The 114,104-nt window shown below is 72.1% G+C and carries 106 protein-coding genes, 9 tRNA genes and 1 pseudogene (1 of these 116 only partly in view); 87 read left to right on the forward strand and 29 right to left on the reverse strand.

What is annotated here, in order from left to right:
• Positions 1-204: 204 nt before the first annotated feature.
• The 3 genes from ACZ6MA_RS18490 (at position 205) to ACZ6MA_RS18500 (ending at position 3,478) form a co-directional block, all read left to right on the forward strand.
• The gene (locus tag ACZ6MA_RS18490; protein WP_469434899.1) at positions 205-1,404 is read left to right on the forward strand and encodes a PP2C family protein-serine/threonine phosphatase; all 1,200 of its coding nucleotides are present in this window, start codon (positions 205-207) and stop codon (positions 1,402-1,404) included.
• Positions 1,405-1,563: 159 nt separating this feature from the next.
• A complete protein-coding gene (locus ACZ6MA_RS18495; RefSeq protein WP_469434901.1) occupies positions 1,564-2,901 on the forward strand; it encodes a tetratricopeptide repeat protein in 1,338 nt (445 codons plus the stop codon).
• A 46-nt stretch (positions 2,902-2,947) separates the two neighbouring features.
• Complete coding sequence (locus ACZ6MA_RS18500; protein ID WP_130876947.1) at positions 2,948-3,478, forward strand: NUDIX hydrolase; 531 nt, start codon at positions 2,948-2,950, stop codon at positions 3,476-3,478.
• Between the two features lie 38 nt (positions 3,479-3,516).
• Here ACZ6MA_RS18500 and ACZ6MA_RS18505 read toward each other — a convergent pair whose 3' ends face one another.
• On the reverse strand, positions 3,517-3,774 hold the full coding sequence (locus ACZ6MA_RS18505; RefSeq protein ID WP_469434903.1) for a hypothetical protein: 258 nt from the start codon (positions 3,772-3,774) through the stop codon (positions 3,517-3,519).
• 245 nt (positions 3,775-4,019) lie between these two features.
• The gene (locus ACZ6MA_RS18510) at positions 4,020-4,877 is read right to left on the reverse strand and encodes a 3-hydroxybutyryl-CoA dehydrogenase (RefSeq protein WP_469435186.1); all 858 of its coding nucleotides are present in this window, start codon (positions 4,875-4,877) and stop codon (positions 4,020-4,022) included.
• Between the two features lie 199 nt (positions 4,878-5,076).
• On the opposite strand from ACZ6MA_RS18510, the gene ACZ6MA_RS18515 reads away from it, so the two are divergent.
• Complete coding sequence (locus tag ACZ6MA_RS18515) at positions 5,077-6,384, forward strand: glycoside hydrolase family 10-like protein (protein ID WP_469434904.1); 1,308 nt, start codon at positions 5,077-5,079, stop codon at positions 6,382-6,384.
• A gap of 16 nt (positions 6,385-6,400) precedes the next feature.
• Here ACZ6MA_RS18515 and ACZ6MA_RS18520 read toward each other — a convergent pair whose 3' ends face one another.
• Positions 6,401-6,601 (reverse strand): DUF1918 domain-containing protein, encoded by a 201-nt coding sequence (locus ACZ6MA_RS18520; RefSeq protein WP_469434906.1) that lies wholly within the window; start codon positions 6,599-6,601, stop codon positions 6,401-6,403.
• A gap of 147 nt (positions 6,602-6,748) precedes the next feature.
• Positions 6,749-7,714, reverse strand: a complete 966-nt coding sequence (locus tag ACZ6MA_RS18525; RefSeq protein ID WP_469434907.1) for a DMT family transporter — start codon at positions 7,712-7,714, stop codon at positions 6,749-6,751.
• Between ACZ6MA_RS18525 and ACZ6MA_RS18530 the strand changes: the two genes are divergently transcribed.
• Together ACZ6MA_RS18530 and ACZ6MA_RS18535 are read left to right on the forward strand one after the other, a co-directional pair.
• Positions 7,713-9,158 carry an aminotransferase-like domain-containing protein gene (locus ACZ6MA_RS18530; RefSeq protein ID WP_469434909.1) on the forward strand — a complete coding sequence of 482 codons (1,446 nt, stop codon included), beginning with the start codon at positions 7,713-7,715 and terminating at the stop codon, positions 9,156-9,158. The genes ACZ6MA_RS18525 and ACZ6MA_RS18530 overlap by 2 nt on opposite strands.
• A gap of 54 nt (positions 9,159-9,212) precedes the next feature.
• The gene (locus tag ACZ6MA_RS18535) at positions 9,213-10,373 is read left to right on the forward strand and encodes a methyltransferase (protein ID WP_469434910.1); all 1,161 of its coding nucleotides are present in this window, start codon (positions 9,213-9,215) and stop codon (positions 10,371-10,373) included.
• 27 nt (positions 10,374-10,400) lie between these two features.
• Here ACZ6MA_RS18535 and ACZ6MA_RS18540 read toward each other — a convergent pair whose 3' ends face one another.
• On the reverse strand, positions 10,401-12,794 hold the full coding sequence (locus ACZ6MA_RS18540) for an ATP-binding cassette domain-containing protein (RefSeq protein WP_469434911.1): 2,394 nt from the start codon (positions 12,792-12,794) through the stop codon (positions 10,401-10,403).
• 171 nt (positions 12,795-12,965) lie between these two features.
• Here ACZ6MA_RS18540 and ACZ6MA_RS18545 point away from each other — a divergent pair, with 171 nt between their 5' ends.
• Complete coding sequence (locus ACZ6MA_RS18545; protein WP_469434912.1) at positions 12,966-14,060, forward strand: barstar family protein; 1,095 nt, start codon at positions 12,966-12,968, stop codon at positions 14,058-14,060.
• An 82-nt stretch (positions 14,061-14,142) separates the two neighbouring features.
• On the opposite strand, the gene ACZ6MA_RS18550 is transcribed toward ACZ6MA_RS18545, so the two are convergent.
• Positions 14,143-14,442: a putative quinol monooxygenase gene (locus ACZ6MA_RS18550; protein WP_469434914.1), complete on the reverse strand. Its 300-nt coding sequence runs from the start codon at positions 14,440-14,442 to the stop codon at positions 14,143-14,145.
• A 167-nt stretch (positions 14,443-14,609) separates the two neighbouring features.
• Here ACZ6MA_RS18550 and ACZ6MA_RS18555 point away from each other — a divergent pair, with 167 nt between their 5' ends.
• Genes ACZ6MA_RS18555 through ACZ6MA_RS18585 form a run of 7 tightly spaced genes read left to right on the forward strand, consistent with a single transcriptional unit; the run spans position 14,610 to position 20,623 of the window.
• Positions 14,610-15,485 (forward strand): helix-turn-helix domain-containing protein, encoded by an 876-nt coding sequence (locus ACZ6MA_RS18555; RefSeq protein WP_469434915.1) that lies wholly within the window; start codon positions 14,610-14,612, stop codon positions 15,483-15,485.
• A 44-nt stretch (positions 15,486-15,529) separates the two neighbouring features.
• Positions 15,530-16,558 (forward strand): N-acetyl-gamma-glutamyl-phosphate reductase, encoded by a 1,029-nt coding sequence (gene argC, locus ACZ6MA_RS18560; RefSeq protein WP_469434916.1) that lies wholly within the window; start codon positions 15,530-15,532, stop codon positions 16,556-16,558.
• A complete protein-coding gene (locus ACZ6MA_RS18565; RefSeq protein ID WP_469434918.1) occupies positions 16,555-16,707 on the forward strand; it encodes a hypothetical protein in 153 nt (50 codons plus the stop codon). The genes argC and ACZ6MA_RS18565 overlap by 4 nt, the downstream gene beginning before the upstream one ends.
• Positions 16,704-17,855: a bifunctional glutamate N-acetyltransferase/amino-acid acetyltransferase ArgJ gene (gene argJ, locus ACZ6MA_RS18570; RefSeq protein WP_469434919.1), complete on the forward strand. Its 1,152-nt coding sequence runs from the start codon at positions 16,704-16,706 to the stop codon at positions 17,853-17,855. Before ACZ6MA_RS18565 ends, argJ begins: the two co-directional genes overlap by 4 nt.
• Positions 17,852-18,856 carry an acetylglutamate kinase gene (gene argB, locus ACZ6MA_RS18575; RefSeq protein WP_469434921.1) on the forward strand — a complete coding sequence of 335 codons (1,005 nt, stop codon included), beginning with the start codon at positions 17,852-17,854 and terminating at the stop codon, positions 18,854-18,856. Before argJ ends, argB begins: the two co-directional genes overlap by 4 nt.
• The gene (locus ACZ6MA_RS18580; RefSeq protein WP_469434923.1) at positions 18,853-20,058 is read left to right on the forward strand and encodes an acetylornithine transaminase; all 1,206 of its coding nucleotides are present in this window, start codon (positions 18,853-18,855) and stop codon (positions 20,056-20,058) included. Before argB ends, ACZ6MA_RS18580 begins: the two co-directional genes overlap by 4 nt.
• Before the next feature lie 22 nt (positions 20,059-20,080).
• On the forward strand, positions 20,081-20,623 hold the full coding sequence (locus ACZ6MA_RS18585; protein ID WP_469434924.1) for an arginine repressor: 543 nt from the start codon (positions 20,081-20,083) through the stop codon (positions 20,621-20,623).
• Positions 20,624-20,780: 157 nt separating this feature from the next.
• On the opposite strand, the gene ACZ6MA_RS18590 is transcribed toward ACZ6MA_RS18585, so the two are convergent.
• Positions 20,781-21,857 (reverse strand): glutamate--cysteine ligase 2, encoded by a 1,077-nt coding sequence (locus tag ACZ6MA_RS18590; protein ID WP_469434925.1) that lies wholly within the window; start codon positions 21,855-21,857, stop codon positions 20,781-20,783.
• 105 nt (positions 21,858-21,962) lie between these two features.
• On the opposite strand from ACZ6MA_RS18590, the gene ACZ6MA_RS18595 reads away from it, so the two are divergent.
• Positions 21,963-22,862, forward strand: coding sequence for a DUF72 domain-containing protein (locus tag ACZ6MA_RS18595; protein WP_469434927.1), 900 nt, complete (start codon positions 21,963-21,965; stop codon positions 22,860-22,862).
• A 39-nt stretch (positions 22,863-22,901) separates the two neighbouring features.
• On the opposite strand, the gene ACZ6MA_RS18600 is transcribed toward ACZ6MA_RS18595, so the two are convergent.
• Positions 22,902-22,975, reverse strand: a tRNA-Pro gene (locus ACZ6MA_RS18600).
• 328 nt (positions 22,976-23,303) lie between these two features.
• Between ACZ6MA_RS18600 and ACZ6MA_RS18605 the strand changes: the two genes are divergently transcribed.
• From ACZ6MA_RS18605 to ACZ6MA_RS18620, 4 genes are all read left to right on the forward strand, one after another.
• Entirely contained in the window at positions 23,304-24,497 is a 1,194-nt protein-coding gene (locus tag ACZ6MA_RS18605) for an argininosuccinate synthase (protein WP_469434928.1), read from the forward strand.
• A gap of 119 nt (positions 24,498-24,616) precedes the next feature.
• A complete protein-coding gene (argH, locus tag ACZ6MA_RS18610; protein ID WP_469434929.1) occupies positions 24,617-26,050 on the forward strand; it encodes an argininosuccinate lyase in 1,434 nt (477 codons plus the stop codon).
• A 70-nt stretch (positions 26,051-26,120) separates the two neighbouring features.
• Positions 26,121-26,669 carry a TetR/AcrR family transcriptional regulator gene (locus ACZ6MA_RS18615; RefSeq protein ID WP_469434931.1) on the forward strand — a complete coding sequence of 183 codons (549 nt, stop codon included), beginning with the start codon at positions 26,121-26,123 and terminating at the stop codon, positions 26,667-26,669.
• Positions 26,666-28,213 (forward strand): MFS transporter, encoded by a 1,548-nt coding sequence (locus ACZ6MA_RS18620; protein WP_469434932.1) that lies wholly within the window; start codon positions 26,666-26,668, stop codon positions 28,211-28,213. The genes ACZ6MA_RS18615 and ACZ6MA_RS18620 overlap by 4 nt, the downstream gene beginning before the upstream one ends.
• Before the next feature lie 66 nt (positions 28,214-28,279).
• On the opposite strand, the gene ACZ6MA_RS18625 is transcribed toward ACZ6MA_RS18620, so the two are convergent.
• Entirely contained in the window at positions 28,280-28,615 is a 336-nt protein-coding gene (locus ACZ6MA_RS18625; RefSeq protein WP_469434934.1) for a YnfA family protein, read from the reverse strand.
• Between the two features lie 319 nt (positions 28,616-28,934).
• Between ACZ6MA_RS18625 and ACZ6MA_RS18630 the strand changes: the two genes are divergently transcribed.
• Positions 28,935-29,762 (forward strand): alpha/beta fold hydrolase, encoded by an 828-nt coding sequence (locus ACZ6MA_RS18630; protein WP_469434936.1) that lies wholly within the window; start codon positions 28,935-28,937, stop codon positions 29,760-29,762.
• A 119-nt stretch (positions 29,763-29,881) separates the two neighbouring features.
• On the opposite strand, the gene ACZ6MA_RS18635 is transcribed toward ACZ6MA_RS18630, so the two are convergent.
• The gene (locus tag ACZ6MA_RS18635) at positions 29,882-30,559 is read right to left on the reverse strand and encodes a lysophospholipid acyltransferase family protein (protein ID WP_469434937.1); all 678 of its coding nucleotides are present in this window, start codon (positions 30,557-30,559) and stop codon (positions 29,882-29,884) included.
• A 231-nt stretch (positions 30,560-30,790) separates the two neighbouring features.
• Between ACZ6MA_RS18635 and ACZ6MA_RS18640 the strand changes: the two genes are divergently transcribed.
• The 3 genes from ACZ6MA_RS18640 (at position 30,791) to ACZ6MA_RS18650 (ending at position 33,331) form a co-directional block, all read left to right on the forward strand.
• Positions 30,791-31,966 (forward strand): glycerophosphodiester phosphodiesterase, encoded by a 1,176-nt coding sequence (locus ACZ6MA_RS18640; protein ID WP_469434938.1) that lies wholly within the window; start codon positions 30,791-30,793, stop codon positions 31,964-31,966.
• 219 nt (positions 31,967-32,185) lie between these two features.
• A complete protein-coding gene (locus tag ACZ6MA_RS18645; protein WP_469434939.1) occupies positions 32,186-32,737 on the forward strand; it encodes a sigma-70 RNA polymerase sigma factor region 4 domain-containing protein in 552 nt (183 codons plus the stop codon).
• Between the two features lie 81 nt (positions 32,738-32,818).
• On the forward strand, positions 32,819-33,331 hold the full coding sequence (locus tag ACZ6MA_RS18650) for a GNAT family N-acetyltransferase (RefSeq protein WP_469434940.1): 513 nt from the start codon (positions 32,819-32,821) through the stop codon (positions 33,329-33,331).
• Positions 33,332-33,526: 195 nt separating this feature from the next.
• Here the strand turns inward: ACZ6MA_RS18650 and ACZ6MA_RS18655 are convergent, their stop codons facing one another.
• Complete coding sequence (locus tag ACZ6MA_RS18655; RefSeq protein WP_469434942.1) at positions 33,527-33,970, reverse strand: hypothetical protein; 444 nt, start codon at positions 33,968-33,970, stop codon at positions 33,527-33,529.
• Between the two features lie 2 nt (positions 33,971-33,972).
• Positions 33,973-34,332, reverse strand: coding sequence for a hypothetical protein (locus ACZ6MA_RS18660; protein ID WP_469434943.1), 360 nt, complete (start codon positions 34,330-34,332; stop codon positions 33,973-33,975).
• 630 nt (positions 34,333-34,962) lie between these two features.
• On the opposite strand from ACZ6MA_RS18660, the gene ACZ6MA_RS18665 reads away from it, so the two are divergent.
• From ACZ6MA_RS18665 to ACZ6MA_RS18700, 8 genes are all read left to right on the forward strand, one after another.
• On the forward strand, positions 34,963-36,090 hold the full coding sequence (locus ACZ6MA_RS18665; RefSeq protein WP_469434944.1) for a methionine ABC transporter ATP-binding protein: 1,128 nt from the start codon (positions 34,963-34,965) through the stop codon (positions 36,088-36,090).
• Positions 36,087-36,893: a methionine ABC transporter permease gene (locus ACZ6MA_RS18670; RefSeq protein WP_469434946.1), complete on the forward strand. Its 807-nt coding sequence runs from the start codon at positions 36,087-36,089 to the stop codon at positions 36,891-36,893. The genes ACZ6MA_RS18665 and ACZ6MA_RS18670 overlap by 4 nt, the downstream gene beginning before the upstream one ends.
• 111 nt (positions 36,894-37,004) lie before the next feature.
• Positions 37,005-37,877, forward strand: coding sequence for a MetQ/NlpA family ABC transporter substrate-binding protein (locus ACZ6MA_RS18675; protein ID WP_469434947.1), 873 nt, complete (start codon positions 37,005-37,007; stop codon positions 37,875-37,877).
• Between the two features lie 155 nt (positions 37,878-38,032).
• Complete coding sequence (locus tag ACZ6MA_RS18680) at positions 38,033-38,674, forward strand: GNAT family N-acetyltransferase (protein ID WP_469434948.1); 642 nt, start codon at positions 38,033-38,035, stop codon at positions 38,672-38,674.
• A 135-nt stretch (positions 38,675-38,809) separates the two neighbouring features.
• On the forward strand, positions 38,810-40,069 hold the full coding sequence (gene cbiE, locus ACZ6MA_RS18685) for a precorrin-6y C5,15-methyltransferase (decarboxylating) subunit CbiE (protein ID WP_469434949.1): 1,260 nt from the start codon (positions 38,810-38,812) through the stop codon (positions 40,067-40,069).
• A 219-nt stretch (positions 40,070-40,288) separates the two neighbouring features.
• Positions 40,289-44,308: a nicotinate-nucleotide--dimethylbenzimidazole phosphoribosyltransferase gene (cobT, locus tag ACZ6MA_RS18690; RefSeq protein ID WP_469434951.1), complete on the forward strand. Its 4,020-nt coding sequence runs from the start codon at positions 40,289-40,291 to the stop codon at positions 44,306-44,308.
• A 268-nt stretch (positions 44,309-44,576) separates the two neighbouring features.
• The gene (gene cobA, locus ACZ6MA_RS18695) at positions 44,577-45,812 is read left to right on the forward strand and encodes a uroporphyrinogen-III C-methyltransferase (protein WP_469434952.1); all 1,236 of its coding nucleotides are present in this window, start codon (positions 44,577-44,579) and stop codon (positions 45,810-45,812) included.
• Between the two features lie 199 nt (positions 45,813-46,011).
• Entirely contained in the window at positions 46,012-46,830 is an 819-nt protein-coding gene (locus ACZ6MA_RS18700; RefSeq protein ID WP_469434954.1) for a TrmH family RNA methyltransferase, read from the forward strand.
• Between the two features lie 52 nt (positions 46,831-46,882).
• Here ACZ6MA_RS18700 and ACZ6MA_RS18705 read toward each other — a convergent pair whose 3' ends face one another.
• On the reverse strand, positions 46,883-48,172 hold the full coding sequence (locus ACZ6MA_RS18705) for a serine/threonine-protein kinase (RefSeq protein WP_469435187.1): 1,290 nt from the start codon (positions 48,170-48,172) through the stop codon (positions 46,883-46,885).
• A gap of 646 nt (positions 48,173-48,818) precedes the next feature.
• Here ACZ6MA_RS18705 and ACZ6MA_RS18710 point away from each other — a divergent pair.
• Positions 48,819-49,025, forward strand: coding sequence for a hypothetical protein (locus ACZ6MA_RS18710; RefSeq protein ID WP_469434955.1), 207 nt, complete (start codon positions 48,819-48,821; stop codon positions 49,023-49,025).
• 215 nt (positions 49,026-49,240) lie between these two features.
• On the opposite strand, the gene ACZ6MA_RS18715 is transcribed toward ACZ6MA_RS18710, so the two are convergent.
• The 6 genes from ACZ6MA_RS18715 to ACZ6MA_RS18740 all read right to left on the reverse strand — a co-directional run bounded on the left by ACZ6MA_RS18715 (position 49,241) and on the right by ACZ6MA_RS18740 (position 49,800).
• Positions 49,241-49,312: transfer RNA gene (locus tag ACZ6MA_RS18715), tRNA-Val, on the reverse strand.
• 20 nt (positions 49,313-49,332) lie between these two features.
• Positions 49,333-49,407: transfer RNA gene (locus tag ACZ6MA_RS18720), tRNA-Val, on the reverse strand.
• Positions 49,408-49,451: 44 nt separating this feature from the next.
• A tRNA-Val gene (locus ACZ6MA_RS18725) sits at positions 49,452-49,523 on the reverse strand.
• A 20-nt stretch (positions 49,524-49,543) separates the two neighbouring features.
• Positions 49,544-49,618 (reverse strand) — tRNA-Val (locus tag ACZ6MA_RS18730).
• A gap of 1 nt (position 49,619) precedes the next feature.
• Positions 49,620-49,693 (reverse strand) — tRNA-Cys (locus ACZ6MA_RS18735).
• A 34-nt stretch (positions 49,694-49,727) separates the two neighbouring features.
• Positions 49,728-49,800, reverse strand: a tRNA-Gly gene (locus ACZ6MA_RS18740).
• A 178-nt stretch (positions 49,801-49,978) separates the two neighbouring features.
• On the opposite strand from ACZ6MA_RS18740, the gene ACZ6MA_RS18745 reads away from it, so the two are divergent.
• The 3 genes from ACZ6MA_RS18745 to ACZ6MA_RS18755 are packed head-to-tail and all read left to right on the forward strand — an operon-like array spanning position 49,979 to position 52,753.
• Positions 49,979-51,058, forward strand: coding sequence for a chorismate-binding protein (locus ACZ6MA_RS18745; protein WP_469434957.1), 1,080 nt, complete (start codon positions 49,979-49,981; stop codon positions 51,056-51,058).
• A complete protein-coding gene (locus ACZ6MA_RS18750; protein ID WP_469434958.1) occupies positions 51,055-51,876 on the forward strand; it encodes an aminotransferase class IV in 822 nt (273 codons plus the stop codon). The genes ACZ6MA_RS18745 and ACZ6MA_RS18750 overlap by 4 nt, the downstream gene beginning before the upstream one ends.
• A gap of 40 nt (positions 51,877-51,916) precedes the next feature.
• Positions 51,917-52,753: a GNAT family N-acetyltransferase gene (locus ACZ6MA_RS18755; RefSeq protein ID WP_469434959.1), complete on the forward strand. Its 837-nt coding sequence runs from the start codon at positions 51,917-51,919 to the stop codon at positions 52,751-52,753.
• A gap of 317 nt (positions 52,754-53,070) precedes the next feature.
• On the opposite strand, the gene ACZ6MA_RS18760 is transcribed toward ACZ6MA_RS18755, so the two are convergent.
• Positions 53,071-53,583 carry a DsbA family protein gene (locus ACZ6MA_RS18760; RefSeq protein WP_469434961.1) on the reverse strand — a complete coding sequence of 171 codons (513 nt, stop codon included), beginning with the start codon at positions 53,581-53,583 and terminating at the stop codon, positions 53,071-53,073.
• 162 nt (positions 53,584-53,745) lie between these two features.
• Between ACZ6MA_RS18760 and ACZ6MA_RS18765 the strand changes: the two genes are divergently transcribed.
• Together ACZ6MA_RS18765 and ACZ6MA_RS18770 are read left to right on the forward strand one after the other, a co-directional pair.
• Positions 53,746-54,192, forward strand: a complete 447-nt coding sequence (locus ACZ6MA_RS18765) for a hypothetical protein (protein WP_469434962.1) — start codon at positions 53,746-53,748, stop codon at positions 54,190-54,192.
• Positions 54,193-54,260: 68 nt separating this feature from the next.
• Positions 54,261-54,401 carry a hypothetical protein gene (locus tag ACZ6MA_RS18770; RefSeq protein WP_184733594.1) on the forward strand — a complete coding sequence of 47 codons (141 nt, stop codon included), beginning with the start codon at positions 54,261-54,263 and terminating at the stop codon, positions 54,399-54,401.
• A gap of 50 nt (positions 54,402-54,451) precedes the next feature.
• Here ACZ6MA_RS18770 and ACZ6MA_RS18775 read toward each other — a convergent pair whose 3' ends face one another.
• Positions 54,452-55,018, reverse strand: a complete 567-nt coding sequence (locus ACZ6MA_RS18775; protein WP_469434963.1) for a CGNR zinc finger domain-containing protein — start codon at positions 55,016-55,018, stop codon at positions 54,452-54,454.
• A gap of 198 nt (positions 55,019-55,216) precedes the next feature.
• Complete coding sequence (locus tag ACZ6MA_RS18780) at positions 55,217-55,630, reverse strand: SsgA family sporulation/cell division regulator (RefSeq protein WP_003959770.1); 414 nt, start codon at positions 55,628-55,630, stop codon at positions 55,217-55,219.
• Positions 55,631-55,821: 191 nt separating this feature from the next.
• Between ACZ6MA_RS18780 and ACZ6MA_RS18785 the strand changes: the two genes are divergently transcribed.
• The 4 genes from ACZ6MA_RS18785 to ACZ6MA_RS18800 all read left to right on the forward strand — a co-directional run bounded on the left by ACZ6MA_RS18785 (position 55,822) and on the right by ACZ6MA_RS18800 (position 57,101).
• Positions 55,822-56,256, forward strand: a complete 435-nt coding sequence (locus tag ACZ6MA_RS18785) for a TIGR02611 family protein (protein WP_469434965.1) — start codon at positions 55,822-55,824, stop codon at positions 56,254-56,256.
• Positions 56,257-56,355: 99 nt separating this feature from the next.
• A tRNA-Val gene (locus tag ACZ6MA_RS18790) sits at positions 56,356-56,427 on the forward strand.
• 68 nt (positions 56,428-56,495) lie between these two features.
• Positions 56,496-56,966 carry an SRPBCC family protein gene (locus tag ACZ6MA_RS18795; RefSeq protein ID WP_469434966.1) on the forward strand — a complete coding sequence of 157 codons (471 nt, stop codon included), beginning with the start codon at positions 56,496-56,498 and terminating at the stop codon, positions 56,964-56,966.
• A 63-nt stretch (positions 56,967-57,029) separates the two neighbouring features.
• Positions 57,030-57,101: transfer RNA gene (locus tag ACZ6MA_RS18800), tRNA-Val, on the forward strand.
• A gap of 80 nt (positions 57,102-57,181) precedes the next feature.
• Here ACZ6MA_RS18800 and ACZ6MA_RS18805 read toward each other — a convergent pair.
• Positions 57,182-57,907 carry an exonuclease domain-containing protein gene (locus ACZ6MA_RS18805; protein WP_469434968.1) on the reverse strand — a complete coding sequence of 242 codons (726 nt, stop codon included), beginning with the start codon at positions 57,905-57,907 and terminating at the stop codon, positions 57,182-57,184.
• 168 nt (positions 57,908-58,075) lie between these two features.
• Here ACZ6MA_RS18805 and ACZ6MA_RS18810 point away from each other — a divergent pair, with 168 nt between their 5' ends.
• From ACZ6MA_RS18810 to ACZ6MA_RS18835, 6 genes are all read left to right on the forward strand, one after another.
• Positions 58,076-58,654, forward strand: a complete 579-nt coding sequence (locus ACZ6MA_RS18810; protein ID WP_469434970.1) for a DUF4365 domain-containing protein — start codon at positions 58,076-58,078, stop codon at positions 58,652-58,654.
• Positions 58,654-59,835 carry a hypothetical protein gene (locus tag ACZ6MA_RS18815; protein ID WP_469434971.1) on the forward strand — a complete coding sequence of 394 codons (1,182 nt, stop codon included), beginning with the start codon at positions 58,654-58,656 and terminating at the stop codon, positions 59,833-59,835. The genes ACZ6MA_RS18810 and ACZ6MA_RS18815 overlap by 1 nt, the downstream gene beginning before the upstream one ends.
• 263 nt (positions 59,836-60,098) lie before the next feature.
• A complete protein-coding gene (gene thrS, locus ACZ6MA_RS18820) occupies positions 60,099-62,075 on the forward strand; it encodes a threonine--tRNA ligase (protein ID WP_469434972.1) in 1,977 nt (658 codons plus the stop codon).
• 79 nt (positions 62,076-62,154) lie between these two features.
• Positions 62,155-62,715: an HIT family protein gene (locus ACZ6MA_RS18825; protein ID WP_469434974.1), complete on the forward strand. Its 561-nt coding sequence runs from the start codon at positions 62,155-62,157 to the stop codon at positions 62,713-62,715.
• Positions 62,716-62,782: 67 nt separating this feature from the next.
• Complete coding sequence (locus ACZ6MA_RS18830; RefSeq protein ID WP_469434975.1) at positions 62,783-63,559, forward strand: polysaccharide deacetylase family protein; 777 nt, start codon at positions 62,783-62,785, stop codon at positions 63,557-63,559.
• Complete coding sequence (locus ACZ6MA_RS18835) at positions 63,556-64,761, forward strand: YVTN family beta-propeller repeat protein (RefSeq protein WP_469434977.1); 1,206 nt, start codon at positions 63,556-63,558, stop codon at positions 64,759-64,761. Before ACZ6MA_RS18830 ends, ACZ6MA_RS18835 begins: the two co-directional genes overlap by 4 nt.
• Before the next feature lie 93 nt (positions 64,762-64,854).
• Here the strand turns inward: ACZ6MA_RS18835 and ACZ6MA_RS18840 are convergent, their stop codons facing one another.
• Complete coding sequence (locus ACZ6MA_RS18840) at positions 64,855-66,504, reverse strand: hypothetical protein (protein ID WP_469434979.1); 1,650 nt, start codon at positions 66,502-66,504, stop codon at positions 64,855-64,857.
• A 166-nt stretch (positions 66,505-66,670) separates the two neighbouring features.
• A complete protein-coding gene (locus ACZ6MA_RS18845; RefSeq protein WP_469434980.1) occupies positions 66,671-68,878 on the reverse strand; it encodes an elongation factor G-like protein EF-G2 in 2,208 nt (735 codons plus the stop codon).
• 662 nt (positions 68,879-69,540) lie between these two features.
• Here ACZ6MA_RS18845 and pgsA point away from each other — a divergent pair.
• The 15 genes from pgsA (at position 69,541) to ACZ6MA_RS18920 (ending at position 85,115) form a co-directional block, all read left to right on the forward strand.
• Positions 69,541-70,200, forward strand: a complete 660-nt coding sequence (gene pgsA / locus ACZ6MA_RS18850; protein WP_469434982.1) for a phosphatidylinositol phosphate synthase — start codon at positions 69,541-69,543, stop codon at positions 70,198-70,200.
• Positions 70,197-71,126 carry a phosphatidylinositol mannoside acyltransferase gene (locus ACZ6MA_RS18855; RefSeq protein ID WP_469434983.1) on the forward strand — a complete coding sequence of 310 codons (930 nt, stop codon included), beginning with the start codon at positions 70,197-70,199 and terminating at the stop codon, positions 71,124-71,126. Before pgsA ends, ACZ6MA_RS18855 begins: the two co-directional genes overlap by 4 nt.
• Positions 71,123-72,283, forward strand: coding sequence for a glycosyltransferase family 4 protein (locus ACZ6MA_RS18860; protein ID WP_469434984.1), 1,161 nt, complete (start codon positions 71,123-71,125; stop codon positions 72,281-72,283). The genes ACZ6MA_RS18855 and ACZ6MA_RS18860 overlap by 4 nt, the downstream gene beginning before the upstream one ends.
• Positions 72,284-72,462: 179 nt before the next feature.
• Positions 72,463-73,005 (forward strand): LemA family protein, encoded by a 543-nt coding sequence (locus ACZ6MA_RS18865; protein ID WP_469434986.1) that lies wholly within the window; start codon positions 72,463-72,465, stop codon positions 73,003-73,005.
• A 99-nt stretch (positions 73,006-73,104) separates the two neighbouring features.
• Positions 73,105-74,019, forward strand: coding sequence for a pyridoxal 5'-phosphate synthase lyase subunit PdxS (gene pdxS, locus ACZ6MA_RS18870; RefSeq protein WP_365212760.1), 915 nt, complete (start codon positions 73,105-73,107; stop codon positions 74,017-74,019).
• A gap of 80 nt (positions 74,020-74,099) precedes the next feature.
• The gene (gene pdxT / locus ACZ6MA_RS18875) at positions 74,100-74,711 is read left to right on the forward strand and encodes a pyridoxal 5'-phosphate synthase glutaminase subunit PdxT (protein WP_469434987.1); all 612 of its coding nucleotides are present in this window, start codon (positions 74,100-74,102) and stop codon (positions 74,709-74,711) included.
• Between the two features lie 59 nt (positions 74,712-74,770).
• Complete coding sequence (locus ACZ6MA_RS18880; RefSeq protein ID WP_130876889.1) at positions 74,771-75,523, forward strand: YebC/PmpR family DNA-binding transcriptional regulator; 753 nt, start codon at positions 74,771-74,773, stop codon at positions 75,521-75,523.
• A 119-nt stretch (positions 75,524-75,642) separates the two neighbouring features.
• Positions 75,643-76,206 (forward strand): crossover junction endodeoxyribonuclease RuvC, encoded by a 564-nt coding sequence (gene ruvC / locus ACZ6MA_RS18885; protein WP_469434989.1) that lies wholly within the window; start codon positions 75,643-75,645, stop codon positions 76,204-76,206.
• Positions 76,203-76,820: a Holliday junction branch migration protein RuvA gene (gene ruvA, locus ACZ6MA_RS18890; protein WP_469434991.1), complete on the forward strand. Its 618-nt coding sequence runs from the start codon at positions 76,203-76,205 to the stop codon at positions 76,818-76,820. The genes ruvC and ruvA overlap by 4 nt, the downstream gene beginning before the upstream one ends.
• A gap of 95 nt (positions 76,821-76,915) precedes the next feature.
• Positions 76,916-78,007, forward strand: a complete 1,092-nt coding sequence (ruvB, locus tag ACZ6MA_RS18895; protein ID WP_469434993.1) for a Holliday junction branch migration DNA helicase RuvB — start codon at positions 76,916-76,918, stop codon at positions 78,005-78,007.
• A gap of 163 nt (positions 78,008-78,170) precedes the next feature.
• The gene (gene yajC / locus ACZ6MA_RS18900; protein WP_469434994.1) at positions 78,171-78,653 is read left to right on the forward strand and encodes a preprotein translocase subunit YajC; all 483 of its coding nucleotides are present in this window, start codon (positions 78,171-78,173) and stop codon (positions 78,651-78,653) included.
• A gap of 149 nt (positions 78,654-78,802) precedes the next feature.
• A complete protein-coding gene (gene secD, locus ACZ6MA_RS18905; RefSeq protein ID WP_469434996.1) occupies positions 78,803-80,605 on the forward strand; it encodes a protein translocase subunit SecD in 1,803 nt (600 codons plus the stop codon).
• Between the two features lies 1 nt (position 80,606).
• Complete coding sequence (gene secF / locus ACZ6MA_RS18910) at positions 80,607-81,749, forward strand: protein translocase subunit SecF (RefSeq protein WP_469434997.1); 1,143 nt, start codon at positions 80,607-80,609, stop codon at positions 81,747-81,749.
• The gene (locus ACZ6MA_RS18915; RefSeq protein WP_469434999.1) at positions 81,746-82,312 is read left to right on the forward strand and encodes an adenine phosphoribosyltransferase; all 567 of its coding nucleotides are present in this window, start codon (positions 81,746-81,748) and stop codon (positions 82,310-82,312) included. Before secF ends, ACZ6MA_RS18915 begins: the two co-directional genes overlap by 4 nt.
• Before the next feature lie 205 nt (positions 82,313-82,517).
• Positions 82,518-85,115 carry a RelA/SpoT family protein gene (locus ACZ6MA_RS18920; RefSeq protein ID WP_469435000.1) on the forward strand — a complete coding sequence of 866 codons (2,598 nt, stop codon included), beginning with the start codon at positions 82,518-82,520 and terminating at the stop codon, positions 85,113-85,115.
• A 110-nt stretch (positions 85,116-85,225) separates the two neighbouring features.
• On the opposite strand, the gene ACZ6MA_RS18925 is transcribed toward ACZ6MA_RS18920, so the two are convergent.
• Positions 85,226-86,455 carry a DUF349 domain-containing protein gene (locus tag ACZ6MA_RS18925; RefSeq protein ID WP_469435002.1) on the reverse strand — a complete coding sequence of 410 codons (1,230 nt, stop codon included), beginning with the start codon at positions 86,453-86,455 and terminating at the stop codon, positions 85,226-85,228.
• Positions 86,456-86,695: 240 nt separating this feature from the next.
• Positions 86,696-87,511: a peptidylprolyl isomerase gene (locus ACZ6MA_RS18930; protein WP_469435004.1), complete on the reverse strand. Its 816-nt coding sequence runs from the start codon at positions 87,509-87,511 to the stop codon at positions 86,696-86,698.
• 219 nt (positions 87,512-87,730) lie between these two features.
• Between ACZ6MA_RS18930 and ACZ6MA_RS18935 the strand changes: the two genes are divergently transcribed.
• The 4 genes from ACZ6MA_RS18935 (at position 87,731) to ACZ6MA_RS18950 (ending at position 92,021) form a co-directional block, all read left to right on the forward strand.
• Positions 87,731-88,465 (forward strand): MBL fold metallo-hydrolase, encoded by a 735-nt coding sequence (locus tag ACZ6MA_RS18935; protein ID WP_469435006.1) that lies wholly within the window; start codon positions 87,731-87,733, stop codon positions 88,463-88,465.
• A 10-nt stretch (positions 88,466-88,475) separates the two neighbouring features.
• Entirely contained in the window at positions 88,476-89,738 is a 1,263-nt protein-coding gene (hisS, locus tag ACZ6MA_RS18940) for a histidine--tRNA ligase (RefSeq protein ID WP_469435007.1), read from the forward strand.
• A gap of 59 nt (positions 89,739-89,797) precedes the next feature.
• On the forward strand, positions 89,798-90,460 hold the full coding sequence (locus ACZ6MA_RS18945) for a vitamin K epoxide reductase family protein (RefSeq protein WP_469435009.1): 663 nt from the start codon (positions 89,798-89,800) through the stop codon (positions 90,458-90,460).
• Between the two features lie 190 nt (positions 90,461-90,650).
• Entirely contained in the window at positions 90,651-92,021 is a 1,371-nt protein-coding gene (locus tag ACZ6MA_RS18950) for a replication-associated recombination protein A (protein ID WP_469435010.1), read from the forward strand.
• Positions 92,022-92,067: 46 nt separating this feature from the next.
• Here ACZ6MA_RS18950 and ACZ6MA_RS18955 read toward each other — a convergent pair whose 3' ends face one another.
• Complete coding sequence (locus ACZ6MA_RS18955; protein ID WP_469435011.1) at positions 92,068-92,787, reverse strand: DUF2470 domain-containing protein; 720 nt, start codon at positions 92,785-92,787, stop codon at positions 92,068-92,070.
• Between the two features lie 185 nt (positions 92,788-92,972).
• Between ACZ6MA_RS18955 and rpsD the strand changes: the two genes are divergently transcribed.
• From rpsD to nusB, 15 genes and pseudogenes are all read left to right on the forward strand, one after another.
• Complete coding sequence (gene rpsD, locus ACZ6MA_RS18960) at positions 92,973-93,587, forward strand: 30S ribosomal protein S4 (protein WP_469435013.1); 615 nt, start codon at positions 92,973-92,975, stop codon at positions 93,585-93,587.
• 375 nt (positions 93,588-93,962) lie between these two features.
• Positions 93,963-94,403: a DUF948 domain-containing protein gene (locus tag ACZ6MA_RS18965; protein WP_469435015.1), complete on the forward strand. Its 441-nt coding sequence runs from the start codon at positions 93,963-93,965 to the stop codon at positions 94,401-94,403.
• 8 nt (positions 94,404-94,411) lie between these two features.
• Positions 94,412-94,738: a DUF6167 family protein gene (locus ACZ6MA_RS18970; protein WP_469435017.1), complete on the forward strand. Its 327-nt coding sequence runs from the start codon at positions 94,412-94,414 to the stop codon at positions 94,736-94,738.
• Positions 94,738-97,407 carry an alanine--tRNA ligase gene (alaS, locus tag ACZ6MA_RS18975; protein WP_469435018.1) on the forward strand — a complete coding sequence of 890 codons (2,670 nt, stop codon included), beginning with the start codon at positions 94,738-94,740 and terminating at the stop codon, positions 97,405-97,407. Before ACZ6MA_RS18970 ends, alaS begins: the two co-directional genes overlap by 1 nt.
• A gap of 2 nt (positions 97,408-97,409) precedes the next feature.
• Positions 97,410-97,874, forward strand: coding sequence for a Holliday junction resolvase RuvX (gene ruvX / locus ACZ6MA_RS18980; RefSeq protein ID WP_469435019.1), 465 nt, complete (start codon positions 97,410-97,412; stop codon positions 97,872-97,874).
• A 126-nt stretch (positions 97,875-98,000) separates the two neighbouring features.
• A complete protein-coding gene (mltG, locus tag ACZ6MA_RS18985) occupies positions 98,001-99,743 on the forward strand; it encodes an endolytic transglycosylase MltG (RefSeq protein ID WP_469435021.1) in 1,743 nt (580 codons plus the stop codon).
• Entirely contained in the window at positions 99,740-100,585 is an 846-nt protein-coding gene (locus ACZ6MA_RS18990) for a shikimate dehydrogenase (protein ID WP_469435022.1), read from the forward strand. The genes mltG and ACZ6MA_RS18990 overlap by 4 nt, the downstream gene beginning before the upstream one ends.
• 193 nt (positions 100,586-100,778) lie before the next feature.
• Positions 100,779-101,963 carry a chorismate synthase gene (aroC, locus tag ACZ6MA_RS18995; RefSeq protein WP_469435023.1) on the forward strand — a complete coding sequence of 395 codons (1,185 nt, stop codon included), beginning with the start codon at positions 100,779-100,781 and terminating at the stop codon, positions 101,961-101,963.
• Positions 101,960-102,505 carry a shikimate kinase gene (locus ACZ6MA_RS19000; RefSeq protein ID WP_469435025.1) on the forward strand — a complete coding sequence of 182 codons (546 nt, stop codon included), beginning with the start codon at positions 101,960-101,962 and terminating at the stop codon, positions 102,503-102,505. The genes aroC and ACZ6MA_RS19000 overlap by 4 nt, the downstream gene beginning before the upstream one ends.
• A gap of 7 nt (positions 102,506-102,512) precedes the next feature.
• The gene (aroB, locus tag ACZ6MA_RS19005) at positions 102,513-103,604 is read left to right on the forward strand and encodes a 3-dehydroquinate synthase (protein ID WP_469435026.1); all 1,092 of its coding nucleotides are present in this window, start codon (positions 102,513-102,515) and stop codon (positions 103,602-103,604) included.
• Complete coding sequence (aroQ, locus tag ACZ6MA_RS19010; protein WP_469435028.1) at positions 103,601-104,074, forward strand: type II 3-dehydroquinate dehydratase; 474 nt, start codon at positions 103,601-103,603, stop codon at positions 104,072-104,074. Before aroB ends, aroQ begins: the two co-directional genes overlap by 4 nt.
• Before the next feature lie 133 nt (positions 104,075-104,207).
• Positions 104,208-104,897 (forward strand): annotated as a pseudogene (locus ACZ6MA_RS19015) (AAA family ATPase); the annotation flags it as partial.
• A gap of 91 nt (positions 104,898-104,988) precedes the next feature.
• Complete coding sequence (locus tag ACZ6MA_RS19020) at positions 104,989-106,095, forward strand: aminopeptidase P family protein (protein ID WP_469435030.1); 1,107 nt, start codon at positions 104,989-104,991, stop codon at positions 106,093-106,095.
• A gap of 48 nt (positions 106,096-106,143) precedes the next feature.
• Complete coding sequence (efp, locus tag ACZ6MA_RS19025) at positions 106,144-106,710, forward strand: elongation factor P (protein ID WP_130876862.1); 567 nt, start codon at positions 106,144-106,146, stop codon at positions 106,708-106,710.
• A gap of 2 nt (positions 106,711-106,712) precedes the next feature.
• Positions 106,713-107,144, forward strand: a complete 432-nt coding sequence (nusB, locus tag ACZ6MA_RS19030; RefSeq protein ID WP_130876861.1) for a transcription antitermination factor NusB — start codon at positions 106,713-106,715, stop codon at positions 107,142-107,144.
• A gap of 153 nt (positions 107,145-107,297) precedes the next feature.
• Here nusB and bldD read toward each other — a convergent pair whose 3' ends face one another.
• The gene (gene bldD, locus ACZ6MA_RS19035; protein WP_004948690.1) at positions 107,298-107,798 is read right to left on the reverse strand and encodes a transcriptional regulator BldD; all 501 of its coding nucleotides are present in this window, start codon (positions 107,796-107,798) and stop codon (positions 107,298-107,300) included.
• 221 nt (positions 107,799-108,019) lie between these two features.
• Here bldD and pyrR point away from each other — a divergent pair, with 221 nt between their 5' ends.
• The 6 genes from pyrR to carB form a co-directional block, all read left to right on the forward strand.
• Positions 108,020-108,619 carry a bifunctional pyr operon transcriptional regulator/uracil phosphoribosyltransferase PyrR gene (gene pyrR, locus ACZ6MA_RS19040; protein WP_469435031.1) on the forward strand — a complete coding sequence of 200 codons (600 nt, stop codon included), beginning with the start codon at positions 108,020-108,022 and terminating at the stop codon, positions 108,617-108,619.
• A gap of 118 nt (positions 108,620-108,737) precedes the next feature.
• Entirely contained in the window at positions 108,738-109,733 is a 996-nt protein-coding gene (locus ACZ6MA_RS19045; protein WP_469435033.1) for an aspartate carbamoyltransferase catalytic subunit, read from the forward strand.
• Entirely contained in the window at positions 109,730-111,016 is a 1,287-nt protein-coding gene (locus ACZ6MA_RS19050) for a dihydroorotase (protein WP_469435035.1), read from the forward strand. Before ACZ6MA_RS19045 ends, ACZ6MA_RS19050 begins: the two co-directional genes overlap by 4 nt.
• Positions 111,013-111,603 carry a PH-like domain-containing protein gene (locus ACZ6MA_RS19055; protein ID WP_469435036.1) on the forward strand — a complete coding sequence of 197 codons (591 nt, stop codon included), beginning with the start codon at positions 111,013-111,015 and terminating at the stop codon, positions 111,601-111,603. Before ACZ6MA_RS19050 ends, ACZ6MA_RS19055 begins: the two co-directional genes overlap by 4 nt.
• Positions 111,600-112,754 (forward strand): glutamine-hydrolyzing carbamoyl-phosphate synthase small subunit, encoded by a 1,155-nt coding sequence (carA, locus tag ACZ6MA_RS19060; RefSeq protein ID WP_469435038.1) that lies wholly within the window; start codon positions 111,600-111,602, stop codon positions 112,752-112,754. Before ACZ6MA_RS19055 ends, carA begins: the two co-directional genes overlap by 4 nt.
• Positions 112,747-114,104, forward strand: the start of a protein-coding gene (gene carB / locus ACZ6MA_RS19065) for a carbamoyl-phosphate synthase large subunit (protein WP_469435040.1). Its footprint extends 1,951 nt past the window's final position; the window shows 1,358 of its 3,309 coding nt (coding positions 1-1,358); its start codon is at positions 112,747-112,749; its stop codon lies beyond the right edge, outside the window. Before carA ends, carB begins: the two co-directional genes overlap by 8 nt.

The following is a 114,104-nucleotide window of genomic DNA, read 5'->3' on the forward strand; positions in this document are numbered from 1 at the left end:
GACGGCCGCCGACCGACCGGCGGCCGTCCGTACGGCACAGGGGCGCACCCGGATCTCCGGGTGCGCCCCTGGTCTATGCCCCATATGTCTGACCCACGTTCCGAATATCACTCAATAGGGTGGAAATGGGCGTTCTGGTCGTTACTTCGGTCTGAGTGCTCGCGAGAATCGTGCGCGTCACTGCTGCTAGGGGGGCCGCTGGGCATGATCCGTACAGGGGCAGGGCGGTGCCGACGGGGCCTGGTGTTCGCGCTCCCCGGGCTGTGGGTGCTCGGGGTGGTCCTCTGCGAACTCCTGAGCCCGCTGGGGACCCCGTGCGTCCAACTGCTCGCCGCCGCGCCCGCCATCGCCTGCGCCGGCAGCGGCCGCCGCCAGTGCGTCCTGCTCGGCGGTGCCTGCGCGCTCTTCGCGCTCGTCCCCCTCGGGCCGAGCGGCCGCGCGGACCCGGCCGGCCGCGCGGGCACCTGCGGTGCGATCCTCGCCGTCGTCGTGGCGGGCTACCTCACCACGGGCCGACGGCTGCGGCTGGTGCGCGAGCTGGAGCGGCTGCGCGAGATCGCCGCCGCCGCGCAACAGGCCCTGCTGCGCCCCCTGCCGCCCCGGATCGACGGGATCACCGTCGCGGGCGGCCATCTGTCGGCGAGCGAAGGGGCCCTGGTCGGCGGTGATCTGTACGAGGCGCTCGCCACCCCGCACGGTGTGCGCATCGTGATGGGCGACGTCCGCGGTCACGGCCTCGGCGCGATCGGCACCGTCGCCGCCGTGCTCGGCAGCTTCCGCGAGGCCGCCCACGACGAAGCGGAACTGCCGGGCGTGCTGCGGCGGTTGGAGCGCGCCCTCCAGCGCCACCTGGGCCAGCGGGCGGCGGACGGGCCCCCGCCGACGCGGGAGGACGAGCGGGACCGGACCTGCGCCGAGGAGTTCGTGACCGTGCTGCTGCTGGAGCTGCGGGCCGACGGCGAGGTCGTGGTGCTCAACTGCGGGCACCCCTGGCCGTACCGGCTCCGCGGCACGGCCGACGACGGCGCGCGGGCCGTCGCGGTGACGCCCGGCGAGCCGCTGCCACCGCTCGGGGCCTTCCCGCTGCCCGCCGAGGTGCCCGTCCTGCGGCTGCCCCGGCTGCTGCCCGGGGACGCCCTGGTGCTGCACACCGACGGCGCCGCGGACGCGCGGAACGCGGCAGGGGTGTTCTTCCCGCTGGAACGCGCCCTGACCGAGGCGGCGCACGGGGTGCCCATCGTGCCCGCGACGGTCGTCGAGCACGTCCGGTGCGCGCTGCTGCGCCACACCGGGGGCCGGCTGGCCGACGACGTCGCGCTGTTGGCCCTGCGGGACGACCGGCAGCGCCTTCCGGTGCGGACGCCCCACGCGGAACTCGCGCGCGTCTGCCACCCGCGCTCCTGACGACTCCCGGCGGCTCCCGGCAACTCCCGACGACCTTCTGGTGACTCCATGGTGGCCGGAAAGGGCCGCTGTCCGGCCACGCACGGCGGTGGCCCGTTCACACCCCGTGCGAAGGGATCTCCCTTACGCTGATCCCACCGAGCGTTTCCGGAGGGCAGGATGGAGCCCAACACTCTGCTCGACGCCATTCTCGACGAAGCGGGGATCTCCCACGCGGGCCTGGCCGCCCATGTCAACGCGGCCGGCCGCGCCCGTGGACTGGCGTTGCGCTACGAACACACCGCCGTCGCCCGCTGGTTGCGCGGCCAGCGGCCGCGGGGCCAGGTGCCGGACCTGATCTGCGAGGTCCTCGGCGAGCGGCTGCACCGCGCGCTGACCCTCGACGACATCGGCCTCGGCACCCCCGGCAGCCCCCGGGTGCCCGGCACCCCGCTCTCCGGCTTCGTCGAACGCGCCACCGCGCTGTGGCGGTCGGACGAGCAGCAGCGCGAACACGTCGTCAGCGCCCCGGCCGTGACCGGCACCCCCGCGGTGATCCCGGTCTGGGAATGGGAGAACCCGCCCGAGGACGCCGACGTCTCCCGGCGCGGCCTGACCCGGGTGTCCATGGACGACATCGAGATGCTGCGCGCCGCCCGTGCGCACTACGAGCAGATGTACCGCAAGGCGGGCGGCATCGCCACCCGCGCCCGGGTCGTCGGCTTCCTCAACGCCGAGGCCGCGCCCCTGCTGCGCGGCAGCTACCCCGACGAGACGGGCCGTCAGCTGCACCGCGCCACCGGGGGGCTGGTCGCGGTCGCCGGGATCTGCGCGTACGACTCCGACGCGCACGGACTGGCCCAGCGCTACTTCCACCAGGCGCTGCGGCTCGCCAAGGCCAGCGGGGACCGCGGGCTCGGCGCGTACGTCATAGCCCTGCTCGTCAACCAGTCGCTGTTCATGGGGGAGTACCGGCAGGCGGTCGCCTTCGCCGAGTCCGCGTTGCGGGCGGCGGGCTCGAACCTCACCCCGGCACTCGCCGCCGATCTCTACGCCATGCAGGCCAAGGCCTACGCCCGGCTCGGTGACGGCGGCGGGGCGCTCGCCTGCATCCGCCGCGCCGAGACCGCCGCCGACCGCATCCACCGCGGCCAGGAGCCCGCCGAGACCGGCTACGTACAGCCCGGACTGGTGAACGTACAGGTCGCCGAGGCGCTGCTCAGCCTCGGTGACCTCGGACCCGCCCGTGAGCACGCGGACCGGGCGGTCGACACCCCCGCGCACGACCGGGGCCGTGTCCACCGGCTCGCCATGCTCACGCACATCGAGCTGCGTCAAGGAGACGCGGACAAGGCGGTGGCCACCGCGCGGGAGATGACCGAGCAGGCGAGAGGCATGGAATCGCAGCGGTTACGGGACCGGCTCCGAGCGGTGCGCGAGCATCTGATCGAAAGTGGGTGCGCGGCCACGGCCGAGGCCGCCGAGATGATCGACGGGGCGCTGCGCGTGCCCTTGTGAGGACAGCGCCCGGGAGGTGGCCACCTCGGCGGAAGGTGGCATACACGTGCGTTGGAAGAATCTCAGCGAGCGGAGCGTCTACGAGAACCGGTGGTTCCGGGTCAATCTCGCGGACGTCGAACTCCCCGACGGCCGCCACCTCGACCACTTCCTCATCCGGCTGCGGCCCGTCGCCGTGGCCACGGTGGTCAACGAGGCGAACGAGGTTCTGCTCCTGTGGCGGCACCGTTTCATCACCGACAACTGGGGCTGGGAGCTGGCCGCCGGGGTCGTCGAGGACGGCGAGGACATCGCCCGCGCCGCGGCCCGTGAGATGGAGGAGGAGACCGGATGGCGGCCGGGCCCCCTGCGGCACCTGATGACAGTCGAACCGTCCAACGGTCTCACCGACGCCCGCCATCACATCTACTGGACGGACGAGGCCGAGTACCTCGGCGACCCCGAGGACGGCTTCGAGTCGGACCGACGGGAGTGGGTGCCGCTCAAGCTGGTACCCGACATGATCACCCGCGGTGAGGTACCGGCCGCCAACATGGCGGCCGCGCTACTGCTGCTGCACCATCTGCGGCTCGGCTGACCGCCGGGCCCGCGACGTGGGCCGGGAGCGTCCCGCGCTCACCGGCCGGCCGCCTGCCAGACGGTGACCCCCAGGGCGGCGAGGCCGGTGAGCGCGGCGAGCGACGGCAACGGCCACCGGCCGTGCTCCAGGGCCCGCACCCGCCCGCACGTCTGGTCGATCTCGCGCTCCGACTGGTCGCTGCGCTGGGTGAGAAGGGCGAGGTGGCCGTCGATGCGGGCGAACCCGACATCGAGGCTACGACGTAATTCCGCGAGCTCGGCCGACTTGACGGCGTGCTCGGGATGGATGGTCACGGTACGTTCCCCTTCCGGAAGGCTTCCACGTGCTGCTCGACGAGGTGAGTCAACCGCGTGGACAGGCGGGGCGGGAGCGTGTGCGGAGGGTAGGTGCGGGTCACCGTCGCACACCCCGTGTGAAGGCGGGGTGTGCGACGGCCGACGGACGCCGGCCCCACGGCAGCGGCCGGGCGGCGCCACCCTCGACGAGGGTGGCGCCGCCCGGCCGACTCGCGTTGTCGCGGGGGCTTCCCGCCACGGGCTCAGTAGGAGTAGAAGCCCGAGCCCGTCTTGCGGCCCAGCCGGCCCGCGTCGACCATGCGCTGGAGCAGCGGGGGAGCGGCGTACAGCGGCTCCTTGTACTCCTGGTACATGCTGTCGGCGACCGAGGCGACGGTGTCGAGGCCGATCAGGTCGGAGAGCTTGAGCGGGCCCATGGGGTGGGCGCAGCCCAGCTCCATGCCGTTGTCGATGTCCTCGCGGCTGGCGATGCCGGACTCGAACATCCGGATCGCGGAGAGCAGATACGGGATCAGCAGCGCGTTCACGACGAAGCCGGAGCGGTCCTGGGCGCGGATGGCGTGCTTGCCCAGGATCTTGCCGACCAGCGCCTCGGCGCGCTTGATCGTCTCCTCGCCCGTGGTCAGTGCCGGGATCAGCTCGACGAGCTGCTGCACCGGGGCCGGGTTGAAGAAGTGGATGCCGATGACCTGGTCGGGCCGCGAGGTCGCGACGGCCAGCTTCACCAGCGGGATGGAGGAGGTGTTGGAGGCCAGGATCGCGTCCGGGCGGGTGACGACCTGGTCGAGCACCTGGAAGATCTCGGTCTTCACCTGCTCGTTCTCGACGACCGCCTCGATGACCAGGTCGCGGTCGGCGAACTCGCCCAGGTCGGTGGTGAAGCTCAGCCGGGCCAGGGCCGCGTCGCGCTCCTCCTCGGTGATCTTGCCGCGTTCGGCGGCCTTGCCGAGGGAGTTGGTCAGACGGGTGCGGCCGAGCTCCAGGGCCTCACCGGTGGTCTCCGCGACCTTGACGTCGAGACCGGAGCGGGCACACACCTCCGCGATGCCCGCGCCCATCTGACCGCAGCCCACCACTCCGACGCGTGTCACGTCGGCCACTGAGTCCGTCACATCGTGCCTTTCGCTGATCTTGGTCGACCGGCGGGACGCCCGTCCCCCGCACCGATCGTGTCGGTGTGAGGACCCCCGGCGCCCGCCTCGGTCCAGACGTTACTCCGCGACAGGCGGTGCCGATGGGGCCGGGGCGGGCATGCTCTGCGCATACGGTGTGACCGATCCGACAAGGAGTGGCACGCATATGGGACGTATCAGCCGAAGAGGGTTCACCGTGGCGGCCGCGGGTGCGATGTCCGTCATGCTGGCGGCGGGCGAGGCCCGGGCCCGGAATCCTCAGACGGGCAACACGGGCAACACGGGCACCACGGGCGCCACGGATGCCAGGGGAGCCGGGGACGCCACGGACGGGGAAGTCAGGCGACGGCGTGAGTTCCGGGGCATGTGGACCGCGACCGTCGTGAACATCGACTGGCCGTCCAGGCCGGGGCTCGAGCCGGACGCGCAGCGGGCCGAGCTGCTCGGTCTGTTCGACACGGCCGTCGCACGGCGGCTCAACGCCGTGATCCTCCAGATCCGCCCCACCGCCGACGCCTTCTGGCCCTCGCCGTACGAGCCGTGGTCGGAGTATCTGACCGGCACTCAGGGCAAGCACCCGGGCTGGGACCCGCTCGCCTTCGCGGTGCGCGAGGCCCACAAACGCCGTCTGGAACTGCACGGTTGGTTCAACCCCTACCGCGTCGCCAACCACACCGACCCCACCCGGCTGGTCGCGAACCACCCCGCGCGCCGGCACCCCGACTGGGTGCTGCCCTACGGCGGAAAGCTCTACTACAACCCCGGGCTGCCGGAGGTCCGCCGCTTCGTCCAGGACGCGGTCCTCGACGCGGTCACCCGCTACGACCTCGACGGCGTGCACTTCGACGACTACTTCTACCCGTACCCGGTGGCCGGGCAGGACTTCGACGACACCGCCGCGTACGAGCGCTACGGCAGCGGCTTCCCCGACCGGGCGGCCTGGCGGCGGGACAACATCGACCGGCTGGTGCGCGAGACGGGGCTGCGCGTCAAGCAACGCAAGCCGCACGTGCGGTTCGGGATCAGCCCCTTCGCCATCTGGCGCAACCGGACCACCGATCCGCTGGGCTCCGACACCCGCGCCGGGGTGCAGACCTACGACGACCTGTACGCCGACACCCGAAGATGGGTCCGCGAGGAGTGGATCGACTACATCGTCCCGCAGATCTACTGGCACATCGGCTTCGCGGCCGCCGACTACGCCAAGCTCGTCCCCTGGTGGGCGGAGACCGTGCGCGGCACGGACGTCCACCTCTACATCGGGGAGGCCCTGTACAAGGCGGGGGCCGCGGGGCAGCCCGCGCCCTGGCAGGACCCGGCGGAACTCTCCCGCCACCTCGATCTCGACCGGAGCCACCCCGAGGTGCGCGGGAACGTCTACTTCTCCACCAAGCAGGTCGTCACCGATCCCGTAGGGGCGATGGCGCGCGTGGTCGCCGACCACTATCCCGACCGCGCGCGCCCGCCGCGCTGAGTGCTCCGGGCGGTGGTCAGACCGAGTCGCCCGACGTGCGGTGATCCACAGTGCTGTCGGGGCCGGGCGTCATGATCGTCTCGTGTCCGTTCTCCGCCCGGACCCGGAACGGCGGGGTGCCGTCGGGGCCCAGTACCTCCACGATCTCCACGACGCGGTCCTGCTTGCCGACAACCCGGCCGTGCACCACCAAACGGTCGCCCTTGCTCGCATGCATCGACGGTGCCCTTCGTTCGAGGTCCCCGATCCGGGGTCCGAGACGTGCACAGGGATGTGCCGCCGATTCTACGGTGACCGGCGGTGGATGGCTCGTCCTTCGGCCATCCGGGCCGGGGGACGGACGCGGCCGGCGGGCGCATGCCCGTCAGCCGCGGGCACGCTGGGTGACCGCGATGCAGACGAGCACGGCGACGGCGGCGGCCGGCGCGGCGGGCGTCAGCCGCTCGCCCAGCAGCGTCACCGACCACACCAGGGTGAGCAGCGGCTGCGCCAGCTGGAACTGGCTGGCCTTGGCCACCCCGATCACGGCCATGCCGCGGTACCACATCACCATGCCCGCCAGCTGGGAGCCCAGCACGAGCCAGAGCAGCCCGGCGACGGTGTGCCCGGTCAGCCGCACGGGCTCGTGGGACACGGCGACGGCCGCACCCGCCACGGCGACCGGCAGGCACAGCACCAGCGCCCAGCCGACGACCTGCCAGCCGGGCATCTCCCGCGCCAGCCGGCCGCCCTCCGCGTAACCCGCCGCGCACACCAGCAGGGCGACGAACAGGTACAGATCGCCGACGGTCGGCGTGCCTCCGCTCTGCACGAGGGCGAAGGCGATGACCACGGCCGCGCCCACCAGGGCCGCCGCCCAGAACGTGCGCGAGTGCCGGGTACCGGTCCGTACCGCCGAGTACGCGGCCGTGGTGAGCGGCAGCAGCCCCACGACGACGGCGGCGTGCGCGGTGGTCGACGTCCGCAGCGCGAGCGTGGTCAGCAGCGGGAAGCCCACGACGACCCCCGCCGCGACGATGGCCAGCCCGCCCCAGTGGCGGCGGCCGGGCACCGGCACCCGGAGCGCGAGCAGCCCGCCGCACGCGATCAGCGCGGCCAGCGTGGTCCGGCAGGTGGTCACGGACCACGGGCCGAGGCCCTCCAGGGACCAGGCGGTGGCGGGGAAGGTCAGCGAGAAGGCACAGACGCCGAGAACGGCGAGCAGGGTGCCGACGGTCAGGGGGGCGGGGGCGGCGCCGGGACGGTTCGGCGTCCCCACCGTCGCGGCCGGCCGGTCGGGGGCGCTCACTGCTATCGCCGTCGCGCCGATAGCGCTATCTTGTGCTCTCATGCAAGAGCGTAGCAGTGTGGCGGAACTGGCCGATGTCCTCCGGGGAGAGCTGAACCGCTACTCCGAAGGTGAGAAGCTGCCGTCCAGTCGGGCTCTGATCGACCGGTTCCGGGTCAGCCCCGTCACCGTCTCCCGGGCGCTGGCCGCCCTGGCCGCCGAGGGCCTGGTCGTCACCCGACCCGGCGCCGGTGCCTTCCGCGCCGTCCCGCACGCTCCGGCCGTCCGCCTCGGGGACACCTCCTGGCAGCAGGTCGCCCTCAGCGTCGAGACCCCCGGGGAGTCGGTGCCCCGGTCCGTGGACGCCTCGGGGGTGCTCGCCACCCTCTCCGAGCCCCCGCCCGGCGTCATCGAGTTCAACGGCGGCTACCTCCACCCCACGCTCCAGCCCGAACGGGCCCTGGCCGCCGCCCTCGCCCGCGCCGGACGCCGGCCGGGCGCCTGGGGCCGCCCGCCCGTGGAGGGCGTCGGCGAACTGCGGGCCTGGTTCGCCCGCCGGATCAGCGGCCCGGCCGGTACGGTCGCCGCCTCCGACGTACTGATCACCGCCGGCGGCCAGAGCGCCCTCACCGCCGCCCTGCGCGCCCTCGCCCCGCCCGGCGCCCCCGTACTCGTCGAATCCCCCACCTACCCGGGCATGCTCGCCGCCGCCCGCGCCTCCGGACTGCGGCCCGTGCCCGTACCGGCCGACGAGCGGGGGGTGCGCCCCGATCTGCTCGCCGAGGCCTTCCGGGCCGGCGGCGCCCGGGTCTTCGTCTGCCAGCCGCTCTTCCAGAACCCGACGGGCGCGGTCCTCGCCGACGAGCGGCGCCGCGAGGTCCTCCGGGTCGCCCGGGACGCCGGCGCCTTCGTCATCGAGGACGACTTCGCCCGCCTCCTCGCCCACGAGGACGCCCCCGCCCTGCCGCCCACCCTGGCCGCCGACGACCTCGACGGCATCGTCGTCCACGTCTGCTCCCTCACCAAGGCCACCTCGGCCAGCCTGCGGGTGGGCGCCCTCGCCGCCCGGGGGCCGGTCCTCGACCGGCTGCGGGCCATCCAGGTCGTCGACAGCTTCTTCGTGCCCCGGCCCCTGCAGGAGGCGGCGCTCGAATTCGTCGGCTCACCCGCCTGGCCCCGCCATCTGCGCACCATCGCCGCGCAACTGCGCCTGCGGCGCGAGGCGCTGCTCACCGCGCTCGCCCGGGACGTCCCCGCCCTCACCGTGGAGTCCGTGCCGACGGGCGGCTACGTCATGTGGCTGCGGCTCCCGGACGGCACCGACGAGAGCGTCCTCGCCGCCGCCGCCCTCCGGGCCGGTGTCGCCCTCGCCCCCGGCCGCCCGTACTTCTCCGCCGAGCCCCCCGCCCCCTATCTGCGCCTCAGCTTCGCGGCCGTCGCGGGCCCGGCGGAGCTGGCGGAGGGCGTGAGCCGGCTGCGCCGGGCCTGCGAGGAGACGCTGGGGTGAGCCGCCCGGCACGCGGGCCGGACGGCCCCGGGACTCGGCTAGCCTGAACGCACAATGAACTGTTTGACGACGTCATGGGGCGAGTTCGAACTCTCCCGCTTCCCCGAGGACTCCCGCGACAGACTGCGCGCCTGGGACGCCTCCGACGCGTATCTGCTGCGGCACCTCGAAGGAATCGACGGCGAGCCCACGGACCTCTCGGGCACGGTCGTCGTGCTGGGCGACCGGTGGGGCGCCCTCACCACCGCGCTCGCCCGGCACCGGCCCGTGCAGATCACCGACTCCTACCTCGGCCGGCAGGCGAGCGCCGCGAACCTCGCGCGCGCCGGTGCCGACGCCGACGCGGTGCGGCTGCTGTCGACCCGGGACACACCGCCGGAGCGGATCGACGTCCTGCTCGTCCGGGTGCCCAAGAGCCTGGCGCTCCTGGAGGACCAGCTGCGCCGCCTCGCGCCCGCCGTCCACGCCGGAACCGTCGTCGTCGGCACGGGCATGGTCACCGAGATCCACACCTCGACGCTCAAACTGTTCGAGCAGATCCTCGGACCGACCCGCACCTCGCTCGCGGTGAAGAAGGCACGCCTCATCTTCTGCACCCCCGACCCGCGGCTCGCCCGGACCCCCAGCCCCTGGCCGCGCGCCTACACGCTGCCCACCGACGTCGGGGCGGCCTCGGGCCTGACCGTCATCAACCACGCGGGAATCTTCTGCGCCGAACGCCTCGACATCGGCACCCGCTTCTTCCTGCGCAACCTCCCGCGCCGCCGCGGCCCCGAGCGCGTGGTGGACCTCGGCTGCGGCAACGGCGTGGTCGGCACGGCCGCGGCCCTCGCCAACCCCGAGGCCGAGGTGCTCTTCGTCGACGAGTCCTACCAGGCGGTGGCCTCCGCGGAAGCCACGTTCCACGCGAACGCCGGCGCCGCCGCGGCCACCCGGGCGGAATTCCGGGTCGGCGACGGGATGTCGGGCGTCCCGGCCGCGTCGGTGGACCTGGTGCTGAACAACCCGCCGTTCCACACCCACCAGGCGATGACCGACGCGACCGCCTACCGCATGTTCGCCGGGTCCCGCGAGGCGCTGCGCCCCGGCGGCGAGCTGTGGGTCATCGGCAACCGCCACCTCGGCTACCACGTGAAGCTGCGCCGCCTCTTCGGCAACTGCGAGGTCGTCACGAGCGACCCGAAGTTCGTCATCCTGCGCGCGGTCAAACGCTGACGGCACCGGTGCCCACGTTGGCGCCGGTCAGGCGCCGACGTAGGCCGCGAGGTGCTCGCCGGTGAGGGTGGAGCGGGTGGCGACGAGGCCGGCGGGGGTGCCCTCGTAGACGACACGGCCGCCGTCGTGGCCGGCACCGGGACCGAGGTCGATGATCCAGTCGGCGTGCGCCATGACCGCCTGGTGGTGCTCGACGACGATGACCGACTTGCCGGAGTCGACGAGCCGGTCCAGCAGGCCGAGCAACTGCTCCACATCGGCGAGGTGCAGACCGGCGGTCGGCTCGTCGAGGACGTAGACACCGCCCTTCTCCGCCATGTGGGTAGCCAGCTTGAGCCGCTGCCGCTCGCCGCCGGACAGGGTGGTGAGCGGCTGCCCGAGGCGGAGATAGCCGAGCCCGACGTCGGCGAGCCGGCCCAGGACGCGGTGCGCGGCCGGTGTGCGCGCCGGGCCGGCGCCGAAGAACTCCTCGGCCTCGGTGACCGACATCGCGAGCACCTCGCTGATGTCCCGGCCGCCGAGGCGGTGGTCGAGCACCGACGCCTCGAAGCGCTTGCCCTCGCACTCCTCGCAGGTGACGGCGACACCGGCCATCATCGCCAGATCGGTGTAGACGACGCCGGCGCCGTTGCAGTGCGGGCAGGCGCCCTCGGAATTGGCGCTGAACAGCGCCGGCTTCACCCCGTTGGCCTTCGCGAACGCCTTGCGGATCGGGTCGAGCAGCCCGGTGTACGTCGCCGGGTTGCTCCGCCGCGAGCCGCGGATCGGCGCCTGGTCCACCGACACCACGCCCTCGCCGGGGGAGACCGAGCCGTGCACGAGCGAACTCTTGCCGGAGCCCGCCACCCCGGTGATCACGCAGAGCACCCCGAGCGGGATGTCGACGTCGACGTCCCGCAGGTTGTGCTCGCGCGCACCGCGGACGGCGAGCCGGCCGGTCGGCGTCCGCACCGTCTTCTTGAGGGCGGCCCGGTCGTCGAAATGGCGGCCGGTGACGGTGTCACCGGCCCGCAGCCCCGCGACGGTGCCCTCGAAACACACGGCGCCGCCCGCCGCACCGGCGCCGGGACCGAGGTCGACGACGTGGTCGGCGATCGCGATCGTCTCCGGCTTGTGCTCGACGACGAGCACGGTGTTGCCCTTGTCCCGCAACCGCAGCAGCAGCTCGTTCATCCGCTGGACGTCGTGCGGATGCAGGCCGATGGTGGGCTCGTCGAAGACGTAGGTGACATCGGTGAGCGAGGAGCCGAGGTGACGGATCATCTTGACGCGCTGCGCCTCGCCGCCCGACAGCGTGCCCGACGGTCTTTCGAGCGAGAGATAACCGAGCCCGATCCGCACGAACGACTCCAGGGTCTGCCGGAGCGCGTCGAGCAGCGGAGCCACCGACGGCTCGTCGAGGTCACGGACCCATGCGGCCAGGTCGCTGATCTGCATCGCACAGGCGTCGGCGATGTTGATCCCGCCGATCCGCGACGAGCGGGCGGCCTCGCTGAGCCGGGTGCCGTCGCACTCGGGGCACACGGTGAAGGTCGTCGCCCGCTCCACGAACGCGCGGACGTGCGGCTGCAGCGCGTCGATGTCCTTGGACAGCATCGACTTCTGGATCTTGGGGATCAGGCCCTCGTACGTCAGATTGACGCCATCGACCTTGATCTTGGTGGGTTCCCGGTGGAGGAGGTCGTGCAGCTCCTTCTTGGTGTACTCGCGGATCGGCTTGTCCGGGTCGAAGTAGCCGCAGCCGCCGAAGATACGGCCGTACCAGCCGTCCATGCTGTAACCGGGGATCGTGAGAGCGCCCTCGTTGAGCGACTTGCCGTCGTCGTAGAGCTGGGTGAGATCGATGTCGGAGACCGCGCCCCGGCCCTCGCAGCGCGTGCACATGCCGCCGGTGCGGGTGAACGTGACCTTCTTCGTCCGGGTCCTGTCGGCGCCGCGGTCGACGGTGAACCCGCCGCTCGCCCGGACCGAGGCGACGTTGAACGAGAACGCGCCGGGCGGTCCGACGTGGGGCTCGCCGAGCCGGCTGAACAGGACGCGCAGCATCGCGTGCGCGTCGGTGGCCGTGCCGACCGTGGAGCGGGGGTCGGTGCCCAGGCGCTGCTGGTCGACGATGATCGCGGTCGTCAGCCCTTCGAGGACGTCGACCTCGGGCCGCGCGAGCGTCGGCATGAAGCCCTGTACGAAGGCGCTGTAGGTCTCGTTGATCAGCCGCTGCGACTCCGCGGCGATCGTGCCGAACACCAGCGAACTCTTGCCCGAGCCGGAGACGCCGGTGAACACGGTCAGCCGGCGCTTCGGGATCTCGACGCTGACGTCCTTGAGGTTGTTCACGCGGGCGCCGTGCACGCGGATCAGATCGTGACTGTCGGAAACATGCGGTGCGGGTGACTGCGCGTCCGCCCGCGTGGCCTTGCTCATCGTGTCTCCATCCGTTGACCGGCCGCCCGCCCCGGCGGCACCCGTGCCGTCCCGCTCGGGGGAGCCTAGGCCGTGTCCGGCGGATCGTCTCAGGGCTCGCCACGGCACGGGCTCGGGGCCGCCCCGGCCCTGACGGCGGGCCCGGCGGCGGCCCTCGCTCCGGTCCCGGGCATGATTTCCACCGTGCAGGCGGACACGGATCATCGCGGGCGGGGACGGTACACGCTGACGGACACGGCAAGCGGCCATGTCTGGGGCGTCTGCGCCGGGACGGAGGGATGGTTCAGGGAACCCTGGCGCGCAACGTACGAACTGTTCGGATGGGCTTTTGAGGGAGCCGAGCCGCGCGGCTGGGTCGGCAGCCAGGTGTGGCTGGTGCCGGAGGACGAAACGCTCGATGCCTGGCTGCTGGAGGACGCGGAGAGCCTCGGACGGCCGCCGGGAACGGAAGCTCTCGTGCTCACCGGTCTGGACGACTACGAGGGCCCGCCCGAGGGGCACCGGGGCCCTGTCCGGCTGCACGACGGTTACCGGTGGCTGGGCTCCTGCCGCGAGTTCGCCCGCGTCCTGCCGCCCGAGCGAACCGAGCCTCCGCTCGTCCTGCGGGGGCTCGCCCCCAGTGACCGGCTACGGCGGGCGCTGGCGACGGGCACCCGCCGCTCGCTGGACCTGGAGGAGGCCTGCCTGTGGATCCGGGACGACCGGGGCGAGCCGCTCACCGACCGGCTGCTGTGGCCCGAGGTCCGCGCGTGGCGGCCGTCCTCCCTCGGGGCGGACCTGATCGACCTGGAACTCGACGCATACCTCGAACCCGTACCGGCACACGCCCGGCCCGTCTGGGAGCGCTGGCTCGCCGGCCCGCCGGACGCCTCCGGCGCCTGGGCCGGACTCGATACCCGCCGGCGTGGGGCCTGGTTCGATCTCGTCCGGGAGCGGGGCTGCCGGCTCAGGCACGAGGCCCGGCAGGCCGGGCAGACGTACGAACTGGACGGCCGGCACATCACCGACGAACCGGGCCTCTACCTGGCACTCGGCGAGGCGGTCAACGGCCCGGGCGGCTACTTCGGCGGCTGCCTGGACGCCCTGCGGGACTGCCTGCGCGGCAACTTCGGCTACACGGCCCCGGCGACCCTCCTCTGGCGGGACGCCGCGACCGCGCGCGAGCACCTTTCCCGTCTCTTGACGCCGGAGGGCGAGCGGTACGACCTGGTCGCCCTGGTGCTCGAAGTTCTGGCCGAGGGCGGGATGGACGTGACGCTCACGTGAATCGGCGGTCGCCGCCGTGGTGGTGACTCGATGCCGGCGCCCCGACGGAGGGATCAGGCCGCCGCGCAGCGGGACCGGCGGCTCAGCCGGGGATGTCGGTCAGCTTCCGCAGGGTGAAGGGCTCGGCGAGGATCTCGTCCAGGACCTTCGCGACGTGCTTGAAGTGCGGCAGCGTGAAGTGGTGGTCCAGGGCCTCGCCGCCGGCCCACTCCTCCAGGATGATCATCCGCTCCGGGCGCTCGGGGTCGGCGAAGGGCTGGTACCCCAGGCAGCCGTCCTCGGCGAGGGACGGGGCGATCATGGCGTTGAGTTCGTCCCGCAAGCGCTGCTCCTGGCCCGGCTTGGCGACGAAGCCGGCGATGAGAACGAGGGTGTTCGACATGAGAAAACTCCAGATGACGCGGTCGTAGTGGGGTGTCCGCCAGGCGAACGACATCCATTCTGCGAGCCGGTCCCAGGTCCACCCAGGGCTCCGACCAGCCGGGGTCGGGCCTGCCTGGGTCTGCCAGGGCCAGGCAGAACGACCGGGGCACCCGTAACACTGGCCCCATGGATCGCGTACAGCAGCTCAGCGAGTTTCTGCGGGCCCGTCGGGCCCGGCTCAGCCCGGACGACGCCGGCGTCCCCGACTTCGGCGGCCGACGGCGAGTGCCCGGCCTGCGCCGCGAAGAACTCGCCCTGCTGGCCGGGGTCAGCGTCGACTACTACACCCGCCTGGAACAAGGCCGCGCCCGCAACGTCTCTTCCGACGTCCTCGACGCGGTCGCCCGCGCCCTGCGCCTGGACCCGGACGAGCGCGCCCACCTGCACAACCTCGCCCGCCCCGCCCCACGCCGCAAGCGCCCCGGCCGCCCGCAGAAAGTCGGCGCGGAGATGCGCCAGGCCCTCGACGCCCTCACCGGCGTCCCCGCCTACATCGTCGGCCGCCGCCTGGACATCCTGGCCTGGAACGACATGGCTCGCGCCCTGATCGCCGATTTCCCCGCCATGCCCGCCGCCGAGCGGAACATGGCCCGCCTCGTCTTCCTCGACGAGGCGTCGAAAGGCCTCTATCCGGACTGGGAGGACAAGGCCCGCGACACCGTCGCCAACCTCCGCCTCGACGCCGGCCGCCACCCCGACGACCCCCGGCTGGCGGGCCTCATCGGCGAACTCTCCCTGGGCAGCGACGACTTCCGCCGCCTTTGGGCCGCCCACAACGTCCACGGCAAGACACGCGGCGCGAAGCGCTTCGCCCATCCGCGGCTCGGCGACCTCACCCTCGACTACGTCGCCATGCGCGCCCCGGACGATCCCGACATGACCATGATGATCTACAGCACCCCGCCCGGCTCGGACGCCGCCACCACGCTGCGGCTGCTGGCCGGTCTCAGCCAGTCACCGCCCGCCGCCGCCCCGCCCCACTCACCCCTCGTCATTGCATAAAACTGCTTAGCTCCGTATAGTCATGCCATCACCGAGGAGGACCGATGGCAGTACGTGCGGCAGTGGCCGGAGCGAGTGGGTACGCGGGCGGGGAATTGCTGCGTCTGCTGCTCGCCCATCCGGAGGTGCGGATCGGTGCGCTCACCGGGCATGGCAACGCCGGGCAGCCGCTGGGCGCCCTCCAGCCGCATCTGCCGCAGCTTGCCGAGCGGGTGCTCGAGCCGACCACCGCCGAGGTTCTCGCCGGGCACGACGTGGTCTTCCTCGCCCTGCCGCACGGGCAGTCCGCCGCCGTCGCCGAGGAGCTGGGGGACGGTGTGCTGGTCGTCGACTGCGGGGCGGACTTCCGGCTCAAGGACGCGGGGGACTGGGAGCGGTTCTACGGCACGCCGCACGCCGGGACCTGGCCGTACGGGCTGCCCGAGCTGCCCGGCGGGCGGCAGGCGCTGCGCGGCGGGAAGCGGATCGCCGTTCCCGGCTGCTACCCCACCGCCGTGTCGCTCGCGCTCTTCCCCGCCTACGCCGCCGGGCTCGCCGAGCCCGAGGCCGTGATCGTCGCCGCGTCCGGCACGTCCGGCGCGGGCAAGGCGGCCAAGCCGCACCTGCTCGGCAGTGAGGTCATGGGCTCCATGAGCCCGTACGGCGTGGGCGGCGGCCACCGGCACACCCCCGAGATGATCCAGAACCTGTCCGCCGCCGCCGGCGAGCGCGTCACCGTCTCCTTCACCCCGACCCTGGCACCCATGCCGCGCGGCATCCTCGCCACGTGCGGCGCCAAGGCCCGGGCGGGGGTCACGCCGGAGAGCCTGCGGGCCGCGTACGAGAAGGCCTTCCAGGACGAGCCCTTCGTACGGCTGCTGCCCGAGGGACAGTGGCCGTCGACCGCCGCCGTCTACGGGGCGAACACCGCGCTGGTCCAGGTCGCCCTCGACGAGGCGGCCGGCCGGATCGTCGCCATCAGCGCGATCGACAACCTGACCAAGGGCACGGCGGGCGGCGCGGTGCAGAGCATGAACATCGCCCTCGGCCTCCCGGAGACGCTGGGGCTGCCGGCCGCCGGGGTCGCGCCGTGATCATCCGGCGCGTCTTCGCCACCGTCCTCGCCCGGTTCGTACCGTGCGACATCCCCGCCGGCCACGCCTCCGGGGCACGGCGGAAAACCACCCAGCACGCCCGGCCGTTCCGGGTCACCGCAGCGGCGAACAAGGAGATGCAGCAGTGAGCGTCACGGCAGCAAAGGGATTCACGGCGGCGGGCATCGCCGCCGGGATCAAGGAGAGCGGTGGCCCCGACCTCGCGCTCGTGGTCAACGAGGGGCCCCGTCTGGCCGCCGCCGGTGTCTTCACCTCCAACCGCGTCAAGGCCGCCCCGGTCCGCTGGTCCGAGCAGGTACTCAAGGGCGGGCAGGTCTCCGCCGTCGTCCTCAACTCCGGTGGCGCCAACGCCTGCACCGGTCCGCTGGGCTTCCAGGACACCCACGCCACCGCCGAGAAGGCGGCCGAGGTACTGGGAGGCAACGCCGGTGAGATCGCCGTCGCCTCGACCGGTCTCATCGGGGTGCGGCTGCCGATGGACAAGCTGCTGCCGGGCATCGAGAAGGCCGCCGCCGAACTCTCCGCGCACGGCGGCGAGAAGGCCGCCATCGCCATCAAGACCACCGACACCGTCCACAAGACGTCCGTCGCCCAGGGCGACGGCTGGACCGTGGGCGGCATGGCCAAGGGCGCGGGCATGCTCGCACCCGGCCTCGCCACGATGCTCGTCGTCCTCACCACCGACGCCGATGTCGACGTGGCGGGCCTGGACGCGGCCCTGCGCTCCGCGACCCGGCAGACGTTCGACCGGGTCGACTCGGACGGCTGCATGTCCACCAACGACACCGTGCTGCTCCTCGCCTCCGGCGCCTCGGGCGTCACCCCCGCCGCCGAGGCCTTCGCCGAGGCCGTACGGACGGTCTGCGACGACCTCGCCCGGCAGCTCATCGGTGACGCCGAGGGCGCCTCGAAGGACATCCGCATCGAGGTCGTCGGCGCCGCCACCGAGGACGACGCCGTCGAGGTGGGCCGCTCCATCGCCCGGAACAACCTCCTCAAGTGCGCCATCCACGGCGAGGACCCCAACTGGGGCCGTGTGCTCTCCGCCATCGGCACCACCTCCGCCGCCTTCGACCCCGACCGGATCGACGTCGCCATCAACGGCGTCTGGGTCTGCAAGAACGGCTCGGTCGGCGAGGACCGCGATCTCGTCGACATGCGCTACCGGGAGGTGCGGATCACCGCCGACCTGTCGGCCGGCACCGAGTCCGCCGTCATCTGGGCCAACGACCTCACCGCCGACTACGTCCACGAGAACAGCGCGTACTCCTCATGAGCGACATCACCCAGGCCCCGGCCGCCGGGCCCGCCACCGGGCCCGCCTCCACTCAGGCCCCGATTCCGGTCACGACTCCGGCCACCACGAACGGCACCGCCCGCAAGCACACCGCCCTGCCCAAGGCCCGCACCCTCGTCGAGGCGCTGCCCTGGCTGACGCGGCATCACGGCAAGACCGTCGTCATCAAGTTCGGCGGCAACGCCATGGTCGACCAGGAGCTGAAGGCCGCCTTCGCCCAGGACGTCGTCTTCCTGCGCCACGCGGGCCTGCGCCCGGTCGTCGTGCACGGCGGCGGCCCGCAGATCAGCGCGCAGCTGGAGAAGCTGGGGCTGACCTCCGAGTTCAAGGCCGGGCTGCGGGTCACCACGCCCGAGGCGATGGACGTCGTCCGGATGGTGCTCGCCGGGCAGGTGCAGCGCGAGCTGGTCGGGCTGCTCAACGAGCACGGTCCGCTCGCCGTCGGCATGACCGGCGAGGACGCCCACACCATGACCGCCACCAAGCGCTACGCCGAGATCGACGGCGAGCGGGTGGACCTCGGCCGGGTCGGCGAGATCGCCGAGATCGACACCGGCGCCATCCAGGCCCTGCTGGACGACGGCCGGATCCCCGTCGTCTCCTCCATCGCCCGCAGCGCCGACGACGACCACGTGTACAACGTCAACGCCGACACCGCCGCGGCCGCCCTGGCCGCCGCCCTGGGCGCCGAGACGCTGATGGTCCTCACCGACGTGGAGGGCCTCTACGCGGACTGGCCGAACAGCGACGACGTCATCAGCCAGCTCACCGCGAGCGAGCTGGAGACGCTGCTGCCGGAGCTGGCCAGCGGGATGGTCCCCAAGATGGAGGGCTGTCTGCACGCCGTGCGCAACGGCGTCACCACCGCCCGGGTGATCGACGGCCGGGTCCAGCACTCGATCCTGCTGGAGATCTTCACGGACGAAGGCGTCGGCACGATGGTCGTGCCGGACCAGCCGGCCGAGGGGGCCACGCTGTGAGCAACGACGAACTCACCCGGCGCTGGCAGGGCGCCCTGATGGACAACTACGGCACCCCCAGGATCCCCCTGGTGCGCGGCGCGGGCACCAAGGTCTGGGACGCGGACGGCAAGCGCTACCTGGACTTCGTCGGCGGGATCGCCGTCAACGCCCTCGGGCACGCCCACCCCGCCGTCGTCCGGGCGGTCTCGGAGCAGATCGCCACGCTCGGCCACGTCTCCAACCTCTTCACCGCCGAACCCCCGGTCGCGCTCGCGGAGCGGCTCCTGACGCTCGCCGGACGCCCCGGGCGGGTCTACTTCTCCAACTCCGGTGCCGAGGCGGTCGAGGCGGCCTTCAAGATCGGGCGGCGCACGGGGCGCACCCACATGGTCGCCACGCTCGGCGGCTTCCACGGCCGCACCATGGGCGCCCTGGCGCTCACCGGCCAGCCGGCGAAGCAGGACCCGTTCCTGCCGCTGCCCGGCGAGGTCACCCACGTCCCCTACGGGGACACCGAGGCGCTGCGGGCGGCGGTCACCACCGACACCGCGCTGGTGGTGCTGGAGCCGGTGCAGGGCGAGAGCGGCGTGGTCGTGCCGCCCGCGGGCTATCTCGCCGCCGCCCGCGAGATCACCCGGGCCACCGGGACGCTCCTGGTCCTGGACGAGATCCAGACAGGTATCGGCCGCACCGGCCACTGGTTCGAGCACCGGGCACAGGGCGTCGAGCCCGATGTCGTCACCCTCGCCAAGGGCCTCGGCGGCGGGCTGCCGATCGGCGCGACCCTGGCCTTCGGCCCCGCCGCCGGCCTGCTGACGCCCGGTCAGCACGGCTCGACCTTCGGCGGCAACCCGGTCGCCTGCGCGGCCGCCCTCGCGGTCCTGGACACCCTCGCGGACGAGGGGGTACTTGACGGGGTCAAGCGCACGGGGAAGTTGCTGCGTGACGGGATCACCGCCCTCGGGCACCCCCTGGTCGACCACGTCCGTGGTGCGGGCCTTCTGCTGGGTATTGTCCTATCCGAGCCCCTCGCACCGAACGTGCAGCAGGCGGCACAGGACGTCGGCCTCCTGGTGAACGCGGTCGCACCCCACGTGGTGCGGCTGGCCCCTCCGCTGATCATCACCGAAGATGACGTGGAAACGTTCCTCCGGGCACTGCCCGGTGTCCTGGACGCTGCCGCGGGGGCGCACGAGGCCGACGGGGCCCATGGGGAATGACGATCCGGAGACTGACGAGACGATGACCGAGGCGCAGGAGCAGGAACCGTTCCACGGCGGGCAGGCAGTACCGCAGACCCGCACCGCCCGCCACCGCCGGATCGTGGACATCCTCGGCCGGCAACCCGTCCGCTCCCAGAGCCAGCTGGCCAAGCTGCTCGCCGACGACGGCCTGTCCGTCACTCAGGCGACGCTCTCCCGCGACCTCGACGAGCTGGGCGCGGTGAAGATCCGCAACACCGGCGGCGAGCTGATCTACGCCGTGCCCTCCGAGGGCGGTGACCGGACCCCCCGCGCCCCGCTGGGCGAGTCCGCGACCGAGGCCAGGATGGGCCGGCTGGCGGCCGAACTGCTGATCTCGGCGGAGGCGTCCGCCAACCTCGTGGTGCTGCGCACCCCGCCCGGGGCCGCCCAGTTCTTCGCCTCGGCCATCGACCAGGCGGGCGTTCACGAGATCATCGGCACGATCGCCGGCGACGACACCGTCATGCTCATCAGCCGCGATCCCCGGGGCGGGCAGGCGCTGGCGGACCATTTGCTGCGGCTGGCGCAGAAGGAACGCTGAGTTTTTCGCCTGACGGCCGGTTGTGCCGCCTGCGACGGCGGGCGCCCCGCGGGCGCGTCCTCAAGCGCCGGACGGGCTGAATCCAGCCCGTCCGGCGCTTGAGGACAACCGCCGCGCAGCGGTGGTGCGGGCCATGCACACCAGCCGCCCGCAGGGATCACGCGGCGGTGCGGGCGACGGCGTCCGCGACGACGCTCCGCAAATCGCCCGTGCGGTCGAACGTCTCGCGTTGCCTGCCGGCCCCGCCACCCCGCTTCAGCAGCCGGGCCAGCGAATCCCGCACCCACGCCAGGTCCCCCGAGTCCTCAAGGGCCTCACGGACATGGGCCACCAGCGCCCGCAGCACCGTCTCCGCCGGGGCAGGGGCCCACGTCAGTGGGTGGACCAGGCCGTCCGACACCCCGGACTTCGCCGCCCGCCAGCCCGCCAGCCGCAGCAGCCCCACCGTGGCAGGCTCCGGCGGTTCACCCGCACGCCACGCCCGCGCCGCCGTCTCCACCAGCGCCCGGGTGAGCGCCGCGATCAGCACCGTGTCCTCGGCCTCCAGGCACACGTCCGCCACCCGGATCTCCACGGTGGGATAGTGGCGCGACAGCCGCGCGTCGAAATAGATCATGCCCTGGTCGAGAAGCGTCTCCGTCGCCAGAAACGCCCGTACGCGCGCGTGGTACTCCTCGGCCGAGCCGAACAGTTCCACCGGGCCCGCGGACGGCCAGCGGCCCCACACCAGGCTGCGGTAGCTGGCGTAACCGCTGTCCTCGCCCTGCCAGAACGGGGAGTTCACGCTGAGCGCCAGCAAGGGGGCCAGCCACGGCCGGATCCGGTCCAGGACCGCGACGCCCTCCTCGTCCGACTCCACGCCCACATGGACGTGGCAACCGCAGGTGAGCTGCTCCTGGGCGGTCAGCCCGAACTCCGCCGCCAGCTTCCGGTACCGCCGGCCCGTGCTCAACGACGGATCGACCGGCAGCGGTGACGTGGCCAAGGCCGCGATGTCCGCCCCGGCCCGCCGCGCCTGTTCCGCCGCCGTGCGCCTGCGGTCGCGCACCTGCGCCGCCAGTACCGTCATATCGGTCGTCGGCTCCGTGGCGGTCTCCAGTTGTTCCCGCTGCAACTCCTTCTCCAGGCCCGCTTCGTCCTCGGCCCCGTCGAGCACCGTTCCCGCCACCGCGCGGGGACTGCCGGTCTCCGGATCCACGAGGAGCAGCTCCTCTTCCACACCGACGCTGCGCATCGCCGCCGCCCCTTTCTGTCGAATCCACCGGACATGCTGGTGCCCGCAGCCGACCGGAATACTCCGCCCACGATGCGACGGCCGGTACGGGGTAGCCGTCCGTCCATGGCGAAGATTCTCGTGGGCACGTGTTCCTGGACGGATCCCTCTCTGGTCAGCAGCGGCTGGTACCCGCCGGGTGCCCGCGATCCCGAGGGCCGGCTGCGGCACTACGCGGAGCGGTTCCCCGTGGTGGAGGTCGACGCGACCTACTACGGTCTGCCGAGCACGCGCAACAGCCGGCTGTGGGCGGAGCGGACACCACCGGGGTTCGTCTTCGACGTCAAGGCATTCGCACCGCTGACCGGGCATGCCGTCCGGGCCGGGGCCCTGCCCGCCGACCTCCGCCCGCCGGGCCCGCCGCAGCGCCGCGTGGCCTGCGAGGAACTCCCGCCCGGAACGCTGGAGGCGCTGTGGGAACGCTTCACGGGCGCACTGCAGCCCCTGCGGGAGACCGGCCGGCTGGGCAGTGTGCTCCTGCAGTTCCCGCCGTGGCTGCGGCCGGGGCCCCGGGCCCACGCGCGGCTGGCCGCCTGCCGGGAGCACGCGCCGGAGCTGCCGCTCGCGGTGGAGTTCCGCCACCCCGCGTGGCTGGTCCCCGACGAACTCGGCCGCACCCTCGACGTGCTGCGCGCCCATCGCATGGCCCTGGTGTCCGTCGACACCGCGCGCACCGTACCCGGGGCCCTGCCGCCGACCGACGAGGTCACGCACCCGGAGCTGGCGGTCGTCCGCTTCCACGGCCGTTCCGAGGCCTGGGGGACGGGCAGCAAGGAGGACCGCTTCCGTCATCGCTACACGGTCGATGAACTGCGCCCGTGGACGGAACGGATAGACCGGCTCGCCCGACGGGCCGAGCGGGTGCACGTCCTGTTCAACAACTGCTGCGCCGACGCCGCGGTCAGCGCCGCCGCGACCATGCGCGATCTGCTCGCGGCCGGCAGGACATCCGAAAAAAGCCTTTGACGTGCGGTTTCCCGCACGTCAAAGGCTTCTTCAGCACCGTCGGGACGACAGGATTTGAACCTGCGACCCCTTGACCCCCAGTCAAGTGCGCTACCAAGCTGCGCCACGTCCCGGTGCACGCCCCGTCTGCGGGTTTCCCCTGAACGGGCGCGCAGAAGAAAAATACCCTGTTCCGGGGCGAATATCGAACTCGGGTCACCGGCCCCCTCGTGGACGGCTCCCGCGCGGCCCGAACCGCCGCCCCCGGACGCCCGGCCGGCCCGCGATTTCCCGGGCCGCACCCTCCCGAAACCCCTCTGACGTGGGCGTTTAATGCCGATTGCGCACGAAACGGTCGTCGCGTGAGCCACCCTCCGACACCCGGAAACCGGCCGTGTTGACGAAACATACGGTGCAGTGCATAGTTATACCCATCAGCGTTTGCACCGTAAGGAGAAACCCGTGACCGAGCGCGTCGTACTCGCCTACTCCGGCGGCCTGGACACCTCCGTCGCCATCGGCTGGATCGCCGAGGAGACGGGCGCCGAGGTCATCGCCGTCGCCGTCGACGTCGGCCAGGGCGGCGAGGACCTGGACGTCATCCGCAAGCGCGCGCTCGCCTGCGGTGCGGTCGAGGCGGAGGTCGCGGACGCCAAGGACGAGTTCGCCGACGAGTACTGCCTCCCGGCGATCAAGGCCAACGCCCTCTACATGGACCGCTACCCGCTGGTCTCCGCCCTGTCCCGGCCGACGATCGTCAAGCACCTCGTCGCCGCCGCCCAGAAGCACGGCGCGACCACGGTCGCCCACGGCTGCACGGGCAAGGGCAACGACCAGGTGCGGTTCGAGGCCGGTATCTCCTCCCTCGCCCCGCAGCTCAAGTGCATCGCGCCGGTCCGGGACTACGCCATGACCCGGGACAAGGCCATCGCCTTCTGCGAGGCCAAGAACCTCCCGATCGCCACCACCAAGAAGTCCCCGTACTCCATCGACCAGAACGTCTTCGGCCGGGCCGTCGAGACCGGCTTCCTCGAGGACATCTGGAACGCGCCGATCGAGGACGTCTACGACTACACCGCCAACCCGGCCACCCCCCGGGAAGCCGACGAGGTGATCATCACCTTCGAGCAGGGTGTCCCGGTCGCCCTCGACGGCAAGCCCGTCTCGGTCCTCCAGGCCATCCAGCAGCTCAACGAGCGGGCCGGTGCGCAGGGCGTCGGCCGGCTCGACATGGTCGAGGACCGGCTGGTGGGCATCAAGTCCCGGGAGATCTACGAGGCGCCCGGCGCGATCGCGCTGATCACCGCGCACCAGGAGCTGGAGAGCGTCACCGTCGAGCGTGAGCTGGCCCGGTACAAGCGGCAGGTCGAGCAGCGGTGGAGCGAGCTGGTCTACGACGGTCTGTGGTTCTCCCCGCTCAAGCGGGCCCTGGACGGCTTCATCGCCGAGGCCAACGAGCACGTCTCCGGTGACATCCGGATGACGCTGCACGGCGGCCGGGCCGTCGTCACCGGCCGGAGGTCCGAGCAGTCGCTCTACGACTTCAACCTCGCCACCTACGACACGGGCGACACCTTCGACCAGTCGCTGTCCAAGGGCTTCATCGAGATCTTCGGTCTGTCGTCGAAGATCGCCGCCAAGCGTGACCTGGTCTGACCCGTCGCGTTGAGCGCGGCGACGCGCCGTGCGCGCGTCGCCCGCCGTTCTTTCGAGCCGCCTCCCCGCCCCCCGTGGCGGGGAGGCGGCCGCACACCACCAGCCTTGAGGAGCAGCAAGTGAGCAATGCCGGCAGCGGTGACGTACGGCTGTGGGGCGGCCGGTTCGCGGACGGTCCCGCCGAGGCCCTCGCCAAGCTCTCCGCGTCCGTCCACTTCGACTGGCGTCTGGCGCCCTACGACATCGCCGGCTCCCGTGCGCACGCGCGCGTGCTGCACCAGGCCGGTCTGCTGACGGCCGAGGAGCTGCGGCGGATGCTCGAAGGCCTCGGGCTGCTGGAGGCCGACGTCGCGGCCGGCACCTTCGTCGGCACCATCGCCGACGAGGACGTGCACACCGCCCTGGAGCGGGGGCTGCTGGAGCGGCTCGGCCCCGACCTCGGCGGTAAGCTGCGCGCCGGCCGGTCCCGCAACGACCAGGTCGCCACGCTCTTCCGGATGTACCTGCGCGACCACGCCCGGATCATCGGCGGACTGATCACCGACCTCCAGGAGGCCCTGGTCCAGTTGGCGGAGGCGCACGCGGACGTCGCCATGCCCGGCCGCACGCACCTCCAGCACGCCCAGCCGGTGCTCTTCGCCCATCACGTCCTCGCCCATGTCCAGGCGCTGGGCCGGGACGCCGAGCGGCTGCGGCAGTGGGACGAGCGCACCGCCGTCTCCCCGTACGGCTCGGGCGCGCTCGCCGGGTCCTCCCTCGGGCTCGACCCGGAGGCGGTCGCCGCCGACCTCGGCTTCGAGCGCGGTTCGGTCGGCAACAGCATCGACGGGACCGCCTCGCGGGACTTCGTCGCCGAATTCGCCTTCATCACGGCGATGATCGGCATCGATCTCTCCCGGATCGCCGAGGAGATCATCATCTGGAACACGAAGGAGTTCTCCTTCGTGACCCTGCACGACGCCTTCTCCACCGGCTCCTCGATCATGCCGCAGAAGAAGAACCCGGACATCGCGGAGCTGGCCCGGGGCAAATCCGGGCGGCTGATCGGCAATCTGACCGGTCTGCTGGCGACGCTCAAGGCCCTGCCGCTCGCCTACAACCGTGACCTGCAGGAGGACAAGGAGCCGGTCTTCGACTCCTGCGACCAGCTGGAGGTGCTGCTCCCGGCCTTCACCGGGATGATGGCGACCCTCACTGTCAACCGCGCCCGAATGGCGGAACTGGCCCCGGCGGGTTTCTCGCTGGCCACCGACATCGCCGAGTGGCTGGTCAAGCAGGGCGTGCCGTTCCGCGTGGCGCACGAGGTCGCGGGGGAGTGTGTGAAGGAGTGCGAGGCACGGGGCATCGAGCTGGACGAGCTGACGGACGAGCAGTTCGCCGCCATCTCGCCCCATCTGACGCCCGAGGTCCGCACGGTCCTCAACGTGCCCGGCGCACTCGCCTCCCGCTCCGGCCGGGGCGGCACGGCACCCTCGGCGGTCGCGGTCCAGCTGACCGAGGTCAAGGCCGACCTCGCGGTCCAGCGGGAATGGGCGGACGCGAAGCGGGCCTGACACGCCCCACCACTGAGACGGCGGCAACCCGAATGAGACGCCAGCGTCTCATTCGGGTTATCGTCGTCTCATGAGTGTCGACCGTGACCATGTGCTCGCCGAGGCGGCCGCCCTGCTCACCCGCAAGGCGACCGCCTCCATGGACGAGATCGCCCGGGCGGCCGGAATCAGCCGCGCCACCCTCCACCGCCACTTCGCCGGGCGCGACGCGCTGGTGCGGGCCCTGGAGGACCTGGGCATCGAGCAGTTCGAACGGGCCCTGGACGACGCCCGCACCGAGGAGGGCGACGCGGCCGACGCCCTGCGCCGGCTCATCGCGGCCACCGAACCGGTCGCCGGGATCATGGCCTTCCTCTATACCGAGAACCAGCTCTACGAGGCCGGGCTCAACGAGGGCTGGAACCGGCTCGACGCCCGCGTCACCGCGCTCTTCCAGCGGGGCCAGGAGGAGGGCGTCTTCCGGCTGGAGCTGTCACCCGCCTGGCTCACCGAGGCGCTCTACGGGCTGATCGGCGCCGGTGCCTGGGCCGTACAGGACGGCCGGGTGGCCGCCAAGGACCGCACCCGCATGGTCGCCGAGCTGCTGCTCGGGGGCGCGCAGCGGAGGATGAAACCGTGACCGGCCCCACCGCCACCCCGTACTCCGGGACGCCGCAGTCCGAGACGCCGCGTCCCGGCCGCTGGCTCGCCCTCACCGTCCTCGTCCTCGCCGTGCTGCTCGTCGCCGTCGACGCGACCGTCCTCGGGCTGGCGACGCCCTTCCTCAGCGAGGACCTGCGCCCCTCGGGCACCCAGCTGCTGTGGATCGGCGACATCTACTCCTTCGTCATCGCCGGGCTCCTGGTCTCGATGGGCAGCCTCGGCGACCGCATCGGACGCAAGAAGCTGCTGCTGACCGGCGCCGTGGCATTCGGCGCGGTCTCGGTGCTCAACGCCTACGCGACGAGCCCGGAAATGATGATCGTCGCCCGGGCCCTGCTGGGCGTGGCGGGCGCGACGCTGATGCCCTCCACCCTGGCCCTCATCCGCAATCTCTTCCACGACCCCAAGGAGCGCAGCTTCGCCATCGGCATCTGGGGTGCGATGGCCTCCGCGGGGGCGGCCGTCGGCCCGGTCGTGGGCGGCTTCCTGCTGGGCCACTTCTGGTGGGGTTCGGTCTTCCTGATCAACCTGCCGGTCATGGCCGTCCTCGTCCTGGTCGGCATCAAACTGCTGCCCGAGTCGCGCGACCCCGCGCCCGGCCCCTGGGACCTGCCCAGCGTCGCCCTGTCGATGGTCGGCATCGTGGCGCTCGTCTTCGCGATCAAGGAGGGGGCGGCGAACGGCCTCCACTGGTACGTCCTCCTCGCGGCCGCCGCCGGCGCGCTGGCGCTGGTGTGGTTCGTCCGCCGGCAGCTCACCCTGCCCTCGCCCCTGCTGGACATGCGGCTCTTCCACCACCGGGGCTTCTCCGGCGCGGTCCTCGCGGACCTGCTGACGATCCTCGGCCTCTCCGGGCTGGTCTTCTTCCTCTCCCAGTACCTCCAGCTCGTCCAGGACCGCGACCCGCTGGAGGCGGGCCTCGCCGAGCTGCCGGCGGCCGTCGGCGCGGTCACCGCCGGGCTGCTCGCGGGCAAGGTCGCCCGGCGCTACTCCGTGCGGTCGGTGGTGGCCGGCGGGCTCGGCGCCATCGGTGTCGCCCTCGCCGTGCTCGTGTGGCTGCACGCCGACACCTCCTATCCGGTGCTCGGCGCGGTCCTGCTGGTCGTCGGTGTCGGCGCGGGCTTCTCGTTCACTGTCACCGCCGACGTGATCCTCTCCAGCGTGCCCAAGGAACAGGCGGGCGCGGCCTCGGCGGTCTCCGAGACGGCCTACGAGCTGGGCGCCGCCCTCGGCATCGCCCTCCTCGGCTCGATCGTCACCGGCGTCTACTCCGGCTTCGCCACCCCCGGCGGTGTTCCGGCCGCCGCGGCGAAGGAGGCCCACGAGTCCCTGGGCGGCGCGGTCGAGATGGCCGGCGACCTCCCGGCGGACACCGGCGGGGCCCTGCTCGCCTCGGCGCAGGAGGCCTTCGTCGACGGCCTGCGGATCGCCTCGGGCGTCGGTGCGGTGGTCCTGCTCGCGACGGCGGCCGCCGCCTGGTTCCTGCTGCGCGGACAGCGGCTGGAGGACGGCGGGCACTGAGACCCGCCCGGCGGGAATCCCCGCCGGGCGGCACGGGGGCGTCGGTGCCCGGCGCCCGGCCGGGCGTCAGTGGTCGCGAGGCGCGTACATCAGGACGCCCATCCCGGTGAGGCAGATGACGGCGCCGGTGATGTCGTAGCGGTCGGGCCGGTAGCCGTCGGCGACCATGCCCCAGGCGATCGACCCGGCGACGAAGACACCGCCGTACGCGGCGAGGACGCGCCCGAAATCGCCGTCGGACTGGAGGGTCGCCACGAACCCGTAGAGGCCGAGCGCGATGACGCCGGCGCCGGTCCAGAGCCAGCCCTTGTGCTCCCGGGCGCCCTGCCACACCAGCCAGGCCCCTCCGATCTCGAAGAGGGCGGCGACGACGAACAGGGCGAGGGAACGGGCGACGAGCACGGTGGCGGGGTCTTTCTGTCGGTGACGGAAGGCGAAGGGGGGCGCGAGGGCAGACGAAGGGGGCGCGAGGGGCAGGTTAGGCGTTCGGGCCGGATCCGAGGGGGCGGAACAGGCCGTGACACCGTCCCGCCGTGCCACGCGGACCGGAGCATGCTGCTCCGGTCCGCGTGACGTTTTCGTGAACGAAAGTGTCTTGACGGGGTCCTTACACACGGGGAAACATCGTGGTTACCGGTCGGTATTGCCGAACGGTGTTCGGCTGGTGTCCGGACGACGACGACTTTCGGACGAGAGTCCCGTGCCTCGAAGGAATCCCCCCATGCGTCTGCGTAGAACAGTCCGGTTCCTGATCGCCGCCGCGGCCACGGCCGCCCTCGGCCTCACCGGTCTCTCGGCCCCCGCCTCCGCGTCGGTGCTCGACGTCCCGCCCAGCGGCGCCAACGACTGGACCTGCAAGCCCGATGCGGCCCACCCGCAGCCCGTCGTACTGGTCAACGGCACGTTCAAGCTGATGGCGGAGAACTGGTCCAAGCTCTCGCCCAAGCTGAAGGAGGCGGGATACTGCGTCTTCGCCTTCAACTACGGGCACCTGGAGACCGACCCGATCCCGCAGGCGGCCGCCGAACTGCGGGACTTCGTCGAGGCCGTGCGGGGCGCGACCGGAGCCGCGAAGGTCGACATCGTCGGCCACAGCCAGGGCGGCATGATGCCGCGCTACTACGTGAAGTTCCTCGGCGGCGCCGACAAGGTCGACGACCTCGTCGGCATCGTCCCCTCCAACCACGGCACGAAGAACCCGCTGGCCATCGCCGCCGGCTGGACCGTCTGCCCGTCCTGCGTGGACCAGCAGGTCGGCTCGGACCTGCTGACCAAGCTCAACGCGGGCGAGGAGACCCCGGCCGGACCGGACTACACGGTCATCACCACGCGCTACGACGAGGTCGTCATCCCGTATACGAGCGCGCTGCTCACCGGCGACAAGGAACACCTGACCAACGTCGTGCTCCAGGACGCGTGCCCGCTCGACCTCTTCATGCACGACCAGGCCACCAAGGACCCGGTCGTCGCCCAGTGGGTGCTCCAAGCGCTCTCCCGCAAGGGCCCGGCCGACCCGGGCTTCCGCCCGCGCTGCCTCGGCGGGGTGTAGGCGCGCCCCCGCCGCGGCGGCGGTGCCCGCAAGCAAACGCCGGACGGGCTGTCATCGGCTCGGTACAGCCGAATCCAGCCCGTCCGGCGATCGAGGACGAAACGCCTGACGACCCGTCGTCAGGCGGCCTTGGTCTCGCGCGCCTTGGTCGCGTACATATCGACGTACTCCTGCCCGGACAGCCGCATGACGTCGCTCATGACCTCGTCGGTGACCGCCCGCAGGACGTAGCGGTCGCGGTCCATGCCCTCGTAGCGGGAGAAGTCCAGCGGCTCGCCGAAACGCACGGTCACCGGCGCGATGCGGGGGATGCCCTTGCCGTTCGGCTGGACCTTCTCGGTGCCGACCATGGCGAACGGGACCACCGGCGCGCCCGTCATCAGTGCCAGGCGGGCGATGCCGGTGCGACCGCGGTAGAGCCGGCCGTCGGGAGAGCGGGTGCCCTCCGGGTAGATGGCGAAGACCTTGCCCTCCTGCACGATGCGGTTGCCCGTCATCAGCGCGGCGGCGCCACCGCGGCCGCCGTCACGGTCCACCGGGATCATGCCGGACGAGCGGAAGAACCACGCCATCAGCCGTCCCTTGACGCCCTTGCCCGTGACGTACTCGTCCTTGCCGATGAAGAAGACCTGCCGCTTGAGCACCAGCGCGAGGAACAAGGAGTCCACGAAGGTGACGTGGTTGCCGGCCAGGATCACCGGACCGTTCTCTGCGATGTGCTCCACGCCCTCCACCTTCGGGCGGTACAGGACGCGCATGAGCAATCCGAGAAACGCCTTGAGCAAGATGCGGGACAACGGGCCCTCCGGTCGTGATGTTCGGTGTGGCGCATGCCTGCGCAGGTGAGGACGATACTCGCGGGTACCCTCCCCGCGCACACCGGGTTCACGGAGTGGATACACAGCGTTGACGTGAGTTTCCACCAGGTTCTCGCTCCGTCTTCCCCTATGACGGTCGTACATGTCTACGATCGGCGCGTCTGACAGGTGCCGGACAGGTGCCGGACGAAAGCACAACGAGGAGTGTTCATGCAGCAGGAGCAGCGGCCGGGCAGGCGCACGCTGCTGGGGGCCGCCGCGGCCCTCGGCGCGGGAGCGGTCGTCGTGGGCGGCGGTGCGGTCCCGGCGGTGGCGGCGGAGCGCGGCACGGCCCGCGACGCGCAGGCCGGCCACGGCGGCTCGTACAAGGACCTGCCGAAGCCGACCGTCATCGGTCACCGCGGCGGCAGCGGCTACCGGCCCGAGCACACCCTCGGCTCCTACCAGTTCGCCCTCGACAACGGCGCGGACGTCATCGAGCAGGACGTCGTCCCCACCAAGGACGGGCACCTCGTCTGCCGCCACGAGAACGACATCACCGGCACCACCGATGTCGCCTCCCACCCGGAGTTCGCCTCCCGCAAGACCACCAAGACCGTCGACGGCGAGGCGCACACCGGCTGGTTCACCGAGGACTTCACCCTCGCCGAGCTGAAGACGCTCCGCGCCAAGGAGCGCATCCCCGCCACCCGCGGGCGCAACACCCTCTACGACGGCCGCTGGCAGGTGCCCACCCTCGAAGAGGTCCTGAAGTGGGCCGACGAGCAGGGCCGCAAGCGCGGCCGCCGGATCTGGCTGCACATCGAGACCAAGCACCCCACGTACTTCCGCAAGGCCGGCCTCGGTCTGGAGGAGCGCCTCGCCAAGGTGCTGCGCCGCTACGGACGCGCCGGGCGCAACTGCCACACCTTCCTGCAGTCGTTCGAACCCGGCAGCCTCCAGCGGCTGAACCGGCTCGGCGTCGACTGCCCCAAGGTGCTCCTGCTGGACGATCTGAACACCCGCCCCTGGGACTTCGTCGAGGCCAAGGACCCGCGCACGGTCGCCGACCTCATCACGCCCAAGGGCCTGAAGTGGGTCGGCGGCTTCGCCCAGGGCATCGGCCCGTGGCTGAACCTGATCATCCCCCGGGACAAGAACGACAAGCTCACCAAGCCCACCACCCTCGTCCGGGACGCGCACGCCGCGGGGCTGATCCTGCACCCCTACACGATGCGCAACGAGAACAGCTTCCTGCCCGCCGACTTCCGCCGCGGCACGGACCCCAACGCCTACGGTGATGTCTTCGGCGCGTTCAAGACCTACTTCGCCACCGGCATCGACGGCATCTTCTCGGACAACTGCGACACGGCGGCCCTCGCGCGGGCCGACTTCGTCAACCGCTGACCGTCAAGGGCGGGCCGTCAACGGACGGCCCCGCCCCGGGGCGGGGGCGGGCGGCGCCACGGCGCACGCCCACCCCCGCGCCGGGCCGGGCCCCACCGGCCTTTCGCGCCGGGCGCCCGCTCCCCGGCCCCTTCCTCTTCCGCGCGGTAAACCCACTCGTACGAGTGGTGGCGGCCCGTTCCCGGAAACCGGCCGATCGCACGGCACGTCCCGCCCGGCATGACACCGAACGATCTTCTGACCTCGCTGCGCCCGCTGCTGGCGGCGGAGTGCGCGGCGGAGGCACCGGCGGCCGGGGTGGACGCGGCCGACCTCGAACAGGGCGTATGGGTGCGGCTGCTGAGCGCGCACCGCGACGACTCCCCGGTGACCGGCCGGGACCGCGCGGCCGCCACCCGGTTACGCGCCGCGGTCCGGGCCGAGGCCCGCGCCGCGCGCCGCCGCGCGCGGCACGAGGTGCCGTACGACCCCACCGCCGCCGAACCGCCGGGGCCCGCCCGGGCCCGCGCCGAGTCCCGCGTCGAGCAGGAGGTGCTCGCCGCCGAGACGGGCCGCGAACTGCGCGCCGCCGTGCGCCGGCTGCCCGGCCGGTGCCCCCGGCTGCTGGGCGCCCTGCTGTCCACCCAAGACCCGACCTACCGCGAAATCGCAGGGAAGTTGGGTATCTCACAAGGATCATTGGGGCCGGTCCGTTCCCGATGCCTGGGATGCCTGCGCAGAATGCTCATGGCGGAGGTTGCGGCTCCTGAACGCGGGGGAAAGGAGCGTTAGACAGCCGACGTCACGGAGGCGACGTGCACCGCGGCGGCTCCTGTCAGAGCGGACCGAACCGAAAAGGGGAGGCATGCGCACATGGGCATGAGCGTGACCATCTCTGCGGCGACCGAGCACGACGCCGAGCAGATCTTCAAACTCCAGTACCTCTGCTACCAGAGCGAAGCCGAACTGTACGGCGACTACTCCCTCGAACCTCTGACGCAGAGCCTCGACGCGCTCCGCGCCGAACTGGGCGACGGCTGCGTGCTGGTGGCCCGGCTGGGCGAGGAGGTCGTCGGGTCGGCGCGCGGCACGGTCGACGGAGGCGGCACGGCGGTGATCACGGGGCTCATGGTGCATCCGCGGATGCGGCGGCACGGCCTGGGCGGCCGGCTGCTCGGCGCGCTGGAGGAGCGGCTGGCGGAAGAGTGCTCCGCCCGGCTGTACCGCCTCGCCACCGGCCAGCGCAGCGAGGGCAATCTGCGGCTCTACCGCAAGTGGGGCTACGCGCAGACCGGCACGGAGCGGGTCACGCGGGAACTCACGCTGATCACCCTGGAGAAGGCGGTGCCGGAGGCGGCAGTGCCGGATTACGTACCGAGCGCGTAGTCGGCGGTGCCGGCCGGCACCACCGCCGCGCGGCGGGTTGTCCTCAATCGCCGGACGGGCTGCTGTGCTGTGTCCTCAAGCGCCGGACGGGCTTAATTAAGCCCGTCCGGCGCTTGAGGACGCGCCCGCAGGGCGCTCGCCGCCGCAGGCGGCATGACGGCCCGCAGGGCAAAGGACCGCCGGCCAGGCGAGAGGCTAGCGCGCGGACCGGCGGAGCCAGATCATCGCGGTGACGGGCAGGATCACCGGGATGAAGAGATAGCCCATGCCGTAGTCGGACCAGACCGTCGCGTCGGGGAAGGCCGACGGCGCGGCGAGGGTCCAGGTGCCGACGACGAGGACACCGGCCAGCTCGGCGGCGCAGCACACCAGCGCCGCCCTGCGGGCCGTCTCGCCGCCGCGCACCAGGGAGTACGTGATGAACGCGTACACCACCGCGGCCAGGGCGGACAGGACGTAGGCGAGCGGTGCCCGGCCGAAGTCCAGGATCATCTGCACGACGGAGCGGGACGCCGCCGCGACGGTGAACACCCCGTAGAGCCAGACGAGCAGCCGGCCGGGGCCGCTGCCGAGGTCGAAGCCGGGCTTGTCGTCGGGCGTCCCGGCGGCGCCCTCGCGCACCTTGACGGGTTCGGACACGGTCAGCCTCCCCAGATGTCGTACAGCCGGACTTCGAGCACCGCGAGGATCACGGCCCCCGCCGAGACGGTCGCCGAGCCCCAGCGGGTGCGCTCGGCCAGCGACATGAAACCGGCGGCCGGCACGGTGGCCGCCGAGCCGAGCAGATAGGCGAGGAAGATCGCCGTGCCCTGTTCGGGATCGTCGCCGCCGGCCAGTCGCACCACGCCGACGACGAGCTGGACGAGCGCCAGGACGGACACCACGGCCATGCCGATGAAGTGCCAGTCCTTGGTGGACTGGTCGCGCGAGAACGCGAAGCCGCACCAGGCGGCCAGTGCGAGGGCGGCCAGGCCGACCGCGAGCGTCAACGCGTCGATCACCGGGGCCTCCGGGCTGCGGCGCGGACGGGCGGAGGGGACTGGACAAGCATGGGACGACTTTAATCGGCGGACGGGGGACCGCCGCGCGCGGCCCCGGGCCGACGCGCGCGCGAGACCGTCGCCGGGCCCGGCCCAGGGGCCTCGCGGAGACGCGGCGTACCGTGGCCTGTGCCACACCCGAGGGTCCGGTGAGCCGTCCGGAGGCCACCCCGGGGAGGGCTTACCGTCGGTATCGGCGCAGGCCGCAGGCGGCGAGGCGGAGGTTCGGGAAGATCGCGGCGACGCAGGGGAATAGATCGCGGATCCGTCCGCCCCTCGAACAATCTCGTCCAGTATTCGGACAAGCTTGTTCGACTCGCACGTCCTTCTGTTTTACTGGCTCGCATGACCACGACGAGCAGCCGCACCCTTGCGACCGAGGCGATGACCACGCCCGGTGCTGCTTGCATGTGTCGAATGTGTGACCGCTGAGGGCCCCCGTTCTGTGCCTCGCGCCCCGAAGCGAGACCCTGTGAGCCCCCCGGCCGGCACCCTCGCCGGACCGGACCGCTCCGCCCCGCGTCACCAGGAATCCCGAAGCCGCGCCCGAGCGCGCCCGCCGGGTACTCCGCATGCCGCGTTCCGCAATGAATGCCCGTGCCCGGTGGTACCGCCGCCGCGCACTCGACAGTGACGGAATCCCCTGTGATCACCACTACGGGCCTGACAAAGGTCTACCGCTCACGCGGCCGCGAGGTCACCGCCCTCGACGGCGTCGATCTGCATGTGCGCGAGGGCGAGGTGTACGGCGTCGTCGGCCAGAGCGGCGCCGGAAAGTCGACCCTCATCCGCTGCGTCAACCTCCTGGAGCGCCCCAGCTCCGGCACGGTCACCGTGAACGGCCAGGACCTCACGGCCCTCGCCGGCCGCGGTCCCCGCGCCAACGCGGCGCTGCGCAAGGCACGCAGCCACATCGGCATGGTCTTCCAGCACTTCAACCTGCTCTCCTCACGGACCGTGCAGGCCAATGTCGAGCTGCCGCTGGAGATCCTCGGCCTCTCCGGCAAGGAGCGCAGCCGCAAGGCCCTCGACCTCCTCGACCTCGTCGGCCTCGCCGACAAGGCCAAGGCCTACCCCGGCCAGCTCTCCGGTGGCCAGAAGCAGCGCGTCGGCATCGCCCGCGCCCTCGCCGGCGACCCCAAGGTGCTGCTCTCCGACGAGTCGACCTCCGCGCTCGACCCCGAGACGACCCGCTCCATCCTCCAGCTGCTGCGCGACCTCAACCAGCAGCTCGGTCTGACCGTCCTCCTCATCACCCACGAGATGGACGTCGTCAAGACCATCTGCGACTCCGCGGCCCTGATGAAGGGCGGCCGCGTCGTGGAGTCCGGCACCGTCTCCGAGCTGCTCGCCACCCCCGGCTCCGAACTCGCCGCGGAACTCTTCCCCGTCGGCGGCGAGCCCTCCGGCGACGACCGCACGGTCGTGGACGTCACCTTCCACGGCTCCGCCGCCACCCGGCCGGTCATCTCCCAGCTGTCCCGCACGTACAACATCGACATCTCGATCCTGGGCGCCGCGATGGACACCGTCGCCGGCAACCAGGTCGGCCGGATGCGCATCGAGCTGCCCGGCCGCTTCGAGGAGAACGTCGTCCCGATCGGTTTCCTGCGCGAGCAGGGCCTCCAGGTCGAGGTCGCCCCGCACGGGGAAACGGCCTCCGCCACCGTCCCCTCGCCGGCCCCGGCCGACACGCTCCTCAAGGAAGGTGCCAAGTGACCTGGTCCGAGATGCAGCCCCTGCTGCACGACGCGTGTCTGGACACCCTCTTCATGGTGTGGTGGTCCGCGGTCTACTCCGTCCTCGGCGGCGTCCCGCTGGGCCTCCTGCTGGTCCTCACCGACCGCGGCGCGCTGCTGCAGAACGTGGTGGTCAACCGGGTGATCGGCACCATCGTGAACCTCGGCCGCTCGCTGCCCTTCATCATCCTCATCGTCTGGCTGATCCCCCTCAGCCGCGCGATCGTCGGCACCTCCATCGGCCCCAGCGCCGCCGTGGTGGCCCTCGTCATCGGCGCCGTCCCGTTCTTCGCCCGCCTGGTGGAGACCGCGGTCCGCGAGGTGGACAAGGGCCTGGTCGAGGCCGTGCAGTCGATGGGCGGCGGCACCTGGACCGTCGTCTTCAAGGTGCTGCTCCCGCAGGCCCTGCCCTCGCTCATCGCGGGCCTGACCACCACCGTCATCGCCCTCATCGGCTACTCCGCGATGGCCGGCGCGGTCGGCGGCGGCGGCCTCGGCAACCTCGCCATCACCTACGGCTACATGCGCCACGAGACCGGCCTGATGAACATCACCATCGTGCTGCTGATCGTCATCGTGACCGTCGTGCAGTTCGCCGGCGACCTGGCCGTACGCCGCCTCGCCCGACGCGGTGGCGCCCAGCCGTCGGCCGTGGGCCTGCGCAGGCTGTGGGCCCCCTCCGTCAAGCCCGCCGGAGCCGCCGAGCCCGTCGGGCCCGCCGAGCCGGCCCCCACGCCGGACCCCGCCACGACCGAGGCGGCCGCTCTCACCAAGACCCACTGAGGCCCGCTGATCCACAGGGGCCGACACTCCCCACCGAACCCACGAGCCCGGACCCTTTGCCGGGCGGCAACACCTCGTGAACCCGAGAAACACCAGATAGGGGCACTCTTCGTGCGTACCACCATCAAGCTCACCGCCGCCGTCGCCGCCGCAGCCGCACTCACCCTCGGCCTCAGTGCCTGCAGCGCCCCCTCCGACACCTCCTCCAGCGGCTCGGGGAAGAAGGGGAAGGACGCCGACCCCAAGGCCACCCTCGTGGTCGCGGCCAGCCCCACCCCACACGCCGACATCCTCAACTACGTCAGAGACAACCTGGCGGAGAAGGCCGGTCTGAAGCTGGAGGTGAAGGAGTTCAACGACTACGTGCTCCCCAACACCGCCACCCAGAACGGCGAGGTCGACGCCAACTTCTTCCAGCACAAGCCCTACCTCGACGACTTCAACAAGAAGAACAAGACCGACATCGTGCCGGTCGTCAACGTCGAGATCGAGCCGCTCGGCCTGTACTCCAAGAAGGTCGACAAGGTCGCCGACATCACCTCCGGCAACACCGTCGCCGTGCCCAACGACGCCACCAACGAGGGCCGCGCCCTCAAGCTCCTCGCCGACAACGGCGTGATCGAGCTGAAGGACGGCGTCGGCGCCAACGCCAAGCTCTCCGACATCAAGGACAAGAAGGGCGTCCGGTTCACCGAGCTGGAGGCCGCCCAGATCCCGTCCCGCCTGGCCGACGTCGACGCCGCCGTCATCAACGGCAACTTCGCCATCGGCGCCAAGCTCAACCCGGCCAAGGACGCCCTGGCCCTGGAGAAGGCCGAGGGCAACCCCTACGCCAACTTCCTCGCCGTGAAGAAGGGCAACGAGGCCGACCCGCGCATCGCCAAGCTCTCCAAGCTCCTCAACTCCGACGACGTCAAGAAGTTCATCGAGAAGAAGTTCTCCAACGGCGCCGTCCTCCCCGCCTTCGGCAACGCACAGAGCTGACGCTCCGTAACCTCCGCCGATCGCTGACCTTCGGCCCCGCGTACGCTCACGGCGTGCGCGGGGCCGAGGCGCTTGGCGCACCACGGTGCACATGCTGCATGCTGGTGCACTCAAGACGGTCCTGAGCCCACCCGCCCCCGGCGTTGGAGCAGCGCATGACATCCACCTTTCCGGACATCTCCCTCAGTACCGACCGGCTGGTGCTGCGCCCCTTCGACGCCGCGGACATCCCCGCCCTCGCCGAGATGATGAACGACGAACTCATCACCGCCTGGACGTCCGTGCCCCACCCCTACACCACCGCCGACGCCCGCGACTGGGCCCTGGTGCGGGCCCCCGCCGAGCGCACCGAAGGACGCGGGATCGTCTTCGCGGTCACCGAGTTCCTCACCCATCGCCTTGTCGGCATCGTGCATCTGCGCCACACCGACTGGCGCACCCTGGTCGCCGAGATCTCCTACGCCATCGCCCCCTGGGCCCGCGGCGAGGGCTACGCCTGCGAATCGGTGGTCGCCGTCGCCCAGTGGCTCTTCCGCGACCAGAAGTTCGAGCGCCTCGAACTGCGCACCGCCGCCGACAACACCGCCTCCCAGCAGGTGGCCCAGAAGGTCGGCTGCATCAGCGAGGGCGTGCTGCGGAACGCCTGCATAGCGCGCAGCCGTACCGAGGACGGCGGCTGGACCGACATCCGCACCGACCTCATCGTCTGGAGCCTCCTGCCGGAGGACCTGGACGAGATGGAAGAGCAGTACAGCGGCGGCACCGACTACGCCGCGGCCTTCCCCGACTGGCGCTGAGCCGGGCCCGCGCGCCCCCGGCCCCGCCGCACCGCCCGCCGTCGCGCCGCCGCGGCCCGGCCCGACCGGGGTACCCTCACCGTGCCCGCGCAACCACGGGCCCCACCCCGCGACAAGCCCAGGAGACTGACGACGATGGCCGACCGGGTCACGGTGATCGGGTGGGACGGCTCCCCCCTGTCGGACGCGGCCCGCTCGGCCCTGGCCGCCGCCACCCTCGTGGCCGGCTCCGCCCACCACCTGGCCCTGCCCGAACTGGCCCCCACCGCCGAACGCGTCCGCCTCGGCAGCGTCGACCTGGCCGCCCGCCGCATCGCCCAGCACCGCGGCTCCGCCGTGGTCCTCGCCGACGGCGACCCCGGCTTCTTCGGCGTCGTACGGACCCTGCGCGCACCCGAACACGGCCTCGAGGTCGAGGTGGTACCCGCCGTCTCCTCCGTCGCCACCGCCTTCGCCCGGGCCGGCATGCCCTGGGACGACGCCCAGATCGTCGTCGCCCACGCCCGTGACCTGCGGCGCGCCGTCAACGTCTGCCGCGCCCACCCCAAGGTCGCCGTCCTCACCTCGCCCGGCGCCGGCCCCGCCGAACTGGCCCTGCTGCTCGGCGACGTCCACCGCACCTTCGTCATCTGCGAGGAACTGGGCACCGCCCGGGAACGGGTCACCGTGCTCACCTCCGACAAGGCCGCCGACCACGCCTGGCGCGATCCCAACGTCGTCCTCGTCATCGGCGGTTCCGGCGCCGCCCCCGGCCCCCCGCAGGGCGCCGTCCAGGGCAGCGGCCACCCCCGGCCGAGGACCACGGGCGGCTGGATTGCCGGCCACGACCCCGGCTACCCCCCGGCCCTGCGCGGCTGGGCGCTGCCCACCGATGCCTACGGCGGCGGCCGGGGCGAGGGCGAGGGCACCGAACTGCGCGCCGCCCAACTGGCCCGGCTCGGGCCGCGCGTCGGCGACCTGGTCTGGGACATCGGCTCCGGCAGCGGCGCCCTGTCCGTCGAGGCCGCCCGCTTCGGCGCCGCCGTCATCGCCGTGGACCGCGACGCCGACGCCTGCGCCCGCACCACCGCCGCCGCCCGCCGGTACGGCGCCCGGCTCCAGATCGTCCACGGCACCGCCCCCCAGGTCCTGGAGGACCTCCCCGAGCCCGACGTGGTCCGCGTCGGCGGCGGCGGGGCCCCGGTCGTCCGGGCCTGCGCCGCCCGCAGGCCCGAGCGCATCGTGACGCACGCCGCGACCCGCGACGAGGCCGAGGCCGTCGGCCGGGCGCTCGCCGAGGGCGGCTACGCGGTGGAGTGCGCGTTGCTCCAATCCGTGGAGTTGGACACAACCGCCTGGGTGGAGCGCGAGCGCGCCGTAGCCTTTCTGCTGAGTGGGCGTCGTACACACCCGTGACCTCGGACGACTGTGCGGAGGGTAGGCTGGCGGATCGTTGTGCCGCCGCCCGGTGTCCGACGCCACAGTCACCAATGTCCCGAACGCACCCCCTTCTTGGCGGTGCGCACGGCAGGGTGGGTGGGGGCGACGTACAACGTGCCGCGAGGCACGGACGCTCGTTCTTGACTATGGGCGTGAGCGGTTGGAAGGAGCACTACCGATGGGCGAGGGGTACGCATGACCGACACCGGCCAGTTCCCGGGCGAGGGACAGCCGGAGAACGCAGGCGCACTGACCGGCCAGCCGCACCCCGCGGAGGCCGCAGCCCCTGCCGACACCGGTACCCCCTCCTACACCTTCCTCGACGCCGCCGACGGCACCGAGGAGGACGACCTGCTGCTGATGCCGGGCGCCCAGGGCGCCTGGATGGAACAGCCGCCGGTCCAGGGCGGTACGCACGAGTCCGGCGGCCGGGACACCGGCTCCGTCGACTACGGCGACGTCCGCGTCCCGCCACCCGCGGCGCCCTCGCGGCGCCCGCTGCACATGGGCCCGCCCGTGCCGGACCCCACCGGCGGCGTCGTCCGGTCCCTCGCCGACCGCGGCCCGGCGGCACCCCAGCCGGTCCAGCCCGCGCCCGTCCCGGTGCAGCAGCCCGGCCCCGAGTACCTCGACGTTCCGCGTGCCGAGACGGCCTCCGCGCCGGGCCCGTGGGACGCGCCGCAGCAGCAGGCCCAGCAGGTTCAGCAGGCCCAGCAGCCCGCGCCCGTCCCGGCGGCACCGTCGGTCTCCGCTGTGCCTTCCGTCCCCTCGGTACCCACGCCGTCCTCCGCGCCCGCGGAGGCACCGGCCGCCCCGCAGGCCGCCTTCGTCCCGCAGCAGGCCACGGGCGGGGCACCCGAGCCCGTCCCGAGCGCTTCGGTGACCGTGCCGGGGCAGTCGATAGTCACCGATGAGCCGTCACCGGCCCCGGTGCGCGCCGTCGCACAGCCCGAGTCCACCGAGACCGCCACGCCGACAACGCCCGCTGCACCCACCGGGCCCACCGGACCCGGCGAGGCCGTGGCGCCCGTCGAACCGGCCGCCGCCACCCCCGAGGGCGCCGACGCGCCCCCCGCCGCCGCGCCCGCCGCCGAGCAGCCGCAGCAGCCGGCGCCGGCCGCACCCGACGCGGTGGCACAGGCCGCCGAGCCCGTCACGCCGCCCGCCGCCGCGGCGGCCCCCGAGGCACAGACCGCCACCACCCCGCCGCCGGTCACCGCCGCGGCGGAACCCGCCGGGCCCATCCCCGTGACGGCACCCGAGCCCGCCCCCGTGACGGCACCTGACGCCGCCTCGGTGCCGGCGCAGGCCGCCCCCGGCCCTGACACGGCGTCAACGCCCGCCGAAAGCGTCGCCTCCCCGGCCCCTGCCGCCGCTGACGCCCCTGACGCCCCTGACGCCGCGTCCGCCGCGCAGCCGGTCGCCGAGACGGCACCCCCGGCACCGGAGCCGATCGCGCCGTCCGCCCCCGAGACCCCGGCAGCCGTCGCGGCCGAGCCGCAGGCCCCGGCGGCCCCGGCGGCAGCGACCCCCGCGCCGGCCACCGGCGAAGCCAGCCCCGAGGCCGCCCCCGCGCAGCCCGCTCCGGTCACTCCGGCCGACGTGCCCGTCGCCGTGCCCGCCGACGCCGCTCCCCAGCAGCCCGCCCCGGCGGCGGCTCCGACGGCAGCGTCGGTCCCGGCCGAGGACGTACCGCAGGAGCAGCCCCCCGCCCCCGTCGCCGTCGAGCAGACGCCCGTCGTCGCCGTCCCCGAGCAGCAGGTCGCCCCCGTGGCGCCCGCCGCCGAGGCCGCGCCGGAGGAGCCGACGGACGTCCAGCAGGCCGCCGCGAGCGAGCCGTCGGCGCAGCCGGTCCAGACAGTCACGGACGCCGCGCCGCAGGGCCCGGTCGTGACGCCCGCCGCCGAGACGCCCCCGCCGGTACCCGTCGGGCAGGACGCCGCGCCCGTCGCCCAGGCCCCCGCCGAGCCCGCCCCGCAGGCCCCGGCCGCGGAGACCGCACCGCCGGTCACCGCCGAGGCCGCGCCCGAAGCCGCGCCCGAGCGGCCCGAGCCGCAGGCCCCGGCCGAGCCGGCCGTCGCCGAGGACGAGCGGGGAACGCCCGGTCAGGACGGCGAGCCCGCCCCCGCTGCCGACGCCGTCGCCGACGCCGAGACCCCGCAAGCCGCTCCCGAAGGCGCCCCCGCGGCAGCGCCCGCCACCCCCGGACAGCAGGACGCGGCCGCAGTGCACCTCCCGACCACCCCGCAGACCGCCCCCGACCCGGCCGTGACCGCCGTGACCCCCGGGGCCCCGGAAGCCGTGCACCTCGAACTCGTACGGACCGAGCCGGAGCAGCCCGGGCCCCACCCGGCCGGCCCCGAGGCGGCCCCGCAGGACCCGGCCGTCGCCGCCGTCGAGGACAGCGCGCCGACCGAGGAGCCTGCCGAGGAACCCGCCGGGGAAGACGCCGTGGAAGCCCCGCCCGCCGAGCCGGCCGGGCCCGCCGCCGTCGGGTACGGCGACGCCGAGCGCGCCGCCGTGCACCGCGTGATGCGGGAGCGCCGCGACATCCGCAAGGGCTTCCGCACCGACCCCATCCCGCACGAGGTGCTGCTGCGCGTCCTGGAGGCCGCGCACACCGCGCCCAGCGTCGGGCACTCACAGCCCTGGGACTTCGTCGTCATCCGCTCCGCCGAGACCCGGCAGACGATGCACGAGCTGGCGGCCCGGCAGCGTGACGCGTACGCGAAGTCGCTGCCGAAGGGCCGGGCCAAGCAGTTCAAGGAAATGAAGATCGAGGCGATCCTCGACACCCCCGTCAACATCGTCGTCACCGCCGACCCCACCCGCGGCGGCCGGCACACCCTCGGCCGGCACACCCAGCCGCAGATGGCCCCCTACTCCTCCGCGCTGGCCGTCGAGAACCTCTGGCTCGCCGCCCGCGCCGAAGGCCTCGGCGTCGGCTGGGTCAGCTTCTTCGACGAGCGCGAGATGGTGCGCGAACTGGGCCTGCCCGAGCACCTGGAGGTCGTCGCCTACCTCTGCGTCGGCTACGTCGACGAGTTCCCGGACGAGCCCGAGCTGATGCAGGCCGGCTGGTCCAAGCGCCGCCCGCTGTCGTGGGTCGTGCACGAGGAGGAGTACGGGCGCCGCGCCCTGCCCGGCGAGGACCCGCACGACCTGCTCGCCGAGACCCTGCGCGGCATCCGCCCGCTGGACGCCAAGGCGCTCGGCGAGGCGTGGGAGCGGCAGAAGCGCATGACCAAGCCCTCCGGCGCGCTCGGCATGCTGGAGATCATCTCCGCGCAGCTGTGCGGACTGTCCCGCAAGTGCCCCCCGCCCATCCCGGAGCCCGCGGCCGTCGCGATCTTCGCGGGTGACCACGGGGTACACGCCCAGGGCGTCACCGCGTGGCCGCAGGAGGTCACCTCGCAGATGGTCGCCAACTTCCTGGGCGGCGGTGCCGTGTGCAACGCCTTCGCCAACCAGGTCGGCGCCGAGGTCTGCGTCGTCGATGTCGGGGTCGCGGGCGAACTGCCCAGCACCCCCGGTCTGCTGCCCCGCAAGATCCGCCCCGGTACCAACGACTTCACCACCGGCCCCGCGATGTCCCGCGAAGAGGCGCTGCGCGCCGTCGAGGTGGGCATCGAGACGGCCCGTGACCTGGTCGCCGCCGGCAACAAGGCGCTGTTGACGGGCGAGATGGGCATCGCCAACACCACCGTGTCGGCCGCCCTCATCTCCATCTACACCGAGGCCGACCCCGGTGAGATCACCGGGCGTGGCACCGGCATCAACGACGAGATGCACGCCCGCAAGATCGACGTCGTGCGGCGGGCCCTGGAACTCCACCAGCCCGACCCCAAGGACCCGATCGGTGTCCTCGCGGCGGTCGGCGGGCTGGAGCACGCCGCGCTCGTCGGGCTGATCCTGGGCGGCGCGTCGCTGCGCACCCCCGTGATCCTGGACGGTGTGAGCGCCGGAGCGGCCGCCCTCGTGGCCCGCGCCATCGCCCCCGAGGCGCTCGCCGCGTGCATCGCGGGTCACCGCAGTGCCGAGCCCGGCCATGTCGCGGCGCTGACCAAGCTGGGCCTGCGCCCGCTGGTCGACCTCGATCTGCGCCTCGGCGAGGGCACGGGCGCCCTGCTGGCCCTCCCGGTGGTGCAGAGCGCCGCGCGGGCGATGCACGAGGTCGCCACGTTCGACACCGCCGGGGTCACGGAAAAGGGCTGACGTCCGGTGTCGTCGGGCGGTATCGCCGAGCCGCCCGACGACGAAGGACGACAGCTCGCCCGCACGGGTAGCCGCCCACCGGCGGGAGGGGGCGGGGCGGGATGGGCCCCGGCTCGCGGGGTTCCCTCGACGGAAGAGCGCGCCCGCCGTGCATCATGCAGCCCCGGAGGGGCCCTTCCCGCCCCGCTCCCGACCCCACCCACGCCGCGCCGCCGCACCGTAGGGTGTCCCCACCAGCGCCTTCGCCCACGAGGAGACCCATACCCCCATGGCCGAGCACCACGAAGCCGCCGCCTATCCCGTCGGACTGCGCCTTGCCGGGCGACGTGTCGTCGTCCTCGGCGCCGGCCAGGTCGCCCAGCGCCGGCTGCCCGCACTGATCGCGGCGGGCGCCGACGTCCTGCTGATCTCCCCCTCCGCGACCCCGTCCGTCGAGGCGATGGCCGAGGCCGGGGAGCTGCGCTGGGAGCGCCGCCGCTACCGCGACGGCGACTTCGAGGGCGCCTGGTATGCCCTGATCTCCACCGACGACCCCGCCGCCAACGAGGCCGCCTCCGCCGAGGCCGAGTCCCGCCGGGTGTGGGCCGTGCGCAGCGACGACGCCGCGGCCGCCTCCGCCTGGACCCCGGCCACCGGCCGCAGCGAGGGCGTGACGGTCGCCGTGCTGACCGGAGCGGACCCGCGCCGCTCGGCGGCCGTGCGCGACGCCGTCGTCGAAGGCCTGCGGGACGGTTCGCTGGCCGCCCCGCACTACCGCGGCCGCGCCCCCCGGCCCGGCGTCGCCCTCGTCGGCGGCGGCCCCGGCGACCCCGACCTGATCACCGTGCGCGGCCGTCGGCTGCTCGCCGAGGCCGACGTCGTCATCGCCGACCGGCTCGGCCCCCGCGACCTGCTGGACGAACTCCCGCCGCACGTCGAGGTGATCGACGCGGCGAAGATCCCGTACGGCCGCTTCATGGCCCAGGAGGCCATCAACAACGCCCTCATCGAGCACGCCAAGGCCGGCAAGGCCGTCGTCCGCCTCAAGGGCGGCGACCCGTACGTCTTCGGCCGCGGCATGGAAGAGGTCCAGGCACTCGCCGAACACGGCATCACCTGCACCGTCGTCCCCGGCATCTCCAGCTCGATCAGCGTGCCCGCCGCGGCGGGCATCCCCGTCACCCACCGTGGCGTGGCGCACGAGTTCACGGTCGTCAGCGGGCACGTCAGGCCCGACGACGCCCGGTCACTGGTCGACTGGGGGGCGCTCGCACGGCTGCGCGGCACCCTCGTCCTGCTGATGGCGGTGGAGAACATCGCCGCGATCGCCGAGACCCTCGTGGCCCACGGACGGCCGCCCGAGACCCCCGTCGCGGTGGTGCAGGAGGGCACGACCGCCGCCCAGCGCCGCGTCGACGCGACGCTCGCCACGGCGGGGGAGCGGGTCAAGGCCGAGGGAATACGTCCCCCCGCCGTCATCGTCATCGGCGACGTGGTGGCGGTCGGCCCGCCCGCCGGCCGCTAGAGCGCGCCCGCGAAGTCCCGCCTGGCCCGCGACGCGGGATCGTCCGAGTGCGCACGGTACGAGGGCGGCCCTCCGCCTCGCGCTCGCACGCACCGGACGCCGCGGGCCACGCCCTCCGGGCGGACGACGCGACTTCGCGGACACGCCCCAGCCCCGCCCGACCAGCACAAGCCCCACCAGGACAAGGCAGTATCACCCCGTGGCTGAACTCATCACCATCGACGACCCCGACGACCCGCGCCTGCACGACTACACCGGTCTGACCGACGTCGAGCTGCGCCGCCGCCGCGAACCGGCCGAAGGGCTCTTCATCGCCGAGGGCGAGAAGGTGATCCGCCGGGCCCGCGACGCGGGCTACGCGATGCGTTCGATGCTGCTCTCGGCCAAGTGGGTCGACGTCATGCGTGATGTCATCGAGGAGTCGACGGCCCCCGTCTACGCGGTGACCCCCGCCCTCGCCGAGCAGGTGACGGGCTATCACGTCCACCGGGGGGCGCTGGCGTCCCTAGCGCGCAAGCAACTGCCCCCGGCCGGCGAACTGCTGCGCGGTGCGCGCCGCGTCGCCGTCCTGGAGTCGCTCGTCGACCACACGAACATCGGCGCGATCTTCCGGAGCGCCGCGGCCCTGGGCATGGACGCGGTCCTGCTCTCCCCGGACTGCGCCGACCCCCTCTACCGGAGGTCCGTGAAGGTCTCCATGGGCGCCGTCTTCTCCGTGCCCTACGCCCGTCTGGACAGCTGGCCCCGCGATCTGGAGACCGTGCGCGAGGCGGGCTTCAGGCTGCTGGCCCTCACCCCGGACGAGAAGGCCACCCCCCTCGACACGGTCGCCCCGCACCGCCTGGACCGGGCCGCGCTGATGCTCGGTGCGGAAGGTGACGGCCTGTCCGCCCGCGCACTGCGGGCGGCCGACGAATGGGTGCGCATCCCCATGGCCCACGGTGTCGACTCGCTCAACGTCGGCGCCGCGGCGGCCGTGTCGTTCTACGCCGTGACCACGGGCCGCCCCCAGGACTGACGCCCGCCCGGCGTCGCCGGGTGACCGAACGACGACATCACGACGAAGGCGCTCAGCCGCCGCCGGAGCCACCGGTGGCCGGCCCCGACACGTTGGCCACCGCCGGTACCGGGGGCACGACACCCTTGCTGTGCGCCGGGCCCTGACAGCCCTGCGCCGCCGCGATTCCCAGGGCGACCAGCAACGTCACCACCACGAAGACGATCAGCCGCTGCCGGAGCAGCTTGGGATCCGCCGGGCGCCGGGTGCCGGGGCCCGTACGGCCGCCCGGCCGGGAACCGGTCCGGCCCCGCCCCGCGCCGCCCGTCCCGCCCGGCCGCCGCCCGCCCGGGCGGCCGGTGCCCGGGCGCGGCGCCTGCGGCCGGTTCGCCTCGGCGGGCCGGGACGACGCCTGCGGGCGCGGCGGCGGGGTGCCGCCGGGACGCCGCAGGGTGCGCTGCTCCGCGTACTCCGCGGCGCGCTGCCCGGACGGCCGGTCAGGCTCCCGGCGCGGTGCCGGCGGCCGCCCGTCCGACAGCCCCTGGGCCTCGCGCGCCGCGATCTCCTTGAGCCGCAGCGACAGCTGAAGCGTGCTCGGCCGGTCCTCGGGATCCTTGGCCAGACAGGCGTGCACCAGCGGCGCCAGCGCGTCTGGAACGCCCATGAGCTGCGGTTCCTCGTGCACGACGCGGTAGAGCATGACCTCCGAACTGCCCTGGCCGAAGGGCGAGTCCGCGGTCGAGGCGTAGGCGAGGGTCGCCCCGAGGGCGAAGACGTCCGTCGCGGGCGTCACCGCGGCTCCCCGCACCTGCTCGGGCGCGAGGAAGCCGGGCGAACCGACCGCCGTGCCCACATGTGTCAGCGTGCTCGCCCCGGTCGCCCAGGCGATACCGAAGTCGATGATCCGGGGGCCCTTGGGGGAGAGCAGGATGTTCGACGGCTTCAGATCACGGTGGACCACCCCCGCGTCGTGCACCGCGAGCAGGCCCTCCGCCAACGCCGCCCCGATGGAAGCGGTCTGAGCCGCCGACAGCGGCCCCTCCTCGTTGACCTTGTCGTGCAGGGAGGGGCCCGGTACGTACTGCGTGGCGAACCACGGCCGGTCCGCCTCCAGGTCCGCGGCGACCAGCCGTGCCGTGCAGCCGCCACGGATCCGCCGGGCGGCCGACACCTCCCGCGCGAAGCGCGAACGGAACTCCTGGTCCTCGGCCAGGTCCGGCCGGATCACCTTCAGGGCCACCCGCTGCCCACGCCGGTCGGAGCCGAGGTACACCACGCCCATGCCGCCCGCGCCCAGCCGGCGGTGAAGCCGGAACGAGCCGACGACACGCGGGTCCTCGCGCCGGAGCCGCATCATCGTCATCTTCATCCCCGCTGCCCGGTCCCGTCTGACGTGGCACAGCTTACGGATTGACGGGCGGGCGCGCTGCGAGGCCGCGCATGCGTCGGCGACCGGATTGTCGGTGCCGGGTGGGTTCCCGACCCGGTGGGCACAACGCACCGGCGGTCCGGCCCCCGCCCGGGGCCGCGACCCCAAGGGGCCGCCACGGCAGGGGGATTGACGCCGTGGCGGGCGGCCGGGCGGAGCCGGTCGCGGACGCGGGGGACACGGCACGGGTGTGCGAAGTGGTGGCCGCCGGGACCGGCCGGAGGGCAAAGGGGGCGGTGCGCCGGGGCGTGGTGGAAGTGAGCGAAGTCACCCGGGGAGGCTCGCTCGTGCGTGCGGGCGCGCTTCGGGACGGCCCGCCGCCCGCCCCGGCGGAACACCCCGGGCAAGGCCGGCGGACCGCGCCGGCCCCTGGGGGAAGACCCCAACGGCGGGGCCCCGGTCTCCACCCAGGGGAGTACCCGCGCCCGCCCCCCGTCATCCTCCGGGAGGCCCGTCAATGGGTACGAGGGCATGACGCCGGGATGCCGGCCGGCGCCTAGATTGGAATCGAGCGGTGGGCGGCAGCACTCGTCCCCCGAGGTCAGGCGCCCGCCGCTCGCGAAACGACAGGAGAGGGACGATGGCGGACCGTGCGGGGCGCACCTCAGACCGGTCGCGGGGGCACCGACTCGCGGACGGCTTCGGCGACCGTCCGGCGGACACCCGTCATCCCCTCGTCGCGGCGGCGATGGTGCTGCCGCTGGCGATCCTCCTCGCCGTGGTCTTCGGCGGCTGGGACGCCGTCGTCACGCAAGCGTCGTCCGTGGCCGGAATGCTGGGGCACTGAGAACGTGCCCCGGGCCCGGGAGAGCGGCCCGGGCCGGGGGCAGGCCGGCCGATAACCCCGTGGGGACGGGGGTGCGGCGGACGGCACGACTGGCCGGGCACCTGGGGAGGTGCCCGGCCAGTCGCGCGCCCGCACCCGGACGTGGGCCTACGACGACGTGGGCATACGACAAAGGGCCGGGGCTTGAAAAGCCCCGGCCCTCGGCCGATTTCCTGTGCGCGATACTGGGATTGAACCAGTGACCTCTTCCGTGTCAGGGAAGCGCTCTCCCGCTGAGCTAATCGCGCGGGAGGGTCCGTGAAGACCCTGGTGGACGATACTGGGATTGAACCAGTGACCTCTTCCGTGTCAGGGAAGCGCTCTCCCGCTGAGCTAATCGTCCAAGTCGTCACCGCAGGTCATGCGGAGATCAACGGGTGTGCAGCGTGCGCGATACTGGGATTGAACCAGTGACCTCTTCCGTGTCAGGGAAGCGCTCTCCCGCTGAGCTAATCGCGCGGGAAGGTCGGTGAAGACCCTGGTGGACGATACTGGGATTGAACCAGTGACCTCTTCCGTGTCAGGGAAGCGCTCTCCCGCTGAGCTAATCGTCCTTGGAGGTGGAGACGGGATTTGAACCCGTGTAGACGGCTTTGCAGGCCGTTGCCTCGCCTCTCGGCCACTCCACCAGGAGTGTGGGGGCCGGGAAGCCCCCATACATCGAGCGGACGACGAGACTCGAACTCGCGACATCCACCTTGGCAAGGTGGTGCTCTACCAGCTGAGCTACGTCCGCAGTGTCCGCCCGGTCCGCTTGCGCGTCCCGGCGACGTGTTGAACTCTAGCGGATTCCCGCGCCAGCTCAAATTCCGTTTCCCCAGCTTGCTGCGGTTTTCTTTCCCCCTTCCGGCCACCGGCCGCCCCGGACCGTTCACCCGGACCGCCCCGGGCGGCCTCGCCATAGACTCGTTGACGTGCACGACCTCCCTCCCATGGCCCGCTTCGGCGGCCTCCTCGCCACCGACCTGCGCGATGTGACCCGCGACCCGGCCGCCCTGGACTCCACGGGCTGGTGGGCGGTGGTCGCGGACTTCGAGGGACGCCTGACGTGCGCCCGCTTCGGCGACGTACGGCCCGCCCCCGCACCCGCGGTGGTGCCCGGCCGCTGGCGCGGCCCCGCCCCCGACGCCTGGACCAGCTCCCTGGACCGCTCCGCCTACACCGCGGGCGTCCGCCGCATCCGCGAGCACATCGCGGCCGGCGAGGTCTACCAGGCCAACCTCTGCCGGGTGATGAGCGCGCCACTGCCCGAACCGGCGGCCGCCGATGTCGACGCCCTGACCGCGCTGCTCGCCCGCGGCAACCCCGCCCCCTACGCGGGCACCGTCCGGCTGCCCGCCCACGGCGTCGAGGTCGCCACCGCCTCGCCCGAGCTGTACCTGCGCCGCACCGGCCGCGGCGTGGAGTCCGGGCCCATCAAGGGAACCGGCCGGACCGCCGACGACCTGTTGGAGAAGGACCACGCCGAGAACGTCATGATCGTGGACCTGGTCCGCAACGACCTCGGACGGGTCTGCGCCACCGGCTCGGTGACCGTCCCCGAACTCTGCGCGATCGAAGCGCACCCCGGGCTCGTCCACCTCGTCTCCACCGTGCGCGGGGAACTGCCCGCCGACGGACAGGACGGCGCCGCCGGGGCGGGCTGGACGGAGCTGCTGGCCGCCACCTTCCCGCCCGGCTCCGTCACCGGCGCCCCCAAGGCCAGCGCCCTGCGCATCATCGAGTCCCTGGAGACCGCGCCACGCGGCCCGTACTGCGGCGGTATCGGCTGGGTCGACGCCGACCGGGGCACCGGTGAGCTGGCCGTCGGCATCCGCACCTTCTGGATCGACCGGGCGGCCACCGGCGGCCCGGCCCTGCGCTTCGGCACCGGCGCCGGCATCACCTGGGGCTCCGACCCCGAGCGCGAGTGGGCCGAGACGGAACTCAAGGCGGCCCGGCTGCTCGCGATAGCGTCGGGAACCCATCAGCCGCTCGGAGGGACACCACGGTGACGATCTGGCTCGACGGAGCGCTGTGCGACGCCGCCGGCGCCCGCGTCTCGGTATTCGATCACGGGCTGACGGTCGGCGACGGCGTCTTCGAGACGCTCAAGGCCGTCCACGGCCGGCCCTTCGCCCTCACCCGGCACCTCACCCGGCTCGCCACCTCCGCCCGCGGCCTCGGCCTGCCCGAGCCGGACCTCGACGAGGTCCGCCGGGCCTGCGCGGAGGTGCTCGACGCCAACCCCATGCCGCTCGGCCGGCTGCGCATCACCTACACCGGCGGCCTCTCCCCGCTCGGCTCGGACCGCGGCGACACCAGGCCCACGCTCGTCGTCGCCCTCGGCCCGACCACCCGGCGGCCCGACAGCACGGCCGTCGTCACCGTACCCTGGACCCGTAACGAGCGCGGCGCCCTGGCCGGGCTCAAGTCCACCTCGTACGCCGAGAACGTCGTCGCCCTCGCCCGGGCCCGCGAACACGGGGCCACCGAGGCGCTGTTCGCCAACACCGTGGGTGCGCTCTGCGAGGGCACCGGCTCCAATGTCTTCGTCGTCCTCGACGGCCGGCCGCACACCCCGCCCCTGGCCTCCGGCTGCCTGCCCGGCATCACCCGCGCCCTCGTCGCCGAATGGACCGGAGCCGTGGAGACCGACCTGCCGTTCGACGTTCTGGACCGCGCCGAGGAGGTCTTCCTGACCTCCACCCTCCGCGACGTCCAGGCCGTCCACACGATCGACGGCCGTGCGCTGCCCGGCTCGCCGGGCCCGGTGACCGCGAAGGCCATGCGGATCTTCGACGAGCGCGCGGGCGCGGACATCGATCCGTAAATCCGCTGACGTGCGGTCGCCGGGCAGGTACAACACCAACGTGACCACCACTCTGCGGCCCACCGCACCCGAAGAGCGCACCGGTGACGGAGGGCGCTCCCGCCGTTACGAGATCTGCGTCAACAGCCGGCCCGTCGGCCGCGTCGACCTGGCCACGGACCGACGCTTCGGCCCCCGCGTCGGCCGGATCGTCCATCTCGGCGTGGACGAGGGGGACCGCGGCCGCGGCCGCGGCACCGTCGCCGCCCTCGCCGCCGAGGAGGTGCTGCGCGGCTGGGGCTGCGAGCGCGTGGAGGTGTCCGTCGACGCCGCCGCCGAGGTGGCCCTCGGCCTCGTCGCCGCCCTCGGCTACGTCGAGCGCAGCCGCAACATGACCAAGACCCTGACGGACGTCCCCCGGCTGCCCGAAGGCATCGAGGGACGGGCGATGACCGAGGCGGAGTTCGCCGTCTGGCAGGAGCACGCGAAGGCCGCGTACGCCCGCGACTGGATCACCCGGGGCGTCCCCGCCGCCCAGGCGCACGCCAAGGCCGAGGCCGACCACAGCACCGTGCTGTCCGCGGGCCTCGCCACCCCCGGCGCGCTGCTCAGCGTCCTGACCCGGCACGGCACGACCGTCGGCACCCTCTGGATATCCCTACGGGAGGACGGCCCCGACGAGCCGGGCGCGTACGTCTTCGACGTCGAGGTCGCCGAGGAGCACCGGGGCCGGGGCCACGGCCGGTCGCTGATGCTGCTGGCCGAAGCGCAGTGCCTGGCGGCCGGCGCCCGCACCCTCGGGCTCAACGTCTTCGCGGGCAACACCCCGGCACTGCGGCTGTACGAGTCACTGGGGTACCGGGCTTCTTCGTTCCACCTGTACAAGGCGTTGCTCTAGGCGGTGCCCGGCGGGTTCCGGGCTACCGCCCGGGTTGTGCCGCCCGCGGCGGAGGGCGCCATTCCAGCCCGTCCGGCGATTGAGGACACCGCCGCGCGGCGGTGGTGCGGTCCCACGGTCCGCCGGCCGGGCGAGAGGCCCTAGGGCGTGTCCACAAAGCCCCGTCTGGCCCGCGACGCCTGGCACGCGCGCTCGCCGCGTTGTCGGGCTCGCCCGAGTACGCCCAGTACGAGGGCGACCCTCCGCCTTGCGATCGCACGCACCAGACGCCGCGGGCCCCGCCCTTCGGGCGAACGACGCGACTTTGCGGACACGCCCTAGCCCAGCAACCCGTCCACGATCTCCTCGATCCGCTCCCGCAGTCCCTCCTGGCTCTGGCCGCCGTCGAGCCGCCGGCCGTCGATGACGTACGTGGGCGTGCCCGTCACCCCGATCGCCTTGCCCTCCGCCTGGTCCGCGTCGACGATCAGCAGATGCCGCCCGTCGATGAGCGCGGTGTCCACCTCCTCGGCGTCCAGGCCCAGCTCCTTCGCCACCGCCACCAGCAGCTTCTCGCCGCGTTCGGCCAGCTCCCCGGTCCGCCCCAGCACGGCCTCGACGTACGGCCAGGCCTGCCCCTGGTCGGCGGCTTCCTCGGCGGCCTGGGCGGCGGCGTACGCGTGCTTGTGCTTCTCCAGCGGGAAGTGCCGCAGCCGGATCTCCAGCCGGTCGCCATAGCGGGCCCGCAGCGCGTGGAGGTCGTCCAGGGCCCGGTGGCAGTCGGGGCACTGCAGCTCGCACCAGACATCGAGGACGGGGCGGGCGGTGCGGTCGGTGTCGGTCTCACTCATGGGGCCAGTCTTCCAGGCCGAACGGAGCGGGTCCTCTCGGCCTTGAGGAGGAGAGCGCCCCCGCCCAACCCCCGGATCTCCCTGATCCGGGGGCCGATCCTGGCCCGCTTCGCCCCGGCCGGTGCAGGATGGACGGGAGGAGCCCCACGGCTGGAGGACCGGATGTTGATCTCGACCGTCTGCGCTGCGGTGTCCGCGGCCGGCCTGGGCATCGCCCTGCTGACCGCGTACCGCAAGCGTTTTCTCGCCGCGACCCGCATCGCGGCCTACGCCCTGATCCCCATCGGCCTGGTCCTGACGGGCATCATCGACTGGGTCACGGACCTGGTCCTCAAGCCCGGCGTCTGGGCGGGCTTCGGAGTGCTCGCGCTCTCCGCCGCACTCTTCATGATCACCCGGGCGGTCGAGCGCCGCCGCGGTGCCACGGGCACCCGCGCGGAGCGCCGGGCGGCCACCGCCGGGCGGCCCGAGGCCGTGGCACCCGCCGCGGCCGCACCCTCCCTGGGCCGCGGCCGCGCCGCGCCCGCACCCAAGGCCAAGGGCGGGCCCCAGACCGGCGGCGACGACTTCTCGGACATCGAGGCCATCCTCAAGAAGCACGGGATCTGATGAACTGACGTGCCACGGAGGCACATTGGCGGGACCACCGCCTCCGGCTACGCCATGATCAGGCGGAGATGAACGATGAACCCGCCGAGCTGACCGAGGAACCGCGCGGCTGCCTTTTCGCGCTCTCCCAACCGCCCTTGATGTTGTTTCTCGCCTTTGTCGGCACTCTGATCTTCCTGACCGGCCTGCACGATCTGTACCGCTGGTGACCCGCCCTGGCGCCCCCGTGCCCCGCCCGGCCCCGGCGGCCGTGCGGGCCTCACCCGGCCGCTTCCCGGCGGCGCGCCCGGTACGCGGCGACATGGAGCCGGTTGCCGCAGGTCCGCCCGTCGCAGTAGCGGCGCGACCGGTTGCGGGAGAGATCCACGAAGGCCCGCCCGCAGTCCGGCGCCGCACAGCGCCGCAGCCGCTCCCGCTCACCCGCCACGACGAGGAACGCCAGCGCCATCCCGCCGTCGGCCGCGAGGTGCTCGGCGACCGAGGCGCCGGGCGCGAAGTAATGCACATGCCAGTCATAGCCGTCGTGATCGGTCAGCTGCGGTGTCGTCCCCGCCCCGGCCACCAGCGCGTTCAGCAGCTCCACCGCATCCCGGGTGTCGGCCGCGGCGAACACCTGCGCGAACCGCTCCCGTACGGCCCGTACGGCCGCCAGGTCCCGCTCGCCCAGCGCGCCGACCCCACTGAGGTCCGTGGCCTCGACGAACCGGCGCAACGCCGCCAGATCCGTCAGCCCGTCGACCACCGGGCCGCCGGACCCCTCCGGGGCGGTGTTCAGCAACGCGACGACGGCGTCGAGCGCGCACCGGGTGTCGTGGTTGATCAGCACGGGATGTTCGCTCCCTGACCGGCCGGGGACAGACGGCATCTGTTCGATTGCGGGGCGACTCTAGCGGCTCCCTCGCACGACGGCGCCGTCGCACGCGGTGGATCCGCGGCGACGGCGCCGTGACATGCCGTAAGCGAGGGTGCGCACTCCGCCTCCCCGAGTGGGCGGGTGCGCGTCGGACCGGACTGCCTCCCGGCCTCAGCTCTCGGCCAGGATGTGGGACAGCTCCGTATCCAGGTCGAAGTGCCGGTGCTCGGTGCCCGGCGGGACGGCGGCGTCGGTCCGCTTCAGGAACGACTCCAGGGCGCGCGCCGGGGCCTCCAGCAGGGCTTCCCCCTCCGGAGAGCTCAACGCGATGCAGACGACGCCCTGACCGTGGCTGCGGGACGGCCAGACACGGACGTCGCCGGTGCCGGTGGGACGATGCAGCCCTTCGGCGAGCAGATCTCGCGCGAAGACCCACTCGACCGTCTCTTCGGCTCCGGTGTGGAAGGTGGCATGCACGGCATACGGATCGGCCGTGTCGTAACGCAGCCCTGCGGGTACAGGCAGTGAGGACTCGCTCGACACGACGAGGCGCAGGTGCAGCTCGCAGCTGACCGTGGTGTTCATAAGCGCCAGGGCCTTTCGCTCAGTGTGCGCTCGGGGATTCGCACGTCGGCGAAATCGACATGCCACCTACGGTGCCGTTGTAAACCCCTCTGACCGTTTTGAGGCTCTTCGGATACCTCGGACGGCGGTGTTGTTCCGCCGCTCATACCGCCATACCGGTGAGCACTTCCCGGTCGGGTACGTTGGACCCCATGAACGCGGAGAGTGACGAGCGGCCCGCGGCCGCCGCGGCGGGGGACAGCGCCGGAACCGAGCCGCCTCTCGGCTCCCGGGCACCCCACTTCATCAAGCGGTCCCGGCCCCTGCACCTGAGCTGGCAGGTCGGCGTCTTCGTCGTCGGTCTCGCCGTCGTCGTGGCCGGCATCATCATGCTGCCCCTGCCCGGCCCCGGCTGGCTGGTGATCTTCGGCGGCATGGCGATCTGGGCCACCGAATTCGTCTGGGCCCAGCTCGTGCTGCGCTGGACCAAGCGCAAGGTCACCGAGGCCGCCCAGCGGGCTCTCGACCCCAAGGTGCGCCGCCGCAACATCATCCTCACCACGATCGGCCTCGTGATCATCGCGGCGCTCGTCGGCGTCTACGTGTGGAAGTTCGGCATGGCCCTGCCCTGGAACGTCCGCGACTGACCGCCGCCCCCGCGGCCCCACCGCGGGAGCGGCCCCGGCCGGGCCCCGGTCGGTGGTCCGAGGTGCCGCCTGACATGCGGTAATGTTTGCGGTGCGCCCGGGCGATTAGCTCAGCGGGAGAGCGCTTCGTTCACACCGAAGAGGTCACTGGTTCGATCCCAGTATCGCCCACATCGGACCGAGGGTCCGCGAGGTTCACCCCTTGCGGACCCTCGGTCTTTTGGTGTCCGCTGGCCCCCATGCCCCGCAGCCGCCGCCACACCTTCCGCTTCCGCAGCACCTGGGACCTGCCCGCCCCGCCGGAAGCCGTCTACGCCGCCCTGGAGGCGGTGGAGAACTACCCCGCCTGGTGGCCCCAGGTCCGAAACGTGCGCCTCCTCGACGAGACCAGCGGGACCGTGCGCTTCCGCTCCTTCCTCCCGTACGACCTCGCCGTCACCGCCCGCGAGCGGCGCCGCGACCCGGCCGCCAGGATCCTCGAGATCGCCATGACCGGCGACCTCGAGGGCACGGTCCGCTGGACCGTGCGACCCCACGGCCCCACGGGCACCCTCGCCCGCTTCGAGCAGGAGGTCGAGGTCCGCCACCCCCTCATGCGGCGCTGGGCACTGCCCGCCCGCCCCCTCTTCGTCGCCAACCACGCGTGGATGATGCGTGCCGGACGGCGCGGACTGCGCGCGCACCTGGAGCACCGGGCGGGAGGGATTTGATGGAGAGCCGCCACGGGCTGTATTGTTCACTGCGTTGCCGGGGGAAACGCCGGGAACGCACTCGGGCGATTAGCTCAGTGGGAGAGCGCTTCGTTCACACCGAAGAGGTCACTGGTTCGAACCCAGTATCGCCCACCCGAGAAGGCCGGTACGTCATATGACGGACCGGCCTTGTGCGTTGTGCGCAAGAAGCCCCCGGCCGCCCGTCGGCCGGCTCACGCCGCCGCGGGCACATCCGGGCGCAGCGGCCATGCCGGGTCGCACACCTCCTGTGAACCATTGCGCGCGAACCACGCCTGAAGACCCCGGGCCTGCGCCGAATGCCACACCGCCTGCCGTGTGTGCAGCTCCGCCGGGCTCAGCCGCTCCAGCCGCGCCGCGAACCGGCGCCCGACCGCCCGCACCACCTCCAGCGCCGCCATGGCGTCCGTCGCCGCGTCGTGCGCGGTCGTCAGCTCCACCCCGTAGTGCGCACACAGATCCGTCAGCGTGCGACGCCCCTTGCGGTACCGGTCCAGATGCTTGTCGAGCACCCAGGGGTCCAGCACGCACAGCGGTGTGGCCCCCAGGTACTCCGAGAGCGGCGTCGCCCGGTGCCGCCGCAACTCCCGGTCCAGCAACGTCAGATCGAACGGCGCGTTCATCACCACCAGAGGCACCCCCCGCGCCGACTGCCGCGCGAGGGACCGCGCCACCTCCTCCATCACGGGCGCCGGCCAGCGCCCGTTCCGCTGGAGGTGCTCGTCCGTCAGACCGTGTATCGCGGTGGCCCCCGCGGGCACCGGCACCCCCGGATCCACCAGCCAATGGGTGACGACCGGCGCGGCCCCCGTCTGCGTCTGCAGCACGAGAGCCGCCGACACTATCCGGTCATTCTCGACATCGACCCCCGTGGTCTCGGTGTCGAAGGCGGCGAGCGGCCCCTCGAACCAGCACGACATGTCCCCAACTCCTCGCGCTTGACCGGCAAATGGCGTGTTCTGCTCCTTGCCAGGTGATACCCGGCCACCCCCGCGAGCGAACCGCCCCTGTTTGCAACGGAGTTCATCCGGTGACAACACAGGTGTACGGACCCGTTGGACCGGTGCGGACCGGAAGGTTTTTCGGACATGACCCTCGCGCAGCCCGACCCGGCCCCGCCGGCCGGCGCTCCGCTGCCCGACCGGATGACCCCGCCGCGCGGGACGCTCGCCACCACCGCCTGCATGGAGACCCTGCAAGTCGGCTATCTGCACGCCGTCGCGGCGGCCGCCGGCTGCTCACTCGCCCAGCCCTTCCCCGACCACGGCATCGACTGGCACGTCAGCCACAGCACCCCCCGGCACGCCGTCGACGACGAGGTCACCATCAAGGTGCAGCTGAAATGCACCTACCAGCTCACCCCCCGACCGCCCGGACCGGCCTTCTCCTTCACCCTCGACAACGACCACCTGGCCAAGCTCGCCCGCACCCCCGTCTCGGTGCACAAGATCCTCGTCGTGATGATCGTGCCCCGGACCCGCGACGACTGGCTGCGAGCCGGCCACGACCGCCTCGAACTACGCCACTGCTGCTACTGGACCAATCTGGCCGGCCACCCGCTGACCGGCCGGCGCAGGACCACCGTGCGGATCCCGACCACACGCGTCTTCGACGACCGCGCGCTCTGCGAGATCATGACGCGGGTCGGGGCGGGAGGGAGACCTTGATGCACCGACCGGCCGACGCCCCCCTACGGCATCCCGCCCGGGAACGGGCCGACCCGCTCGTCCTCGGCGCCCTCCTCACCCGCCACGGCTGGCACCGCCGCGGCGGGGAAGCCGGCCGCTACGGCCGCTGGACCCCACCCGACGGCAGCGGCACCAGCCTCCTCGTCCCCGAGAGCACCGCCTTCCCCGACAGCGCCGACCTGCTCGCCGAAGCCCTCACCGCCCTCGAACGCAGCCCCGCGCCCTCCGCCCGCGACATCCTCGTCTCCCTGCGCACGCCCAGCGACGAGATCCGCTGGCGCCGCGAGGTCCCCGAACCGGCCGCCCCCGCCGCCGCGTGGACCGCGCAGGAACGGCTGCGTGCCGGAGCCCGCGCGATGCTGCTCGCCGGGGCGCTCGCGGCCCACGGCCACGCGGGCCACCACGGTGCGCGCCGCCGCGGGCGGGCCGAAGCCGCCCTGGCCCCGCTCCTGGTGGGCTCCGCCCAAGGCGGCCGGGAACTGACGGTCTTCCTGCCGGTCGGGACGCCGGTCGGGGAGCCGGACCCCGCCGGCCCGGACACGATCGGCGGCCGCCGGATCGCCACCGCCCTGCTGCGAGCCCTGCAGGCCGCCCGGGACGCCACCGACTACCAGCGGGCGACCGGCAGGACCGAGGCGTTCGACGCGGCACCGGAGGCGGGCGTGAGCCGCGAACTGACCGAGGCGATCACCATGCTGGTCCGTGGCTCGCAGGGCATCCGCGTCACCCTCGACTGGTCCCCGGCCGTCCCCGCGCCCCGGGGGTTCGCCGCCCGGCCCGAACCGGTGGAGTTCTCCCCGGGTGACCTCCCCGCCCTGCGGACCGCCGGCGCCCGGTACGCCCGCGACGAGCCCTCCGTAGCCGTACAGCTCACCGGCACCGTGGTGCGGATGCGACGCGAGGCCCCGGGCGGGACCGGAGTGGTGGGGCTGCGCGTCCTCGCCGGCGCGGACGTGGCGCAGGTCCGGGTGCCGCTCAGCGAGGACGACTACCGGACCGCCGGCCACGCCCACCTCCTGGGGCTCCCGCTGCGCGTCAGCGGACGCCTGGAGAGCCGGGGTGGCTTCCGCCGGCTGACGGAGGTGAGCGGTGTCGCGCCGGTACGGGTGGATACGGCGGAGCGGGATCGGTTGCTGAAGTCTCTGGACGAGGTGGACTGACGTCGTCAGGGCGCCCTGCGGGCGCGTCCTCAAGCGCCGGACGGGCTGAATTCAGCCCGTCCGGCGCTTGAGGACACAGGCACAGCAGCCCGTCCGGCGATTGAGGACAACCGCCGCGCAGCGGCGGTGCGAAGGTGCGTCGGCCACGGCAGTGGAGAGGTGAGCGTGCGCGCAGCGCAACCGTTTCGCGACCACGGGGCCCGGCTCGGTACGATTCAGGCGCGCAGCGTCCGCTGTCGCGCCCCGTGAGTCAGGAGAGACCGGTGTCAGACGTCCGTGTGATCATCCATCGCGATTCCGAGCGGGAAGAGCGCGTGGTGACGACGGGCACTACGGCCGCCGACCTGTTCGCCGGAGAGCGCACCATCGTCGCCGCCCGCGTCGCGGGCGAGCTGAAGGACCTGGCCTACGTCGTCGCCGACGGCGAGGAGGTCGAGCCCGTCGAGATCTCCTCCGAGGACGGCCTCAACATCCTGCGCCACTCGACGGCCCACGTCATGGCCCAGGCCGTGCAGGAGCTGTTCCCCGAGGCCAAGCTGGGCATCGGCCCGCCGGTCAAGGACGGCTTCTACTACGACTTCGACGTCGAGAAGCCCTTCCACCCCGATGACCTCAAGGCCATCGAGAAGAAAATGCAGGAGATCCAGAAGCGGGGTCAGAAGTTCTCCCGCCGCGTGGTCACCGACGAGGCCGCCCGCGAGGAGCTGGCCGGCGAGCCCTACAAGCTGGAGCTGATCGGCCTCAAGGGTTCCGCCTCGCACGAGGACGGCGCGGACGTCGAGGTGGGCGCCGGCGAGCTGACCATCTACGACAACCTGGACCCGAAGACCGGCGAGACCTGCTGGTCCGACCTCTGCCGGGGCCCGCACCTGCCGACCACCCGGTTCATCCCGGCGTTCAAGCTCATGCGCAACGCCGCCGCGTACTGGCGTGGCAGCGAGAAGAATCCCATGCTCCAGAGGATCTACGGCACCGCGTGGCCGACGAAGGACGAGCTGAAGGCGCACCTGGAGTTCCTCGCCGAGGCCGAGAAGCGCGACCACCGCAAGCTCGGCTCCGAGCTGGACCTCTTCTCCATCCCGGACGAGATCGGCTCCGGCCTCGCCGTCTTCCACCCGCGCGGCGGCATCATCCGCCGGGTGATGGAGGACTACTCGCGCAAGCGCCACGAGGAGGAGGGGTACGAGTTCGTCTACACCCCGCACGCCACCAAGGGCGCCCTCTTCGAGAAGTCGGGCCACCTCGACTGGTACGCCGACGGCATGTACCCCCCCATGCAGCTCGACGCGGGCACGGACTACTACCTCAAGCCCATGAACTGCCCGATGCACAACCTGATCTTCGACGCGCGCGGGCGTTCGTACCGTGAGCTGCCGCTGCGTCTGTTCGAGTTCGGGACCGTGTACCGGTACGAGAAGTCGGGCGTCGTGCACGGCCTGACCCGTGCCCGTGGCTTCACGCAGGACGACGCGCACATCTACTGCACCCGTGAGCAGATGGCGGAGGAGCTCGACACGACGCTGACCTTCGTGCTCGACCTGCTGCGCGACTACGGTCTGAACGACTTCTACCTGGAGCTGTCCACCAAGGACCCGGAGAAGTTCGTCGGGACCGACGAGGCGTGGGAGGAGGCCACCGAGACGCTGCGCAAGGTCGCGGAGAAGCAGGGCCTCGAACTCGTCGCCGACCCGGGTGGCGCCGCGTTCTACGGCCCGAAGATCTCCGTGCAGGCCAAGGACGCCATCGGTCGTACGTGGCAGATGTCGACGATCCAGCTCGACTTCAACCTCCCCGAGCGTTTCGACCTGGAGTACACCGGCGCCGACGGCACCAAGCAGCGCCCGGTCATGATCCACCGTGCGCTGTTCGGTTCGATCGAGCGGTTCTTCGCGGTGCTGCTGGAGCACTACGCGGGCGCGTTCCCGGCGTGGCTGGCCCCGGTCCAGGCGGTCGGCATCCCGATCGGGGACTCGCACGTCGACTACCTGCGGGAGTTCGCGGCCGACGCGAAGAAGAAGGGCCTGCGGGTCGAGGTCGACGCCTCCTCGGACCGGATGCAGAAGAAGATCAGGAACCACCAGAAGGCCAAGGTCCCGTTCATGATCATCGTCGGTGACGAGGACATGGCCGCGGGCACGGTGTCCTTCCGCTACCGGGACGGCTCGCAGGAGAACGGCGTTCCCCGCGACCAGGCGATCGCCAAGCTGGTGGACATCGTGGAGCGTCGCGTCCAGGTGTGATGCCTTCCCCGCACATGCGGGGTGAGAGGGGCGGCCCGTCAGGGCCGCCCCTCGGCGCATCCCCGCCCACCCGGGGAATATGCTGCTCACCATGACGACTGAGCCGGAGCAGCAGATCGGAGTCGGCGCACCGGACGCGTTCCAGCGCCTGTGGACGCCCCACCGGATGGCGTACATCCAGGGTGAGAACAAGCCCAGCGGCCCGGGGGCCGACGACGGCTGCCCGTTCTGTTCGATTCCGGCGAAGAGCGACGAGGACGGGCTGGTCATCGCCCGCGGCGAGCGCGTCTATGCCGTCCTGAATCTGTATCCGTACAACGGTGGCCACCTCATGGTCGTGCCCTTCCGGCACGTCGCCGACTACACGGAGCTGGACGGGCCCGAGACGGTCGAGCTCGCGGACTTCACCAAGCGGGCCATGGCCGCCCTGCGCACCGCCTCCGGCGCCCACGGCTTCAACATCGGGATGAACCAGGGCACCGTCGCCGGGGCCGGCATCGCCGCCCACCTGCACCAGCACATCGTCCCCCGCTGGGGCGGCGACACCAATTTCATGCCCGTCATCGGCCGGACCAAGATCCTTCCCCAACTGCTCGCGGACACCCGCAAGATGCTCGCGGACGCCTGGCCGGACGCCTGAGGACACGCGTCAGAGAAAAACGGGTAAATCTCCCCAAATCTTACTAAAGAGAAGTTCTAATGGTGCGGTGACCTTCCTCCACCGCCGCACCGTGCTGCGTGCCGCCGCCGGCAGTGCCCTCGCCGGGGCGGCCGGGGCCGGCTGCGGTGGGCGTGACGATGCCGGTGCCCGGGCCGCCGACCCCTCCGTACGGGCGACGGCGCCGCCCGCGCCCTCCCGTGCGCCCACGCTGCCCGCCGGGCTCCCCGGGCAGATCGAGCACGGGCCCCGCACGGGTCATGCCGTGGCCCTCACCTTTCACGGGCAGGGTGATGCGAAGTCCGCCACCGCGTTGCTGGCCGAGGCCGAGCGCGCCGGGGCGCGGGTGACCGTGCTGGCGGTCGGCGAGTGGCTCGACGCCGAGCCGGGGATGGCCCGGCGGATCCTCGACGGCGGGCACGAGCTGGGCAATCACACGATGCGGCACCTCGACATCTGCGCGCTGGCCCCGGACGCCGCCGCCGCGGAGATCGGCCGCTGCGCGGAGCGGCTGCGAAGCCTGACGGGCGGCATCGGCCGCTGGTTCCGGCCCTCGCGGGCCCGTCTGGCCACCGATCAGGTCGCCCGGCTCGCACAGCAGGCCGGATATCCGCACGTCCTGTCGTACGACGTGGACTCCCTGGACTTCACCGACCCGGGCGCGGAGGCGGTCCGGCGTAACGTGTTGGACGCGGTGCGGCCCGGATCGGTCGTGAGTCTGCACTTCGGGCACGCCGGCACGGTCGCCGCGCTGCCCGCGATCCTCGACGGCTTGCACCGCCGCGGTCTGCGCGCGGTGACGACTACGGAGCTGCTGACCCGATGACCCTCCTCTCGCACCACCGTTCCCGCCCCCGTCCGCGGGGGGCCCGCCGGGCCGCGCTGCTGGCGGCCGCTTGTGCGCTGCTGGTCGCCGGCTGCGGTGGCACCGCCTCGAACGAGGCGGCGGATCAGGGCCCGCACCGGGGCGCGCACCATCAGAAGGCGGCCGCGCCACCGGGGCTGCCGGGCATGCCGCCGGTGCTCGACCCGGACGACCTGTACGCGGCCGACCGGCCGAACGCCCTGTCGCCCGTGGTGAAGGACTTCCCGTCGCGGGTGTACGTGCCCAATACCGAGTCCGACACGGTCAGTGTCATCGACCCGAAGACGTACAAGGTCATCGAGACGATCCCGGTGGGCGTGCAGCCGCAGCACGTGGTGCCGTCCTGGGACCTGAAGACGCTGTGGGTCAACAACAACCGCGGGCACACCCTTACGCCCATCGATCCGGCCACCGGCAAGGTGGGCAAGCCCGTCGAGGTCCACGACCCGTACAACCTCTACTTCACCCCGGACGGCAAGTACGCGGTGGTGATGGCGTCCATGGACCGGGAGTTGGTCTTCCGTGATGCCCACACGATGGAGCGGAAGCGGACGGAGCCGGTGACGTGCGCGGGCGTCAATCACGCGGACTTCTCGCCGGACGGGAAGTACTTCGTCGTCTCGTGCGAGTTCTCCGGTGAGCTGCTCAAGGTCGACACGGCGAAGATGAAGGTCATCGGTCAGCAGAAGCTGCCGTTCAAGGGCGCGATGCCGCAGGACGTGAAGATCTCCTCGGACGGCAAGACCTGGTACATCGCCGACATGATGGCCGACGGGGTGTGGGTGCTCGACGGCGACAAGTTCACCAAGCCCTGGCTGATGCCGACCGGCAAGGGTGCGCACGGGCTCTATGTGAGCCGGGACTCCAAGTCGATGTACATCTCCAACCGGGGTGAGGGCTCGGTCTCGGTGCTGGACCTGCCGAGCCGCAAGCTGGTGAAGAAGTGGGAGCTGCCGGACGGCGGCAGCCCGGACATGGGCGGGGTGTCGGCGGACGGCAAGGAGCTGTGGCTGTCCGGCCGCTACGACTCCGAGGTGTATGTGATCGACACCCGGGACGGACACCAGATCGCCCGGATCCCGGTGGGGGCCGGCCCGCACGGGCTCGCGGTCTATCCCCAGCCGGGCCGCTACTCGCTGGGCCACACGGGCATCTTCCGCTGACGGATTCCCCTGCCCCACAGGGTTCCTGACATGTGGTGAGGCCCCGGGACACCGGTCCCGGGGCCTCGTCGTCTCCCCGCCGCGGCGTGCGGGTCAGGCGTTGTAGACGTCCGCCTGAGTGGGCTTCACATCCTGGATCGCGACGCTGAGCGAACCGGCGCGCTTGCCGAAGTGCTCGGTGTCCACACCGTTCTCCTTCAGTACGCGCAGGGCCGCCTCGTGGACCACGCGCAGCACGGGGGTGGCGGCGCGCAGCGCGTCGTCGGCCATGAAGCGGTGCCGCCAGGGCTTGTCGGCCCAGGCGTGGCGGAGGCCGAAGGGCTCGGGGAGGACGAGCTTGCCGCCCCAGTACTCCAGCAGGGGCGGGTACCAGGTGAGGGGGGCACGGGCGGCGAGCCGGACGACCTCGCGGGGGGCGACGACGGGGAGGGTCACGGTGCGGGTCTCCCAGAACTTGAGGCCCTTTTTGAAGGTCTTGGTGCGGTTCTTGGGCTTGCCGTTGAACAGGGAGTGGGTGGGGCCGAGGGCATGGCCGGTGACCTCGATGCGGAGCGTCTTGTGCAGGACGGTGACGGTGATGAGGAGGGTGATGACCAGCTGGCCGTCCCAGAGGACGAACTGCACGCCCAGGTAGTGGCGGTCGCCGCTGCCGAACTGCTGCTCGTTGCAGATCTTCTGGAGCTCCGCGCCGCGTATCTGGTAGGCGCCCTCGGTCCCTTCGGGCCGGGAGACGGCGGTGGCGCCCTCGCCGATGGGGGAGACCACCCAGTGCTCGACGAAGGGCGGGGTGAAGCCGCCGGTGTGGACGGGGCTGCGTTCGAGGAGGTGCAGCTGGTCGTGGATGGCGCGAATGACGTCCCAGCTGCGGAAGGGGTTGATTTCCTTGTCCGGGTCGAGGGGGACGAGTTCCTCGGCGAGCTGCCAGCTGCCCCAGCGGGTGCCCATGCCGAGTATGCCCTTGGGACCGGCGTAGAAGACGATGTTGCTGCGCTGGTCGGCGCTGAGCCGCTCCAGGCTCTGGCGCAGTCGCTCGGCGGAGGTCTGGCCGGGGCTCTGGGGGACGGCCTCGGGGATCTTGGCGGCGACGCCGCCGCCGCTGAGCAGCCCGGTCCAGGCGGCGCGGAGGTCCTTGGCGGTGCGCTCGCAGACGCGCTTGGCCCAGAGGCCGCCGATGACGGGGGCGATGACCATGGCCCGGACGTAGACGCTCCAGAAGCCGTGGACGGGCAGTTTGACCAGGAAGACGACGGCGATGACGCCGAGAATGGTCAGCAGGAGGGTGCTGAGGGCGCCCGCGCGCTTGTTCTGCGCTCCGGCGAGTATGCGGCGGAGCTGGAAGACGCCGAGCCAGAGCAGGACGCCGGGGAGGAACAGCAGCCCGCAGACGGCCATGATGACGGTCAGCTTGGCGTCGCGCTGTTTGCGGATGCGGTTGGCGGCGAGGCAGTGCTCGACGACGGGGCGGGGTTCGAGGCCGAAGGACTGGATGAGGGGTTTGCCGCCGAGCATCCGCTGTTGCACGGCGCGGGAGAAGGCTTCACCGAGGTTGGGCTCGAAGAGCGCGATGCGGGGTTTCTTGACCTCCGAGGTGGCCCACTCGGAGTTGGCCTTGAGCAGTTCCTCGAGGGCGTCGTCGCGGTAGGCGGCGGAGGCCAGGGCCTGTGTCGCCGCGGTCTGTCCGGCGGCCCCCGAGAGCGGAATCTGTGCGCCCGGGCTGAAGTCGAACGCGTCCCCTGCTGCCACTGTTGCCCCCAATGCCGCGCATTCCCGATGCTGCGACGTGCTCCCGACTACGGCCCGGTTGTCTACGTTATGGGTCGCCTGCTCAGCGTAACGGGTGGGGTGCCACCTGTCGTGGGAGATCGGAAAGCCGCCCGCCCCCGGCCAGTTGGGGCGGGCGGCTTGTGAACTATGCGCCGTTCGCGGCCTGTTCACGCACCCGGTCCGCCACTTGCGGCGGCATCGGTTCGTGGCGGGCGTAGCAGCGGCTGAAGCGTCCGGTGCCGTGCGAGAGGGAGCGCAGGTCCACCGCGTAGCGGTCGATCTCGATCTCCGGGACCTCGGCCCGTACGAGGGTGCGGCCGTCCCCGGACTGCTCGGTCCCCACGACGCGCCCGCGCCGGCCGGAGAGGTCGCTCATCACCGGGCCGACGTAGTCGTCGGAGACCAGGATCCGTACCTCGGCGACGGGTTCGAGGAGGTGGATCCGGGCTTCGGCGGCGGCTTCGCGCAGGGCGAGGGCACCCGCGGTCTGGAAGGCGGCGTCGGAGGAGTCCACCGAGTGGGCCTTGCCGTCGACGAGGGTGACGCGGACGTCGACCAGGGGGTGGCCGGCGGCGACACCGCGGGCGGCCTGGGCGCGGACGCCCTTCTCCACCGAGGGGATGAACTGGCGCGGCACGGCGCCGCCGACGACCTTGTCGACGAATTCGATGCCGGAGCCACCGGGCAGCGGTTCGACCTCGATCTCGCAGATGGCGTACTGGCCGTGACCGCCCGACTGTTTGACGTGCCGGCCGCGCCCGGCGGCCTTGGAGCCGAACGTCTCGCGCAGGGACACCTTGTACGGCACGGCGTCGACGCGCACCCCGTAGCGGGTGCGCAGCCGCTCCAGGGCCACGTCGCGGTGGGCCTCGCCCAGGCACCACAGGACGACCTGGTGGGTGTGCGGGTTGTGTTCCAGGCGCATGGTGGGGTCTTCGGCGACCAGCCGGGCCAGGCCCTGGGAGAGCTTGTCCTCGTCGGCCTTGCTGTGGGCCTCGATGGCGACGGGCAGCAGTGGGTCGGGCATCTCCCACGGTTCCATCAGGAGCGGGTCGCCCTTGGCGGAGAGGGTGTCGCCGGTCTCGGCGCGGGTGAGTTTGGCGACGCAGGCGATGTCCCCGGCGATGGCCTGCCCGAGCGGCCGCTGGTGTTTGCCGAAGGGCGCGGAGAGGGCGCCGACGCGTTCGTCGACGTCGTGGCTCTCGTGTCCCCGGTCCTCCAGTCCGTGTCCGGAGACGTGCACCGTCTCGTCGGGACGCAGGGTGCCGGAGAAGACCCGGACCAGGGAGAGACGGCCGACGTAGGGGTCCGAGGAGGTTTTGATCACCTCCGCGGCGAGGGGGCCGGCCGGGTCGCACTCCAGGGGCGGGCGCGGGGCGCCGCCGGGGGTGGTGACGGCGGGGGCCCGGCGTTCGGGCGGGGTGGGGAAGGCGCCGGTGATCAGCTCCAGCAGTTCGACGGTGCCCAGGCCCGCCTTGGCGCCCTCGGCCGCGGGGGCGGCGGCGAGGACCGGATGGAAGGTGCCGCGCGCGACGGCCCGTTCCAGGTCCTCGACGAGGGTTTTGACGTCGATGTCCTCGCCGGTGAGATAGCGGTCCATGAGGGTCTCGTCCTCGCTCTCGGCGATGATCCCCTCGATGAGTTTGTTGCGGGCCTCCTCGATCAGCGGCAGTTGCCCGGGGGCGGGCGCGGTGTCGGTCCGCGTCCCCGAGGAGTAGTCGAAGATCCGCTGGGAGAGCAGGCCGATGAGGCCGATCACGGGGTGGTGCCCGTCGTGGCCCGCCGTGCCGCGCAGCGGCAGGTACAGCGGCAGTACCGAGTCGGGGGAGTCGCCGCCGAAGGCGTCGCGACAGGTGCGGGTCATCTCGTCGAAGTCGGCGCGGGCCGCTTCCAGGTGGGTCACCACGATCGCGCGGGGCATGCCGACCGCCGCGCACTCCTCCCACAGCGTGCGGGTCGCGCCGGCGATGCCTTCGGTGCCCTCGGCCGCCGAGACGACGAAGAGGGCCGCGTCCGCGGCCCGCAGACCGGCCCGCAGCTCGCCGACGAAGTCGGCGTAGCCGGGTGCGTCCAAGAGGTTGATCTTGATTCCGGCCCATTCGACGGGGACCAGGGACAGCTGTACGGAGCGCTGCTGGCGGTGTTCCATCTCGTCGTAATCGGAGAGGGCCGCGCCGTCCTCGACCCGGCCCGCGCGGTTGACCGCGCCGGTGGCCAGGGCCAGCGCCTCCACCAGCGTCGTCTTCCCGGACCCGCTGTGGCCGACCAGCACCACGTTCCTGATGCGGCTGGGCCGGTCGGCCGACGCTGCCCTGCCCGCGGCCCCTGGGTGTGTACTCGTCTTCTCGCCCATGTGTCTTGCCTTCCGGTCGACACCTGCGGTCCTTCGAGCTTTCCACCGTGGTCACGCTGCGTCCATACGTCGCACACGGGGCCACCACCGTGGGCCGGGCGCGCGGCCGGGCGCCCGCCCGGGCCGGAAGGAGGACGCGGCTCCGCTCCGCCGGGGTCCTCGCGGCGGCCCGGCAGGGGGCGGACCAGCGGGTTCCGGACTGCTGGCGGACCGGTGCCGGTCCGGTGCCGCTGGGCGCCGCCGGGGCGCCGGGCCGGGCCGGTCGCGGTCGGCGGCGGCCCGCGCCCGGCACCCCGGCGGGTCCGGGTGGCGGAGCCCCGCCGTGCGACGGCCTGATTCCGGTGCTGCCGACGGGCCCGGGGACCGGCCGGGCGGGGGAGCGGCACGTGATCTTCCGCATGTCGTGCGGCACGGGACGCGGGCCCCGGCCGGGGCCCGCCCGGCGGGGCCGCCCCTCCCGGGCGCCCGCGATCGGCCGCCGGGCCACGGCCCGTTGGTCCCGGCCGGCACCCCGGTCGCCGGCCGGCCGTCGCCGTACGGGTGTGACCTGTGCCTTGGGCTTCACGAGTGACGGGTGCGCGGCGCGCCCCGGGTGCCTGGCTACGATGGGCCAGCCGGTGGCCTTCCGACCACCCGGCCCGACACGACCCTTCGGGAAGGCCATGCTGAACAAGTACGCGCGTGCGTTCTTCACGCGTGTTCTCACGCCGTTCGCCGCCCTGCTCATCCGCCTGGGCGTCAGCCCCGACGCGGTGACCCTCATCGGTACCGGCGGTGTGATGGCGGGTGCGCTGGTCTTCTACCCCCAGGGGGAGTTCTTCTGGGGCACGGTCGTCATCACGCTGTTCGTCTTCTCGGACCTGGTCGACGGCAACATGGCCCGTCAGCTGGGCCGCTCCAGCCGGTGGGGCGCCTTCCTCGACTCCACCCTCGACCGGGTCGCCGACGCGGCGATCTTCGGCGGGCTCGCGCTCTGGTACGCCGGGCGGGGCGACAGCCTCACCCTGTGCGCGGTGACGATCTTCTGCCTCGCCAGCGGCCAGGTGGTCTCGTACACCAAGGCACGCGGCGAGGCCATCGGCCTGCCGGTCGATGTCAACGGTCTGGTCGAGCGCGCCGAGCGGCTTGTCATCTCCCTGGTCGCCTGCGGCTTCTCCGGACTGCACAAGTTCGGCGTCCCGCACATCGACAAGCTGCTGCCCATCGCCCTGTGGATCGTGGCCGTCGGCAGCCTGGTCACCATGGTCCAGCGCGTGGTGACCGTGCGCCGCGAGGCCGCCGAGGCGGACGCGGTGCCGGCCGGCGGGGGCGAGACCGGGTGAAGGAGAGGCTGACCGACGCGCTGTACGGGCTCGGCTGGGCCACGGTCAAGAAGCTTCCCGAGCCGGTCGCCGTGCGACTGGGCCGGCGGATCGCCGACACCGTCTGGAAGCGGCGCGGCGGGGGCGTGCTGCGCCTGGAGGCCAACCTCGCCCGGGTGGTGCCGGACGCAGGCCCGGCGGAACTCGCCCGCTTGTCCCGGGCGGGCATGCGCTCGTACACCCGCTACTGGATAGAGTCCTTCCGGCTTCCGGCCTGGAGCCGGAGCCGCGTTCGCGACGGTTTCACGCCCGAGGGCCTGCCCCATCTGGAAGAGGCCCTCGCGGCCGGGCGCGGCGCGGTCGTCGTCCTGCCCCACATGGGCAACTACGACCTCGCCGGGGCATGGGTCACCACCACGCTCGACGTGCCCTTCACCACGGTCGCCGAGCGGCTCAAGCCCGAGACGCTCTACGACCGCTTCGTGGCCTACCGCGAGGGGCTCGGCATGGAGGTCCTGCCGCACGCGGGCGGCAGCGCCTTCGGCACCCTCGCCCGGCGGCTGCGCTCGGGCGGTCTGGTCTGTCTGGTGGCCGACCGGGACCTGTCCTCCTCCGGCATAGAGGTCACCTTCTTCGGCGAGGCGACGAAGATGCCCGCCGGGCCCGCGATGCTCGCCGTCCAGACCGGCGCGCCCCTGATGCCGGTCACCCTCTGGTACGACCGCTCGCCCGTCATGCGGGGCCGGATCCACCCGCCGATCGAGGTGCCCGCCACGGGCACCCGGGCCGAGAAGGCCGCGGCCATGACGCAGGCGATGGCCGACGCGTTCGCCTCCGGCATCGCCGAGCACCCGCAGGACTGGCACATGCTGCAGCGGCTGTGGCTCGCCGACCTCGAGCCGCCGGCCGGTCACGCCGACCGGAGTCCGGAAGCGGGGAAACGTTGAGGATCGGGATCGTCTGCCCGTACGCCTGGGACGTCCCCGGTGGCGTCCAGTTCCACATCCGCGACCTCGCCGAGCACCTCATCCGCCGGGGGCACGAGGTGTCGGTGCTGGCCCCGGCGGACGACGAGACGCCGCTGCCGCCGTTCGTCGTCCCGGCGGGACGGGCCGTGCCCGTGCCGTACAACGGCTCGGTGGCGCGGCTCAACTTCGGTTTCCTGTCCGCCGCGCGGGTCCGCCGCTGGCTGCACGACGGCGACTTCGACGTCATCCACATCCACGAGCCCACCTCGCCGTCGCTGGGCCTGCTGGCCTGCTGGGCCGCGCAGGGGCCCATCGTGGCGACCTTCCACACCTCCAATCCGCGCTCCCGCGCCATGATCGCCGCCTATCCGATCCTGCAGCCCGCGCTGGAGAAGATCAGCGCCCGGATCGCGGTGAGCGAGTACGCGCGCCGGACGCTCGTGGAGCACCTCGGCGGGGACGCGGTGGTCATCCCCAACGGCGTGGACGTGGACTTCTTCGCCCGTGCCGAGCCCAAGCCGGAGTGGCAGGGCCAGACGATCGGCTTCATCGGCCGCATCGACGAGCCCCGCAAGGGCCTGCCCGTCCTGATGCGCGCCCTGCCGAAGATCCTCGCGGAGCGCCCGGACACGAGGCTGCTGGTCGCCGGGCGCGGTGACGAGGAGGAGGCGGTCGCGAGCCTGCCCGCCGCGATGCGCGAGCGCGTGGAGTTCCTCGGCATGGTCAGCGACGAGGACAAGGCGCGGCTGCTGCGCAGCGTCGACGTGTACGTGGCGCCCAACACTGGCGGCGAGTCCTTCGGCATCATCCTGGTCGAGGCGATGTCGGCGGGCGCGCCCGTCCTCGCCAGCGACCTGGACGCCTTCGCCCAGGTCCTCGACCAGGGCTCGGCGGGCGAACTGTTCGCGAACGAGGACGCCGACGCGCTCGCCGCGGCGGCCCTGCGCCTCCTCGCCGACCCCGCGCACCGCACCGGGCTGAGCGAACGCGGCAGCAAGCACGTGCTCCGCTTCGACTGGTCCCGCGTCGGGGCGGACATCCTGGCCGTCTACGAGACGGTCACCGCGGGCGCGGCCTCGGTAGCCGCCGACGAACGCGTCAGCCTCCTGGCCCGCCTCGGCCTCGCCCGGGACTGAGTCCAGCCACAACCAGCCCGTCCGGCGTTTGAGGACGCGCCCGCAGGGCGCCCTGCCGCCGCAGGCGGCGCAACCCGGTCGGCAGCCGAGGAACGGCGGCCAGGCGAGCGGCGCCCCGCCGCCACAGGCGGCACCGGCGGCAAAACCGGCCCGCGGAGCGAGCGGTAACGTGAGGCCGTGTGACCACACTGATCTGGATCGCCGCCGCTCTGGTCGTCATCGGCGTCTACCTGAGCTGGACAGCCGGCCGGCTGGACCGGCTGCACAGCCGTATCGACGCGGCGCGGGCGGCACTGGACGCCCAACTGCTGCGGCGCGCCTCGGTCGCCCAGGAACTCGGCACCGCCTCGGTCCTCGACCCCGCCTCCTCCATCGTCCTCTACCAGGCCGCGCACGCCGCCCGGCAGGCCGAGGAGGAGCACCGCGAGGTCGCCGAGAGCGAACTGAGCCAGGCGCTGCGCGCGGTCTTCGCCGAGGCGCCGCAGGTCGAGGCCGTGCGGCAGGCGCCCGGCGGTGAGGAGTCACTGCTGGAGCTGACGGAGGCCGTACGCCGGGTACCGATGGCCCGGCGGTTCCACAACGACGCCGTGCGCGCCGCGCGGGCGGTCCGCAGACACCGCGTGGTGCGCTGGTTCCGGCTCGCCGGCCATGCCCCGTTCCCGCTCGCCTTCGAGATGGACGACGAGCCTCCGGTGGCGCTCGGGCACCGATCGGGCCACTAAGAAGCCACCGGCCTCGGATTGGCCCTTTTTCCCGGGGCCAGGCCGTGGGTTGTATGAGGGTGCAGTCTTGCCGCCGCCCTTGATAGTGAGGTCACCATCGTGTCCAGCACGACCACCAGCACGTCCGCCAATCCCGAGACCGGCACCGCGCGCGTCAAGCGCGGCATGGCCGAGCAGCTCAAGGGTGGCGTGATCATGGACGTCGTCAACGCCGAGCAGGCGAAGATAGCCGAGGACGCGGGCGCCGTCGCGGTCATGGCGCTGGAGCGGGTGCCGGCCGACATCCGCAAGGACGGCGGCGTGGCCCGGATGTCGGACCCGAACATGATCGAGGAGATCATCGGCGCCGTCTCCATCCCGGTCATGGCCAAGTCCCGCATCGGCCACTTCGTCGAGGCGCAGGTCCTGCAGTCCCTCGGCGTCGACTACATCGACGAGTCCGAGGTCCTCACCCCGGCCGACGAGATCAATCACAGTGACAAGTGGGCCTTCACCACCCCCTTCGTCTGCGGTGCCACCAACCTCGGCGAGGCCCTGCGCCGCATCGCCGAGGGCGCGGCCATGATCCGCTCCAAGGGCGAGGCCGGCACCGGCAATGTCGTCGAGGCCGTCCGCCACCTGCGTCAGATCAAGAACGAGATCGCCCGGCTGCGCGGCTACGACAACAACGAGCTGTTCGCCGCCGCCAAGGAGCTGCGCGCCCCCTACGAGCTGGTCAAGGAGGTCGCCGAGCTGGGCAAGCTGCCGGTCGTGCTGTTCTCCGCCGGTGGTGTCGCCACCCCCGCCGACGCCGCGCTGATGCGCCAGCTCGGCGCCGAGGGCGTCTTCGTCGGCTCGGGCATCTTCAAGTCCGGCGACCCGGCCAAGCGCGCCGCCGCCATCGTGAAGGCCACCACCTTCTTCGACGACCCGAAGATCATCGCGGACGCCTCCCGCAACCTGGGCGAGGCCATGGTCGGCATCAACTGCGACACCCTCCCGGAGTCGGAGCGCTACGCCAACCGCGGCTGGTAGTCCCGTCGTCTTCCCCGTGTGGGCGGTCCCCTTCCGCGGGGCCGCCCACCGGCCGTAGAAAGTGTTTGAGAGGTACCACCGTGTCCACTCCCGTCATCGGCGTACTCGCTCTGCAGGGCGATGTCCGCGAACACCTCATCGCCCTGGCCGCGGCCGACGCCGTGGCGCGCCCGGTCCGCCGTCCCGAGGAGCTCGACGACCTCGACGGCCTGGTCATCCCCGGCGGCGAGTCCACCACCATGTCCAAGCTCGCGGTCGCCTTCGGCATGCTGGAGCCGCTGCGCGAGCGGATCCGGGCCGGGCTGCCGGTCTACGGCACCTGCGCCGGCATGATCATGGTCGCCGACAAGCTGCTGGACGGGCGGGAGGACCAGGAGACCCTCGGCGGCATCGAGATGATCGTGCGCCGTAACGCGTTCGGGCGGCAGAACGAGTCCTTCGAGGCGGCCGTCGAGGTGGCCGGCATCGAGGGCGGCCCGGTCGAGGGCGTCTTCATCCGCGCCCCCTGGGTGGAGTCGGTCGGCGCCCGGGCCGAGGTCCTCGCCACGTACGACGGGCACACCGTCGCCGTGCGGCAGGACAACGTCCTGGCCACGTCCTTCCACCCGGAGCTGACCGGCGACCACCGGGTGCACGCCCTGTTCGTCGAGATGGCCCGGCAGCGCGTGGGTACGGTGGGCGCAACGACCTGAACCGATCCCGGTAGGATCTCAGTCGTTCGTTAAATTGGTTACGCGAAGGAGACAGGCGGATGTCCGGCCACTCTAAATGGGCTACGACGAAGCACAAGAAGGCCGTGATCGACGCCAAGCGCGGCAAGCTCTTCGCGAAGATGATCAAGAACATCGAGGTGGCGGCCCGTACGGGCGGCGCCGACCCGGCCGGCAACCCGACGCTCTTCGACGCCATCCAGAAGGCCAAGAAGAGCTCGGTCCCCAACAAGAACATCGACAGTGCCGTCAAGCGCGGCGCGGGTCTCGAAGCCGGCGGCGCCGACTACCAGACCATCATGTACGAGGGCTACGGGCCGAACGGCGTCGCGGTGCTCATCGAGTGCCTCACCGACAACCGCAACCGCGCCGCCTCCGACGTGCGCGTCGCCATGACCCGCAACGGCGGCTCGATGGCCGACCCCGGCTCGGTGTCGTACCTCTTCAACCGCAAGGGCGTCATCATCGTCCCCAAGGGCGAGCTGAGCGAGGACGACGTCCTGGGCGCGGTCCTCGACGCGGGCGCCGAAGAGGTCAACGACCTCGGCGAGACCTTCGAGGTCGTCAGCGAGGCCACCGACATGGTCGCGGTCCGTACCGCCCTCGTCGACGCCGGCATCGACTACGACTCCGCCGACGCCAACTTCCTGCCGACCATGCAGGTCGAGCTGGACGAGGACGGCGCGCGCAAGATCTTCAAGCTCATCGACGCGCTGGAGGACAGCGACGACGTGCAGAACGTCTTCGCCAACTTCGACGTCTCCGACGAGGTCATGGCCAAGGTCGACGCCTGATCTCCGAGGCCGACCCGCACGACAGGGCCGACGGGCCGACGGACACACTCCGTCGGCCCGTCGCTTTGTCAGTGGGAGCCGATAGCCTGCACAAACAGGTGACCGAAGGGAGGGGCGCGATGCGGGTGTTGGGTGTGGACCCGGGGCTGACGCGCTGTGGCGTCGGGGTGGTGGACGGCGTCGCCGGCCGGCCGCTGAGCATGGTCGGCGTCGGTGTCGTGCGGACCCCGGCGGACACCGACATCGCCGAGCGGCTCGTCCTCGTCGAGCAGGGCATCGAGCGGTGGCTGGACGAGTTCCGGCCCGAATACGTCGCCGTGGAGCGGGTGTTCAGCCAGCACAACGTCCGCACGGTCATGGGCACCGCCCAGGCCAGCGCCGTGGCCATGCTCTGTGCCGCCCGCCGTGGGCTGCCCGTCGCCCTGCACACCCCCAGTGAGGTCAAGGCGGCCGTCACCGGCTCCGGCCGGGCCGACAAAGCACAGGTCGGCGCCATGGTCACCCGGCTGCTGCGGCTCGACGCACCGCCCAAGCCGGCCGACGCCGCCGACGCCCTGGCCCTGGCCATCTGTCACATCTGGCGGGCCCCGGCCACCAACCGCCTCCAGGAGGCGGTGGCCGCCCACCGCCGCACCACGCGTCTCCAGGACGCCTCCGTACGAGCCCTGAAGGGCAGCGCATGATCGCCTTCGTCTCCGGCCCCGTCGCCGCCCTCGCCCCGGACACCGCCGTCGTCGAGGTCGGCGGCATCGGCATGGCCGTCCAGTGCACCCCGGGCACCCTCGCCACGCTGCGCGTCGGCCAGCACGCCAAGCTCGCCACCACCCTGGTCGTCCGTGAGGAGTCGCTGACCCTCTACGGCTTCGCCGACGACGACGAGCGCCAGGTGTTCGAGCTGCTGCAGACGGCCAGCGGCGTCGGACCGCGCCTCGCCCAGGCCATGCTCGCCGTGCACCGCCCGGACGCCCTGCGGCGCGCCGTCGCCTCCGGTGACGAGAAGGCGCTCACCGCCGTCCCCGGCATCGGCAAGAAGGGCGCCCAGCGCCTGCTGCTCGAACTCAAGGACCGCCTCGGCGACCCCGTCGGCCCCGGCCAGGGCGTCGGCGCGCCCGTCACCTCCGGCTGGCGCGACCAGCTGCACGCCGCCCTGATCGGCCTCGGCTACGCCACCCGAGAGGCGGACGAAGCGGTGACGGCCGTCGCCCCCCAGGCCGAGGCCGTCGCCGCCGAGGGCGGCACCCCGCAGGTGGGTCAGTTGCTGCGGGCGGCGCTGCAGACCCTGAACCGGGCCCGCTGACGGACGGGGCTCACCCCTCGCGGGGTGCGGCCCCCTCCGCAACCGGCGGCCCGACCGTGCCGCCCCGCACCATTACCGACCGTGAGGCATCACCCGTGAACTGGGACGACGAGTCCGCACTCGAGACAGACGGCCCGCACGCCGCGGACGACCGGCTGGTGGCCCCCGCCGCCGCCGACGGTGAGGAAACCGCCGTCGAGGCCGCCCTGCGTCCCAAGGACCTGGGCGAGTTCGTCGGCCAGGAGCGGGTCCGGGAGCAGCTCGACCTCGTCCTGCGCGCCGCGCGAGCCCGCGGGGCCACCGCCGACCACGTGCTGCTCTCCGGCGCGCCCGGCCTCGGCAAGACCACCCTCTCGATGATCATCGCGGCCGAGATGGGCGCCCCCATCCGCATCACCTCAGGCCCCGCCATCCAGCACGCCGGCGACCTGGCCGCGATCCTGTCCTCCCTCACCGAGGGCGAGGTCCTCTTCCTCGACGAGATCCACCGCATGTCCCGGCCCGCCGAGGAGATGCTGTACATGGCGATGGAGGACTTCCGCGTCGACGTCATCGTCGGCAAGGGCCCCGGCGCCACCGCCATCCCGCTGGAGCTGCCGCCCTTCACCCTCGTCGGCGCCACCACCCGGGCCGGACTGCTGCCGCCCCCGCTGCGGGACCGTTTCGGCTTCACCGGGCACATGGAGTTCTACGCCCCGGCCGAGCTCCAGCGCGTCATCCACCGCTCGGCCCGGCTGCTCGACGTGGACATAGACGGCGAAGGGGCCGCCGAGATCGCCGGCCGCTCGCGCGGCACCCCCCGCATCGCCAACCGGCTGCTGCGCCGGGTGCGCGACTACGCCCAGGTCAAGGCCGACGGCGTCGTCACACGGGAGATCGCCGCCCAGGCGCTGAACGTCTACGAGGTCGACGGCCGAGGGCTGGACCGGCTGGACCGGGCCGTGCTGACCGCTCTTCTCAAGCTCTTCGGCGGCGGTCCCGTCGGCCTGTCCACCCTGGCCGTCGCCGTCGGCGAGGAGCGCGAGACGGTCGAGGAGGTCGCCGAGCCCTTCCTCGTCCGGGAGGGCCTGCTGGCCCGCACCCCGAGGGGCCGGGTCGCGACCCCCGCGGCCTGGACACACCTCGGTCTGACGCCGCCCCAGCAGGGTGCGGGCGGCCCCGGCCAGCAGGGACTCTTCGGCGGGTGACGGCGCGGGGGCTTCTCGCCCCAGGAACCCCGGTGCCATGCTGAGCGTTGTTCCTTAGGCGCGGACTCGCTTAGACTCCGCCGATGCCGTCCGTATCGGTACGGCATACCACCCCCGAAGACCAGGCCGCCCCCCCGCGGTCGTGTGAAGGAAACCCCGCCCCGTGAATATCGTGACTCTCCTGCCGTTCATCGTGCTCATCGGGGCCATGTTCCTGATGACGCGATCGGCCAAGAACAAGCAGCGCCAGGCCGCGCAGATGCGCGACCAGATGCAGCCGGGCACCGGTGTGCGGACGATCGGCGGCATGTACGCGACCGTCAAGGAGATCAGCGAGGACTCGGTGCTCCTCGAGGTCGCCCCGGGCGTCCACGCGATCTACGCGAAGAACTCGATCGGCGCCGTCCTGGAGGACGCGGAGTACAACCGCATCGTCCACGGCATCGAGCCCGACGAGACCGAGGTCCCCGACGACGCCTCCTCGCTGACCGAGGGCGACGCCCCGGCCGACGAGAAGAAGATCGACCTCGGCAAGGAGGCCCCCGAGGCCCCGGCCGTGGCCGACAAGGCCGACGAACCGGGCGAGGCCCCGGCGAAGGACGCCAAGCAGGACATCAAGCGGGACGGCGACGCCGACGCCAAGTAACCCCTTCAAAGAACCGCGGAACACCCACCGAGCGGTGTGCCGCGGTTCTCTTACGGTCTAGGCTCCGGCGGGGGGCAAGTCCCCACAACACATCGTGGCCGTCCGGCGAACACCCGACGCCCGGCGGTTGGACAGGGAGAAACGACAAGGTGGCAGCACCGAAGAAGGGCCGTAGGTCCCCGGGCGGCCAGGGCAGGCCGGGCCGCGTCCTGGCCCTGATCCTGATCGCCATGGTGGCGCTCATCGGGGGCATGTTCGCCTCCGGCGACACCACGCCACGGTTGGGCATCGACCTCGCGGGCGGCACCAGCTTCACGCTGGAGGCCAAGAACGAGCCCGGCAAGCCCAACGCGATCAACAAGACCAACATGGACACCGCGGTCGGCATCATGGACCGGCGTGTCAACGGTCTGGGCGTCTCGGAATCCGAGGTGCAGACGCAGGGCGAGAAGCACATCATCGTGAACATCCCCAAGGGGACGAACGCGAAGCAGGCCCGTCAGCAGGTCGGTACCACCGCCAAGCTGGGCTTCCGCCCGGTGCTGACCTCGGCGCCCGGGGTCAAGTCCCCCGAGCCCAAGCCGAGCGCCTCGGTCGGCGACAAGGGCAAGGACAAGGCCAAGGACGACAAGAGCGAGGACGGCAAGACCAAGCCGTCCGCCGCGCCCTCCGCGTCCGCCAGCCCCCAGGGCCGCGCCGTCACCGACGCCCTCAAGGCCAACCCCGCGGTGGACCCGAGCGCGTCCGCCTCGGCCAAGGACGACAAGGCCAAGGAAGACAAGGCGGGGTCCGGCAAGAAGAAGGACCCGAAGGCACCCACGCCCACGCCGGTCCCGGGTGACGTCGCCGCGCTGCAGAAGCGGCTCGCGGCGCTCGACTGCTCCACCCCGGCGGCCCGCGCCGAGGCGAGCAAGGCGGCGTCCGCGGCCAAGGCCAGCGACCCCATCGTGGCCTGCAAGACCGACGGCTCCGCCAAGGAGATCCTCGGCCCGGTGGCCGTCGAGGGCACCGGCGTCGACAAGGCGTCCGCCGTCATCGACACCCAGCAGGGCAAGGGCTGGATCGTCCAGCTCAAGTTCACCAAGGACGGCTCGAAGAAGTTCGCCGACGTCACGGGCAAGCTGGCGACCCAGCAGCCCCCGCAGAACCAGTTCGCGATCGTCCTGGACGGCGAGGTCGTCTCCGACCCGTCGGTGACCAGCTCGATCGCCGGCGGCCAGGCGGAGATCTCCGGCGGATTCACCCAGGCCAGCTCCCGGGACCTCGCCAACGTGCTGTCCTACGGCGCCCTGCCGCTGTCGTTCGACGTCGTCAACGAGACCACGGTCACCGCCGCGCTCGGCGGTGAGCAGCTGCGCGCCGGTCTGATCGCCGGTGCCATCGGCCTCATCCTCGTGATCATCTACCTGGTGGCGTACTACCGCGGACTGGCGCTCGTCGCCCTGGCCAGCCTCCTGGTCTCCGCGATCCTCACCTACACGATCATGGTGTTGCTCGGCGTCGCCCTCGGCTTCGCGCTGAACCTGCCGGCCGTCTGTGGTGCCATCGTGGCGATCGGCATCACCGCCGACTCCTTCATCGTCTATTTCGAGCGGATCCGGGACGAGATCCGGGAGGGCCGGTCCCTGCGCCCGGCCGTCGAGCGTGGCTGGCCGCGTGCCCGTCGCACCATCCTGGTCTCCGACTTCGTCTCCTTCCTCGCCGCCGCGGTGCTCTTCATCGTCACCGTCGGCAAGGTGCAGGGCTTCGCGTTCACGCTCGGTCTGACCACGCTGCTCGACGTCGTCGTGGTCTTCTTCTTCACCAAGCCGCTCATGACGCTGCTCGCGCGCCGCAAGTTCTTCGCCAGCGGCCACCCGTGGTCCGGTCTGGACCCCAAGCGGCTCGGCGTCAAGCCGCCGCTGCGGGCCTCCCGCCGTCCCGCCGCCCCCGTCGACCCCAAGGAGGCGTGAGATGTCGAAACTCGGAAACCTCGGCGCCCGGCTCTACCGCGGCGAGGTCGGCTACGACTTCGTCGGCAAGCGGATGATCTGGTACGGCATCTCGATCCTCATCACCATCACGGCCATCGTCGGCCTGTCGGTGCGCGGCCTGAACATGGGCATCGAGTTCTCCGGCGGCGCGGTCTTCAACACCCCGAAGACCTCCGTCTCGGCCACCCAGGCCCAGCACGTCGTGGAGGAGACCTCCGGTCACACCGCGATCGTGCAGAAGCTCGGTGACAGCACGCTGCGCATCCAGGTCAGCGAGCTGACCCCCGAGCAGTCGCGGACGGCCCAGGACGCGCTGGCCAAGAAGCTCGACGTCCCGCTGGACAAGATCAACACCGATATCGTCGGCCCCAGCTGGGGCGACCAGATCGCCGACAAGGCCTGGACCGGCCTGGCGATCTTCATGATCCTGGTGGTGATCTACCTCGCGATCGCCTTCGAGTGGCGCATGGCGCTCGCCGCCCTGGTCGCGCTGATCCACGACCTCACCATCACCGTCGGTGTGTACGCACTGGTCGGTTTCGAGGTCACCCCGGGCACCGTGATCGGTCTGCTGACCATCCTCGGTTACTCCCTCTACGACACCGTCGTCGTCTTCGACGGTCTCAAGGAGGGCGCGAAGGACATCACCAAGCAGACCCGCTGGACGTACAGCGAGATCGCCAACCGCAGCCTCAACTCGACCCTGGTGCGTTCCATCAACACCACCGTCGTGGCGCTGCTGCCGGTCGCCGGTCTGCTCTTCATCGGCGGCGGTTTCCTCGGCGCCGGCATGCTCAACGACATCTCGCTCGCCCTGTTCGTCGGCCTCGCGGCCGGCGCGTACTCCTCGATCTTCATCGCCACCCCGCTGGTCGCCGACCTCAAGGAGCGCGACCCGCAGATGAAGGCCCTGGCCAAGCGGGTGCGCGCGAAGCGCGCCGCCGCGGCCGCCAAGGGCGAGTCGGGCGCGGAGCAGCCGCAGGACGCGCTGGACGGGCACCCGGCCGAGGCCGACGACGAGGACGACGCGGCCGCGGCCGGGGTCGTCGGACCGCGCCGTCAGTCCGCGGGCCGGGGCGGCCGCGGTGGCCGCGGCGGCCGTCCGTCGGGCAAGCGCCGATGAGCGCGGTGACCACCGGCGGAGCCGGCCCCGAGCTGCGCGAGCTGCTCCTGGACCGGATCCACGACGTGCCGGACTACCCGAAGCCGGGCGTGATGTTCAAGGACATCACCCCGCTGCTCGCCGACGCCAAGGCGTTCGGCGCGCTGACCGACGCCCTCGTCGAGGTGTGCCGGCGGTACGACGCGGACAAGGTCGTGGGCCTGGAGGCACGCGGCTTCATCCTCGCGGCACCGGTCGCCGTCCGTGCCGGACTCGGCTTCGTGCCCGTCCGCAAGGCGGGCAAGCTGCCCGGCTCGACGCTGGCCCAGGCCTACGACCTGGAGTACGGCACCGCCGAGATCGAGATCCACGCCGACGCGCTCAGCAGCGGCGACCGGGTCCTGGTCATCGACGACGTGCTGGCCACCGGCGGTACGGCCGAGGCGTCGCTGCGGCTCATCCGCCGTGCCGGCGCGGAGGTGGCCGGCGTGGCCGTCCTGATGGAGCTCGGTTTCCTCCCGGGCCGCCGACGCCTGGAGGCCGCCCTCGAGGGCGCCCCGCTGGAGGCGCTGATCACGGTCTGACCGTGGTGTGCGCTGTGTGCCTCGAACGCCGGGCGGGCTGGGAAACCAGCCCGCCCGGCGTTCGGCGTTCGGTGTCCCGGGAAGCCCTGCCCGGAGCGTGGCGTTGTCCCTGTTGGCGCCCCGTGCACAGCGGTCCGGTGGCCGGGATCGATACCATGGCAGTCCGGACCTGATCGGGGGGCCGGACCCCGCATGAGGAGTGCTCTTGCCAGACAAGGCCCAGCCGCTCACCGCCGCACAGTCGGACCAGTCGTCGCCCGAGGCCGCGGCGGCCAAGGGCACGCCCGAGGGCCGCCCCCAGAGCGGCGCGCCCGGGCCCGGCACCAAGGCCGCGGGACAGAGCGCCGCGCAGTCCGACACCCCGGCGGCCGAACCGAGCCACGAAGCCGCCTCCCGCCCCGAGGCCCCCGCCCCGGCCGCGCGGCCGCGCGCCACCGGCGACAAGCCCGCCACCGTGGCCGGAGCCGGCCCGGTCCGGCCCGCGCCCCCGCAGAGCCCCACGCCCCGCCCCGGCTCCTCCAGCCGCGTCCGGGCCCGCCTCGCCCGCCTCGGCGTCCAGCGCTCCAGCCCGTACAACCCCGTCCTCGAACCGCTGCTGCGCATCGTCCGGGGCAACGACCCCAAGGCCGACGTCACCACCCTGCGCCAGATCGAGCGTGCCTACCAGGTCGCCGAGCGCTGGCACCGCGGCCAGAAGCGCAAGAGCGGCGACCCGTACATCACCCACCCCCTCGCCGTCACCACGATCCTCGCCGAGCTGGGCATGGACCCGGCCACTTTGATGGCGGGGCTGCTGCACGACACGGTGGAGGACACCGAATACGGCCTGGACGACCTGCGCCGCGACTTCGGCGACCAGGTGGCCCTGCTCGTCGACGGCGTCACCAAGCTCGACCGGGTGCAGTTCGGCGAGGCCGCACAGGCCGAGACCGTCCGCAAGATGGTCGTCGCCATGGCCAAGGACCCGCGCGTCCTGGTCATCAAGCTCGCCGACCGCCTGCACAACATGCGCACCATGCGCTACCTCAAGCGGGAGAAGCAGGAGAAGAAGGCCCGCGAGACCCTGGAGATCTACGCCCCGCTGGCGCACCGGCTGGGCATGAACACCATCAAGTGGGAGCTGGAGGACCTCGCCTTCGCGATCCTCTACCCCAAGATGTACGACGAGATCGTCCGCCTCGTCGCCGAGCGGGCCCCCAAGCGCGACGAATACCTCGCCATCGTCACCGACGAGGTCCAGGCCGATCTGCGCGCCGCCCGCATCAAGGCCACCGTCACCGGCCGCCCGAAGCACTACTACAGCGTCTACCAGAAGATGATCGTGCGAGGCCGTGACTTCGCCGAGATCTACGACCTGGTGGGCATCCGCGTCCTCGTCGACACCGTCCGCGACTGCTACGCGGCGCTCGGCACCGTCCACGCCCGGTGGAACCCGGTCCCGGGGCGGTTCAAGGACTACATCGCGATGCCCAAGTTCAACATGTACCAGTCGCTGCACACCACGGTCATAGGACCCAGCGGCAAGCCCGTCGAGCTGCAGATCCGCACCTTCGACATGCACCGCCGCGCCGAATACGGCATCGCCGCGCACTGGAAGTACAAGCAGGAAGCCGTCGCCGGCGCCTCCAAGGTCCGCACCGACGTGCCCAAGAACGCCGGCAAGAACCAGGACACCGTCAACGACATGGCCTGGCTGCGGCAGTTGCTCGACTGGCAGAAGGAGACGGAGGACCCGGGCGAGTTCCTCGAGTCCCTGCGCTTCGACCTCTCGCGCAACGAGGTCTTCGTCTTCACACCCAAGGGTGATGTCATAGCGCTCCCGGCCGGTGCCACACCGGTCGACTTCGCCTACGCCGTGCACACCGAGGTCGGCCACCGCACGATAGGTGCCCGGGTCAACGGGCGCCTGGTCCCGCTCGAATCGACGCTGGACAACGGCGACCTGGTGGAGGTCTTCACCTCCAAGGCGCCGGGCGCCGCGCCCTCGCGCGACTGGCTCGGCTTCGTCAAGTCCCCCCGTGCCCGCAACAAGATCCGCGGCTGGTTCTCCAAGGAGCGCCGCGACGAGGCCATCGAGCAGGGCAAGGACGCCATCGCGCGGGCCATGCGCAAGCAGAACCTGCCGATCCAGCGGATCCTGACCGGCGACTCGCTCGTCACGCTCGCGCACGAGATGCGCTACCCCGACATCTCCTCGCTCTACGCCGCCATCGGCGAGGGGCACGTCGCGGCCCAGGGCGTCGTGCAGAAGCTCGTCCAGGCCCTCGGCGGCGAGGACGCGGCCACCGAGGACATCGAGGAGTCCGCACCGATCCGCGGCCGCTCCAAGCGCCGTTCCAGCACCGACCCCGGCGTGGTGGTCAAGGGCGTCGACGACGTGTGGGTCAAGCTCGCCCGCTGCTGCACCCCGGTACCGGGCGACCCGATCATCGGCTTCGTCACCCGGGGCAACGGCATCTCGGTCCACCGCGCCGACTGCGTCAACGTCGACTCGCTCTCGCAGCAGCCCGAGCGGATCCTCGAGGTCGAGTGGGCGCCCACCCAGTCCTCGGTCTTCCTGGTCGCCATCCAGGTGGAGGCGCTGGACCGGTCCCGGCTGCTGTCGGACGTCACCCGGGTGCTGTCCGACCAGCACGTCAACATCCTGTCCGCCGCCGTGCAGACCTCCCGCGACCGGGTCGCCACCTCGCGCTTCACCTTCGAGATGGGTGACCCCAAGCACCTGGGCCACGTCCTGAAGGCGGTGCGCGGCGTCGAGGGCGTCTACGACGTCTACCGCGTCACGTCGGCCCGCAGGCCGTAACACCGACACCGCGGGCCGTAACACCGCGGGCCGTAACACCGCGGGCCGTTTCACCACATGGGTAAGGGGCTCCGGCAATAGCCGGAGCCCCTTACCCATGTCTGAGGAGATCAGCCGCCGAACTCCTCCAGGCCCTTCAGGGCCTGGTCCAGCAGCGCCTTGCGGCCCTGGAGTTCCTTGGTGAGCTTGTCCGCCTTGGCGTCATTGCCCGCGGCACGCGCCTTGTCGGCCTGCTCCTGCAGCTTGTCGACCGCGGCCTGCAACTGCCCCGTCAGACCGGCCGCACGGGCCCGCGCCTCCGGGTTGGTCCGCCGCCACTCGGCCTCCTCGGCCTCCTGGATGGCGCGCTCGACCGTGTGCATCCGGCCCTCGATCTTCGGCCGGGCGTCCCGCGGTACGTGACCGATGGCCTCCCAGCGCTCGTTGATCGAGCGGAAAGCGGCCCGCGCCGCCTTCAGGTCCGTGACCGGCAGCAGCTTCTCGGCCTCCGCGGCCAGCTCCTCCTTGCGCGTGAGGTTGCCCGCCTGCTCGGCGTCGCGCTCGGCGAACACCCCGCTGCGCGCCTGGAAGAAGACGTCCTGCGCACCACGGAAACGGGCCCACAGGTCGTCCTCGGACTCGCGCTGCGCGCGGCCCGCGGCCTTCCACTCCGTCATCAGCTCGCGGTAGCGCGCCGCCGTCGGGCCCCAGTCCGTGGACTTCGAGAGCGCCTCGGCCTCGGCGACCAGCTTCTCCTTGGCCTTACGGGCCTCCTCGCGCTGCGCGTCCAGCGAGGCGAAGTGCGCCTTGCGCCGCTTGGAGAACGCCGAGCGGGCGTGCGAGAAGCGGTGCCACAGCTCGTCGTCCGCCTTGCGGTCCAGCCGCGGCAGGCCCTTCCAGATGTCGACCAGGGCGCGCAGCCGCTCGCCCGCCGACCGCCACTGCTCGCTCGCCGCCAGCTCCTCGGCCTCGGCGACCAGCTTCTCCTTGGCCGTACGGGCCTCGTCGGACTGCTTCGCCTTCGCCGCCTTGCGCTCCTCGCGGCGGGACTCCACGGCGGCGACGAGCTTGTCCAGCCGCTCCCGCAGCGCCTGCAGATCGCCGACCGCGTGGTGCTCGTCGACCTGCGTGCGCAGATGGTCGATCGCGGTCATCGCGTCCTTGGCGGACAGGTCGGTGGTCCTGACCCGGCGCTCGAGGAGGCCGATCTCGACGACCAGGCCCTCGTACTTGCGCTCGAAGTAAGCGAGGGCCTCCTCGGGAGACCCCGCCTGCCACGAGCCGACGACCTGCTCGCCGTCGGCGGTACGCACGTACACAGTCCCCGTCTCATCGACGCGGCCCCATGGGTCGCTGCTCACAGCGCCTCCTCCACATGATGCCGGGGCCGGCGTGCGACCCGCGGGCATCGTCCACAGTTTGTTCCGGCAGGGCCGCGCCCTGGCCGGTCCGACGGCTTGTCATTGCTTGTCATCGGGGGGTGCGGGTCGCCGTCGGATCGGGCACCCTACACAACGCAAACATAGGCGACCGGTGGCCTGGCTGTCCGTATCCCGCGCGACCGAAATTTCACCGCGCGGGCCTCGCCGGCCGCCCGGTGGTCAGGATTTCCTGACGACCGCCTTGTTGATCACCACGGTCGCGTTCGGGGCACCGTCGCCGGCCCCCGACTGCTCGCCCGCGGCGGCGATCTTCTTGAGGACCTTCATCCCGTCGGCGCCGATCGTGCCGAACGGCGTGTACGTCGGCGGCAGCTGGCTGTCCTGGTAGACCAGGAAGAACTGGCTGCCCCCGGTGCCGGGCTGACCGGTGTTGGCCATGGCGACCGTGCCCGCGGGATAGACGTTCCCCTTGAGCCGCGAGTCCTTGAGGTTCTCGTCCGGGATGTTGTAGCCCGGGTTGCCCTGGCCGGTGCCCTTCGGGTCGCCGCACTGCAGCACGTAGATCCCGCCGGTGGTGAGCCGGTGGCACTTGGTGTGGTCGAAGTAGCCCTTGCCGGCCAGGAAATCGAAGGAGTTGACCGTGTGCGGGGCGTTCGCGGCATCCAGCTTGACGTCGATCGTGCCGCAGGTCGTCTTCAGATCCATCGCGTACGAGGCCGACTTGTCGACGGTCAGCTCCGGCTCCTTCTTCCACGTCGCCGTGGCCGGGACGCCCGGCTCGGCCTTCGCGCAGGGGTCCGGCTTCTTCGCCGGCGGGGAGTCCGGCGCCGCGGCGTCGGTCTTGTCCTTCTTGTCGTCGCCGGACAGCGCGCCCGTGGCGAACGCGGTGACCCCGGCGGCCATCACCACCGCGAGACCGGCGGCGATCACCGCGTTGCGGCGGACCACCTTGCGCCGGGCCGCCTCGCGGCGCTCCTGCTGCCGTTCGAACTTTTCCCGGGCGAGCTGCCGCCGCCGCTGCTCGTTCGTGACCACCGGGCGTCTCCTCGTGTGCTGACTGTGTGCCGACTGGTGTCGTCTGTGTGTGCCGTCTTGTTCGTGCCTGAGCCGCGTGTAGCGAGCGTGCCCGTACCGTATACGGGTTCGCCGCGGCGGGAGTGCCGCCGGTAGGCTCTTCACCAGCCGGGAACCCCCGCCCGGGGGCTCCCGCGGACGCCACCGCCGGCTACCGCCGGTCGATCTTTAAGGACGAATGTGCTCATTGCCGGGTTCCCCGCCGGGGCCTGGGGGACCAATTGCTACCTGGTCGCCCCCGCCGCGGGCGAGGAGTGCGTGATCATCGACCCGGGCCACCAGGCGGCCCAGGGCGTCGAGGAGGCACTCGCGAAGCATCGGCTCAAGCCCGTCGCCGTCGTCCTCACCCACGGCCACATCGACCACGTCGCCTCGGTCGTCCCGGTGTGCGGCGCGCACGACGTCCCGGCCTGGATCCACCCCGCCGACCGCTACATGATGAGCGACCCGGAGAAGGCCCTGGGCCGCGCCTTCGGGCAGCAGCTCATGGGCGAGCTGACCGTGGGCGAGCCGGACGACGTCAAGGAGCTGACCGACGGCGCACGGCTGGACCTCGCGGGGATGGAGTTCACCGTCGCGCACGCGCCCGGCCATACCAAGGGGTCGGTGACCTTCAGGATGCCCGAGACCGCCGAGATCCCCTCGGTGTTCTTCTCGGGCGACCTGCTCTTCGCCGGCTCCATCGGACGCACCGACCTGCCCGGTGGCGACCACACCGAGATGCTCCAGTCGCTGGCCCGTGTGTGCCTGCCCCTGGACGACTCGACCGTGGTGCTCTCCGGGCACGGCCCCCAGACCAGCATCGGCCGCGAGCGCGCCACCAACCCGTACCTGCGGGACCTGGAAGCCGCGGCCGACGACGCGCGACGCGGCTTCGGAGGCGGCGCTACCGCCCCTCCGCGACGAGGAATGTGACGATTTTTCCGTGAGTACCTTCAAGGCCCCCAAGGGCACCTACGATCTGACCCCGCCGGACTCCGCGATCTACCTCGCCGTGCGCGAGGCCATCGCCGCGCCGCTCAAGCGCTCGGGGTACGGCTACATCGAGACCCCCGGCTTCGAGCAGGTCGAACTGTTCTCCCGCGGCGTCGGCGAGTCCACCGACATCGTGACCAAGGAGATGTACACCCTCACCACGCGCGGCGGCGACGAACTCGCGCTGCGTCCCGAGGGCACCGCCTCCGTGCTGCGCGCGGCGCTGGAGGCCAATCTGCACAAGGCCGGCAACCTGCCGGTCAAGCTCTGGTACTCCGGCTCGTACTACCGCTACGAGCGCCCGCAGGCCGGCCGCTACCGCCACTTCTCGCAGGTCGGCGCCGAGGCCATCGGCGCGGAGGACCCGGCGCTGGACGCCGAGCTGATCATCCTGGCCGTCGACGCCTACAGGTCGCTCGGCCTGAAGAACTTCCGCCTCCTGCTGAACTCGCTCGGCGACAAGGAGTGCCGCCCCGCCTACCGTGAGGCCCTCCAGGGGTTCCTGCGCGGCCTCGACCTCGACGAGGACACCCGCCGCCGCATCGAGATCAACCCGCTGCGCGTCCTCGACGACAAGCGCGAGGCCGTCCAGAAGCAGCTGGTCGGCGCCCCCATGCTGCGCGACCACCTGTGCGAGGCCTGCAAGGCCTACCACGAGGAGGTGCGCACGCTGCTGACCGCCGCCGGCGTCGCCTTCGTGGACGACGAGAAGCTCGTGCGCGGCCTGGATTACTACACCCGCACCACCTTCGAGTTCGTCCACGGCGGGCTCGGCTCGCAGTCCGCGGTCGGCGGCGGCGGCCGTTACGACGGCCTGTCCGAGATGATCGGCGGCCCCGCGCTGCCGTCCGTCGGCTGGGCACTGGGCGTGGACCGCACGGTGCTCGCACTGGCGGCCGAGGGCATCGAGCTCGAACTGCCCGCCGCGACCGAGGTCTTCGCCGTGCCGCTCGGCGAGGAGGCCCGGCGGGTGCTGTTCGGCCTCGTGACCGAGCTGCGCCGGGCGGGTGTTGCCACCGACTTCGCCTTCGGTGGCAAGGGCCTGAAGAACGCGATGAAGTCGGCCAACCGCTCCGGTGCCCGCTACGCGCTCGTCGCGGGCGAGCGGGACCTCGCCGAGGGCGTGGTCCAGCTCAAGGACCTGCGAAGCGGTGAGCAGAAGGCCGTGGCGCTCGACGCGGTCGTGAGCGAACTCCAGGCCGCGCAGGGCTGATTACGAGGGCGTTGGTGCAGAATGGGCGGCAACGACCGACTGATGGGATCAACGGCGCTATGACCACTTCGGCTCTTGACCGCTCCGACCTCGACGGCGACGAGCGGGACGGTCCCGCCACGGGCCCGGTGGGCGGCGGCCGCGGCTTCGCCCTGCTGCTGGTGATCACCGGTGCGCTGGGGCTGCTCGCGGCCTGGATCATCACGCTCGACAAGAACAAGATCCTTGAGGCCAAGGTCGAGGGGAAGACCTTCACCCCCGGGTGCAGTCTCAATCCCATCGTCTCCTGCGGCAACATCATGGAGAGCGACCAGGCCGAGGCCTTCGGGTTCCCGAACCCGCTGCTGGGCCTGGTCGCCTACGGCATGATCATCGCGATCGGGCTGGCCCTGCTCGCCGGCGCCCGGTACCGCCGCTGGTACTGGCTGGGCATGCAGGCCGGCACGCTCTTCGGCGTCGCCTTCTGCACCTGGCTGCAGTACCAGTCGCTGTACGTGATCGGCTCGCTGTGCCTGTGGTGCTGCCTGGCGTGGGTCGCGACCATCGTCATGTTCTGGTACGTGACCGTGCAGAACCTCCGGCACGGCTTCATCCCCGCCCCGGAGGGGCTCAAGCGAGGACTGCTGGAGTTCCACTGGGTGGTGCCCGTCCTGTGGGTCGGGATCATCGGGATGCTGATCCTCACCAAGTGGTGGTGGTTCTGGACCGGCGGCACGGCTTAGCCGGCGGCTGGCTGCTGCGGCGAGAGCGCCCTGCGGGCGCGTCCTCAAACGCCGGACGGGCTGGTGGTGGCTGAGCTCAGCCACCACCAGCCCGTCCGGCGTTTGAGGACACAGCACAGCAGCCCGTCCGGCGTTTGAGGACACCGCCGCGCAGCGGTGGTTGTCAGTGGCGTGCCATAGGGTTTCGAGCGTGGAACCCGATTTGTTCACCGCAGCCGCAGAGGACCGCCAGGAGAAAGACCCGGCGAGCAGTCCGCTGGCCGTCCGTATGCGCCCCCGCACGCTCGACGAGGTCGTCGGCCAGGGTCATCTCCTCAAGCAGGGCTCCCCGCTGCGCCGGCTGGTGGGGGAGGGCAGCGGAGGCCCCGCCGGCCCGTCCTCGGTGATCCTCTGGGGCCCGCCCGGCATCGGCAAGACGACGCTGGCCTATGTCGTCAGCCAGGCGACGAACAAGCGCTTCGTCGAGCTGTCGGCGATCACCGCCGGGGTGAAGGAGGTACGGGCCGTCATCGACGGCGCCCGTCGTGCCTCCGGCGGCTACGGCAAGGACACCGTCCTCTTCCTCGACGAGATCCACCGGTTCAGCAAGGCGCAGCAGGACTCCCTGCTGCCCGCCGTCGAGAACCGCTGGGTCACCCTCATCGCGGCCACCACGGAGAACCCCTACTTCTCGATCATCTCCCCGCTGCTCTCGCGCTCCCTGCTGCTGACGCTCCAGGCGCTCACCGACGAAGACCTGCGCGGCCTGCTGCGCCGCGCGCTCACCGACGAGCGCGGGCTCGGCGGTGCGGTGACGCTGTCCGAGGACGCCGAGGGGCATTTGCTGCGGATCGCCGGGGGCGACGCCCGGCGTGCCCTGACGGCCCTGGAGGCGGGCGCCGGGTCGGCCATCGCCAAGGGCGAGAGCGAGATCACCCTCCGGACGCTGGAGGAGGCCGTCGACCGGGCGGCGGTGACGTACGACCGCGCCGGCGACCAGCACTACGACGTGGCCAGCGCGCTCATCAAGTCCATCCGCGGCTCGGACGTGGACGCCACGCTGCACTACCTCGCCCGCATGATCGAAGCCGGGGAGGACCCGAGGTTCATCGCCCGGCGGCTGATGATCTCGGCGAGCGAGGACATCGGCCTGGCCGACCCCACGGCCCTGCAGACGGCGGTCGCGGGTGCCCAGGCCGTAGCGCTGATCGGCTTCCCCGAGGCGCGGATCGTGCTGGGGCAGGTGGCCGTGGCGCTGGCCCTGGCCCCCAAGTCCAACGCGGCGTACCTCGCGATAGACGCGGCCATCGAGGACGTCCGGGCGGGGCTCGCCGGGCCCGTGCCCCCGCATCTGCGGGACGGGCACTACAAGGGCGCCGAGAAGCTCGGCCACGGCAAGGGCTATCTCTACCCCCACGACCAGCCCGGCGGTATCGCCGCCCAGCAGTACGCACCGGACGCGATCCACGGCAAGCGGTACTACGAACCCACGCGCTACGGTGCCGAGGCGCGCTACGCGGACGTGGTGGAGCGGGTACGGTCCCGGTTGCGCGGCGAGCAGCCGCCGGCCGCGGAGCAGTAGCCGGGCGGCCGGGGCGGCGTTCCCCCGTTCGGGTGACTCCCGGCGTTCACCCCGCCGCGGCCTCGAAGAGGGTGTGCATCGCCCGGCGCAGGTCCGTGATGTCGCGGACCGGTTCGGGAAATTCGAAGCGGGCGTCGAAGGACCGGTCCGCGGGGCTGCCGCCGCCCCGGGCCCGGGTGAAGCGCACGCGCAGGCCGAAGCGGTCGAGGGCCACCGGCACGGCCGCGGCGCCCGGCTCGCGCGCGGCGGACCCGTCGCGCTCGCCGAGCAGCGACCACAGGCCCCGCACCTGCTCGCCGTGGGCGGAGTGCAGGTGCTGCAGGAGTTCCGCCTCGTGCTCGACGAGCGGATCGGCGCAGGAGCGGGCGAAGTCCTCCGGATCGACGCCGGAGGCGCCCCACAGGTCGTCGACGCTCACCTCGCCGACCTCCAGCCGCAGCAGCATCCGGCCGGGCTCGGTCACCCCGGGGCAGGAGGTGAGCCAGCCGGAGATCCACGCGCGGCCCCGGATGCGGTTGGGCACGGAGACGGGCGCGACGTCGGTGAGCTCCAGCACGGCGGCCAGCTCGTCGTCCTGCGCGTGGGTGGCGGCGCGTACGGCCGGCGCGTCGGCGGGGAAGAGGAGGAAAAGCTCCCCGTCCGGGCCCACGCTGCGGGCCTCGGGCATCAGCTGGTCCGGGCGGGCTCCGTCCAGGCCGGGGATCAGCAGTACCGCGGAGCATGTACTCTGTACGAGAGTTCGTGTGCGCTCGGCTGCTGACGGCATCCGTGCGATTTCAAGCCCGCTGGGACGCGGCTGACCATGATCTGATCGGACCTCCGTCGTTTCGATGCCCTGCGCGGCGTCGACGCTGTCTGTGCTGTCCGTGTGCGTGGTTTTCCCCGGGCGAGACATGCGATCTCCTTAAGTAAGGTGAGCCTAACCTAACCTACAACGGAGGTCTGGAGAACGTGCCTAACCAGTCGCGTCCCAAGGTCAAGAAGTCTCGTGCGCTCGGCATCGCGCTGACGCCGAAGGCCGTCAAGTACTTCGAGGCCCGCCCCTACCCGCCGGGCGAGCACGGCCGTGGCCGCAAGCAGAACTCGGACTACAAGGTCCGACTGCTCGAGAAGCAGCGTCTGCGCGCCCAGTACGACATCAGCGAGCGCCAGATGGCCCGCGCCTACGACCGCGCCAAGAAGGCCGAAGGCAAGACGGGCGAGGCCCTGGTCATCGAGCTCGAGCGCCGTCTCGACGCGCTGGTCCTGCGTTCGGGCATCGCCCGCACCATCTACCAGGCCCGCCAGATGGTCGTCCACGGCCACATCGAGGTCAACGGTGGCAAGGTCGACAAGCCGTCCTTCCGCGTCCGTCCCGACGACGTCGTGATGGTCCGCGAGCGCAGCCGCTCCAAGCACCCCTTCCAGGTCGCGATGGCCGGTGGCTACGACACCGACGGCGAGACCCCGCGCTACCTGCAGGTCAACCTGCCGGCGCTGGCGTTCCGCCTGGACCGTGACCCGAACCGCAAGGAGATCCCCGTGATCTGCGACGAGCAGCTCGTCGTCGAGTACTACGCCCGCTGATCCGGACGTCGCACTCTCCTTTCGCCCAGCCCGTTTCTTCCCCGGCCCCCGCGGCCGGGGAGGAAACGGGCTGACGCGTTTTGGGGACCGGACGCCGCCACGGGCCCCGGAGCGCCCCAAGTGTGCGGCCGGGGCTCCGAGTTCACGGGTGCGGCGCCGCCGTCGGGCGGCCGGCCGGGAACGGTGAGCCGGGAGCAGTGCCGTGGCACACGGAGCGTCCTGGCGGGTGCACGGACCGTAAACTCCGCCTGGTGAACCGCCCGGCCGCGGCCGTAATGCGGTGCGGGCCCCGACGCCCGGCGCGATAAGGTCGGTACCCGACGTTTTACGATCGGCGGCGAGCAGCTCGACGACCAGCTTAAGGAGCGGTGCAACGTGTCCGGTGGAGAGGTGGCCGGGATCCTCGTGGCCGTCTTCTGGGCGATCCTCGTGTCCTTCATCGCCCTGGTGCTGGTCCGGCTCGCGCAGACGCTGAAGGCGACCACGAAGCTGGTGGCCGAGGTCAGCGAGCAGGCCGTGCCCCTCCTGGCCGACGCCTCCGCGACCGTGCGCTCCGCGAACACCCAGCTCGCCCGCGTCGACTCGATCGCCGCGGACGTCCAGGAGGTCACGGCGAACGCCTCGGCGCTGTCCTCGACCGTCTCCTCCGCCTTCGGCGGCCCGCTGGTCAAGGTCGCCGCGTTCGGCTACGGCGTGCGCCGCGCGATCGGCCGCAAGGCGGAGCCCGCGCCGAAGGCCACCGTTTTCGTCGGCAGGACCGCATCGGATCTGCCGTCCGCAAGGCGCGGCAGCCGCCGTACCCGTCGGAAGGGTTGACCCCGGAAATGTTTCGCCGCACGTTCTGGTTCACCACTGGTGTAGCAGCCGGTGTCTGGGCCACCACCAAGGTCAACCGCAAGCTGAGCAAGCTCACCCCGGAGAGCCTGGCCCTGCAGGCCGCGGACCGCGCGGTTCTCGCCGGCCGCCGCGTCAAGCTCTTCGCGCTGGACGTCCGCGACGGCATGGCCGATCGCGAGGCGGCGCTCAAGGACGCGCTGGGCCTCGGCCCGGCGGCGGAGCCCGAGTGCCGGGAGCTGCCCGAGCAGCGCCGGCTGGTCGCCCTGGACCAGCACCACCCCTACAACTCGATCACCCGGAAAGAGGACCACTGATGGAGTCGGCTGAAATCCGCCGCCGCTGGCTGCGCTTCTTCGAGGAGCGCGGGCACACCGTCGTGCCGTCGGCGTCGCTCATCGCGGACGACCCGACCCTGCTGCTGGTCCCCGCGGGCATGGTGCCCTTCAAGCCGTACTTCCTCGGCGAGGTCAAGCCGCCCTTCCCGCGCGCCACCAGCGTCCAGAAGTGCGTCCGCACGCCGGATATCGAAGAGGTCGGCAAGACCACCCGCCACGGCACGTTCTTCCAGATGTGCGGCAACTTCTCCTTCGGCGACTACTTCAAGGAAGGCGCCATCAAGTACGCCTGGGAGCTGCTCACCAGCTCCGTGGCGGACGGTGGCTACGGCCTGGAGCCGGAGAAGCTCTGGATCACGGTCTACGAGCAGGACGATGAGGCCGAGCGCATCTGGCGCGATGTCATCGGCGTGCCCGCCGAGCGCATCCAGCGCCTGGGCATGGGCCCGAACTACTGGTCCATGGGCGTCCCCGGCCCGTGCGGTCCCTGCTCCGAGATCAACTACGACCGCGGCCCCGAGTTCGGCGTCGAGGGCGGCCCGGCCGTCAACGACGAGCGGTACGTGGAGATCTGGAACCTGGTCTTCATGCAGTACGAGCGCGGCGCCGGCGAGGGCAAGGAGAGCTTCCCGATCCTCGGCGAGCTGCCCAGCAAGAACATCGACACCGGCCTCGGCCTCGAACGTCTCGCGATGATCCTGCAGGGCGTGCGGAACATGTACGAGACCGACACCCTGCGCGTCGTCATGGACAAGGCCACCGAGCTGACCGGCGTGCGCTACGGCGCCGCCCACGGCACCGACGTGTCGCTGCGCGTGGTCGCCGACCACATGCGCACCTCCGTCATGCTCATCGGTGACGGCGTCACCCCCGGCAACGAGGGCCGGGGCTACGTCCTGCGCCGCATCATGCGCCGCGCCGTCCGCAACATGCGTCTGCTCGGCGCCACCGGCCCGGTCGTCGCCGAGCTGGTCGACGTCGTGCTCAAGACGATGGGCGAGCAGTACCCGGAGCTGCTCACCGACCGCAAGCGCATCGAGACCGTCGCCCTCGCCGAGGAGGCCGCGTTCCTCAAGGCCCTCAAGGGCGGCACCAACATCCTCGACACCGCCGTCACCGACACCAAGGCCGCCGGCGGCACGGTCCTCTCGGGCGACAAGGCGTTCCTGCTGCACGACACGTGGGGCTTCCCGATCGACCTCACCCTGGAGATGGCCGCCGAGCAGGGGCTGTCCGTGGACGAGGACGGCTTCCGCCGTCTGATGAAGGAGCAGCGGGAGCGGGCCAAGGCCGACGCCAAGGCCAAGAAGACCGGCCACGCCGACGTCTCCGCCTACCGCGCGGTCGCCGACACCGCCGGCTCCACCGTCTTCACCGGTTACACCGACACCGAGGGCGAGTCCACCGTCGTCGGTCTGCTGGTCGACGGCGTGCCGTCGCCCGCCGCCCAGGAGGGCGACGAGGTCGAGGTCGTCCTCGACCGCACCCCCTTCTACGCCGAGGGCGGCGGCCAGCTCGCCGACCAGGGCCGGATCCGGCTCGACAGCGGTGCCGTCGTGGAGATCCGCGACGTCCAGCAGCCGGTTCCCGGGGTCAGCGTCCACAAGGGCGTCGTCCAGGTGGGCGAGATCACGGTCGGCGCGGGCGTGTACGCCCAGATCGATGTGAAGCGCCGCCGGGCCATCGCCCGTGCCCACAGCGCCACCCACCTCACCCACCAGGCGCTGCGCGACGCCCTCGGCCCGACGGCCGCCCAGGCCGGTTCGGAGAACTCGCCCGGCCGCTTCCGCTTCGACTTCGGCTCCCCGGCCGCGGTTCCGGGCACCGTCCTCACGGACGTGGAGCAGCGGATCAACGAGGTCCTCTCCCGTGAACTCGACGTGCGCGCCGAGGTCATGAGCATGGAGGACGCCAAGAAGCAGGGCGCCATCGCCGAGTTCGGCGAGAAGTACGGCGACCGGGTGCGCGTGGTCACCATCGGTGACTTCTCCAAGGAGCTGTGCGGTGGCACGCATGTGCACAACACCGCCCAGCTGGGCCTGGTGAAGCTGCTCGGCGAGTCCTCCATCGGCTCCGGTGTGCGCCGTGTCGAGGCCCTCGTCGGCGTGGACGCCTACAACTTCCTCGCCCGTGAGCACACGGTCGTCTCCCAGCTGACGGACCTGGTCAAGGGCCGTCCGGAGGAGCTGCCGGAGAAGATCTCCGGGATGCTCGCCAAGCTGAAGGACGCCGAGAAGGAGATCGAGCGCTTCCGCGCCGAGAAGGTGCTCCAGGCCGCCGCCGGTCTCGCCGAGGGCGCCAAGGACGTCCGGGGCGTGGCGCTGGCCCTCGGCCGGGTGCCGGACGGCACGGGCGCCGACGACCTGCGCAAGCTCGTCCTCGACGTCCGGGGCCGGATCCAGGGCGGCCGGGCCGCCGTGGTCGCGCTGTTCACCGTGGTGAACGGTCGCCCGCTGACCGTGATCGCCACCAACGAGGCCGCGCGCGAGCGTGGGCTCAAGGCCGGTGACCTGGTGCGCACGGCCGCCAAGACGCTCGGTGGCGGTGGCGGCGGCAAGCCGGACGTCGCCCAGGGCGGCGGCCAGAACGCCGACGCTCTCGACGAGGCCATGGCCGCCGTCGAGCGCCTCGTCGCCGAGGCGGCCTGATCGTGCGACGCGGCAGGCGGATCGCCGTCGATGTCGGGGACGCCCGGATCGGGGTCGCCTCGTGCGACCCCGACGGGGTCCTCGCCACCCCGGTCGAGACCGTCCCCGGACGTGACATCCCGTCAGCGCACAAGCGGCTGGCGGCGATCGTCGAGGAGTACGAACCCGTCGAGGTCGTCGTCGGCCTGCCCCGCTCGCTGAGCGGGCGGGAGGGCCCGGCGGCGGCCAAGGTGCGGACCTTCGCCAGGGAGATGGCCCGGCGCGTCGCTCCGGTGCCGGTCAGACTGGTCGACGAGCGGATGACGACGATCACGGCCACGCAGGGCCTGCGGGCCTCCGGGGTCAGCTCCAAGAAGGGCCGATCCGTCGTCGACCAGGCGGCGGCCGTGATCATTCTGCAGAATGCGCTGGAGATCGAGAAGATCTCCGGCCGCCCTCCTGGCGAATCAGTAGAAGTGGTCATCTGATCGCGATACGGTAACGTTCCGCGCGACATGGCAGCCGTTCGAACGTCTTCCGTACAGGACCGGACGCATCGAACGTGCACTCCACGGAGCGCTCACCGGCTGCCGCTGTGCGGCTCTAGGGGATCGATGACTGAGTATGGCCGGGGCTCCGGCTCCCAACCGTGGCATCCCGAGGACCCTCTGTACGGGGACCAGGGATACAACGGGCAGCAGTACCCGCAGCAGCAACAGCCGCAGCAGCAGTCGCAGCCTCCGTACGGTCAGCAGTACCCCGAGCAGCAGTACCCGGAACAGCAGTACGGCTGGGACCCCTCGCAGACCGCGGGGGGCCAGTACGGCGCGAACCCGGGGGAGCACCCGGGGGGACAGCAGTACGGCGGCGGCCAGGACTACTACGGCGCGCCCGGCGGCTACCCGCAGCAGCAGGAGCAGCACACCGGCCAGCACCAGCAGCCGCACCACACCGGGCAGCACCAGCAGCCCTACGACACCGGGCAGCATCAGCAGCCGCATGACACCGGCCAGCATCAGCAGCCCTACGACACAGGGCAGCACGAGCAGCCGCACGACACCGGCCGGCACCAGCAGGCGCACCCCGGTGTGCCGCGGCAGGCGCACGACACCGGGCAGCACGAGGAATGGCGCCCGGAACCCGAGCCGGAGCCGGAGCCCGAGCCGGAAGAGGAGAAGCACCCCTTCTTCACCGGCGCCGACGATCCCGACGACCCCGACGGCACGGACGACCCCCGCGAGGAGAGCCGTCGCGACCGCCGTGGCAAGGGCACAGGCAAGGGCAAGAGCAAGCGCCGCAACGGCACCGCCTGCCTGATCGTCGCCGTCGTGCTCGTCGGTGTCGTGGGCGGAGGCGGCTACCTCGCCTACGACTACTGGCAGACGCACTTCGCCGCCGCGCCCGACTACTCGGGCGAGGGCAGCGGCGAGGTCCAGGTCGAGATCCCCAAGGGGTCCACCCTGACCGGGATGGGCCAGGTCCTGGAGAAGGCGGGCGTGGTCAAGAGCGTCGGCGCCTTCACCGCGGCCGCCGGCAAGGGCGTGGCCATCCAGCCGGGCACCTACACCCTCCGCAAGGAGATGTCGGGTTCGGCGGCCGTCGCGATGATGACCCACACCGGGAACTTCCTCACCATCGGCGAGGGGCGCCGGGCCGTCCAGATCTACGCCGCGATCGACCAGAAGCTCGGTCTGAAGCAGGGGACGACCAAGGACGTCGCCGCCAGCCAGGCGAAGAACCTCGGGCTGCCCGAGTGGGCCAACAGCGACCCCAAGATCAAGGATCCGCTCGAGGGTTTCCTCTTCCCGTCGCAGTACAACGCGGCCAAGGGCACCAAGCCGGAGGCCATCCTCAAGCAGATGGTCGCGCGGGCCAAGGAGAACTACGCCAAGGAAGACCTGGAGGGCAAGGCCAAGGAACTCGGCCTGAAGTCCCCGCTCCAGCTCATCACCGTGGCGAGCATGGTCAACGCGGAAGGCATGACGCACGACGACTTCCGCAAGATGGCGCGCGTCATATACAACCGCCTCAAGCCGACCAACATCGAGACGAACGGCAAGCTGGAGTTCGACTCGACGTACAACTACCTGAAGAACCAGAGCAAGCTGGACCTCAGTCCCAAGCAGCTCCGGACCTTCGACGACCCGTACAACACGTACTTCTACCGGGGCCTGACCCCCGGCCCCATCGGCAACCCCGGGACCGAGGCGCTCAAGGCCGCGATGGACCCCGAGCCGGGTGACTGGTACTACTTCGTCTCCATCGACGGCAAGACGCGGTTCACCAAGAACCTGAAGGAGCACCAGAAGCTCGTGGACGAGTTCAACGAGAGCCAGAAGGCAAAGAAGCAGGGATGAGTGACCCGAGGGAGCACCGCCGCCGGGCGGCGGTGCTCGGTTCGCCGATCGCCCACTCGCTCTCCCCGGTACTGCACCGGGCCGCGTACGCGGAACTGGGCCTGGGGGAGTGGACCTACGACCGCTTCGAGGTCGGCGAGGCCGCGCTGCCCGGCTTCCTGACGGGGCTCGACGGCAGCTGGGCGGGGCTCTCCCTGACCATGCCGCTCAAGCGGGCGGTCATCCCGCTGCTGGACCGGATCAGTGCCACGGCCGAGTCCGTCGGGGCCGTCAACACTGTCATCCTCACCGACGACGGCCGTCGTCTCGGCGACAACACCGACATCCCCGGCATCGCGGCCGCGCTGCGCGAGCGCGGCGTCGAGAAGGTCGGCTCCGCCACCGTGCTCGGCGCCGGGGCCACGGCCTCCTCCGCACTGGCCGCCCTCGCCCGGATCTGCTCCGGCGAGGTCACCGTCTACGTCCGCAGCGCCGAGCGGGCCGCCGAGATGCGGCACTGGGGCGAGCGGCTCGGCGTCGCCGTCCGCACCGCCGACTGGAGCCGCGCCGCCGAAGGCCTCGACGCACCGCTGGTCGTCGCGACCACCCCCGCCGGGGCCACGGACGCTTTCGCGGCCGACGTCCCGGAGCGCGCCGGCACACTCTTCGACGTGCTCTACGAGCCGTGGCCGACCCCGCTGGCAGCCGCCTGGGCGGCCCGCGGCGGGGCGATCCTCGGCGGCCTCGACCTGCTGGTGCACCAGGCGGTGCTGCAGGTCGAGCAGATGACCGGGTGCGCCGAGGCTCCGCTGGCCGCGATGCGCGCGGCGGGCGAGGCGGCGCTGGCGGCCCGTACCGCCTGACCCGCGACCGGCGCCCGGCCGGTGCCCGGCGGCCCCGCACCCGGCCGCCGCCCGGGCGCGCGGGGTCCACAAGCCGGACCGGCTGCCGGACAAGGGTCCGGGTCGTGGGAGGATCTGAGGTGGCGGGCCCGGGCGCGCAGGCGCTCCGGACACGCCGCCGCATGATCTTCAGGCGCGAGCACAAGGAGTCCCGTTGAGCAGGTTGCGCTGGCTGACGGCCGGGGAGTCGCACGGCCCCGCACTCGTGGCGACGCTGGAGGGCCTTCCCGCCGGCGTGCCGATCACCACGGACATGGTGGCGGACCACCTGGCCCGGCGGCGCCTCGGCTATGGGCGCGGCGCGCGCATGAAGTTCGAGCGCGACGAGATCACCTTCCTCGGCGGTGTCCGCCACGGTCTGTCCATGGGTTCCCCGGTCGCGGTCATGGTGGGCAACACCGAGTGGCCCAAGTGGGAGAAGGTCATGGCGGCCGACCCCGTCGACGCCGACGAGCTGGCGGACCTGGCGCGCAACGCCCCGCTGACCCGCCCCCGCCCCGGCCACGCCGACCTCGCGGGGATGCAGAAGTACGGTGTGGCCGACGCCCGCCCGATCCTGGAGCGCGCCTCCGCCCGGGAGACCGCCGCCCGTGTCGCGCTCGGCGCCGTCGCCCGTTCCTTCCTCAAGGAGACGGCCGGCATCGAGATCGTCTCGCACGTGGTGGAGCTGGCGGCGGCCAAGGCCCCGTACGGCGTCTACCCCAAGCCCTCCGACGTCGAGCAGCTCGACGCCGACCCGGTGCGCTGCCTGGACGCCGAGGCGTCGAAGGCGATGGTCGCCGAGATCGACCAGGCCCACAAGGACGGTGACACCCTCGGCGGTGTCGTCGAGGTCCTCGCCTACGGCGTGCCGGTCGGCCTCGGTTCGCACGTGCACTGGGACCGCCGGCTGGACGCCCGCCTGGCCGCCGCCCTGATGGGCATTCAGGCCATCAAGGGCGTCGAGGTCGGGGACGGCTTCGACCTGGCCCGGGTGCCCGGCTCCAAGGCCCACGACGAGATCGTCGCCACCGAGGACGGCATCCGCCGCACCTCCGGCCGCTCCGGCGGCACCGAGGGCGGTCTGACCACCGGTGAGCTGCTGCGCGTCCGGGCGGCGATGAAGCCCATCGCGACCGTCCCGCGCGCGCTGGCCACCGTCGACGTCGTCACCGGTGAGGCGGCGCAGGCGCACCACCAGCGCTCCGACGTCTGCGCCGTCCCCGCCGCCGGCATCGTCGCCGAGGCCATGGTGGCTCTCGTCCTGGCGGACGCGGTCGTCGAGAAGTTCGGCGGCGACAGCGTCACCGAGACCCGTCGTAACGTCCGCGGCTACCTCGACAACCTGGCCATCAAGTGACCTCGTCCGGCACCCCCGTGGTCGTCCTGGTGGGCCCGCCCGGCGCGGGCAAGTCCACCACCGGTGCCCTGCTCGCCGAGCGGCTGGGCACCGGCTACCGGGACACCGACGCCGACATCGAGCGGACCGCCGGCAAGCCCATCCCGGAGATCTTCATCGACGAGGGCGAGCCGCACTTCCGCGAGCTGGAGCGGCGGGCCGTGGCCGCCGCCGTGGCCGAGCACCCCGGAGTGCTCTCCCTCGGCGGCGGCGCCGTCATGGACGCCTCCACCCGTGCCCTGCTCACGGGCCTGCCCGTGGTCTTCCTCGATGTCGAGCTGGCCGACGCCGTCCACCGGGTGGGCCTGGACGCCTCGCGGCCGCTGCTCGCCGTCAACCCCCGCAAGCGGTGGCGCGAGCTGATGGAAGCGCGCCGCCCGCTCTACACCGAGGTCGCCCGCGCCGTCGTCGGCACCGGCGGCCGTACCCCGGCCCAGGTGGCCGACGCCGTGCTGGAGGCCCTCCAGCTGCCCCGGGCCCACACACCGGACACCCCGCAGTGAGGAACGCATGACCGACGCCCCTACCCGTATCCAGGTCGCCGGCAGCGCGGGCACCGCGCCGTACGAGGTCCTGGTCGGCAGCCAGCTGCTGGGTGAACTGCCCGGCCTGATCGGCACCGCCGCCCAGCGGGTGGCCGTGCTGCACCCCGAGGCGCTCGCCGAGACCGGCGAGGTGCTCCGCGCCGACCTGGCCGCACAGGGCTACGAGGCCATCGCCATCCAGCTCCCGAACGCCGAGGAGGCCAAGACCGTCGAGGTCGCGGCCTACTGCTGGAAGGCGCTCGGGCAGACCAACTTCACCCGCACCGACGTCATCGTCGGCGTCGGCGGCGGTGCCACCACCGATGTGGCGGGCTTCGTCGCGGCCACCTGGCTGCGCGGGGTGCGCTGGATCGCCGTGCCCACCACCGTGCTGGGCATGGTCGACGCCGCCGTCGGCGGCAAGACCGGCATCAACACCGCCGAGGGCAAGAACCTCGTCGGTGCCTTCCACCCCCCGGCCGGGGTCCTGTGCGACCTCGCCGCGCTGGAGTCGCTGCCCGTCCACGACTACGTCAGCGGCCTCGCCGAGATCATCAAGGCGGGCTTCATCGCCGACCCGGCGATCCTGGACCTCATCGAGGCCGATCCCGAGGCCGCCCGCACACCGCGGGGCCCGCACACCTCGGAGCTTATCGAGCGCGCGATCAAGGTCAAGGCCGGCGTCGTCTCCTCGGACCTGAAGGAATCGGGCCTGCGGGAGATCCTCAATTACGGGCACACCCTCGCCCACGCGATCGAGAAGAACGAGCGCTACAACTGGCGGCACGGCGCGGCCGTCGCCGTCGGCATGGTCTTCGCCGCCGAACTCGGCCGGATCGCCGGCCGGCTGGACGACGCGACAGCCGACCGGCACCGCGCCATCCTCGAGTCCGTGGGCCTGCCCGTCACCTACCGTGGTGACCAGTGGCCCAAGCTGGTGGAGAACATGAAGGTCGACAAGAAGTCCCGCGGCGACCGGCTGCGCTTCATCGTCCTGGACGGCCTGGCGAAGCCGACGGTCCTGGAGGCACCGGACCCGGCGATGCTGCTGGCGGCCCACGCGGAGATCGCCGCGTGAGCGGCGCGGAAGCGACCGCGCACGAGGGGGCACGGCGCCGGGTGCTGGTCCTCAACGGGCCGAACCTCGGCCGGCTGGGCTCCCGCGAACCCGACGTCTACGGCTCGACCTCCTACAAGGGCCTGGCCGAGGCGTGCACCCGGCTCGGCGCGGAACTCGGCTTCGACGTCGAGGTCCGGGAGACCAACGACGAGGGCGAGCTGGTCCGCTGGCTGCACGAGGCGGCGGACGGCTCGGTCCCCGTCGTCATCAACCCCGGGGCCTTCACGCACTATTCGTACGCGATGCGGGACGCGGCGGCGCAGCGCACCGCGCCGCTGATCGAGGTGCACATCTCCAACCCGTACGCGCGCGAGGAGTTCCGCCACACCTCCGTGATCGCGGCGGTGGCCAGCGGGACGGTGGCCGGCTTCGGCATCGGCTCGTACCGCTTGGCCCTGCGGGCTCTGGCGGAGGAACTCGGCGGCTGACGGGGCCGTTCCCCCTGCGGGGGCCGGAGAGTTTACTCTTTCCCCGGTCCCGCCCCCTCCCGACCCCGGTCCTCAAGCGCCGGGGTCCGGGGCGGAGCCCCGGTTACGGGGAGGGGCGGGACCGGGGAAGAACACACCCCCCCCGCCAGCCCCCCCCCCGCACGAGACGGAGTGCCACCGGATGCAGTACCCCGTGGGGCCGCCAACGCACCCCCCGATGCCGGCAGTGCCGCCGCCCGCGCCCGGTCAGGACGCCGTGGCGCAGTCCGCCGCCGTCGCCGTGCTGCTCATCGGACCGGCGGGCGCGGGCAAGACCACCGTCGCCCGGCACTGGGCCGACACCCGCCGGGTGCCCACGGCCCACATCAGCCTCGACGACGTCCGTGAATGGGTGCGCTCCGGCTTCGCGGACCCGCAATCGGGGTGGAACGACCACTCCGAGGCGCAGTACCGGCTCGCCCGCCGCACCTGCGGCTTCGCGGCCCGTAACTTCCTGGCCAACGGCATCTCCTGCATCCTCGACGACGCGGTCTTCCCCGACCGGCCCGTGGTGGGCCTCGGCGGCTGGAAGCGGCACGTCGGCCCCGGTCTGCTGCCCGTCGTGCTGCTGCCGGGCCTGGAGGTCGTCCTGGAGCGCAACGCCGCCCGCAGCGGCAACCGCCGGCTCAGCGACGAGGAGGTCGCCCGGATCCACGGCCGCATGGCCGGCTGGTACGGCTCCGGGCTGCCCATCATCGACAACTCCCAGCAGGACGTCACCACCACCGCCCGCCTCCTCGACGACGTGATCGCCCGCTCCCTGGCCGGCTCGCCCGGCCGGTAGACCGCCGGCGGTCGTCGCCGCGTGTCCGGCCGACCCTCGGTCGGACGCGCTGGAACGGCCGCTCCGGCCGTCCGGCCGTACGCTCGGAAACATGTCCGAGGTCTACGCGGCACGGCGCACGCGGCTGCGCGAGCGGTGCGAGGCGGCCGGCAGCGAGGCCGCCCTCGTCTCCGGTGCCGCCAACGTGCGCTATCTGGCCGGTGGTGCGCCCCCGGGCGCCGCGCTGCTCGTCGGCCCGGCCCAGGACGTGCTGCTGTGCGCCGACGATCCGTACGCGGACACCGCGGCCGGCCGGCCCGCCGAGGACCTGCGGATCGTGGTGCTGCCGACGCCGGAGGGCGATCCGGCCGTCGCGGGCGCCGAGCGCGCCGTGGCGGCCGGTGTGGGCTCCCTCGCGGTCGAGGAGCACCATCTGACGGTGGCCCGGCACCGCGCGTTGCGGTCCGTCGCGCCCGGACTGCGGCTGGCGGACCTCGGTACGGCCGTGGAGCAGCAGCGGACGGTCAAGGACGACGAGGAGATCTCCACCCTGCGCATCGCCGCCGAGATCGCCGACCACGCCCTGGGCGAACTGCTCGAGTCGATCCTCGTCGGGCGCACCGAGCGGCACCTCGCGCTGGAACTGGAGCGCAGGCTGATCGACCACGGGGCGCGGGGCCCCGCCTTCCCGACGTCGGTCGGCACCGGGCCGCATTCCGGTCTGGTCGGTCATCCGCCGACCGACCGCCGGGTGGAGGAAGGTGATTTCCTCAGTGTCTGCCTGGGGGCCGACTACCGCGGTTACCGCAGCGAGGTGGCCCGGACCTTTGTGATCGGCACCTCGCCGGCGGACTGGCAGATCGAGCTGTACGAGCAGGTGTTCGCAGCCCAGCGGGCCGGCCGGGAGGCGCTCGCGCCGGGCGCCGCGTACCGCGAAGTGGACCGCGCGGCACGGCTCGTACTGGAGGGCGCGGGGCACGGCGAGCGGCTCGGACCGCGCATCGGCCACGGGGTGGGACTCGAAATCGGCGAGGACCCTCGGCTGGCGCCCTCGGCCATGGGTAAACTGGACGCTTGCGTGCCGGTCACCGTAGATCCGGGGGTTCACCTCCCGGGGCGGGGCGGCGTCCGGATCGATGACACGCTCGTCGTCCGCCCTGAGGCGGACGGCGGACCCGAGCTACTCACCATCACGACCAAGGAGCTGCTCGCGCTCTAGCGCGGCTCTCCTGGTTCCATCAGCTTCAGTCCAGGAGATTCCGCAACCGTGGCTTCCACGAACGACCTCAAGAACGGCATGGTGCTCAAGCTCGACGGGGGCCAGCTCTGGTCCGTCGTCGAGTTCCAGCACGTCAAGCCCGGCAAGGGCCCCGCCTTCGTCCGTACCAAGCTCAAGAACGTGCTGTCGGGCAAGGTCGTCGACAAGACCTTCAACGCCGGCGTCAAGGTCGAGACGGCCACCGTCGACAAGCGCGGCATGCAGTTCTCGTACATGGACGGCGAGTACTTCGTGTTCATGGACATGGACACGTACGACCAGCTGCACGTCGACCGCAAGGCCGTCGGTGACGCCGCCAACTTCCTGCTCGAGGGCTTCGAGGCCGTCGTCGCCAAGCACGGCGACGAGGTCCTCTACGTCGAGCTGCCGGCCGCGGTCGAGCTCGTCATCGAGCACACCGACCCGGGCGTCCAGGGCGACCGCTCCACCGGCGGCACCAAGCCCGCCAAGCTGGAGACCGGCTACGAGATCCAGGTCCCGCTCTTCATCACCACGGGTGAGAAGATCAAGGTCGACACTCGCACCGGTGATTACCTCGGTCGGGTGAACAGCTAACCGTGGCCGCCCGTAGCAAGGCCCGTAAGCGCGCCTTCCAGATCCTCTTCGAGGCCGATCAGCGCGGTTCCTCCGTGCAGAACGTGCTCGCGGACTGGGTCCGGCACTCGCGGTCCGACGACCGGCAGCCGCCGGTCAACGAGTACACGATGCAGCTGGTCGAGGGATACGCGCAGCACGTGTCCCGGATCGACGAGCTGATCGCCACCTACGCGGTGGACTGGGACCTGGACCGGATGCCGGTCGCCGACCGGAACATCGTGCGCCTCGGCGCGTACGAGCTGATCTGGGAGGACGAGACCCCGGACGCGGTGGCGATCGACGAGGCGGTGCAGCTCGCCAAGGAGTTCTCCACCGACGACTCGCCCGCCTTCGTCAACGGTCTGCTCGGCCGTTTCAAGGAACTCAAGCCGGGGCTGCGGCGCGCGGAATAGCCGCCGTACCCGCACACACCCGCACAGCGCGAAAAAACCGCCGGGGGCGGTGCGAACCCGAAAGGGTTCCACCGCCCCCGGCGGTACGTTTCTGCTCGGATTTCCGCGGATTGTGCCGCGAACCGTTCAGAAGAAGGCGACCGACGTCAGACGTCAGGCGTCTTCGTGCTGGACGGCACGGCGCGCGTCGGCGTCGAGCACACCCCAGCTGATCAGCTGCTCGGTCAGCACCGAGGGCGACTGGTCATAGATCACCGCGAGGGTGCGCAGGTCGTCCTGGCGGATCGACAGCACCTTGCCGTTGTAATCACCGCGCTGGCTCTGGATGGTCGCGGCGTAGCGCTGGAGGGGGCCCGCCTTCTCGGCCGGCACATGGGCCAGCCGCTCCAGGTCCAGCACGAGCTTCGGCGGCGGCTCGGCGGCCCCGCCGGGCGTGGTGCCCGGCAGCAGCTCCTGCACCGGCACGCCGTAGAAATCGGCCAGCTCGGCCAGGCGCTGCACGGTCACGGCACGGTCGCCGCGCTCGTACGAACCCACTACCACGGCCTTCCAGCGGCCCTGGGACTTCTCCTCGACGCCATGGAGGGAGAGGCCCTGCTGGGTGCGGATGGCGCGGAGCTTGGCCCCGAGCTGTTTGGCGTATTCGCTGGACATAAAGCTCCCCGGACGCTGTATCAACGTGCGGCTCTGCCGCGTGGCTGGTTACTCACTGTGAGGTTACGCAGCGTAATCTGGCTTCGTCAAGCCGAATGGTCCACACCCCACTCCACGTGGGGCGGTGGCGAGGTGGCGGCGCGAGGCTGGTACCGTGAAACACGTTAATCCGACGTCCTTTAATGTCCGTCCCGTGAGGCGGAGAAGGAGGTCCGTTTCGTATGGACGCAAACCGTGACGTGAAACCGGCGGCGAACCCGGCCGGCTCCGCGCGTCCGGTGCTCGAAGCACCGGACATCGCCCGGGTTCTGACCCGGATCGCCCACGAGATCGTCGAGCGCGCCAAGGGCGCTGACGACGTGGTGCTCCTCGGCATCCCCACGCGTGGCGTCTTCCTCGCCCGCCGACTGGCCGCCAAGCTCGAAGAGATCACCGGCGGCAAGATGCCCGTCGGCTCCCTCGACATCACCATGTACCGCGACGATCTCCGGCTCCGCCCGGCCCGCGCGCTCGCCCGCACCGAGATCCCCGGTGACGGGATCGACGGCCGGCTCGTGATCCTCGTCGACGACGTGCTCTTCTCCGGCCGCACCATCCGCGCCGCGCTCGACGCGCTCGGTGACATCGGCCGCCCGCGCGCGGTACAGCTCGCGGTCCTCGTCGACCGCGGCCACCGCGAACTCCCGATCCGCGCCGACTACGTCGGCAAGAACCTCCCCACGTCGCTGCGGGAGACGGTCAAGGTGCAGCTCACCGAGGAGGACGGCCGCGACAGCGTGCTCCTCGGCCTCGGCGAGCCCGCCACGGCCGACGAGCGGTAGCGCCGGGCTCACCGCCCGGGCCCCGGCATCCCCCCACCAGGCCCGGACCCGTGCCGCCGCATGCCCGCCGGCCGCTCGCCCAGGCACCCCCATACCTCCTCGACCACGGAGAAACCGGATGAAGCGCCACCTCATCTCGGCCGCCGACCTCACGCGCGACGACGCCGTCCTGATCCTCGACACCGCCGAGGAGATGGCGCGGGTCGCCGACCGGCCGATCAAGAAACTGCCGACCCTGCGCGGCCGTACCGTCGTCAACCTCTTCTTCGAGGACTCGACACGGACCCGCATCTCCTTCGAGGCCGCCGCCAAGCGGCTCTCCGCCGACGTCATCAACTTCTCCGCCAAGGGATCCTCGGTCTCCAAGGGCGAGTCGCTCAAGGACACCGCCCTGACCCTGGAGGCGATGGGCGCGGACGCCGTCGTCATCCGCCACCACGCCTCCGGCGCCCCCTACCGGCTGGCCAACTCCGGGTGGATCGACGGGGCCGTCGTCAACGCCGGCGACGGCACCCACGAGCACCCCACCCAGGCACTGCTGGACGCCTTCACCATGCGCCGCCGCCTGGTCGGCCGCGACGCCGGACTGGGCGCCGACCTGGCCGGCCGCCGGATCACGGTCGTCGGCGACATCCTGCACAGCCGGGTGGCCCGCTCCAACGTCCACCTCCTGCACACCCTCGGCGCCCAGGTCACCCTGGTCGCCCCGCCCACCCTGGTGCCCATCGGCGTCGAGCGGTGGCCCTGCGAGGTCTCCTACGACCTCGACGCGGTGCTGCCCAAGTCCGACGCCGTGATGATGCTGCGCGTCCAGCGCGAGCGCATGAACGCCGCCTTCTTCCCCACCGAGCGCGAGTACGCCCGCCGGTACGGGCTCAACGGCGACCGGATGGCCCGGATGCCCGAACACGCCGTCGTCATGCACCCCGGCCCCATGAACCGGGGTATGGAGATCACCGCCGAGGTCGCCGACTCCGACCGCTGTACCGCGGTCGAACAGGTCGCCAACGGCGTCAGCATCCGGATGGCCGTCCTTTACCTGCTGCTCGGCGGCGCCGAACCCGCCGTTTCCCCCGCCGCCACCGCCCGCACCGAGGAGAACAACCAGTCATGAGCAAGATCCTGATCCGCGGTGCGAAGGTCCTCGGCGGCGAGCCGCAGGATGTCCTGATCGACGGCGAGACCATCGCGGCGGTCGGCACCGGGCTCGACGCCGCCGACGCCACCGTGATCGACGCCGACGGCAAGATCCTTCTGCCGGGCCTCGTCGACCTCCACACCCATCTGCGCGAGCCCGGCCGCGAGGACTCCGAGACCGTCCTCACCGGCACCCGCGCCGCGGCCACCGGCGGCTTCACGGCCGTCTTCGCCATGGCCAACACCTTCCCCGTCGCCGACACCGCGGGCGTCGTCGAGCAGGTCTGGCGGCTCGGCAAGGAGTCCGGCTACTGCGACGTGCAGCCCATCGGCGCCGTCACCGTCGGCCTGGAGGGCAAGAAGCTCGCCGAGCTGGGCGCCATGCACGAGTCGGCCGCCGGGGTGCGGGTCTTCTCCGACGACGGCAAGTGCGTGGACGACGCGGTGATCATGCGCCGCGCCCTGGAGTACGTGAAGGCCTTCGACGGCGTCGTGGCCCAGCACGCCCAGGAGCCCCGGCTGACCGAGGGCGCCCAGATGAACGAGGGCGTCGTCTCCGCCGAGCTGGGACTCGGCGGCTGGCCGGCCGTCGCCGAGGAGTCGATCATCGCCCGTGATGTGCTGCTCGCCGAGCACGTCGGCTCCCGGGTGCACATCTGCCACCTCTCCACCGCCGGCTCGGTCGAGATCGTCCGCTGGGCCAAGTCCCGCGGCATCGACGTGACCGCCGAGGTCACCCCGCACCACCTGCTCCTCACCGACGAGCTGGTGCGCTCGTACAACCCGGTCTACAAGGTCAACCCGCCGCTGCGCACCGAGGCCGACGTCATGGCTCTGCGCGCGGCGCTGGCCGACGGCACGATCGACATCGTCGCCACCGACCACGCCCCGCACCCGCACGAGGACAAGGACTGCGAGTGGGGCGCGGCGGCCATGGGCATGGTGGGGCTGGAGACCGCCCTGTCCGTCGTCCAGCACACGATGGTCGACACCGGTCTCCTGGACTGGGCGGCCGTCGCCGACCGGATGTCCGTCCGCCCGGCCGCCATCGGCCGCCTCGAAGGACACGGACGGCCGATCGCCGTGGGGGAGCCCGCCAACCTCACCCTGCTCGATTCCGCTTACCGTGGTGTCGTGGACCCCGCGGGCTTCGCCTCCCGCAGCCGCAACACCCCTTACGAGGGCCGCGAGCTGCCGGGTCGCGTCACCCACACCTTCCTGCGGGGCCGGGCGACGGTCGTGGACGGGAAACTCGCGTGACATCTGCACTGATCAATCTGGCGGCCGAACAGAAGTCGGCGGACGTCACCGACTGGGCCGCGCGCGTCGGCTGGGTCGTCGGGCTGCTGCTCTTCGTCGCGCTCGTCTACTGGCTGATGCGCGAGGGCTGGAAGTGGCGGGCCACGCTCCAGGGCGACCTGCCCGAGCTGCCCACCGCCCCCGCCGAGCCGGGCACCCCCGCGCTGACGATGACCGGCCGCTACCACGGCTCCACCACCGCCGGGCAGTGGCTCGACCGCGTGGTCGCCCACGGCCTCGGTACCCGCAGCCGCGTCGAACTCACCCTGACGGACCAGGGCCTCGACGTCGTCCGCCCCGGGGCGCGGGACTTCTTCGTCCCCGCGGACCGGCTGCGCGGCGCCCGGCTGGACAAGGGCATCGCCGGCAAGGTCCTCGCCGAGGGCGGCCTGCTGGTGATCACCTGGGAGCACGGCGGCCGGCAGCTGGACTCCGGCTTCCGCTCCGACCGGGCCGCCGAGCACGCCGCCTGGGTCGAGGCGATCACCTCGAACCCGGCACCGGTACCAACACCGCACAACGAGAACCAGACGGAAGGCGCACGATGACGACCTCCACCCGGGGAACCTCTTTCCGCGAGAAGGAGCTGCCCGCCGTACTCGTCCTGGAGGACGGCCGTACCTTCCGCGGCCGCGCCTACGGGGCCGTGGGGGTGACCTTCGGTGAGGCGGTCTTCAACACCGGCATGTCCGGCTACCAGGAGACCCTGACCGACCCCTCCTACCACCGCCAGGTGGTCGTCATGACCGCCCCGCACGTCGGCAACACCGGCGTCAACGACGAGGACCCCGAGTCCGGCCGCATCTGGGTCGCCGGTTACGTGGTGCGCGACCCCGCCCGGGTCTCCTCCAACTGGCGCGCACGCCGCTCCCTCGACGAGGAACTCGTCGCCCAGGGCGTCGTCGGCATCAGCGGCATCGACACCCGCGCCCTCACCCGCCACCTCCGCGAGAGCGGCGCCATGCGGGTCGGCATCTTCTCCGGCGACAGCCTGCCCGACGAGGCCACGATGCTCGCCGAGGTGCGCCGGGCCCCGGAGATGCAGGGCGCCGACCTCGCCGCCGAGGTCGCCACCAAGGAGGCGTACGTCGTCCCCGCGATCGGTGCGAAGAAGTTCACCGTCGCCGCGATCGACCTCGGCATCAAGGGCATGACCCCGCACCGGATGGCCGAGCGCGGCATCGAGGTGCACGTCCTGCCCGCCACCGCCACCGCCGAGGACGTCTACGCCCTCGACCCCGACGGGGTGTTCTTCTCCAACGGCCCGGGCGACCCGGCCACCGCCGACCACCCGGTCTCCGTGATGCGGACCGTCCTGGAGCGCAAGACGCCGCTCTTCGGCATCTGCTTCGGCAACCAGATCCTCGGCCGCGCGCTGGGCTTCGGCACCTACAAGCTCAAGTACGGCCACCGCGGCATCAACCAGCCCGTGCAGGACCGCACGACCGGCAAGGTCGAGGTCACCGCGCACAACCACGGGTTCGCCGTCGACGCCCCGCTCGACGCCCCGACCGACACCCCCTACGGGCGCGTCGAGGTCTCCCACGTCTGTCTCAACGACGACGTGGTCGAGGGGCTCCAGCTGCTCGACCAGCCCGCGTTCAGCGTTCAGTACCACCCCGAGGCGGCGGCCGGTCCGCACGACGCCGCTTACCTGTTCGACCGCTTCGTGAAGCTCATGGAGGGCCAGCGTGCCTAAGCGCACCGATATCCAGTCCGTCCTGGTCATCGGCTCCGGCCCGATCGTCATCGGCCAGGCAGCGGAGTTCGACTACTCCGGCACCCAGGCCTGCCGGGTGCTGAAGGCCGAGGGCCTGCGGGTCATCCTCGTCAACTCCAACCCGGCCACGATCATGACCGACCCGGAGATCGCCGACGCCACCTACGTCGAGCCGATCACCCCGGAGTTCGTGGAGAAGATCATCGCCAAGGAGCGCCCCGACGCGCTCCTGCCCACCCTCGGCGGCCAGACCGCGCTCAACACCGCGATCTCCATGCATGAGAACGGCGTACTGGAGAAGTACGGCGTCGAACTCATCGGCGCCAATGTCGAGGCGATCCACAAGGGCGAGGACCGCGACCTGTTCAAGGGCGTCGTCGAAGCCGTCCGCGCCAAGATCGGCCACGGCGAGTCCGCCCGCTCGGTCATCTGCCACACCATGGACGAGGTCATCGCGGGCGTCGACACGCTCGGCGGCTACCCCGTCGTCGTCCGCCCCTCCTTCACCATGGGCGGCGCCGGCTCCGGCTTCGCCCACGACGAGGACGAGCTGCGCCGCATCGCCGGCCAGGGCCTCACGCTCTCCCCGACCACCGAGGTCCTCCTGGAGGAGTCCATCCTCGGCTGGAAGGAATACGAGCTGGAGCTGATGCGCGACAAGAACGACAACGTCGTGGTCGTCTGCTCCATCGAGAACTTCGACCCGATGGGCGTGCACACCGGCGACTCGATCACCGTCGCCCCGGCGATGACGCTGACCGACCGCGAGTACCAGCGGCTGCGCGACATCGGCATCGCGATCATCCGCGAGGTCGGCGTCGACACCGGCGGCTGCAACATCCAGTTCGCCGTCAACCCCGACGACGGCCGGATCATCGTCATCGAGATGAACCCGCGCGTCTCGCGGTCCTCGGCGCTGGCCTCCAAGGCCACCGGCTTCCCGATCGCGAAGATCGCCGCCCGGCTCGCCGTCGGCTACACCCTCGACGAGATCCCGAACGACATCACCGAGAAGACCCCGGCGTCCTTCGAGCCCACGCTCGACTACGTCGTGGTCAAGGTGCCGCGCTTCGCCTTCGAGAAGTTCCCGGCCGCCGACGCCACGCTGACCACCACCATGAAGTCGGTCGGCGAGGCCATGGCCATCGGCCGTAACTTCACCGAGGCCCTGCAGAAGGCGCTGCGCTCGCTGGAGAAGAAGGGCTCGCAGTTCGACTTCGTCTCCGCGCCCGGTGCGAAGTCCGAGCTGCTCGCGAAGGCCGTCGTGCCGACCGACGGCCGGATCAACACCGTCATGGACGCCATCCGCGCCGGCGCGAGCCCGCGGGA

The organism is Streptomyces sp. NPDC042259 (assembly GCF_055582085.1).

Coding starts and splice junctions, on each gene's coding strand:
- ACZ6MA_RS18490 (WP_469434899.1), top strand. CDS start 205: ATGATCCGTACAGGGGCAGGGCGGTGCCGACGGGGCCTGGTGTTCGCG.
- ACZ6MA_RS18495 (WP_469434901.1), top strand. CDS start 1,564: ATGGAGCCCAACACTCTGCTCGACGCCATTCTCGACGAAGCGGGGATC.
- ACZ6MA_RS18515 (WP_469434904.1), top strand. CDS start 5,077: ATGGGACGTATCAGCCGAAGAGGGTTCACCGTGGCGGCCGCGGGTGCG.
- ACZ6MA_RS18520 (WP_469434906.1), bottom strand. CDS start 6,601: ATGCATGCGAGCAAGGGCGACCGTTTGGTGGTGCACGGCCGGGTTGTC.
- ACZ6MA_RS18530 (WP_469434909.1), top strand. CDS start 7,713: ATGCAAGAGCGTAGCAGTGTGGCGGAACTGGCCGATGTCCTCCGGGGA.
- ACZ6MA_RS18525 (WP_469434907.1), bottom strand. CDS start 7,714: ATGAGAGCACAAGATAGCGCTATCGGCGCGACGGCGATAGCAGTGAGC.
- ACZ6MA_RS18535 (WP_469434910.1), top strand. CDS start 9,213: ATGAACTGTTTGACGACGTCATGGGGCGAGTTCGAACTCTCCCGCTTC.
- ACZ6MA_RS18540 (WP_469434911.1), bottom strand. CDS start 12,794: ATGAGCAAGGCCACGCGGGCGGACGCGCAGTCACCCGCACCGCATGTT.
- ACZ6MA_RS18545 (WP_469434912.1), top strand. CDS start 12,966: ATGATTTCCACCGTGCAGGCGGACACGGATCATCGCGGGCGGGGACGG.
- ACZ6MA_RS18550 (WP_469434914.1), bottom strand. CDS start 14,442: ATGTCGAACACCCTCGTTCTCATCGCCGGCTTCGTCGCCAAGCCGGGC.
- ACZ6MA_RS18555 (WP_469434915.1), top strand. CDS start 14,610: ATGGATCGCGTACAGCAGCTCAGCGAGTTTCTGCGGGCCCGTCGGGCC.
- argC (WP_469434916.1), top strand. CDS start 15,530: ATGGCAGTACGTGCGGCAGTGGCCGGAGCGAGTGGGTACGCGGGCGGG.
- argB (WP_469434921.1), top strand. CDS start 17,852: ATGAGCGACATCACCCAGGCCCCGGCCGCCGGGCCCGCCACCGGGCCC.
- ACZ6MA_RS18585 (WP_469434924.1), top strand. CDS start 20,081: ATGACCGAGGCGCAGGAGCAGGAACCGTTCCACGGCGGGCAGGCAGTA.
- ACZ6MA_RS18590 (WP_469434925.1), bottom strand. CDS start 21,857: ATGCGCAGCGTCGGTGTGGAAGAGGAGCTGCTCCTCGTGGATCCGGAG.
- ACZ6MA_RS18595 (WP_469434927.1), top strand. CDS start 21,963: ATGGCGAAGATTCTCGTGGGCACGTGTTCCTGGACGGATCCCTCTCTG.
- ACZ6MA_RS18615 (WP_469434931.1), top strand. CDS start 26,121: ATGAGTGTCGACCGTGACCATGTGCTCGCCGAGGCGGCCGCCCTGCTC.
- ACZ6MA_RS18630 (WP_469434936.1), top strand. CDS start 28,935: ATGCGTCTGCGTAGAACAGTCCGGTTCCTGATCGCCGCCGCGGCCACG.
- ACZ6MA_RS18640 (WP_469434938.1), top strand. CDS start 30,791: ATGCAGCAGGAGCAGCGGCCGGGCAGGCGCACGCTGCTGGGGGCCGCC.
- ACZ6MA_RS18645 (WP_469434939.1), top strand. CDS start 32,186: ATGACACCGAACGATCTTCTGACCTCGCTGCGCCCGCTGCTGGCGGCG.
- ACZ6MA_RS18650 (WP_469434940.1), top strand. CDS start 32,819: ATGGGCATGAGCGTGACCATCTCTGCGGCGACCGAGCACGACGCCGAG.
- ACZ6MA_RS18665 (WP_469434944.1), top strand. CDS start 34,963: ATGCCCGTGCCCGGTGGTACCGCCGCCGCGCACTCGACAGTGACGGAA.
- ACZ6MA_RS18680 (WP_469434948.1), top strand. CDS start 38,033: ATGACATCCACCTTTCCGGACATCTCCCTCAGTACCGACCGGCTGGTG.
- cbiE (WP_469434949.1), top strand. CDS start 38,810: ATGGCCGACCGGGTCACGGTGATCGGGTGGGACGGCTCCCCCCTGTCG.
- cobT (WP_469434951.1), top strand. CDS start 40,289: ATGACCGACACCGGCCAGTTCCCGGGCGAGGGACAGCCGGAGAACGCA.
- cobA (WP_469434952.1), top strand. CDS start 44,577: ATGGCCGAGCACCACGAAGCCGCCGCCTATCCCGTCGGACTGCGCCTT.
- ACZ6MA_RS18705 (WP_469435187.1), bottom strand. CDS start 48,172: ATGACGATGATGCGGCTCCGGCGCGAGGACCCGCGTGTCGTCGGCTCG.
- ACZ6MA_RS18710 (WP_469434955.1), top strand. CDS start 48,819: ATGGCGGACCGTGCGGGGCGCACCTCAGACCGGTCGCGGGGGCACCGA.
- ACZ6MA_RS18760 (WP_469434961.1), bottom strand. CDS start 53,583: ATGAGTGAGACCGACACCGACCGCACCGCCCGCCCCGTCCTCGATGTC.
- ACZ6MA_RS18765 (WP_469434962.1), top strand. CDS start 53,746: ATGTTGATCTCGACCGTCTGCGCTGCGGTGTCCGCGGCCGGCCTGGGC.
- ACZ6MA_RS18770 (WP_184733594.1), top strand. CDS start 54,261: ATGAACGATGAACCCGCCGAGCTGACCGAGGAACCGCGCGGCTGCCTT.
- ACZ6MA_RS18780 (WP_003959770.1), bottom strand. CDS start 55,630: ATGAACACCACGGTCAGCTGCGAGCTGCACCTGCGCCTCGTCGTGTCG.
- ACZ6MA_RS18785 (WP_469434965.1), top strand. CDS start 55,822: ATGAACGCGGAGAGTGACGAGCGGCCCGCGGCCGCCGCGGCGGGGGAC.
- ACZ6MA_RS18795 (WP_469434966.1), top strand. CDS start 56,496: ATGCCCCGCAGCCGCCGCCACACCTTCCGCTTCCGCAGCACCTGGGAC.
- ACZ6MA_RS18805 (WP_469434968.1), bottom strand. CDS start 57,907: ATGTCGTGCTGGTTCGAGGGGCCGCTCGCCGCCTTCGACACCGAGACC.
- ACZ6MA_RS18810 (WP_469434970.1), top strand. CDS start 58,076: ATGACCCTCGCGCAGCCCGACCCGGCCCCGCCGGCCGGCGCTCCGCTG.
- ACZ6MA_RS18815 (WP_469434971.1), top strand. CDS start 58,654: ATGCACCGACCGGCCGACGCCCCCCTACGGCATCCCGCCCGGGAACGG.
- ACZ6MA_RS18825 (WP_469434974.1), top strand. CDS start 62,155: ATGCTGCTCACCATGACGACTGAGCCGGAGCAGCAGATCGGAGTCGGC.
- ACZ6MA_RS18835 (WP_469434977.1), top strand. CDS start 63,556: ATGACCCTCCTCTCGCACCACCGTTCCCGCCCCCGTCCGCGGGGGGCC.
- ACZ6MA_RS18845 (WP_469434980.1), bottom strand. CDS start 68,878: ATGGGCGAGAAGACGAGTACACACCCAGGGGCCGCGGGCAGGGCAGCG.
- pgsA (WP_469434982.1), top strand. CDS start 69,541: ATGCTGAACAAGTACGCGCGTGCGTTCTTCACGCGTGTTCTCACGCCG.
- ACZ6MA_RS18880 (WP_130876889.1), top strand. CDS start 74,771: ATGTCCGGCCACTCTAAATGGGCTACGACGAAGCACAAGAAGGCCGTG.
- ruvC (WP_469434989.1), top strand. CDS start 75,643: ATGCGGGTGTTGGGTGTGGACCCGGGGCTGACGCGCTGTGGCGTCGGG.
- ruvA (WP_469434991.1), top strand. CDS start 76,203: ATGATCGCCTTCGTCTCCGGCCCCGTCGCCGCCCTCGCCCCGGACACC.
- secF (WP_469434997.1), top strand. CDS start 80,607: ATGTCGAAACTCGGAAACCTCGGCGCCCGGCTCTACCGCGGCGAGGTC.
- ACZ6MA_RS18915 (WP_469434999.1), top strand. CDS start 81,746: ATGAGCGCGGTGACCACCGGCGGAGCCGGCCCCGAGCTGCGCGAGCTG.
- ACZ6MA_RS18945 (WP_469435009.1), top strand. CDS start 89,798: ATGACCACTTCGGCTCTTGACCGCTCCGACCTCGACGGCGACGAGCGG.
- ACZ6MA_RS18955 (WP_469435011.1), bottom strand. CDS start 92,787: ATGCCGTCAGCAGCCGAGCGCACACGAACTCTCGTACAGAGTACATGC.
- ACZ6MA_RS18970 (WP_469435017.1), top strand. CDS start 94,412: ATGTTTCGCCGCACGTTCTGGTTCACCACTGGTGTAGCAGCCGGTGTC.
- alaS (WP_469435018.1), top strand. CDS start 94,738: ATGGAGTCGGCTGAAATCCGCCGCCGCTGGCTGCGCTTCTTCGAGGAG.
- mltG (WP_469435021.1), top strand. CDS start 98,001: ATGACTGAGTATGGCCGGGGCTCCGGCTCCCAACCGTGGCATCCCGAG.
- ACZ6MA_RS18990 (WP_469435022.1), top strand. CDS start 99,740: ATGAGTGACCCGAGGGAGCACCGCCGCCGGGCGGCGGTGCTCGGTTCG.
- aroB (WP_469435026.1), top strand. CDS start 102,513: ATGACCGACGCCCCTACCCGTATCCAGGTCGCCGGCAGCGCGGGCACC.
- ACZ6MA_RS19020 (WP_469435030.1), top strand. CDS start 104,989: ATGTCCGAGGTCTACGCGGCACGGCGCACGCGGCTGCGCGAGCGGTGC.
- bldD (WP_004948690.1), bottom strand. CDS start 107,798: ATGTCCAGCGAATACGCCAAACAGCTCGGGGCCAAGCTCCGCGCCATC.
- pyrR (WP_469435031.1), top strand. CDS start 108,020: ATGGACGCAAACCGTGACGTGAAACCGGCGGCGAACCCGGCCGGCTCC.
- ACZ6MA_RS19045 (WP_469435033.1), top strand. CDS start 108,738: ATGAAGCGCCACCTCATCTCGGCCGCCGACCTCACGCGCGACGACGCC.
- ACZ6MA_RS19050 (WP_469435035.1), top strand. CDS start 109,730: ATGAGCAAGATCCTGATCCGCGGTGCGAAGGTCCTCGGCGGCGAGCCG.
- carA (WP_469435038.1), top strand. CDS start 111,600: ATGACGACCTCCACCCGGGGAACCTCTTTCCGCGAGAAGGAGCTGCCC.